The sequence below is a fragment of the Cedecea sp. Ae19-4 genome (genome assembly GCF_059801165.1).
The window spans coordinates 341,979-457,321 of the sequence record NZ_JBCHWG010000003.1 but is presented as its reverse complement, the minus strand read 5'-3'; the positions used below and the strand labels follow the sequence as shown (position 1 = coordinate 457,321).

The following is a 115,343-nucleotide window of genomic DNA, read 5'->3' as shown; positions in this document are numbered from 1 at the left end:
GATCTCGGCGGCATTGCGGGCACCGTGCTGAACGTGCAAATCTTCTCCACCACGCTGCGTACCGTGGATGGCAAAATCGTGGTTGTGCCGAACGGCAAAATCATCGCCGGGAATATCATTAACTTCTCCCGGGAACCTGCCCGCCGCAACGAGTTCATCATCGGCGTGGCCTACGATGCCGACATCGATCAAGTTAAGCAGATCCTGACTGACATCATCACCAGCGACGAGCGCGTGCTGAAGGATCGCGATATCACCGTGCGCCTGAACGAGCTTGGCCCTTCATCCGTCAACTTTGTGGTGCGGGCATGGAGCAAAAGCGGTGACCTGCAAAACGTTTATTGGGACGTGCTGGAGCGCATCAAGAAAGCGCTTGATGCCAACGGCATCGGTATTCCTTATCCGCAAATGGACGTTCACGTTCGCCAGATGAAAGACTCTGATAACGCATAACCTCCGGGGCCAGCTTTCGCTGGCCTTATTTTCACCTGCAATTATTAGCCATGCTTATAAGCGATTAAAAATATCAATTTCCTCTAATAATTTTTGCGCATTACACTCACGCTCAATGATGAACAGTTAAAGGGTGTGTCGCGTGTTATCTTATTATTTTCAGGGCATTGCATTGGGAGCCGCGCTAATTCTGCCTCTGGGGCCGCAAAATGCCTTCGTGATGAATCAGGGCATTCGTCGCCAGTACCATCTGATGATTGCTTCCCTGTGCGCGTTGAGCGACATCATTCTGATTTGCGGCGGGATTTTTGGCGGCAGCGCCATTCTGATGCAGTCTCCCTGGCTGCTGGCGCTGGTCACCTGGGGCGGCGTGGCATTTCTGCTGTGGTATGGCTGGGGTGCGCTGCGCACGGCGATGAGCAGCAACCTGGAGCTGGCTTCTGCCGAAGTGTTGAAGCAGGGGCGCTGGAAAATCGTGGTCACCATGCTGGCGGTGACCTGGCTCAACCCGCACGTCTATCTGGACACCTTTGTGGTACTTGGTAGCCTGGGGGGCCAGCTTGCGGACGAAGCAAAACGCTGGTTCGCGCTGGGAACCATTAGCGCCTCTATTCTCTGGTTTTACGGCCTGGCTATTCTTGCCGCCTGGCTGGCCCCTCGTCTTCGTACCGCAAAAGCGCAGCGCATTATCAACGGGGTGGTTGGGATTGTGATGTGGTTTATTGCCGCTCAGCTGGCCCGGGATGGCGTGCAGCACATCGCGGCACTCGTGGGCTAATTCGCCATAATCTGATAGACAAGTTACCATTACAGGCTAAGCTTGCTGGCAGACGTCGGGAGTTTGTTGATCGGCGTAATCACAGTGGAACGTAGCACGGAGGAGTTACAGTGAAGTTTAAAATTTTAGCATTAGCCGCGTTAATGGGATTAGGTTCTGTTTCTGTACAGGCGGGTGAGTTGCCAAACGGCCCTCACGTGGTCACCTCCGGGACAGCCAGCGTCGATGCCGTTCCTGATATCGCCACGCTCGCTATCGAAGTCAACGTGTCCGCTAAGGACGCCGCTTCTGCCAAAAAACAGGCCGACGATCGCGTGGCGCAATACCTGACCTTCCTGCAGAAAAATGGCGTAGAGAAGAAGGACATCAATGCCGCTAACCTGCGCACACAGCCAGAGTATGACTACCTGAAAGACGGTAAAACTCAGTTGAAGGGGTACCGTGCGGTACGCCAGGTGGAAGTCACGCTGCGTCAGCTGGATAAAATGAACGAGCTGCTGGATGGCGCGCTGAAGTCCGGTCTGAACGAAATCCGTTCCGTGTCGCTGGGCGTTGCGCATCCAGAAGAGTACAAAGACAAAGCACGTAAAGAAGCGATTAACGATGCAACCCGCCAGGCGAAGCTGCTGGCCGAAGGCTTTAACAGCAAACTGGGCCCGGTCTACAGCGTGCGTTACCACGTATCTAACTACCAGCCCGCGCCGATGGTTCGCATGATGAAAGCGGACGCGGCTGCACCGGCTTCCGCTCAGGATACCTACGATCAGCAGACTATTCAGTTTGACGATCAGGTCGATGTGGTGTTTGAACTGCAGGGCGCACAAACCCCTGCGGCACCTGCTCAGTAAGGTGTGATCTTCACCTTAACCCTCGCCGCAGCCGGCGAGGGTTAATCAAAGCGTTATTCCGTATCCTGCCTCAAGACCTTGTGCCCGTACTCCAGCAACGCATCCGTCACGTTGCGCATCATGCGGCTTTCCGGTGCAAAGCGGTGCCAGTAGAGCATGCGGCGCTGCAGCAGACCCGGTGTCAGGTCAATTAATTCCCCGCTATTTAACTCGCGCTCAATTTGTAGGTGCGGGATCATACAGCACGTTGTGCCCTGGCGAGCCAGCTGCACAAAGGCCTCCGAAGAGTTAACGATGTGGCACGGCACGCTGCCTGGGGACAGATCAAAGTTCTGCTGTAAAAATGCCTGATGCATATCGTCGAGATGATCAAAGGCTACGGCAGGGGCTTTTAGCAGCGCCGACCGCGTGACGCCATTCGGGAAATAACGCTCGGCAAAATCTTTCGACCCCACAAACAGATAGTCCAGCGCGCCCAGGCGATCCACCAGGCAGCTCGGCAGCGGCTGAGGTTGGATGGAAACCGCCCCAACCACTTCCCCGCGACGCAGGCGTTCCTGAGTACGGGTTTCATCTTCCACCTGAAGATTCAGGCGAATGGGGGAGTCGGCCAGAACCGGCGCAAGGGCCGGTAGCAGCCAGGTGGCCAGACTGTCGGCGTTAACTGCCAGCGAAAGCAGCAGCGGCGTGGAGCCGGTTTGCTCATCGCCCAGCCACTCTTCTTCCAGCAGTTCCACCTGACGTAAAAGTGCCAGCAGTTTTTGGCCCTGCTCGGTGGGGCGGGGCGGCACGGTACGCACCAACAATGGCTGGCCGAACATCGTTTCCAGTTGCTTAATACGTTGTGACACCGCCGACTGAGTAATGCACAGCTTCTGCGCCGCACGCTCAAATCCTCGTTCACGAATTACCGCATCCAGCGCCTGCAGCGTTCTGTAGTCCGGGCGTTTCATTGTTGTTCATCTGCTCCTGATTTCGTCGTGCAGCCACTATGACATAAATTTGCCGCTGATTCAGACCAAATCAGCAAGCTGACATTGTGTTTGAACGTGATGGGGTTTGCAGTGCGGCAAAGCCGGGGACATTTTTCCGCCGCATGCTCTATAATGCGCGTCAGTTTCCACATCACAGGCATAAAATTATGACGCAGGATGAACTGAAAAAAGCAGTCGGATGGGCAGCACTCCAGTATGTGCAGCCGGGCACCATTGTGGGCGTGGGCACGGGCTCAACCGCCGCGCATTTTATTGATGCTTTGGGCACCATCAAACACCAGATTGAAGGTGCTGTTTCCAGCTCCGACGCTTCTACCGCGAAACTGAAAAGTCTTGGGATCCCCGTGTTCGATCTCAACGAGGTGGATTCATTAGGCGTCTACGTCGACGGTGCCGATGAGATCAACCACCAGATGCAGATGATTAAAGGCGGTGGCGCAGCGCTGACTCGCGAGAAAATCATCGCCTCCGTTGCCGACAAGTTTGTTTGCATCGCGGACGCCTCCAAGCAGGTTGATATTCTCGGTAACTTCCCGCTGCCGGTGGAAGTGATTCCTATGGCGCGCAGCGCCGTCGCGCGTGAACTGGTAAAACTGGGTGGTCGCCCGGAGTACCGTCAAGGCGTGGTCACGGACAACGGTAACATCATTCTGGATGTGCATGGTTTGAGCATCATGGAACCGATGAAGCTGGAAAACATCATCAACGGTATGCCTGGCGTTGTTACCGTGGGCCTGTTTGCGAACCGTGGCGCGGATGTGGCGCTGATCGGTACCGCTGACGGCGTAAAAACCATCGTGAAATGATCTGACCGGGGCGCGTTCTGCGCCCCAAAAAACCGTATAAAAAATGACAAATTATTTTAACCGCATTTTTGGTGACATATATCACATTTCGGTAACAGTTCTGTGATTCATGCCTGGTTCACTCTCCCGCTCAGCATTTTATTCTGACTCTCGCCGCCTTATTCCCGCCTGACGATACGGCGACGCAATCGTTCATATTGCCCCAAACGTAGATTTTGATATTTTGACAGAAGGGTAACTTATAGGCGATGGCGCATCACCGCCTAAAAACGAATACAACAGCACTGAAAATAGGGTCGGGAAATGGCAAAAGTATCACTGGATAAAGACAGAATTAAATTCCTGCTTGTGGAAGGCGTGCACCAGAAGGCGGTAGACAGCCTCCGTGCAGCGGGATACACCAACATTGAATTCCATAAAGGCGCGCTGGATTCCGAAGCGCTCAAAGAGTCGATCCGTGATGCTCACTTCATTGGCCTGCGTTCCCGCACCCATTTGACCGAAGAGATCTTTGCCGCGGCTGAAAAACTGGTGGCTGTAGGCTGCTTCTGCATCGGCACCAACCAGGTTGATCTGGATGCGGCGGCGAAGCGCGGTATTCCGGTGTTCAACGCCCCGTTCTCGAACACCCGTTCCGTTGCTGAACTGGTGATTGGTGAATTGCTGCTGTTGCTGCGCGGCATTCCTGAAGCTAACGCCAAAGCGCACCGTGGCGTGTGGAACAAGCTGGCGGTAGGCTCTTTTGAGGCCCGTGGTAAAAAGCTGGGCATCATTGGCTACGGCCACATCGGTACGCAGCTGGGGATTTTGGCTGAATCCCTGGGGATGCACGTCTACTTCTACGATATCGAAAACAAGCTGCCGCTGGGCAACGCGACTCAGGTTCAGCATCTCTCCGACCTGCTGAATATGAGCGATGTGGTTAGTCTGCACGTGCCGGAAAACGCCTCCACCAAAAACATGATTGGCGCGAACGAGCTGGCCTTGATGAAGCCGGGCTCGCTGCTGATCAACGCCTCTCGCGGTACGGTGGTAGATATTCCTGCTCTGTGCGGTGCGCTTTCGAGTAAGCATCTGTCTGGTGCGGCTATCGACGTCTTCCCGACCGAACCGGCCACCAACAGCGATCCGTTTAACTCTCCGCTGTGCGAGTTTGACAACGTGATCCTGACCCCGCACATCGGCGGTTCAACTCAGGAAGCGCAGGAAAACATCGGCCTGGAAGTGGCGGGCAAACTGGCGAAATACTCGGATAACGGCTCTACGTTGTCTGCGGTTAACTTCCCGGAAGTTTCTCTGCCGCTGCACGGGGGCACCAGCAGCCGCCTGCTGCACATTCATGAGAACCGCCCTGGCATTCTGACCGCGCTTAACCAGATCTTTGCTGAGCAGGGTATCAACATTGCCGCTCAGTTCCTGCAGACCACGCCGCACATGGGTTACGTAGTAATTGATATTGATGCGCCGGAAGATGTGGCTGAGAAAGCGCTGAAGTCAATGAAAGCGATTCCGGGCACCATCCGCGCCCGTCTGCTGTACTGATCTGACCATGGCCTCTTCCCCGAAGGGGGAAGGGGCATCACCACTGCCAAAGGCGCGATGGCGTCACCACGGCAGGCAAAGGAATATCCCACTGTTCTACCGGCAACGTCTCCACCTGCTGGCAATCATGCGCCAGGCCAACCGGGTAGAAACCGTGCTGCTGCCAGTGCTGCAGCGTTCTGTCGTAAAACCCGCCGCCCATCCCCAGACGCTGGCCTGTTTCATCGAAGGCAACCAGCGGCGTGACCAGTACATCCAGCTTATTCAGCGGCAGCACGTCGCGAATATCCAGCTTAGGCTCAAGAATTTTCAGGCGATTGGTGACCAGGTGACTTTGCGGCGTGTAGCGTAAAAACAGCAGGTTGCCGGGGCTAAAAGGATGAAGCACCGGGAGATAAACGTTTTTGCCTGCCCGCCATAAAGCCTGAATCAGCGGAGTGGTATTCAGTTCCCCGTCGAACGAGAGAAACAACGCTACGGTCTGAGCACGAATGACCGGCTCAAACGCCAGCATGCGTTCAGCAGCCTGTAGGGCAAAGGTTTGTTGTTCTGGGGGAGTGAGCGACCGGCGTCGCTGCCGAATCGTTTGGCGAATGTCCTGACGAAGCGTTGAGGTTAACGGGATATGCGTCATGATGGCCGGGTAGTAAAGAGGGAATCTCCGAGATGCCGCCGCAGGCTGTAACCCTTGAACCCTTGGTTCAAGGTGAGTGTGTCGTCATGGTTTTAAGGCTTCTCGGACGGACCGAGCATGCTCACCAACCGCGGAGCGCCACACTCTTGTGGTATGAAATATCGGCTCAGGGGACTGGCCCGCTTGCAAACATCTCAGAGAAATTTTGTCTTCGAAGTTACTCTACCACAGTCAACTGCGAAGTGTTATTCAAACTTTGGACCCTGTCGGTCTGCAATGCGACCTTGCTCAAGCAATGCTTGTTCGATGGTCTGCTGTAGCATCCGAATACGCTCTTCCATATTGGCGGCGTAGTCACGGGTTTTCGACTTTTCCTGAGCCAGTTCGTAGCAAATGTTAAGTGCTGCGATGAACACCAGCTGCTCGGTATTTGTGACTCTAGTGCGAACTTTTAAATCTTGCAACCGCTGATTCAGCTCTTCCGCAGCCTGATTCAGCGCATCCTGTTGTTCAGGCGGACAATTCACGCGCAATGAACGACCGAAAATTTGAATATCGACTGGTTGTGCAGACATGCCACCTTCCTGCTGTTTACTCGCCTGCCTTTACGCTACCGGCCCCGGTAGCGGAAGGGGCGCCACTATAGCTATCCCGATATCAAGATACAAGCCCTTTTCTGGTATCTGCGGGGGTCCTGGTGGTAGCATAACACACACTATTCCTGCCAACGATGACGAATGCGCATGTCAATACAGAACGCAATGCCGGACTACGACTTAGTCGGCCAACTTTTGAACCAACAGGGCGTGGGTCTGACGCCTGCAGAAATGCACGGCTTGATCAGCGGCATGCTGTGCGGTGGTAACAAAGACACCAGCTGGCAAACGCTGTTACATGACCTGACCAACGAAGGCCTGGCCTTTAGCCAGAACCTAGCTGATCCGCTGCGTCAGATGCACGGCGCCATTGGCGATGCGCTGGAAGACGAAGGCTTCCTGTTCCAGCTTTATCTGCCGGACGGAGATGATGTCTCCGTTTTCGATCGCGCCGATGCGCTTTCCGGCTGGGTAAACCACTTCCTGCTGGGCCTTGGCGTCATGCAGAGCAAGCTCGACAAAGTCACCGGTGAAACCGGCGAAGCCATTGACGATCTGCGTAATATTGCCCAGCTGGGTTACGACGAGGACGAAGACCAGGAAGAGCTGGAGATGTCGCTCGAAGAGATCATTGAATATGTGCGTGTTGCCGCGCTGCTGTGCCACGACACCTTTACTCACGCGGCACCGACCGCGCCAGAGGTACGCAAACCTACGCTCCACTAACGATCAAAAAATCAGGAGATGTGATGACCCAGCAGGAATTTCTTCGCCGCCGCCAGGCGCTACTGGCGAAAATGGTGCCCGGCAGCGCTGCGTTAATTTTCGCGGCTCCGGAAGCGACCCGCAATGCCGACAGCGAATACCCTTATCGGCAGAGCAGCGATTTTTGGTACTTCACCGGCTTTAACGAGCCGGAAGCCGTGCTGGTGCTCATTAAAAGCGATGAGTCGCATAATCACAGCGTGCTGTTCAACCGCGTGCGGGATAAAAGTGCAGAAATTTGGTTTGGCCGCAGGCTTGGCCAGGACGCTGCCCCGCAGAAGTTAGGGGTGGATCGCGCGCTGTCCTTCAGCGAAATCGGTGAGCAATTACATCTCCTGCTAAACGGTCTGGATGCGGTTTACCACGCTCAGGGCGAGTACGAATATGCGGATAACATCGTTTTTGCCGCGCTGGATAAGTTGCGTCGTGGTTCGCGTCAAAATCTCGCTGCGCCCGCAACCCTGACCGACTGGCGTCCGACGGTACACGAACTACGCCTCTTCAAATCCGAAGAAGAGATTGCCGTTATGCGTCGTGCCGGCGAGATTTCCGCGCTGGCGCATACTCGTGCCATGCAGGCCTGCCGCCCGGGAATGTTTGAATATCAGCTCGAGGGTGAAATTCACCACGAGTTTACTCGCCACGGCGCGCGTTATCCTTCGTACACCACTATTGTGGGTGGCGGTGAGAACGGTTGCATTCTGCACTACACCGAAAACGAAAGTGAACTGCGCGACGGAGATCTGGTGCTGATAGACGCCGGATGTGAATACCAAAGCTACGCCGGAGACATCACGCGCACTTTCCCTGTTAACGGCAAATTCAGCCCGGCGCAGCGTGAAATTTACGACATCGTGCTGGAATCGCTCGAAACCTCGCTAAAACTCTACCGGCCGGGCACGTCCATGCAGGAAGTGACGACGGAAGTGGTGCGCATCATGGTTAAGGGGCTGGTGAAGCTCGGTATTCTGAAAGGCGATATCGATCATCTGATCGCCAATAACGCCCACCGCGCGTTCTTTATGCATGGCCTGAGCCACTGGCTGGGGCTGGACGTGCACGACGTGGGCGCTTACGGGCAGGACAGGTCACGCGTGCTGGAGCCGGGTATGGTCATCACCGTCGAACCTGGGCTTTATATTGCTCCGGATGCGGACGTGCCCGCGCAGTATCGTGGCATTGGCATCCGCATTGAAGACGACATTGTGATCACCAAAGACGGCAACGAGAACTTGACCGCCAGCGTGGTGAAGTCGGCAGACGATATCGAAGCGCTGATGGCAGCGGCGCGTCAGCCATGAGCGTCATCATTGTTGGCGGTGGGATGGCGGGGGCGACGCTGGCATTAGCCATATCGACCCTCACCCAGGGGAAATTGCCGGTGCACCTCATCGAGGCGATTGCCCCGGACTCAGCCGCTCATCCGGGGTTTGATGCCAGAGCCATCGCGCTCGCCCAGGGCACCCGGCAGCAGTTGGCCCGCATTGGCGTATGGTCTGCGCTCGTCGACTGCGCCACGGCAATTAAAACCGTGCACGTCAGCGACAAAGGCCACGCCGGCTTCGTCACCCTTGAAGCTGAGGATTACCAGATTGATGCGCTTGGGCAGGTTGTGGAGCTGCACGACGTCGGGCTGCGTCTTTTTAGCCTGCTGCGTAAAGCGCCTGGCGTAACGCTGCACTGCCCGCAGCGCGTTTCGTCGTTTACCCGGCATGAGCATAGCGTGCAGGTTGTGCTGGATAACGGCGTTGAGCTGCAGGGCAACGTTTTGGTTGCCGCGGATGGCACCCGTTCTAAGCTGGCGGCACAGTGCGGCATCACCTGGCAGCCGCAGAGCTACCAGCAGATCGCCGTGATTGCCAACGTCACTACTTCTGAACCCCATCATGGCCGGGCATTTGAGCGCTTTACCGAATTCGGGCCAATCGCCATGCTGCCGATGTCCGACGGGCGCTGCTCGCTGGTCTGGTGCCATGCGCTGGATGCCCGTGACGAGGTTGAAAGCTGGAGCGAAGCAGCGTTTTGTCAGCAGCTTCAGCGTGCCTTTGGCTGGCGGCTGGGGCGAATTACCCATGCAGGCATTCGTCATCATTATCCTCTGGCGTTACAACAGGCTTCTCAGACCGTATCCCATCGCCTGGCGCTGGTAGGCAATGCCGCGCAAACGCTGCATCCGATAGCCGGGCAGGGGTTCAACCTTGGCCTGCGCGACGTTATGTCGCTGGCTGAAGGGTTGGCAGAGGCGCACGCTGCAGGCACGGATGTCGGCAGCTTCCCGGTTCTGGCTGCTTATCAGCAGCGCCGTGCCGCAGATAAAGCGGCAACCATTGGCGTCACTGACGGGCTGGTTAAGCTGTTTGCTAACCGCTGGGCACCGCTGGTGGCGGGCCGTAACCTTGGCCTGATGGCGATGGAACATTTTACTCCGGCACGAGACGTGCTGGCTCAGCGCACCCTGGGTTGGGTGGCGCGTTAAAGGAGAGTCAATTTGCAAAGCGTAGATGTGGCGATTGTCGGCGGCGGCATGGTGGGGCTGGCGGTGGCCTGCGGACTTCAGGGCAGCGGCCTGCGCGTTGCGGTCATTGAAAGTCATCTTCCCCAGCCGCTCGGGCCTGACGCTGCCCCGGAACTGCGCGTTTCGGCTATCAATGCGGCGAGCGAAAAGCTGCTGACGCATTTGGGCGCGTGGCCAAAAATCAGCGAGCGAGCCAGCAGCTATCACGGGATGGAAGTCTGGGAGCGAGACAGCTTCGGGCAAATCGCCTTTGATGATAAGAGCTTCGGTTTTAGCCACCTGGGGCACATCATCGAAAACTCGGTGATCCACCAGGCGCTGTGGCAACGTGCGGAGCAATGCAGCGACATCAGCCTGATGGCACCCGTGGACATTCACCAGGTCGCCTGGGGTGAAAACGACGCGTTCCTGACCCTGAAAGACGGCACAATGCTAACTGCAAGGTTGGTGGTGGGCGCAGATGGCGCCAACTCCTGGCTGCGGGACAAAGCCGATATCCCGCTGACGTTCTGGGACTATAACCATCATGCGCTGGTAGCGACGATTCGTACCGCCGAGCCGCATCAGGCCGTCGCACGTCAGGTGTTCCACGGCGAAGGCATTCTGGCATTTCTGCCGCTTTCTGACCCACATCTTTGCTCTATTGTCTGGTCGCTGTCGCCGGAAGAAGCGGCTCGTATGCAGCAGGCCGACGATGAAGCGTTTAACCAGGCGCTTTCCGTTGCGTTTAACATGCGTCTCGGCCTGTGTTCTGTTGAAAGCGAGCGCCGCACCTTCCCGTTGACGGGCCGCTACGCCCGCATCTTTGCCGGCCATCGTCTGGCGCTGGTGGGCGATGCCGCCCATACCATTCACCCGCTGGCCGGGCAGGGCGTCAACCTCGGTTTTATGGATGCCGCGGAATTGATTGCGGAAATTCGCCGCCTGCATCGCGAAGGCAAAGATTTTGGGCAGCATCTCTACCTGCGTCGCTATGAGCGCAGCCGCAAGCACAGCGCGGCGGTGATGCTGGCCAGTATGCAAGGCTTCCGCGATTTGTTCGCCGGCAGCAACCCGGCGAAAAAACTCCTCAGAGATATTGGCCTGAAGCTTGCCGATACGCTGCCGGGAGTTAAACCTCAGTTGGTTCGCCAGGCGATGGGGTTGCAAGATCTGCCATCCTGGCTGCAATAAATACTCGTCATACTTCGATCTACACGGGGGTGAGCAGTACTCACCCACCTGATGGAATCTATAGTGATAACCCCGTCACATTTCCCTTCCCGATGACCGGGAAGGGTATCTGCTCCCTCGTTTGAAATATTCTAATCTCAGGACAAATCTCGGATTACATTTTCTAATCTTACAAATTATGCGATGTAGTCAATTTGTTTCTGAAATGGTCGTAAATGTTAGCCAGTGCTAAATTCGACACTAAATACCTGCTGTTAATGTGGAGTGAATCGCATTTTTACAGTCAATTACTCTGCACACTTCCTCTCTCATTTTGGTCATAAGCTAATGCAATGACCGTTTTTCGCTTATGGTTTACGCCCCCGTTCGGTGGTAAGTTCAGGTCAAAGGTAACGTTTGCGTCGCTATCGGGGAACGGTGGCGATGCCGGGTTTCGTCTGACGGTTGGCAAAGCCAAATCCGCCTTGCCACCAGATGGTTAAAGAGGAAAAGATGACTCAACAGACCCCCTTATTTGAACAGCACACGCTCTGCGGTGCCCGCATGGTTGATTTCCACGGCTGGATGATGCCGCTGCACTACGGCTCGCAAATTGATGAGCACCACGCCGTACGCACCGACGCCGGTATGTTCGACGTGTCGCACATGACCATCGTCGATCTGCACGGCAGCCGTACCCGCGAGTTTCTGCGTTACTTAGTCGCCAACGACGTCGCCAAACTCACCCAGCCGGGCAAAGCGCTTTACACTGCCATGCTCAATGCTTCCGGCGGCGTGATTGACGACCTGATTATCTATTTCCTCACCGAAGACAATTTCCGCCTCGTTGTTAACTCCGCTACTCGTGAAAAAGACCTTGCCTGGATCAACCAGCACGCTGAACCGTTTGGCGTGTCCGTCACCGTGCGTGACGACCTGGCGCTGATTGCCGTTCAGGGGCCGAATGCGAAGGCCAAAGCCGCCACGCTGTTTAGCGAAGCGCAGCGTAAAGCCGTTGAAGGCATGAAACCGTTCTTTGGCGTGCAGTCCGGTGATTTGTTTATTGCCACCACCGGCTACACCGGCGAAGCGGGCTATGAAATTGCGATGCCGAACGACAAGGCCGCGGGATTCTGGGCGCAGCTGGTTGAAGCGGGCGTTAAGCCTTGCGGCCTGGGCGCTCGCGACACGCTGCGTCTTGAAGCTGGCATGAACCTTTACGGCCAGGACATGGACGAAGGCGTTTCTCCACTAGCCGCGAACATGGGCTGGACCATCGCGTGGCAGCCTGAAGATCGTGATTTTATTGGCCGTGAAGCGCTGGAAGCACAGCGCGCGAACGGTACCGAAGAGCTGGTTGGCTTGATCATGACCGAAAAAGGCGTATTACGTAATGAGCTGCCGGTACGGTTTACCGACGCGCAGGGCAATACGCACGAAGGGGCAATCACCAGCGGCACCTTCTCGCCAACGCTCGGCTACAGCATTGCGCTGGCTCGCGTCCCGGCGGGCATCGGTGAAACGGCGATCGTGCAGATCCGCAACCGCGAAATGCCGGTCAAAGTCACCAAACCTATTTTTGTTCGCGCCGGTAAGCCGGTCGCGCTTTAAATTTTGAAATCAGGTATCAGGAGAAAACAATGAGCAATGTGCCGAACGAACTGAAATACAGCAAAGAGCACGAATGGCTGCGTAAAGAAGCTGATGGCAGCTACACCGTAGGCATCACCGAACACGCACAGGAACTGCTGGGCGACATGGTATTTGTTGACCTGCCTGAAGTGGGCGCCACCGTTTCTGCCGGTGATGATTGTGCCGTTGCTGAATCCGTGAAAGCGGCTTCTGACATCTACGCCCCAATCAGCGGTGAAATCGTTGCGGTCAACGACGCGCTGAGCGACAGCCCGGAGCTGGTCAACAGCGAACCTTACGGCGAAGGCTGGATCTTCAAAATTAAAGCCAGCGACGAAGCACAGGTTGCCGCGCTGCTGGATGCTTCTGCCTATGAAGCACTGTTAGAAGACGAGTAATTTTTAAACCCCTCTCCCTGGTGGGGAGGGGAAACCATTTCAGGAATCACCGCTCATGACCCAGTCTTTACGTCAGTTAGAGAATCACGAAGCGTTTATCGATCGTCACATTGGCCCGGACGCGCAGCAGCAGCAAGAGATGCTGGAGACCGTCGGCGCGAAGACGCTCCCCGACCTGATCGCCAGCATTGTCCCGCAGGATATTCAGCTTGCTGAGCCGCCTCAGATTGGCGCCGCGGCGACCGAGTTTGCGGCCCTGGCAGAGTTAAAAGGCATTGCCAGCCGCAATAAACGCTTCAAAACTTACATTGGCATGGGTTACACCGCGGTACAAACGCCGCCGGTGATTCTGCGTAACATGCTGGAAAACCCAGGCTGGTACACCGCCTACACGCCTTACCAGCCTGAAGTTTCCCAGGGGCGTCTTGAAGCGCTGCTGAACTTCCAGCAGGTCACGCTTGACCTGACCGGCATGGATATCGCTTCCGCTTCTCTGCTTGATGAAGCTACCGCGGCAGCCGAAGCCATGGCGATGGCTAAGCGCGTCAGCAAGCTGAAAAACGCTAACCGTTTCTTCGTGGCCTCTGACGTTCATCCACAAACGCTGGACGTGGTGCGTACCCGCGCGGAAACCTTCGGTTTTGACGTCATTGTCGATGATGCGGCGAAAGTGCTGGACCATCAGGATGTGTTCGGCGTGCTGCTTCAGCAGGTGGGCACCACCGGCGAAGTGCATGATTACACGGCTCTGATTGCCGAGCTGAAACAGCGCAAAGTTGTGGTCAGCGTAGCCGCAGATTTCATGACGCTGGTGATGCTGACCGCGCCGGGCAAACAGGGCGCGGACATTGTCTTCGGCTCTGCCCAGCGCTTCGGTGTCCCAATGGGCTACGGCGGCCCGCACGCGGCGTTCTTCGGCGCTCGCGATGAATTTAAACGTTCCATGCCAGGCCGTATTATCGGCGTTTCCCGCGATGCCGCTGGCCGCACCGCGCTGCGCATGGCGATGCAAACCCGCGAGCAGCACATCCGCCGCGAGAAGGCGAACTCCAACATCTGTACTTCCCAGGTGCTGTTGGCGAACATTGCCAGCCTGTATGCGGCCTTCCACGGCCCGGCTGGCCTGAAACGCATTGCAGGCCGAATCCACCGCCTGACCGACATTCTGGCCGCTGGCCTGCAGCAGAAAGGGCTGGTTCTGCGCCACAAACACTGGTTCGACACCCTTTGTGTTGAAGTGGCTGATAAAGCCGCCGTGCTGGCGCGTGCCGAAGCGCGTGAAATTAACCTGCGTAGCGACATCCTGAACGCGGTAGGCATCACTCTTGATGAAGCCACCACCCGTGAAGATGTTGTTGCTCTGTTCGACGTGCTGCTGGGCGATGCTCACGGCCTGGGTATCGACAAGCTGGATCGTGACGTTGCCAACGACAGCCAGTCCATTCCGGCTCCGATGCTGCGTGATGACGAGATCCTGACCCACCCGGTCTTTAATCGCTACCACAGCGAAACCGAGATGATGCGCTACATGCACTCTCTGGAGCGTAAAGATCTGGCGCTCAACCAGGCGATGATCCCGCTCGGCTCCTGCACCATGAAGCTGAACGCCGCGGCCGAAATGATCCCGATCACCTGGCCGGAATTTGCCGAGCTGCACCCGTTCTGCCCGGCAAACCAGGCCGAAGGCTACCACCAGATGATCGCCCAGCTGTCCGACTGGCTGGTGAAACTGACCGGCTACGACGCGCTGTGCATGCAGCCGAACTCCGGCGCCCAGGGCGAATACGCTGGCTTGCTGGCTATCCGCCGCTACCACGAAAGCCGCAACGAAGGCAGCCGCAACATCTGCCTGATCCCAAGCTCTGCGCACGGTACCAACCCGGCTTCGGCGCAAATGGCGGGTATGGAAGTGATCGTCGTGGCCTGTGATAAACAAGGCAACATCGATCTGCAGGATCTGCGTGTTAAAGCTGAACAGGCGGGCGAAGCGCTCTCCTGCATCATGGTGACTTACCCGTCCACTCACGGCGTGTACGAAGAAACGATCCGCGAAGTGTGCCAGATCGTGCATCAGTTTGGGGGCCAGGTTTACCTGGACGGCGCTAATATGAACGCCCAGGTGGGGATCACCACGCCGGGGTATATCGGCGCGGACGTTTCACACCTCAACCTGCACAAAACCTTCTGCATTCCGCACGGCGGCGGCGGCCCGGGCATGGGCCCAATCGGCGTGAAAGCGCATCTGGCTCCGTTTGTACCGGGCCACAGCGTGGTGCAGATTGAAGAGATGCTGACCCAGCAAGGCGCGGTTTCCGCCGCCCCGTTTGGCAGCGCCTCTATTCTGCCAATCAGCTGGATGTACATCCGCATGATGGGCGCGGACGGCCTGAAGAAAGCCAGCTCCGTAGCGATTTTGAACGCCAACTACATCGCGACCCGCCTGAAATCCGCGTATCCGGTGCTGTACACCGGCGCGAATGGCCGTGTGGCTCACGAATGTATTCTGGATATTCGTCCGCTGAAAGAAGAAACCGGCATCAGCGAGCTGGATATCGCCAAGCGCCTGATCGACTTCGGCTTCCACGCGCCAACCATGTCGTTCCCGGTAGCGGGCACGCTGATGGTTGAGCCAACCGAATCCGAAAGCAAAGTGGAGCTGGACCGCTTTATTAATGCGATGCTGTCCATCCGCAGCGAAATCGACCGCGTCGTTGCAGGCGAATGGCCGCTGGAAGACAACCCGCTGGTGAACGCGCCGCACACTCAGGATGAAATTGTTGCCGAGTGGGCGCACCCGTACACCCGTGAACTGGCGGTCTTCCCGGCAGGTCACGGCAATAAATACTGGCCAACCGTGAAGCGCCTTGACGACGTTTACGGCGACCGCAATCTGTTCTGCTCCTGCGTGCCGATGAGCGAGTACGAATAGTTTTTACAGATTGAATCAAGGGCACTTCGGTGCCCTAAAGACTGCTGACAATCCTCTGGTGATAGTAGAAATGCTAGACGATTCGTCAAAAAAATAAGGAAAATCAATTTATTGATTTTCGGCTGATAATCACAAAGAGGAAAAAACCACGCTTTTTTCCTCTTTGTCATCAACCTTAAGGGCACTTCGGTGCCCTTTCTTGTTTCTGGAGAGTCACATGAAGATAGCTTTGGTTACCGGCGGCAGCCGGGGAATGGGTAAAGCAACCTCGCTTTTGCTGGCTCAGCATGGTTATAAAGTGGTGGTGAACTACCTCCGCAATAAGCAGGCTGCGGATGAAGTGGTCAAGACGATCATTGCCCAGGGCGGAGAAGCGCTGGCGCTGCGGGCGGATATTGCCGATGAGCTGCAGGTGATGGCGATGTTCGCCGAAATCGATAACGCATTTGGGCCGCTGACCGCCCTGGTGAATAACGCCGGCATCTTGTTCCAGCAATCGACCATTGAAAACCTTACGGCGGAACGTATCAATCGCGTGCTGACGACAAACGTTACCGGATATTTTCTCTGCTGCCGGGAAGCGGTGAAGCGCATGGCATGGCGTCACGGTGGGGAAGGTGGAGCCATTGTGAATGTCTCTTCTGCCGCGTCCCGCTTAGGCGCTGCTGGGGAATATGTTGATTATGCCGCGTCCAAAGGAGCCGTCGATACGTTGACCACCGGGCTGGCGGTAGAGGTTGCCGCGCAGGGAATCCGCGTGAACGGCGTGCGGCCCGGTTTTATTTATACCGAAATGCATGCTTCCGGTGGAGAAGCGGGGAGAGTTGATCGGGTGAAAACGGCATTGCCGATGCAGCGCGGCGGTCAGCCGGAAGAGATCGCGGAGGCCATTCTATGGCTGCTGAGCGAAAAGGCATCTTACGTGACCGGCACCTTTATTGATGCGGCAGGTGGGAAATGAGTTCGCTACGCCAGAAGAGGGTGAGACTGGCGTAGCGTCAGGCTTATTGCTTGCTCATGCTGTCTTTCGCCATACCGTCTTTGGCCATGCTGTCTTTGCCCATAGGGTCTTTGCTCATCCCGTCTTTCTTCATGCCATCTTTGGACATGCAATCTTTCTTCATGCCGTCTTTGTTCATGCCGTCTTTACAGGTGTGGGTCATTTTGCCCATGCCGTCTTTGGCCATGGAATCCTTGCTCATCGAGTCGGCAGCGTTAGCCCCGGCGATACCGAACAGCATGGTGGAGCACAGCAGGGCAGCGTAGATCTTTTTCATGATGTATTTCCTTGATTTTGCAGTGAGACAGAGAGTTAACTACCACCGAACCAGTTATAGCCCTGGTCTTCCCAGTAGCCGCCGGGGTAGCGATTGGTGACTTCAATGACCTGAATATGCTTCGGGTTCTTGTAGCCGAGTTTGGTAGGGATACGCAGTTTCATCGGGTAGCCATATTTGCGCGGCAGGACTTTGCCATCCCAGGTTAAAGCAATCAGCGTTTGTGGATGCAGCGCGGTGGCCATATCAATGCTGGTGTAGTAGTCATCCGCGCATTTAAAGCTGACGTATTTGGCTCGCAGGTCGGCGCCAATCCCTTTCAGGAACAGGGCAAAAGGGACGCCGCCCCATTTACCGATGGCGCTCCAGCCTTCGACGCAGATATGGCGGGTCACCTGGCTGACCTGCGCCATCTGGTGCAGCTGTGCCAGCGTCCACGGGCGCTTGTCGGTAATTAGCCCGGCAAGCTCCAGGCGGTAGCTGTCGCCGTTGATGTCCGGCGCCTCGTCCTCGCCGTAAAAGGCGTTAAACGGGAAGTTAGCGTCGATCATGCTTTCCGGGTAAACCGGTGCCAGTTGGCTGCCGTTAAACAGCCAGGCCTGAATGCGGTCGTTAAAACGTGAAATCTTGCTGAGCGAACTTTCAACCGTGGCGTTATCGCTGATATCGCAGCCGGTGAGCATCGCGATGCCGCCGAGCGTTAAGCTCTGCTTTAAAAAACGACGGCGGCCTTCCTGCGTGAGCTGCTTATTAATCAGTTGCGTCGCTTCTTTAATGATTTCGTTTTTATCGCTCATGTTTCTTCCTCAGCGGCCACGGAGCATGGCGAGCAACGTGCGGGGCACCAGCGCCACCATCAGCAGATGAATCACCACGAAACCGACCAGGGCGGACATGGCATAAAAGTGGATAAACCTCGCTGTGTCATAGCCGCCAAGCAATTCTCGCAGCAGGGCAAACTGCACGGATTTCCACACGACGAGGCCGGAAATAACCAGTAGCAGGCTATCGGCGATAACAAACAGATAGGCCGCCTTTTGCACCATGTTGTAATGGCTCAGGTCAGCGTGGGCTAATTTCCCCCGCAGCGCCGCAAAGGCGTCCTGGAAGAATTCGCGAGGCGATAAGGGCCAGTATTTCTGCTTAAAGCGGCCGCTGAAGAGATTGCACAGCAGATAAATCACGCCGTTGACCGCAAACAGCCACATCCCGGCGAAGTGCCACTGCAGCGCGCCACCCAGCCAGCCGCCGAGTGTCAGTTCGTTGGCAAACTGGAAATGAAACAGCGGAGAGGCGTTATAAATGCGCCAGCCGCTGGTGACCATAATCAGGATCGCCAGCGCATTCAGCCAGTGGCAGAGCCTCAGCCATAGCGGGTGAATGAGCGTTGGGGCGGTATGCAGCGTTGAGCTTTCCATCGTCCGGCTTCCTCGTGATTCGATGCAGCGAGTATTGGCCAGATTTGTTCCCCATTGCCTCACGCAAAGTTAAATTAAATGTGACAACTTAACCGACGCGAGTTGTGTAAACTTTGGCTATGCCAGCGTGTGGGGACAGACAAAGTGAATCAGGCAAAAAAAATACTGATCGTAGAAGACGACGAAAATATCGCCGAGCTTCTGCAGCTGCATTTGCGGGAAGAAGGCTTTGAAATTGTGCATGCCGCCGACGGCAATCTCGGCCTGGAAAAGCTCAGGCAGGGCGGCTGGGATGCGCTGATTCTCGATCTGATGCTGCCCGGCGTCGATGGCCTGGAGATTTGCCGCTTTGCCAGAAGCATGACGCGGTACACGCCGATTATTATGATCAGCGCTCGCTCCAGCGAAACGCATCGCGTGCTGGGGCTTGAGCTGGGCGCGGACGACTACCTGGCGAAACCGTTTTCAATGCTCGAACTGGTCGCCCGCGTGAAGGCGCTGTTCCGCCGTCAGGAGGCCATGAGCCAGAACCTCAAGATAGACGCCGGCACGCTGACGTTTGGCCCGCTCACGATTGATCCGCTGGCCAGAGATGTTCGGCTGAATCAGATGCCGATAGATCTCACCCCGCGTGAGTTTGATTTGCTGTACTTTTTCGCCCGCAACCCGGACAAAGTGTTTTCGCGGCTGCACCTGCTCAACCAGGTTTGGGGCTACCAGCACGAAGGCTATGAGCACACCGTAAACACCCACATCAACCGGCTGCGCATCAAGATTGAAGATAACCCGGCGGAGCCGAATTTTATCCGCACCGTGTGGGGTAAAGGCTATAAGTTTACCGCCCTGATACGTGAGTAACCCTATGCGAATTCTTACGCTTTCCCGCCGCCTGACGCTGGTTTTTGCCGTGTTGCTGCTGACCGCCTGCGCCTTTTTGGGCTGGCTGCAGGTGCGTACCAGCACGCAATACAGCCAGGCCGTGATTCAGCAACTCTCCGGTGACCTGGCGCAGCACATCAACCAGAGCTACCCGCTGCTCGGGCAGGATGGGCTGAACAAAGACTCGGTCCGCACGCTGTTCGACCATCTGATGGCCGTTAACCCCAGTGTGGAAGTTTATCTGCTGGATAAACAAGGCAATATCATTGGTGATGCAGCCCCGGATGGGCATATTAAGCGCCATCAGGTCGATCTCGCTCCGCTACGGGCCGCGCTGAACGGCGGCAAATTCCCGCTTTATGGCGACGACCCGCGCAGCCTGGACGGGCAGAAAGTGTTTAGCGTGGCGCCGATGATGCGAGACGGCAAGCTGGAGGGCTATTTGTATGTGGTGCTGCTGGGGGAAACCTACAATCAGCTTGCCAACAGCGCTCAGTTTGATGCCGTTTTAAAGCTAAGCCTGTTTCTGCTCAGCCTGGTCTGCGTGCTGGGGTTGGTGGTGGGCGGCCTGGCGTTTCGCTGGATCACACGCCCGTTACGCGAACTTTCGCAGCACGTTAAGGCGCTAGAATCAGGAGGGATGGCCGAAATGCAGGCCATGGCGGCTCTGCCGCAAAATCCAGGAGGAGATGGGGATGAGCTGGCCCAACTGCGTCACGGGGTGATTGCTATGGCCGGGCGAATCTCCGAGCAGTGGCATAGCCTGACTCAGCAAGATCAGCTGCGGCGCGAGTTTATCGCCAATATCTCCCATGACCTGAGAACGCCGCTAACGTCGCTGCATGGTTACCTGGAAAGCCTCTCGGTCATGTCGGCTACGCTGAGCGAGGCGGAGAAAAAGCGCTATCTGGATATTGCGCTGGCCCAGAGTCAGAAGGTTGGGGCGCTGGCGCAGTCGCTGTTCGAACTGGCCAGGCTGGAATACGGGGTGGTGAAGCCACACAAAGAGAGCTTCTCCCTGAGCGAATTGCTGCAGGATGTGTTCCAGAAATTTGAGCTTCCGGCGCAAACTCGCCAACTTGAACTTTTAGCTGACATCCAGCCAGGACTGCCGCTGATTGAAGCCGATGTCAGCATGATCGAGCGCGTGTTGACTAATCTGTTGGACAACGCCATTCGCCATACGCCGGACAAAGGCATGATTTCAGTCCGGCTGTGGAAAGAGGTGGATAAAGTCATGGTGCAGGTCAGCGACAGCGGGCCAGGTATTCCGCAGGAGCTAAAAGAGGGGCTGTTTGTGCGGCCTTCGATTGTGAATCAATCCCGGCTCAGGGTTGGCGGGCTTGGACTGATGATTGTGCGCCAGATGCTGCAACTGCACGGCAGCGACATTTCGCTGGTGGACCAGCCAAAGCGCGGGGCCTGCTTCCGGTTTGGGTTGCCCGTTTAAATAAAAAAGGCGCCATGAAGGCGCCTTTTGCTTATCAACGCTAAACCACCTCCTATGGAGGTGGTGATCGTTTAGAGATTCTCGCCATTGCTGGCGATCACTTCCTTGTACCAGTTGAAGCTCTTCTTGCGGGAGCGCGACATATCTCCAGTGCCGTCGTCGTGTTTGTTGACGTAGATAAAGCCGTAGCGCTTGCTGTACTGGCCGGTGGTAAACGACACGCAGTCGATGCAGCCCCATGGCGTGTAGCCCATCAGATCCACACCGTCGTAGGTCACGGCTTTTTTCAATTCCTCCACGTGAGCGCGCAGATAATCAATGCGGTAGTCATCGTTGATGGAGCCGTCTGCCTCTACTTTGTCGTAGGCGCCAAAGCCGTTTTCCACGATGAACAGCGGCTTCTGGTAGCGCTCATACAGTTCGCACAGCGCATAGCGCAGGCCAACCGGGTCAATCTGCCAGCCCCAGTCAGAGGCTTTGACGTGCGGGTTCGGCACGCTGCCCTGGAAGCCGGAAAGCGCATCGCCGCTGCCGCCTTCGGCCTGAACGGCGTTCGTCATGTAGTAGCTGAACCCGAGATAATCACAGACGCCTTCGCGCAGGATCTGCTCGTCACCGGCTTCCATTTTAATGTTGAACTCGCGGCGTTCCCATTCGTTCAGTACATAAGACGGGTAATAGCCACGCAGCTGCACGTCGGTAAACACATAGCGTTCACGCATTGATTCTTGCGCAAACATTTGGTCTTCAGGCTTACAGGAGAAGGCGTACAGAGGCACCATGGCGAGCATGCAGCCGATTTTCATCTCAGGGTTGATGCGGTGGCCGATCTTCACCGCCATTGCGCTCGCCACAAACTGGTGGTGCAGCACCTGGTACATCACCTCTTCCGGGTTGTCGTGCTCAGTGTAAACCACACCGGAGCAGCAGTAGCCGAACAGCGGCGCGCGCCAGTTACGCTGGTTATTGATTTCGTTAAAGGTCATCCAGTACTTCACTTTGCTCTTGTAACGCTCGAACACGACTTCGGCGAAACGAACAAAGAAATCGACCACTTTTCGGTTGGTCCAGCCGCCGTATTCGGTCACCAGGTGGTGCGGCATTTCGAAGTGGGATAGGGTGATGACCGGCTCGATATTGTATTTCAGCAGCTCATCGAACATATCGTCGTAGAACTTCAGGCCAGCTTCGTTAGGCTGCTGCTCGTCGCCGTTGGGGAAAATGCGGGTCCAGGCAATGGAGGTACGGAAGCATTTGAAGCCCATCTCGGCAAACAGCTTAATGTCTTCTTTGTAGCGGCCATGAAAATCAATCGCTTCGTGGTTCGGGTAGTATTTCCCGGCTTCGACCTGCAGAGTTATCTCGCGCGGGACGCCGTGGGCGCCGCCCGTCAGTACGTCACAAATGCTTGGGCCTTTACCGTCTTTGTTCCAGCCGCCTTCCACCTGGTGAGCGGCAACCGCACCGCCCCATAAAAAGTCCTTCGGTAACTTAAGTTGTTTCATATTCTTTCATCTCATTGTTAGCGCATAAAATAATGTGCGTAGGTTCACATTGTCGCGCTGAAAGTATTATTTCTGCTTTGGAGTCTAACAAATGAAATGGGATTGTCACGATATAACAAATAGCGTGAATTGTGATTTGTCACAAACAAAAAACAGGGTGTTTTTTTTATAGCATTCTTTTTGCCAGGCGGCGGCCAATGGTTTCAAGAATATAAATAACGGGGATTTGTGTAGTGATGTCATACACTCCGGCGATACGTACCGGTGGAATATGCCAGGAAATATTAAAGTCGGCTAACTTAGCCAGCGACGAGTTCTCATGGCTGGTGACAGACATCACTTTACAGTGGTGAAGGCTGAACTGGCTGGCAAAGCGCAGGATCTCCTCCGTCTCACCTGAAACGGAAAGCACAATAGCCAGCGCGTTTCGTGCCATATCATTGGTGACCGGAAAATAAGGATCATCAATATGGTTGCTAAATTTACCAACGTTTGAGAAAAAACGTGCACCATATTTAGCTAAAGCACCGGATGTTCCCGCGCCAACAAAGATAATACGCTCGGAGGAGCAAATAATATCAACGGCGTGGTCGATTAAATTATCGAATTCTTCATTATTGGTACTTTTAAAAAAACTGATAATTTCGCTGCTGCCGAAATTAGCGGGCTGAATTTCCGTTTGCTCCAGATATAATTTAAAACGAACGCGAAACTCGGAATACCCTTCACAGTTGAGTTTGCGGCAAAAACGCAACACGGTCGTGGTGGAGACTCCTGCGGCATCCGCCAGCTCTCGAATGGTCATGTACATGACTTTGTCTTTGTTTTTAATGACAAAGTTGTACACCATCATTTCGAGGCCGTTCAGGGTGGCGATTGCCGCATGTGTAAACATACTTTTTCTTCCTGCTGGTACGGTGCTTACGGATGGCTGGAACTAACGCAGCCAGCCTTTCTCGTGCGCCCGATATAATTGAAGCTCGACATGTTGCCACAATTCCGGCCAGCTTTCTCCCACCTGCGCATTGCGAGTTAATACCTGCTGCAGGGAAATATTATTCTCTCGCCAGCTCTGCCCTTCGTTATGCAGGTTAAGCAGAATAGGTAAAATGCGATCCAGCGCCCCGGCAAAGCGGGCGTCGGGCGTGGTGTCTGCCTCATATTCTTGCCACAAAGCCAAAAATTGTGGCCCCTGCGGCGCAGGCAACAAACCAAACAGACGCCGTGCCGCCGCCGCTTCTTTTTCGGCGATGGCTTCACGGGCCGCAATGTCATAAACCAGCACATCGCCAACATCGATTTCTACGATGTCGTGCAGCAGCGCCATTTGGATCACGCGCTGAATATTCACCTCTTTTTCGGCCCAGGGGGCGAGGCTCATTGCCGCCATAGCGAAGTGCCAGCTGTGCTCGGCAGAGTTTTCATGTCTTTCATGACCGATGATTTTGGTGCGACGCTGAACCAGCTTCAGCTTATCAATCTCCATCAGGAAATGGATAACCGCACTCATTTCACCAAATGCCTGTTGCATCGTATTTTCCCTGTTTTTTGGCTGTCGTTTGATTGTAAAAGAAATCCTCCAGGCTGACGAAGGGCGTCGTCACAGACGCTCACATATTTATTTTAGCTTACATGTGTTCACTGGAATCATTCTCAGTTAGGCTAGGAACGCTGCGTTATTCTTCTTTATCTCGGGAGGAGCCAGATGGCTCGTAAACCACTTGTCGCGCATGGATATTCTCTGGCAGAGGAAGTAGCCAATAGCATTAGCCACGGCATTGGGTTGGTGTTCGGTATTGTTGGCCTGGTGTTGTTGCTGGTGCAGGCGGTCGATGCCAATGCCAGCGCAACGGCAATTACCAGCTACAGTCTTTACGGCGGCAGCATGATCCTGCTGTTTCTCGCCTCAACGCTTTACCACGCTATTCCACATGAGCGGGCCAAGCGGTGGCTTAAAAAGTTCGACCACTGCGCCATTTACCTGCTGATCGCCGGCACGTATACCCCGTTTTTGCTGGTAGGGCTCAACTCGCCGCTGTCGAAGGGGCTGATGATTGTTATCTGGAGCCTGGCGCTGGCGGGGATCCTGTTTAAGCTCACCATTGCACACCGGTTTAAGGTGTTGTCGCTGGTGACCTATCTGCTGATGGGCTGGCTGTCGCTGGTCGTCATCTACCAAATGGTGGTCAAACTGGCACCGGGCAGCGTTACGCTGCTGGCGATTGGCGGTATTGTTTACTCGCTGGGGGTGATTTTCTACGTCTGCAAACGTATTCCGTACAACCATGCCATCTGGCATGGGTTTGTGCTGGGCGGCAGCGTCTGCCATTTCCTCGCGATTTATCTCTATATTCGTTAAAGCCTCTAACTCGCCAAAATCAAATTATGGAGCCCCGGTTTCGGGGCTCAGTGTTCGATTAATTTTCTTCCAGAGAATAGGGCAGTGGCGCCAGTGAGAGCTTGCTGTTTGCATCATCACGCACGCGCAAGACGCTGTTCGGTTCAAGATCGTTGTTCATCACCGCCTGCACAACAAGACGGCCATCTTCCAATCGTGAAGCGGCCAGCACGGTGCCGGTACGACGCCAGTTTTCACCCATCTGCAACTCAAGATCTTCGCCTGCTTCAGGCACGCGGCTTGCGCTCCCAGCCAGCAGCCAGAGTGCGCGTTTATTTGCCCCGCGGAACTTGGCTCGGGCAACCATTTCCTGGCCGGTGTAGCAGCCTTTTTTAAAGCTGATACCGCCCAGCGCCTGAAGGTTTGTTGCCTGTGGAATAAACTGAGCGCTGTTTACACTATCAATGACCGGCAATCCACCCTCGATATCCAGCGTCAGCCACTGCTGGCTATCATTACGCTGTGCTTCTTCACTGAGTTTTTCGGTTAACGTCTGAGCCGTTTCTTCGTCAGTGACAATCAGGAAGCGCTCCGCCGGCAGATTTAGCCACAACAGAGTTGTTGCGCCGTGCTGGACAACCTGAGTATCTTCATCCGGCAGCGTAGTGAAAACGGCTGCAAGCGCAGAACGCGCCTGGAAACCCGCCAACCCTAACAGGACGCTGGCGTCATCCGCATTGAAAGTGACTTTGGAGAAAACGGAATATTTCTTCAGCTCTGTAAGCTGGGCGTCACGCAGGTTGCGGCGCTCAATAAACGCAAAGCCTCCGCCCCGATGGAACAGACGCAGGTTACTCCACATCTTCCCTTTGGCATCGCAATGGGCGCAGAGCAGATGCTGGCCCGCGTCAAGTTTCGCGACGTCGGCAGTCACCTGACCCTGAAGATATTTCTCAGTGTCTGCACCCACGGCAGTCACGAGAGCCCAGTCGTCGAGCGTCATTAGTGTCAGCGGTAGACGGGCGGCGGCACTGGGCTGGCGAGGAGGAAACGGATTAAAAGCCATAACAAAGATCCCGGGTTATCCAACGGTTTAATTTCTCAATGGTAAAAGAGCCAGAGGGCAATGCAAGCAGTTTGATAACGCCATTCGTGCGTTTGCGTGTTGCCTCGGGGAATCTTGTGCAATCGGTGCTGTTACACGGGTTTGTGTGGGGAAAGCGCGCACAATGGAACATTCAGGTAATCCCGGTGACGAAAACACGTTACACTAACTCCGTACCCAACTTGATGGCTAAGCAGGAAAGTGCACATGGATATCAATAATAAAGCCCGAATTCACTGGGCATGCCGCCGTGGAATGCGCGAGCTCGATATTTCGATTATGCCGTTCTTCGAACATGAATACGAAACGCTCAGCGACAGCGACAAACAGCTGTTTGTTCGCCTGCTGGAGTCTGACGATCCAGACCTGTTTAACTGGTTGATGAATCACGGTAAACCAGCAGATGTCGAGCTTCAGCGTATGGTTGCCCTGATTCAGACACGGAATAAAGAACGTGGTCCTGTGGCAATCTGATCTCCGGGTTTCCTGGCGCGCGCAATGGATGTCGTTGCTTCTCCACGGCCTGGTGGCGCTATTCGTGCTGCTAATGCCGTGGCCGATGAGCTACACGCTGGTCTGGATGCTGCTGCTTTCCCTTGTGGTTTTCGACAGCGTACGCAGCCAGCGCCGCATTCACGCTCGCCAGGGCGAAATTAAACTGCTGACGGATTTTCGTCTGCGTTGGCAGGGGCGTGACTGGGATATCGTCGGAAATCCATGGATGATTGACAGCGGGGCGATGCTAAGACTGCGTCGTGCCGGAAAGCATCGTTGCCAGCATCTTTGGCTGGCGGCTGACAGCATGGACATCGGTGAATGGCGCGATCTACGCCGCCTGCTGATGCAACAGCAGGCGAGCGGAAGCGGGCAGATTTAAGCGAAGCGTTCGGCCATTTCGCCAAGAATTTGCTCGCACCAGGTTTCAATGCGTTCGTCGCTCAGGTCGTACTGGTTGGTTTCATCCAACGCCAGGCCAACAAACAGCTGCCCGTCGGCAATGACCGGTTTTGGGCTGGTAAATTCATAGCCTTCTGTTGGCCAGTAGCCGATGAACTGTGCCCCGCGCGGTGCCAGCTTGTCGTGCAGCATGCCTAACGCATCCAGGAACCACTCACCGTAGCCAAGCTGATCGCCCATGCCGTAAAGCGCCACGAGTTTGCCTTCCAGGTTCAGGTCATCCAGCTGCGGCCAGACGGTTTCCCAGTCTTCCTGCAGTTCGCCAAAATCCCAGGTCGGTATGCCCAGGATCAGAACGTCATACTGCTCCATCATGGCCGGGGCATCATCTTTCAGGTTGTGAAGCGTCACCAGTTCAGGACCAATAATGTCGCGAATTTTTTCGGCGGCCATTTCGGTGTAGCAGGTGCTGGAGCCGTAAAAAAGACCAATGTTCATAGCAATAACAACTCATTTTAATCGCGTGCAGATGGCCAAGTGTACCAGATCCCATTCGCCATCATGCATAATGGACACAATTCGCCAAATCAGGAGTGGAGCGTGGAGCAGGATAAGATCCGTATCGAACAGTTTCTGGATGCGCTGTGGCTGGAAAGAAATCTGGCCGAAAATACGCTCAGCTCTTATCGCCGCGATCTCACTATGGTGGCCGAGTGGCTGCAGCGTCAGCAACTCAGTTTTTTGACCGTTCAGGCTTCGGATCTCCAGTCGCTGCTTGCGGAGCGCGTCGAGGGCGGTTATAAAGCCACCAGTTCCGCGCGGTTGCTTAGCGCTATGCGGCGGTTATTTCAGTACCTGTATCGCGAAAAAATGCGGGAAGACGACCCCAGTGCGCTGCTTTCATCGCCCAAACTTCCCCAGCGTTTGCCGAAGGATTTAAGCGAGGCTCAGGTTGAACGGCTGTTGCAATCTCCGTGTGTCGATCAGCCTATTGAACTGCGCGATAAAGCCATGCTTGAAGTCTTGTACGCAACCGGGCTGCGCGTCTCGGAGCTGGTTGGGCTGACAATGAGCGATATCAGCCTGCGGCAGGGCGTGGTGCGAGTGATTGGTAAAGGCAACAAAGAGCGTCTCGTGCCGCTGGGCGAAGAGGCGGTGTACTGGATTGAAGAGTACCTGAAGTATGGCCGCTCGGAGTTGTTAAACGGGCAGTCTCGGGATGTGCTTTTCCCCAGCAATCGCGCACAGCAAATGACGCGGCAAACCTTCTGGCACCGCATTAAGCACTATGCCGTGCTGGCCGGTATCGACAGTGAAAAACTGTCTCCGCATGTGCTACGCCACGCTTTTGCCACGCACCTGCTGAACCATGGAGCGGATCTTCGTGTCGTACAGATGCTGCTGGGCCATAGTGATTTGTCCACCACACAAATTTATACACATGTAGCGACGGCGCGTTTACGCCAGCTGCATCAACAGCACCACCCTCGAGCGTGAGTGCTACAAGAGATAAAGGAATCCTCATGAAAAAAGGTTTTTGGCTGCTTTCGCTGCTGGCCGCTTCCGTTTCCGGTATTGCTCACGCGGATGACGCCGCTATTAAACAATCTTTGGCGAAGCTGGGCGTGCAGGGCGCAGAGATTCAGGCTGCACCGGTTGCCGGGATGAAAACTGTGTTGACCGATAGCGGCGTACTTTATGTCACCGAAGACGGCAAACATGTGATTCAGGGGCCGCTGTATGACGTGAGCGGCGCTCAGCCGGTGAACGTGACCAACCAACTGCTGATCGGCAAGCTGAACGCGCTGGAAAAAGAGATGATTATCTACAAAGCGCCGAAGGAGCAGCATGTGATTACGGTGTTCACCGACATCACCTGCGGCTACTGCCACAAGCTTCATGAAGAGATGAGCGACTACAACGCGCTGGGGATCACCGTGCGTTATCTGGCATTCCCTCGTCAGGGGCTGCAAAGCCAGGCCGAGAGCGACATGAAGTCTATCTGGTGCGCGAAAGACCGTAACAAAGCGTTCGATGCCGCAATGAAGGGCGGTGATGTGGCACCGGCAAGCTGTGACATTAACCTGGCTAACCACTACAACCTGGGCGTGCAGTTTGGCGTGCAGGGGACGCCAGCGATCGTGCTGAGCAACGGCAGCATGATCCCGGGTTATCAGGGGCCTAAAGAAATGAAACAAATGCTGGATGCCCACAAGCAGTTAATGAAAGCGGGTGGTTAATTTCGGGTGAAACAGCAAACGCAACTCCGCCGCCGGGTCGTTGACAGCTCGGTGGCGCTTCCGGCTACGCTGCCTCCTTTGTTACAGCGGCTGTATGCCAGCCGGGGCGTGCGTGGCGAACAAGAGCTGGAGCGCGGCGTAAAAGGGATGCTGCCGTGGCAACAGCTCAGCGGCATCGATCGGGCCGTGGTCATGCTTTATAACGCCTTTCGCGAAGGCTTGCGCATCATCGTTGTCGGCGATTTTGATGCTGATGGGGCAACCAGTACCGCGCTAAGCGTTCTGGCCCTGCGCAGCATGGGGGCTGAGAATATTGGCTACCTGGTGCCTAATCGCTTTGAGGATGGTTACGGGCTTAGCCCGGAAGTGGTCGATCAGGCCCATGCCCGCGGTGCGCAGGTGATCGTGACCGTCGACAACGGCATCTCATCCCATGCGGGCGTTGAGCGCGCCCATGCACTGGGGATCCCGGTGCTGGTGACCGATCACCACCTGCCAGGGGAAACACTTCCCGCTGCCGAAGCTATCATTAACCCGAATCTCGCCGACTGCACATTTCCATCTAAATCCCTGGCTGGTGTCGGCGTCGCGTTTTATCTGATGCTGGCGCTGCGCACGCATCTGCGTGATAACGGCTGGTTCGAACAGCGTGGGCTGGCCATTCCGAATCTTGCAGAACTGCTAGATTTAGTCGCGCTGGGCACCGTGGCGGACGTTGTGCCGCTGGATGCCAACAACCGCATTTTGACCTGGCAAGGGTTAAGCCGCATTCGCGCGGGGAAATGCCGTCCCGGCATTCGCGCGCTGCTTGAAGTGGCTAATCGTGAGCCGCAAAAGATCGCCGCCAGCGATCTGGGCTTTGCGCTGGGGCCGCGCCTGAACGCCGCAGGCCGACTGGATGATATGTCGGTTGGCGTGGCGCTGCTGCTCAGCGAAAACATTGGTGAAGCGCGTATGCTGGCTAACGAGCTGGACGCGCTGAACCAAACGCGGAAAGAAATTGAACAAGGCATGCAGGTCGAAGCGCTGACCCTTTGCGAACAGCTGGAGCGCAGTAGCGAAGCCCTGCCTTACGGGCTGGCAATGTATCACCCGGAATGGCACCAGGGCGTGGTCGGCATTCTGGCCTCGCGCATCAAAGAGCGTTTCCACCGCCCGGTCATCGCGTTCGCGCCTGCGGGAGACGGCACGCTTAAAGGGTCCGGCCGTTCAGTTCAGGGGCTGCACATGCGTGATGCTTTAGAACGTCTGGATACGCTTTATCCGGGCATGATGCTGAAGTTCGGCGGTCATGCCATGGCCGCAGGCTTGTCGCTGGAAGAGGCTCGCTTTGAGGAGTTTCGCCAGCGTTTTGGCGACCTGGTCGGTGAGTGGCTGGACCCGGCGTTGTTACAGGGGGAAATCTGGTCCGACGGTCAGCTGTCCGCGCAGGAGATGACGCTCGAAGTGGCGGAGATGCTCAGAGACGCCGGGCCGTGGGGGCAAATGTTTCCGGAGCCGCTGTTTGACGGCAAGTTCCGTATTCTCCAGCAGCGCCTGGTGGGCGAGCGTCACCTGAAGGTGATGGTGGAGCCTGTCGGTGGCGGTCCGCTGTTGGACGGTATCGCCTTCAACGTGGATACCACCCGCTGGCCGGACAACGGCGTGCGCGAAGTTGAGCTGGCCTACAAGCTGGACGTGAACGAGTTCCGCGGCAACCGCAGCGTGCAGCTTTTAATCGATCATCTCTGGCCGATATAGCCCGCATTCTCGACGCTGCTGCAGCGTTAATTACTTGGCTATATGTCAGGGAGAATGCTACAAAATGCGGCGTAAATCCGGTAAACTTTCCGGTTTACGATCGCATTTCGTCTTCTGAAATCAACATAAGAAATTACGCATGTTTGAAATTAACCCGGTAAAAAGCCGCATCCAGGACCTCACAGAGCGCAGCGACGTTCTTAGGGGGTATCTTTGACTACGATGCCAAGAAAGAGCGCCTCGAAGAAGTAAACGCCGAGCTGGAACAGCCCGATGTCTGGAACGAACCTGAACGCGCACAGGCGTTGGGGAAAGAACGTTCCTCATTGGAAGCCATCGTCGACACGTTAGATCAGATGTCTCAGGGCCTGGAAGATGTCTCCGGCCTGCTGGAGCTTGCGGTAGAAGCCGACGATGAAGAGACCTTTAACGAGGCCGTTGCCGAGCTGGATGTGCTGGACGCCAAACTGGCGCAGCTTGAATTCCGCCGCATGTTCTCTGGCGAGTACGACAGCGCCGACTGCTACATCGATATTCAGGCAGGCTCAGGCGGTACGGAGGCGCAGGACTGGGCGAGCATGCTGGAGCGTATGTACTTGCGCTGGGCAGAAGCTCGCGGTTTCAAAACCGAAATTATTGAAGAGTCCGAAGGCGACGTGGCGGGCATCAAGTCCGTGACCATTCGCATTCAGGGCGATTATGCCTTTGGCTGGCTGCGTACCGAAACCGGCGTTCATCGTCTGGTGCGTAAGAGTCCGTTTGACTCCGGTGGCCGCCGCCATACCTCGTTCAGCTCCGCGTTTGTTTACCCGGAAGTGGATGACAACATTGATATCGACATCAACCCGGCGGACCTGCGCATTGACGTTTATCGCGCATCCGGTGCGGGTGGTCAGCACGTTAACCGTACGGAATCTGCGGTACGTATTACCCATATTCCAACCGGCACCGTGACCCAGTGCCAGAATGACCGTTCTCAGCACAAGAACAAAGACCAGGCGATGAAGCAGATGAAGGCGAAGCTGTACGAGCTGGAAATGCAGAAAAAGAATGCTGAGAAGCAGGCGCTGGAAGACAACAAATCGGATATCGGCTGGGGCAGCCAGATTCGTTCTTACGTCCTCGACGACTCCCGCATTAAAGATCTGCGCACCGGGGTTGAAACCCGCAACACGCAGGCTGTGCTGGACGGCGATCTGGACAAATTTATCGAAGCAAGTTTGAAAGCAGGGTTATGAGGAACCAACATGTCTGAACAACAAGCACAGGGCGTTGACGCAGCAGCCGATCTTAACAATGAACTGAAAGCGCGCCGTGAGAAGCTGGTAGCTCTGCGTGAGCAGGGTATCCCATTCCCGAACGATTTCCGCCGCGATCACACCTCAGACCAACTGCACGCTGATTTCGATGCGAAAGAGAACGAAGAGCTTGAAGACCTCGGCGTTGAGGTAAGCGTGGCTGGTCGTATGATGACCCGCCGTATCATGGGTAAAGCGTCCTTCGTGACCTTACAAGACGTTGGCGGCCGTATTCAGCTGTATGTCTCCCGTGATGACCTGGCGGAAGGCATCTACAACGAGCAGTTCAAAAAGTGGGACCTGGGCGATATTCTGGGCGCGCGCGGTAAGCTGTTTAAAACCAAAACCGGCGAGCTGTCCATTCACTGTACCGAACTGCGTCTGCTGACCAAAGCGCTGCGCCCGCTGCCGGACAAATTCCACGGCCTGGCCGATCAGGAAACCCGCTATCGCCAGCGTTATCTGGACCTGATCGCTAACGAAGAGTCCCGCAATACCTTTAAAGTGCGCTCTAAAATCATGGCCGGCATCCGCCAGTTCATGGTGGGCCGCGACTTTATGGAAGTTGAAACCCCAATGATGCAGGTGATCCCTGGCGGCGCATCCGCTCGTCCGTTCATCACGCATCATAATGCGTTGGACATCGACATGTACCTGCGTATCGCGCCAGAGCTGTACCTGAAGCGTCTGGTTGTGGGTGGGTTCGACCGCGTCTTCGAAATCAACCGTAACTTCCGTAACGAAGGCATCTCCCCGCGCCATAACCCAGAGTTCACCATGATGGAACTCTATATGGCTTACGCGGATTACAAAGATCTGATTGAGTTGACCGAATCCCTGTTCCGTACTCTGGCTCAGGATGTGCTGGGCACCACCGAAGTGCAGTATGGCGAAGAGACCTTCGACTTCGGCAAACCGTTTGAAAAGCTCACCATGCGTGAAGCTATTAAAAAGCACCGTCCAGAAACCGACCTGGCCGATCTGGATAACTTTGACTCGGCGAAAGCCATCGCGGAAAGTATCGGTATCAAAGTTGAGAAGAGCTGGGGCCTGGGCCGCGTAGTGACCGAAATCTTCGAAGAGGTTGCGGAAAGCCACCTGATTCAGCCGACCTTCATCACCGAATACCCGGCAGAAGTCTCTCCCCTGGCGCGCCGTAACGACGAAAACCCGGAAATCACTGACCGCTTTGAGTTCTTCATCGGTGGCCGTGAAATCGGCAACGGCTTCTCCGAGCTGAATGACGCGGAAGACCAGGCGCAGCGTTTCCAGGACCAGGTTGATGCGAAAGCGGCAGGCGACGACGAAGCGATGTTCTTCGACGAAGACTACGTCACCGCGCTGGAGCACGGTCTGCCGCCAACGGCGGGTCTGGGTATCGGTATCGACCGCATGGTTATGCTGTTCACCAACAGCCACACCATCCGCGACGTTATCCTGTTCCCGGCTCTGCGTCCGACTAAGTAACGCCCTCATTCCCCTCCGTAAGGAGGGGAATTTTCCTCAAGTTCATCAACGTTTCCGGGGCCTGGTTTGCGCAAGGAAAGCATTTTAAAACGCTGGCACATCACCGCTTTCATTATCATGACGAGCCTGATGCTGACGGCCTGCTCCTCCTCAAAACCAGCCAAAAGTACCCGAAACGAAGGCACGTTTAGCGGCGCGGTTTACACCGTTAAGCGCGGCGATACGCTCTCAAAAATTTCCAGAATGACCGGCAGCAGCGTGGGTGACCTCGCCCGACTGAACGGGATCCCTGCGCCTTATACTATCCAGGTGGGCCAGCGTATTCGGATCAAAGGCTCAGGCTCTGCAAGCCGGCCGAAAAACACCGCCATGGCCAAAAACACCACTGCGCCAGCTCGTTCGCAAAACACGACCATAGCAAAGGTGGCACCGCCGCCGGTGGGAGCACGCTGCTGGCTGTGGCCGACGAAGGGCAACATTGTTGAACCGTTCTCCAGCAGCGACGGTGGCAATAAAGGCATTGATATCTCAGGCTCTCGCGGGCAGCCTATTTATGCTTCCGGCGCGGGAACGGTGGTTTATGTCGGTAACCAGCTGCGCGGCTACGGCAATCTGGTGATGATCAAACACAGCGAAGAGTACATCACCGCCTATGCCCACACCGACACGATGCTGGTTAATACTGGGGAGAAAGTGAAGGCCGGGCAGAAAATTGCCACGATGGGCAGCACTGGGGCGGATTCGGTGCGTTTGCACTTTCAGATTCGCTACCGGGCCACAGCAATCGACCCGCAGCGTTACCTAAAACCGTCGTGTTAATTTAAAAAGTGCTTGAAAAACCATCACCTGGACACAAAGGCACTTGCCAGCGAGTGCTGAAAGTCTATAATGCGTAACGCACCTCAAAGCGGGCGTAGTTCAATGGTAGAACGAGAGCTTCCCAAGCTCTATACGAGGGTTCGATTCCCTTCGCCCGCTCCAACCTCCTTAGAATATAAAGAAACTTTTCTTCAGACAGTGAATCAGTCTCGCTAAAGCAGATACAACTTTCACTACCCATTTTTCTTCGCCAGTACTTGTTGCGTGATTGTGACCCTGACCCAAAATCCTGCTCCATTCAGAAACAGAATTCCGGCATGATGAATACTTCCCTGAACGGAGGTGGTGCCGATGAAAAAGTCACGATTCACCGAAGAGCAGATTGTCTTTGCCCTGAAACAGGCCGAACCGGGTACGAGCGTGCCCGAAGTTTGCCGTAAGCTGGGTATCTCCGATGCCACGTTTTACACCTGGCGAAAAAATACGGCGGGATTTCCCCTTCTGAGCTGAAGCACATGCGGCAGCTTGAGGAAGAGAATCTCAGGCTGAAGACGCTGGTTGCCGATCTGAGCCTCGACAAGGCCATGCTGCAGGATGTGCAGGCAAAAAAGAACTGACGCTGGCGTGTCTGCGTGAATGGGGCCGGGATTTGCAGGCACGTTACGGGGCCAGCGAGCGGCAGATCTGTTTTGCACTACGGATCAGCCGCAGCGCTTTCCGCTATCGTGCTGTGGCGGCAGACGACAGCGCGCTCCGCCTGCGTATCAGGGAGATCACTGAAACCCGGGTCTACTATGGCTACCGCAGAGTTCACGTCATACTCAGGTGGGAAGGCTGGCGGGATAATCACAAACGCATTTACCGGCTCTATCGCGAGCAGGGTCTGTCCCTGCGCCTCAAACGCCCGCGCCGAAATAAATCGGCACAGCGGCGACAGCCCCAGCCTCAGGGGTTGTATCCGAACTATGTCTGGAGCATGGATTTTGTATCTGACGCCTTATTTGACGGGCGTCGGCTACGTCTGCTGACGGTCATTGATCTCTACACGCGCGAATGTCTGGGGATTTGCGTGGGTCAGAATCTGCGCTCAACTGAGGTCGCAGAGATGCTGAACGCCATTGCGCTCAGACGTCCCTTACCACAATGGCTGAAAACCGATAATGGCTCTGAACTTGCAGGGAAAATGCTGTACAAATGGGTGTACGAAAGAGGGATCCGCATCGACTTCTCACGACCGGGAACGCCCACGGACAATGCGACCGTGGAGTCGTTCAACGGCAGACTGCGGCAGGAGTGCCTGAACGAAAATTGGTTCATGTCGCTGGAGGATGCCCGGTGCAAAATCGAAGCCTGGCGCATACACTATAACCAGAGACGTCCTCATTCTGCGCTGGGCTGGATGACCCCGTCCGAATTTGCTGAAAAGTCTGCCGGTTGCCAGAACATGCAACCAACATGAAGCCGGTTATTCCTGATTATGACTGGAGCATATTCGGGGTCAATCTTACTTTAGGCCAACAAGTCAGTCATCATAGAAAAGGGAGCAGTGTAGTGAATTAAATTTCGTGATTTAAAATAATGATGTTACACCAATGGCTTTCAATAATATTAACTGTGATCTCTTACTGATAGACTGCACTATCTTCCACGCAGCAGAGCGTAAATAACAGATTAAAAGTATATTGATTCAATTGTGTATCATTAGATATTAAAGAAACGTAAAATATTGACGCGTACAGAAACATCCAGTAACTTGATTGAGGTGTATGATGGTATCAATTTTACTTTTAAGGATAAATTATGAGCGCATGGAAAAAAACTAACGTACGCATTTTGTTGTGGGCGACTTTCATTGGTGGTGCGATAAGCTCATTAGTTAAATCAGGTACTGAAGTTAATATGCCACCTCGTCTCGCAGGGGAAGTTTCTCCTCCCGCGTTGAACATTGATGCCTGGTTGGGCTGGCTGGGGGTTAACTCGCACTCGATGGATTACATATACCAAGGAATTACTATTCCCGGTGCTGTAATGCTCTATCATTGGCTATTTAGTTTTATCTTTGCTGGCATTTATATTTTACTCTCAGCTTATGTGCCAAAAGTTAGACTTTGGTATGGTGCGGCTTATGGAATCATCATTACGTTTGTTATGCACGGATTCCTTATACCTGCACTGGGTTTCCGTTATCCAGTTTACCTTGGCGGAAAAACTGGTTGGCTGTGGAATTTGAACGGTTACGAATTCTGGAGTGAACTATTAGGGCATATTTGTTGGTCTGTATCAATTGAGTTTAGCCTCATTGCAGTATTGGCAATTTTTTCTCGGCCTATTATTGGTGTATGGACGAAAGATATCGTTAAGTAAATATATTTGGCAGGCTTAGGCCTGCCAAGGATAGATTTTTACAGTATGGTAGTGGGGTTTTATTATTGTACGATTGAAAATGTTTCCAGAACTATAGTTACCCAGCCAAGTGTGTTTTTGTTAGTTTAGTTAAAGTGAGTTATTTTAAAGTCAACAGCTTGTATTTAATCTCTTTGAAGGGGTGTCAGTTTAATCAAATCTTGTTTTTATCTTTTTTACGAAGAATGATTTTCCGCATGTCCCAAGGTTAATATTCAAAATTAACGAATTTCAATTTATTTAACTAGTTTTTTTTCAATTTTCGTAACTTTCAAAAAATTAAATGTAAATTGATATTGTTGCATATACATATCTAAATATGGCTATATGAAATATATCCTTTGATTTTTTTAGTCTTATCCTGCAAGGGGGGTGTAACTTCCGCTGTAATAAAGTAATTTCCTGAAAACAGATCTCATTTGTAGCCCTTGAGTAGTAATTAATTTCTTTTTTTTCTAATTTGAAAGTTGGCATCATTTATTTGTGAAGGCGCGCAGTCTGGAGTCTGAATATTGATGTGGCTCATTAATTATATTTTTTTGTGTAAGGAGCGACTTTTATTTTGCAATTAATTCAGTATATCAATTTTTTTGTTTTAACCACTTTGAGTATGCGGCGATTAATTTATTATAAAATACTGGGTATCTACAGAACTATAGTTCACTAGCGCAACAAAATTTATTAGCCTGTGATGCTAAATAATAAATTCTAATTATTATTTAATGTTTTTGCTTTTTGTGCTGTTGTTTGCTATTGATATTTATGTAAATAGATGAGAGTGTTCACGCTCGTCAATATATGAAACAGTTATTAAGCAGTTGTGTGATTTTATTGTATAATGAGGATGAAGGATGATTTTAATTACCAAACATGTTGAAAAAGGTTTTGAATATGGAGCTGAAATTAAAGGTTTACAACAGAATACAGCATCTCTATAAAATTATCTCAAGAGATAGTCTATTTATTCCTGCAGTTGAAACGCATTGTAGACTTATGATTGAAGAGTTCAAGAAAGATAGATTATATTATAAATATATATTTAGTAATAATCGCTTTGTCATTTCGACTGTGACTGCATCTGTTTTTTTTAATAAGGATGAAGCTTTTTTGTCTGACGTTGTGAGCGAGTGTTTGACTACGGGGTTGGTTAGTCATAATACAATTACATCTTTGTTGTTGTTATTTAATGTTAGTGGAAGGATTTCACTTGGGGAGAGTGATAATGACAAAAGAAAAAAAAGTTTTAAGATAACAAGAAAAGGTAGGTTAGATATTATAAAATTGTTGAACACAATGGTTCCTGCACTAAGCTTGATGTTTGAAGGCCCATATAATCCTAAGATTATATCTGATGATCAGATTTCTGTTTTTTTTAAATCATACGCAAAAATCCACAGATCTTCACTATTTATTATTAATTTTGTCAATGATTTGGATGTTTTTGTTTCAAAAGATTCCGGCCATATGATTCTTGTTTATCTCTATATGCTTGCCATAGAGGATAATAAGCCAAAAGCGATATTAAGCTTAGTGTCTAAAGAATGTGGTGTTTCTAGAACGCACTTGAGAAATATACTAATTGCGGCCGAAGAAATAAATATGCTCTCTTTTAACAAAAAAACTGGTGAGATAACTATTTATGAGTCTTTTGTTAAAATGTTTACTTCGTATATGGCTTATTACTTTTCTTTCGTGCAGTTTGGGCTGGAAGGCGGGCATCTTTCAGACAATGCTGATTAAGTCTGTTCTGGCTATTATTATAATGACTCATCTCTGTATGATTTTTTTAGGTTGGCGCCTCCAGAGAGGCGCTTTAGAGTTCTACCGTATTCCTTCTTGTCAGAAGGCGTATTTCACTCCCAGCATACCCTGAGTGTCCCGGTAACTACCTGACCCCATCTGTTGCGCCACGTTGCCCCATGCGCTCAGATTTTCGCTTATGTGGCCCTCAACACCAGTTTTTAGCTCTGCCACATTGCGTTGCCCCTGAAGATATGCACTGCTTTCACCCATCTTCACGCCATAATCCTTCGCGGTATAAACCCAGTTTGCTTCCACAAAAGGTTCAAACTGACGGAAGGAACCTTTGTCATGATGGCTCTGTCCGGTCATTGACAGGCGTACACCCAGGCGTGTCTGGACGTTATCACTTCCCCTGCCTTCCACTTTCGTACCGTTGACTTCCGTGTGATTATCGGCTTTCACGCCGGACCATAGCACCTGTGCCTGGGGCGTTACGTAAACGTTGTTTTCCATTCCGCCGGAGGTTCTGTATGAACCCGTATGGAAAACATACCCCGTTTCCAGTGACGCGCTCAGACCTTTTGATTTGTACTTCTCATACGCCAGTTCATCACCTTTAACGGAGTTATCGAACCAGTTCCATGCCATCCAGCTGTCTGCATACAGGCCGGTTTTGTCCTTCGAATTCTGGTGCCAGGTGCTGTAGACACCAGCGCTGTAACCCCACACAGAGCCTTTTGAGTTATAACCGGACAAAGTGTTACGGGAATTACTGTACTGTTTACCGTAGCCGCCCATCAGACCAAGATGCCACGCATCGTCGTTGCCGGTGCTGCCGTTGAAGATATCTGCCCCCATCTGGAAGACTATCCGGTTTGCGGCGTATTTTGACTGACCGTCCGAGACATGTCCTTCCGTATGGCCCCCCACAGAGCGTACCCACAGACTACTTTCGTGACGCTCTCCGGTGGCCAGGTTTGTGTATATCATGCCACTTTGACGGTCTTTGAGACGCATGTTGAACATTGTTGCGGCTGCCTGAAGGTTGGCGGCGTAATTTCCTCGCTCAGGACGATAAGTGTGTCCGGTATCGGCATTGTTATGAGTTCCATTACTATTACCGTTATTGCCGTTATTGCCGTTATTGCCGTTATTACCGTTATTATTTTCACTCTGACTGGTGAGATACCAGTTATTGTTATTCATGCCGGAAGGGGTACCCTGCTGGAGATGATACTCATAACTGCCGGCTACAATTCGCCCTTTCTGAATAAAGGCACCGGAGGCGGAGTTACCGGTGGAAATAACTTCAATTCCCTCCAGGGTCTGTGCCCCGATACCGCCTTCGTTGGCGACCCTGATGTAGGTGGTGCCGGAAGCATTCCCGCTGATGGTCAGCTTATCTGTCAGGCTGTCATCGCCACCCAGCACAGTTCCGAGAGAAACTGTACCGCCATTTCCGGTCCAGTCGCCTTCCACGGCCAGGGTCTGGCCCGCATTAGTGGCTCCGTTATTAATCATTACCAGTCCGCTGTTAATCATGTCACCGTACAGTGTTACTGCTTTCGGCAGTGCATCTGCGCCGGTATCATTAATTAATACGGTACCACTGTTGTTCAGTGTGGTGACGGTCTGGCTGTTGCCGCTGAGATTAAGGGTCGCACCTTCAGCTACCGTCACACCGGAAGTGGAGGCAAAAGTATCCTCAACACCGGTTTTAAGTGTGCCGCGGCTGACCGTAGTATTACCTGTGTAGGTATTGGTTCCGGATAAAATAAAGCTGCCTTCACCATTTTTACTTATGCCTCCCCTGCCAGAAATCTTGCCTGAAAATGTGGTAGCGGTGCCAGCAGTATTATTTTCCGTGAGGGTATTATCGCCTAGTAGAATCTCTCCTTTTCCGGATAGGGCATTTACTTGCTGATTGTAACCTCCAAGATCTAAACTGGCACCAGAGTTAACGACCAAGCTGTGGGAGGTCATGATTGCATTTTCCACACCCGTCTTGAGCGTTCCTTTCTCAATCAGAGTATCGCCAGTATAAGTATTGTTACCGCTTAAAATCAGCGTTCCATCTCCTAATTTTTGTAGGCTGCCCGTGCCTGCTATAATGCCTGAAAGTGACATGCCTACACTGTTAGTGTCTAATGAAGAGATACTATTTCCATTTAGATTGATATCGATGCTGGATGTTAGCGTCGATTTGTATGCCTGAAGGATTCCACCGTCGAGAGTAAAAAGGGGTGGAATACTGCTTCCCCCATAAACAATGCCGTTCTGCCCGCCAATGGACAGTTTGCCGCCATTGGAAATGATCATCTCCGTAGTGCCAGCAGAACTTGTCGCAAGGTATAATTTGTCTGCAACGGTGATGCTTGCTCCGTCGGTAACCGTAGTTTTGGCTGTACCTTCATCTGCGCCGAGATAGAAAGTATTAACATTTAACGCTGAGCCCTCACCCATGACGGTAATAGCGGTGTCAGAATTGTCATTGCTGTTACCGGCAGCGAGCATATCTGCATTGACAATGCCACCATTAGATATATTGAGATATCCAGTTCCACCTCGGCCGTAACCAGTCCCCCCCATACTTAGTAATGCTCCATTAGAGACATTAACAATACCTCCATCGGATACGTTTAGTTCTCCGATAAAACCTTGAGCTCCAATTGTTAATTGCTGAAATGGGGTGCCGGCCGCATCGCGGCCAGGCTTTACAGTCAGAACTGAACCATTTCCCTGTACGTTAATCGTGCCTTCAGCTCCATATCCGGTGTAAACATCAAACGAGTTAACCTTGCCGCCATCGATAATGTTGAGAATATTGTTTTTACCTCCTCCAGCATTACCAACACGGATCTGGGGGCTGGTTAGTGATGAGCCATTTCCGGAAACTACAATATATGACGACAGACTGTTATCGCTTCCAATGAAAATATTTTGCTCTGCTAACACAGTTGCACCATTTTGCACCTGCATATAAGCTTCTTTATCGCCCGATGCAGCACCGTTACCGATACTTATGGTGCCGCTTAGCGGTAATGTATTAGTATACTTTGCGGCAATTGATGTGCCCGAACCTGTAACAACAAAATTTGATGAGGTATTATATTTTTCACTGTACGTGAGAAAGCTTGCAAATTCTCTTGAACCACTTTCGTATACAGTGTCACTTGATGCTGAAACTCCAAAGTTTATTCCATAAGCGATCATGGAAATCGATATGGCAATTTTTTTAATTTTCAAAGCATATTCCTTAAGCTCTGGTGTTAATGAGTGGGTAATTTATAATTGATACTCTGGTTTTTTTTATTTTTATGAGGTTGCTTTGAATCTTTGCAAAAAAAAATATTAATGTATTAGCATTATCAGATAGGGGGGCATGCTCCTTTTCTTATGGCGCTTTCAGGTAAGCTACCGCCCGTTACTATACCAAGTACACTAGGGAAAATAATTATCAATACTTGTGGCGAGTTACTATCAATGAACATGCATTTATTTGCGCCTTATTCATCCTCATATGAAGAGTTCACGTATGTGAGTTCATTCCCAGACGAGAGTACAAAGAATACCAAATTAAATAAATGTCAAAAAAAAGCACCAAAGTTTGTTACTGAAAGTTATTGACATTACGAAAAACTGTATTTTATTCCCCGTGAGCTTGGTGAACCTTAAGGTTGTATTATTTAGGAGAGATGTTTTATGAGAAAAATTTAGAGAATTCAAGTGGATTGGTAAGTAATATCATTGAGTTATGAGGTTGATGTTTCTATTCCCCCAATTGTCTTGGTTCATCGGCTCCTTAGCCTCTATATATTAAGGCGCAACTTCATCGTTAAATTTATTTTCGGGTGCTCATTTATTACTCAATAGATAAAGCGCTAACGCATATAGATTAACCCGCTCCAAGTGAGAAGAATTGTTACATCTGGTTATTTACCAGACTCTACGCGATAGTTTTCGGAATGGTTCCCGTTATTTCATATGTTCACTAATTTTATGTTTAAATACTTGAGCATTGTTCCCTTGATTCCCTTTTCTTAAACATGTTTATAGTTACCCGGCTTGATTAACGCTTTCCCCTGCGATGTTCGATAAGCGTTGGCATCCCGCAAAGAATAAGCGCAGCCGCAATACTCCTGCTGATAAAACTGCTCGCGTTTGCAGATCTCTACCGTGCGCGCGGAGCCACCTTGCTTACGCCAGTTGTGGGTCCAGTAAAACATTCCCGGATGACGCGCCGCTGCTCGCTGGCCGCATTCGCAAACCTGCTGAAAATTCTTCCAGCGTGAAATTCCCAGCGAACTGCAAATCGACTCGAAGCCGTGTTCAGCCGCGTACAGCGCGGTGCGCTCCAGGCGCATATCAAAACAGGCCGTACAGCGCGCGCCGCGCTCGGGTTCCCACTCCATACCTTTCATGCGCGCAAACCAGTTATCGGCATCATAATCCGCGTCGATGAAGGGCACACCGTGTTGCCCGGCAAACCGCTTATTCTCCTCCTTGCGGATGAGATACTCCTTTTGCGGATGGATATTGGGATTGTAGAAAAAAATCGTAAAGTCGATATCCGAGGCAAGCAAAGCCTCGATGACTTCGGAAGAGCAGGGCGCGCAGCAGGTATGCAATAACAGCTTGTTTGCACCGTCCGGCAGCACAAGCTTCGGGCGCTTAAATTCGGTGGTTGTCATGATATGTTGGCGGAAAGAAGGAAAACGGCGTGGATTGTACCACTAAAATTGTGGTCAATGGGCTTTGCCAGCTTAAGGTGAGGCGGGAGACTGCTTCTCCCACCTCAGCTAACAGTTATTCCTGCCCTGATAAATGCATCCCGACGTACCGCTCATAGCGGCTTTTTTTCAGGAACGTTAAATCCACCAGCACCAGCCCATCGACGCAGTTGTTGAAGGCCGGGTCGCTGCCAAAATCAATAAACTGCACGCCGCCCGGCTCGCAGAGTTCCGAATATTGCTTATACAGCGTCGGGATGCCGCAGCCCATATTGCTGAGCAGGGATTTTAAACGAGTCAGATCTTCGCCGTAATCCTCTCCCTTGAACTGCGCCAGCACGTCGGGGAGGCTTGCCGGGTAAGGGCTGCGGGACGAGGCCAGCGGATGGCTCGCCGGGAACCACAGCCGGTAAAAGGCGACAAGCAGATCGCGTGCGTCCGGCGGCAGGCCACCGGAAATAGATACCGGGCCGAACAGGTAGCGATATTGCGGGTAACGGGCCAGGTAAGCGCCAATCCCCGACCATAAATAGTCCAGGCCACGGCGGCCCCAGTAGCGAGGTTGAATAAAGCTGCGCCCCAGCTCGATGCCGTGCTGCAGCACATCGTCCATTTTTTCGTCGTAGTGGAACAGGCTATAGCTGTAAAGCCCGTCTAAACCGCGTTTTTTGATCTGCTGAGCGGTAGGCATAAAGCGGTAGGCGCCGACGATCTCCAGGTCCTGCTCATCCCAAAGGATTAAATGCAGGTAATCGTCATCATACCTGTCGAGATCCCGGCGTTTGCCGCAGCCTTCACCTACGGCGCGAAATGCTATCTCACGCAGGCGACCAAGCTCGCGCAGCAGCGGAGCCTCTTCTTTGGTGTCGTTTCGCTGCCAAAGATAAATCACTTTATCGTCGGCGGTTCGGCCCAGACACTCGGCTTTAGCCAGCTCCCGGCGCAGCGTGGCCCGGTCTTCCGCCCGGGCAATCGCGCTTTCCGTTGTGAATTTGCCGGACAGCCCTTTACCCAGCAGCTGAACGTGCTGGCGGCACTTTTTAGCCAGTTCGCGCGGGATTTGCTGTGGACTATGCCAGCTTTCCCAGGGAATGCGCTGGCCAAGCGTGATTGGCAAAGTGGAGTTGCGGCGGCGGAACATTTGCTGCATCAGCAGCAGCAACGGCAGCGCAGGGGAAACCATCGCGCCAGCATAAAACAGGGCGCTGTTACGCGCGTGGATAAAGGCCGGCAGAAGCGGCACGCGGTACTTCGCGGCAAGCTTAATGAAGCCGGTGTGCCAGTGTCCTTCGGCAATGCCTTCCCGGGATAAACGAGACACTTCTCCCGCCGGGAAAAAGATGAGTACGCCGCCGTTTTGCAGCTGCTGTTCCATCTGCACAAGCGATGATTTAGGCGTGCGGCCATTGATATTGTCGACCGGGATAAACAGAGAACTCAGCGGTTCGAGGTGATTGAGCAGGCGATTGGTGACGACTTTAACATCGCGGCGGACGCGGGAAACGGCATACAGCAGCGCCAGTCCATCAAGCGTGCCCGTTGGATGGTTGGACATCATCACCACGGGGCCACTTTCAGGGATATTTTCTAATTCACGGGGAGAGATATTACAGCGGATTTGCAGGTGGTCCAGTACCTGTTCGACCATGTCGAGGCCACGAAGATGAGGGTATTGCCCGGCAAAGGCCTGAAACTCTTCCTCATGCAGCAGGCGTCTTAACAGATTTTTTTGCCAGGGTGCAGGCTTAGCCTGAGGCCAAAGATCGTCAAGTACGTTATCGATACTAAACATGTCAGCTCCTCCTAACTTCCTGTTGGTGAAAGTATAAGCAAAAGATGAAGTTTTCGTGTCAGTGAGGTGATGTTTCAGGGATACGCGCAGAAGCGGTGCCGGTTTTTTATTCCGCAGTGATACATCGATGGGGGGTTAACGCGATTTTTGGCTTAGGTAATGGGGTAAACCCTGATGAGTTGTAGGTTAATGGCGAGTGTTTCGTGAAAAAGCGCGATTAGTATTTAATCTTATGTTTTTAATGGGTTTTGTTTTTGTTTCTTTGAGATTTTCTTGTCAAGATAAAAGCGCATTTAATGAGATTTTTATCATGAAAAATGAGAGTTAAGTCGATTTTTAATCTAAAAAACCTCTATTAGACACTAAAGTTACTCTTCGTCCTGATGATATTTCAACGATCTACGCTAAAGTAGCCGCCGCTGGCTAACGACCAGCCTATGATTAAAAATCTGCAACCGAACGCCGGGAACGGGGTTTTATCAACACCGCATCAAAAAAAGATAACCTATGGGAGTTCACAGATGAGTCACTCTGCGACGAAAACAAAAACATTTTTCGGGCATCCGTATCCGTTAAGTTCGCTCTTCCTCACCGAAATGTGGGAACGTTTTTCTTTCTACGGGGTTCGCCCGCTGCTCATTCTGTTTATGAGCGCCGCGCTGCTTCAGGGCGGGATGGGGCTGCCGATTGAGCAGGCATCCGCCATTGTCGGGATCTTCGCCGGCGGTGTGTATATTACGTCTTTACCGGGTGGCTGGCTGGCCGATAACTGGCTCGGGCAGCGCCGCGCCGTCTGGTATGGCTCGCTGATTATTGCCCTCGGCCACCTCTCGATTGCGCTGTCGGCATTCGTGGGCAACACCTTCTTCTTTGTCGGCCTGCTGCTGATCGTCCTGGGAACCGGGCTGTTCAAAACCTGTATTACCGTCATGGTCGGGACGCTGTACAAAAAAGAAGATACCCGCCGCGACGGGGGCTTCTCGCTGTTTTACATGGGCATCAATATGGGCTCGTTTATTGCCCCGCTGATCATCGGCCCGCTGCATGAAAAATACGGCTGGCATATGGGCTTTGGCCTGGGTGGCTTAGGGATGCTGGTTGCGCTGTTCATCTTCCGCTTCTACGCCATTCCGCAAATGCGCCGCTACGACAAAGAAGTCGGCCTGGACTCCACCTGGAACCGCCCGACGACCGAGCGTAAAAACGTCGGTAAATGGGTGACGCTTGCCATGGCGCTGCTTGCCGGGCTGGTAGTGTTGATCGCCAACGGAACGATTCCGTTCAATCCGACGGTAATTGCGAAAAGCTCCGCCTACATCATTTCTACCTGCGTGGGCCTCTACTTCCTGTTTATGTTCTTCTTCGCGGGCTTAACCAGCAGCGAGCGTTCGCGCCTGCTGGCCTGCCTGATCCTGCTGATTGCGGCGGCGTTCTTCTGGTCTGCCTTTGAGCAGAAGCCGACCTCCTTCAACATCTTTGCGCGTGATTACACCGACCGCCAGATGGGCAGCTTTGAAATCCCGACGATCTGGTTCCAGTCGATCAACGCGCTGTTTATTATCCTGTTAGCCCCGGTCTTCAGCTGGTTCTGGCCGTCGCTGGCTAAGCGTAATTTGAACCCGAGCAGCATGACGAAATTCGTTATCGGCATTCTGTTTGCGGCGGCAGGTTTTGCGGTGATGATGGCGGCGGCAAACCAGGTGCTGGCGACGCAGAGCGGCGTGTCCCCGTTCTGGCTGGTAGGGAGCATCCTGCTGCTGACCCTCGGTGAGCTGTGTCTGAGCCCAATCGGCCTCGCGACCATGACGCTGCTGGCACCGCAGAAAATGCGCGGCCAGGTGATGGGGCTGTGGTTCTGCGCCAGCGCGCTGGGTAACCTGGCGGCGGGTATTATGGGCGGGCACATCAAAAAAGATCAGCTTAGCTCGATGCCGGAGCTGTTCTCCCACGTCTCTATCGCCCTGGTTATCTGCGCCGTTGTGCTGGCCGCGCTGATTATTCCGGTCAGAAACATGCTGAGAAACGCGGACGCCAACGAAGCCAAATAACGGTTTTTAAGCACCTGGCCCGGTAGCCTTTATGGGGTAGCGGGCCTTTTTATTTTGTGGGCCGCTACTGCACATCAGTCGAACGACTTACCGTTTCCCACGCCTCAATATCTGCTTCCATTCGCTCAAGCTTCTCTTTGACGAAGGTAACGGCGTCGCTGCCCAGGAGCAGGGTTGCCGGTGGATGAGGGCTGTCGATAAGCGCCAAAATTGCTTTGGCGGCTTTGATCGGATCGCCCGGCTGCTGCCCGCTGCGTTTCTGGCGCGCGTCGCGAATCGGGCCGAAGCTCTGGTCATAATCGCTGATGCTGCGAGGGCTTCGCACCATAGATCGCCCGGCCCAGTCGGTTCTGAAGGAACCGGGCTGCACGGCGGTCACCGCTATATTAAAAGGCAGGAGCTCTTTGCTCAGCGTTTCGGAGATGCCCTGCAGGGCGAATTTGCTGCCGCAGTAGTAGCTGATACCGGGCAGGGTGATAAAGCCGCCCATCGAAGTGATATTGATAATATGGCCCGTACGACGAGTGCGGAACCCAGGCAAAAAGGCTTTTATCATCGCGACGGCGCCAAATACGTTGACGTTGAACTGGTGAATCAGTTCGCTCATCGGGGATTCTTCCATCACCCCCTCGTGCCCGTAGCCTGCGTTGTTGACGAGTACATCAATAGCGCCAATCTCCTGTTCCACCGAAGCCGCCAGCGGGGCTGCGGCATCAAAGTCGGTGACGTCCAGAATTCGGGCAAAACACTTGCCGGGTGCCAGCGCCTCAAAGGCCTCCTTCGCCTGGTGATTACGCACGGTTCCAACCACGCGGTGTCCGGCTTTCAGGGCTTCTTCTGCCAGCGAACGGCCAAAGCCGCTGCTGACGCCGGTAATTAAAAATAACTTCGACTGGCTCATTATTATGTCCTCTGCTCATGGGAAGTAAATCGTAGGGCCGGAAGGACTGAGTGAGTAGCCTGGATCCTCTCTGATGTTTGCCTATTCCTATGAGGTGCCTGGACGAGGTGAGGTTTCACTGCCAGACTCTGCCAACATTTCCCTTAACCAGATGAACCGCTATGACAAACGCCAGCCTTCTGGCCAGTAAACAAATGGTTGAGCTTCTGGATCGGTTAACCCCGCATGAAGGCTACAATCTCACCGCGCTGAACGAAGTCCGTTTCTTACGCTCTAATCGCCCGCTGATGCGAACCCCGGTTCTTTATGAGCCCGGCATTGTGATTGTGGTGCAGGGGCGTAAACGGGGCTTTTTAGGTGAGGATGTCTATTTATATGATGCCCAGCACTACCTGATGGTTTCCGTGCCCGTGCCGTTCACCATGGAAACGGAGGCCAGCGCCGAAGAACCCATGCTGGCTATCTACATGAGGTTAGACTTTACGCTGGCTGCGGAGGTGATGCTCGCGCTCGATGGCCGAGGCATTGAGCTGGCCTGCGAGCCACGCAGCATGATGTCCAGCCCGATGGACGAAGCGATGAGCGCCTCCGTACTGCGTTTCCTCCAGGTGATGTCGACGCCGCTGGATGCCGATCTCTTGGGGCCTGCTATGATGCGGGAGATTTATTACCGGGTACTGACGGGCGCGCAGGGGCAGACGTTACGCAGCGCGCTGACGATGCAGGGGCAGTTTGGCAAAGTGGCGAAGGCGCTGCGCAAGCTTCATGCTGAATTTGATGCGCATCTGGACGTTGATGCTCTGGCAAAAGAAGCGGGCATGAGCGTGCCCACTTTCCACAGCCATTTCAAAGCGGTGACCAATACTTCCCCCATGCAATATCTCAAATCCACAAGGCTGCACCAGGCGAGATTGTTGATGCTGCGAAACGATCTGACCGCTTCGGCGGCCAGCGCCCGCGTGGGCTACGAAAGTGTGTCGCAGTTCAGCCGCGAATTTAAGCGTCTTTTTGGGCTCACGCCGCTTAACGAGGTGGCGCGCATGCGGCAGCATTTTTCCATGCCGGCCCCGCTTGCAGAGTCGGCATTTATCTCTTCCCACTGAAGAGGTTAGTACCGGTATTTCTTATCCAGAATTCGGCAGGTTGTATAAGCCCCGGCGGCGCAGAGCAGCGCGGGGGCAAAATAGCCGTGATCCATATGGGTAAACTCCATCACCAGCGCCACGGCGGTGATTGGCATCTGCATCGAAGCGGCTAAAAACGCCGCGCCACCGACCAGCGCAAAGCTGCCCACGTCCCCGCCAGGGAAGACAAACTGCCAGACCACCGCCAGCAGCAGGCTTAGCAAAGCGCCCACCGTTAAGCCCGGCGTCAGCAGCCCACCCTCAGCGCCGCCTCGCAGGACGGCGAGGATCACCAGCATTTTCAGCGCCAGCAAAATCGCCGCGAAGTTAAAGCTCAGGCCGTTGCTGATGGCAAGCTGCATCGGGCCTTTGCCGTTGCCTGGCAACTGCGGGAACCACAGGCTAAGCACGGCCAGCAGCGCAAAGGCCAGCAGGCAAAATACCGGCATCTGCCAGTTAGTTTTTACCTGCGTTCTCACGCTTGTTGTCGCCTTGCGGAACAGCCAGGCTGCATAACCGAGCAGCGGGCTGGCAACAATGGCCCAGGCGATAAACGCGTGGGGAAGCGAAAAAGAAGCGAAGTGATACTGCGACTCATCCCCCAGCCCCAGCGTGGCGACCCAGGCCGCTACTGCCGAAGTGATAACCGCCGCCAGCGCTTTCTCCCAGCTGAACGAGATCAGCAGCACTTCCAGCGTGAACAGCGCTCCGGCAAGGGGCACGTTATACACCGCCGCCAGGCCCGCGCCCGCGCCGCAGGCAATCAGCGTCCGGGTTTCATCCGGCTGCAGGCTGAACTTCTGGGCAAGGAGCCCGGCCGCCAGCGCGCCCATTTCCCGAGGGGCCACTTCACGCCCGAGAGGGGAACCCAGCGCAACGGTAATGATTTGCAGCAAAGCATGAACAGTGGTGGTGCCCGTAGGCATAGGCACGGCAGGATTTGACACGGCGGCAGCGATAGACACTCTTTTCTTGCCGTAACGCGCGAGCAGCCACCAGCCAAACCCGGCGACGGCCCCGCCGCCAAGAATCGCCGCGACCCGGCGTAAATGCGTGGCGTCCGTCACGCCCTCAAGGAATGTCTCGCTCCCAACCAGTTGGTCAATGCTGTAGCCAAAAGCCAGGTGCTGAATGGCGTGTAAAATCAGCGCGAGAAGCATCCCCGCGATGCCGGCAAGAATGCCGGTAAGTACGACCGCAATCAGGCGCACAAGGTAGTGTTTAGCGTCAGCCTGGTCAGCTTGCTGGGTCATATTGGGATCCTTAACGCGGGAAAATTCGATGATAAGGGAGAAGAATTAAACAGTTAGTATAAATGTAGCATTCATCCGGCCCGAATCTCTCTCTCCTTTACCCGCGCGGATTGCCCTTGTTTAACTCGCTTTCTGGCATGCCGCAAGCAGCATGCCTGCCACAGCGGCAGCGCCCAGCAGCCGGAAAGCCGTTGCCCACTGTGTTATATCGGGAGCCTGCCCGAGCGCGACGGAAAGCACCGCCAGCATCATTGCCCCGGCCATATACTGGCTGGTGGCCATCAGGGCGCTGGCGCGTCCCTGTTGATCAAGCGGGGTGGATGACAGCCCCACGGCGAACATCGCCGGGAAGATGAGCCCGTGGCCAAGCCCGCTTAACGCGATACCACTGATAAATACTGCAGACAGCGGGGACGCCACCCCGACGGACAGCAGCCCCAGCCCCAGTGCCGAACAGGCAAACCCGACGGCCAAAACCGTGGCGCTGGCGTAACGGGCCGTCAGGCGGGTAAAAAGAGTATTGCCCGCGACGATTAATAGCGCGAGCGGCGTGAACATCAGCCCGGTGGTAACGGCATCCTGCTGCAGCGTCTGCTGCCAGAATAGCGTCATGGCATAAAACTGGCTTCCCACGCTTGCCATATAACAGGCGCTGCTGAGCCAGCCCGTTTGCAGGCCCGGCAGAGCGCGAAGCGAGCGGGCCAGTAAAGGCTGAGGGGCGTAGCGCTCGTGCAGAATAAACAGGATCCCCATGGCAATGGCGAAGCGGTTGGCAACATAGTCAGGCTGCCCGGTTTCGCCATAGCGCATCAGCGCCCAGACCAGTGCCCCGGCGGCGAAGCACCCGACCAGCGACCCGATGCCCGTCTGCTGTTTTTCGCCCTGCGTGCTGAGCGGGAGATAATCCCGGCGAACCAGCCACAGCGCAAGCAGCCCCGGCGGAATGTTAATAAAGAAAATGGTTCGCCAGTCCAGCGCGGCCAGGATCCCGCCCAGTATCACGCCCGCAACCAGGCCCAGCGCGCCGATGGCGCTCCATATCGCCAGCGCCCGTCGGTGCGCCTCGCCGTGAAACCGCTGCGCCATCAGCGCCAGTACCGCAGGCTGCAACAACGCTGCCGCCATCCCTTGTCCGCAGCGGGCAATGAGCAGCAGCGTGCCGCCCTGTGCCAGCCCACCAACCGCTGACGAGAGTAAAAACAGCGCCATGCCGAAGCTGAACATCCGGCGTGCCCCCAGCCGGTCGCAGAGGCTGCCGCCCGCCAGCAAGAGGGCGGCAAACGTCAGGCCATACAGGGAAACCACCCACTGCATCTCGCTGAGAGAAAGATTCAGGCTCTGCGCCAGCGTGGGGAGCGCGACGTAGACAATTGCATAGTCCAGCGCAATCAGCGCCTGTGCAATGCCGGGCGCGTATAAAGCGCGCCAGGACCCGGCGGCGGGTATCGCATAAGTTTGTGTCATCGACGTTTCCTGCTATTTTCTCTTTGATGAATCATTTTCATCATTTGATGAGCGTGAATAACAGGCTACGCCTTTGTTTATGGTGCAATCAAAATCATATAATTCAGCCAAGGATGAGTTAAATTCACTCATGAAAAGTCGTCGACTCCCGCCACTCACGGCCATTCGGGCCTTTGATGCCGTGGCACGCCACGCCAGCTTTAAAGCGGCAGCGGAAGAAATTGGCGTGACGCCCACCGCCATCAGCCACCAAATTCGCCTGCTGGAAGATTCGCTGGAGCAGCGATTATTCACTCGCTCTGCTCGGGGCGTGGCGCTGACTGCGGCGGGGGAGATTCTGTTTCGCGCCTCCGGAAACATGTTCACCATGCTGCGCGAGGCCGTTGAGTCCATAGCTACAATATCTCAGCCCGGCACGCTCACGCTCAGCACTACTTCGAACTTCCTGACTAACTGGCTGGTGCCGCGTTTACCGTCTTTACATCAGCAGCATCCCTCGCTGGAGCTGCGCTTTCACAGCGGCGTAGCGCTGGCCGATCTCCACGGAAAAATGGCGGACTGTGCGGTGCGTTACAGCATGCAGGCCGACGAATCTCTCGACAGCACGCTGCTGCATAGCGACAGCTTTGTGCTGGTGGCAAGCCCGCAGCTAAAGCTCAGGAGCGTGAAGGATCTCGCGGGGATGACGCTGTTGCATATTGATAACCGGCATGTGCCCAGCCCTGAACCCAGCTGGCAGCACTGGAAATCCGTCTTTGGGCCTGAAGATTTGGATGTGCAGAGCGGCATTCATTTTGACGACGAAACTCATGCGATTCAGGCGGCGATAGCCGGGCAGGGGATCTTGCTGGCAAGCGAGCTATTGATTCGCCGGGCGTTGCAGCAGGGCTTGCTGCATATTGCGCTGCCGGGCGCGCTGCCTGGGGCGAACTATTATTTTGTGACCAGCCACGAAAAGGCCCGGAGAGAAGATGTGCGGCAGGTTAGGGCGTGGTTGCAGCAGGTGTTTGAGGCAGGTGGCTGATGATTGCCCCTCACCCTATCCCTCTCCCCAAAGGGGAGAGGGGATTGGAGCGAGTTTGGTTTCTCCCCTTTCCCCGGAGCGTACAGGAGGGATGAGGGGGACTGGATCGAGCAGAGATTTTCCGTCAGTTTTCCCCCTCTCCCTTCCAGGGAGAGGGCCGGGGTGAGGGTCTTGTTATTCCCCGGATTCCCACCGTTTCAACAGCAGGCTTGCATTCACGCCGCCAAAACCAAACCCGTTCGACAGCGCATAGTGCAGCGTCTGCGGCCGGGCGGTAAGCGCCACCAGATCCAGCCCGGCCGCCTCTTCATCGGGGTGATGCAGATTCAGCGTCGGCGGCACAACCTGGTCACGCAATGCCTGAATAGTAAATATAGCCTCGATGCCGCCCGCCGCGCCCAGCAGGTGGCCGGTGGCGGATTTCGTTGACGTCACAGCCACCGGATGCGTGCCGAAAAGCGCTTTAATCGCCGCCAGCTCGCCTTTGTCGCCGACCTGCGTCGAGGTTGCGTGCGCGTTGATATGGTCAACATCCGCGGCTGCAATACCGGCCTGGCGAAGGGCCGCCTCCATTGCTCGCCTTGCGCCGTTGCCGTCTTCCGGCCCGGCGGTCAAATGCCAGGCATCCGCGCTGGTGCCGTACCCGACCAGCTCAGCCAGCGGCGTTGCGCCACGAGCCATGGCGTGTTCCAGGGATTCAATCACGATAAGCCCGGCGCCTTCGCCCATCACAAAACCGTCCCGGTCACGGTCGAACGGGCGTGAGGCGGCTTCGGGATTGTCGTTGGAGGCGGTAGACAGCGCGCGTGCGGCAGCAAATCCGGCCAGGCTGACGCGGTGAATGGCCGCTTCTGCGCCGCCGCAAAGGGCAATATCAGCCTCGCCACTGCGGATCAAACGGGCGGCATCGCCAATGGCCTGGGCTCCGGCGGCACAGGCGGTCACCGGGGCACCAATCGGCCCACGAAAGCCGTGCGCAATGGACACATGCCCGGCGGCCAGGTTGGCGAGGAAAGAGGGGATGGTAAACGGCGACAGGCGACGTGGCCCGCGCTCGTCCGTGGTGCGCACTGCATTGGCTATTTCGCTGAAGCCGCCGATCCCGGTGGCAATCACCGTTGCGGTACGATCTTTCTCTTCCTGCGAAGCTGGAGACCAGCCCGCCTGGGCGAGCGCTTCATGGGCGGCAACCAGTGCAAACTCGATGAACCGATCCATCTTTTTACGTTCTTTGGCGGGGATCGTCGCCAGCGGATCAAAGCCGTGCTCAGGATCCTGTTCTACGGACGGCACCTGACCGGCCACTTTGCAGGGGATATCTGCCACGATGTTTTCATCCAGCGCCGAGATGCCGGATTTTCCCGCCAGCAGCGACCGCCAGACATGCTGCACGCCACAGCCCAGCGGGCTGACGATACCCATGCCCGTGACCACAATCCTTTTCGCTGAAACGCCCATCATTATTCTCCTGAAATATCAGTGTGGCTGCGGCTTTTTCATTAACGGAACCAGCATCGCAGCAATCAAAAAACCTATCATGATCAGGTAAAAAGCATCCGAAAATGCCTGAGTTCGTGCCTCGCGCAGTGCCAGAGAGGACAAGTTTTTTAGCGCCCCGCTGGTGGCGGCATCCGGGGACAGACCCTGCGCGGCTAGGCCGGCGGCGCTGCGCTGGACAAAATCCGTCATCGCGAGGTTAGCGGTATTGAGATGGTCGGCCAGGCGGCTGTAGTGCAGGTTGGTTCTGTCATTCAACACCGTGCCGCACAGCGCAATGCCGATAGCGCCGCCGAGGTTACGCATCAAGTTGAACAGCCCGGAGGCAAGCTTAAGCCGCGCGGGCGGCAGGCTGCCCAGCGTTAACGTTACCGTAGGCGCGACGGCGAACTGCTGCGCAAGGCCGCGAAACGCCTGCGGCAGCAGCAGTTGGTCCGCGCCCCAGTCGTGGGTGATCGGCACGAAGCTGTACATCGAAATGGCAAAGCCGATCAGCCCGGCCATCAGCAGCCAGCGGAGATCCACGCGGTTTGCCAGCCAGGCATAAAAGGGAATCGACATCACCTGGAACAGGCCAGTGGAAAACACCGCCAGGCCGATTTCCAGCGCGCTAAAGCCGCGTACGCTGCCGAGATACAGCGGCGTTAAATAGATCGTGGCGAAAATGCCCACCCCGGCCATAAACGAGAAATAGCAGCCGAGGCTAAAGGTTCTGTCCTTGAGCGCCCGCAGGTCCATCACCGGCTGGGCGTGGCGCAGCGTTCGAATAATAAAGGCGATGCCGCACAGCAGCGCTATCCAGCCGGTTGTGGCGATGGTGTTGTCATCAAACCAACCCCAGCGCGGGCCTTCTTCCAGCGTATATTCCAGGCAGCCTAGCGAGGCCGCCAGCAGCAAAATACTGAAATAGTCCGCACCGCGCAGCAGCGAGAAATCAGGACTATCCACCTTCACCAGCAGCGGCACGGCGACGGCGATATAAATCCCCGGGATGACGTTAATAAAGAACAGCCAGTGCCAGTTAAAGTTCTCGGTGATCCAGCCGCCGACGGTGGGGCCAAGCGTCGGAGCCAGCGAAGCAAGGCCGCCGATGGTCGCGGCGGCAATAACGCGCTGTTTGCCCTGAAAGAAAGCGAAGGCGGTGGTAAACACCAGCGGGATCATCGAGCCGCCCGCCAGCCCTTGCAGGGCACGGAAGGCAATCATGCTTTGAATATTCCACGCCCAGCCGCAGAGCAGGCTCATCAGGGTGAAGCCTGCCGCCGAGGCGGCAAACAGCCAGCGGGTGGACATCACCCGCGCCAGCCACCCGGACAGCGGAATAATAATGATCTCGGCGATCAGGTAGCTGGTTTGCACCCAGACAGTTTCATCATCCCCAGCCGAAAGGCCGCCGCCGATATCCCGCAGCGACGCGGAGACGATTTGGATATCAATCAGCGCAATAAACATCCCGACGCACATGCTGGCAAAAGCGAAGATCTTTTTTGCCATTGGCATAGAGATGCCCTGCGGCATCGGTGCGGCCTGGGCGGTGCTCATCGCGTGCTCTTTTGATCGACGGTAACGATGACCGACAGCCCCGGACGAAGCACATCCAGTTTTGCGCCGTCACCTTCCAGCGCTATCCGCACCGGAACCCGCTGAACGATTTTGGTGAAGTTCCCCGTGGCGTTTTCCGCCGGAAGAATGCTGAACCGGGAGCCGGTCGCCGGAGAGACGCTGGCAACGTGGCCCTTAAAGGTGTGGTTCGGCAGCACGTCGGCCACCACGGTCACCGGTAAACCGGCTCGCATGTGCGCCAGCTGGTTTTCCTTGAAGTTGGCATCGACCCAAAGCCCCTGGGAAGGCACCAGCGAGAGTAGCTGCGTGCCGCTGGTCACGAAGGAGCCGGTCCACGCGCGGCGGTTACCGATCACGCCGTCGAACGGGGCGCGAATTTCGGTATAGCTGAGATTCAGCTTCGCCATCGCCAGGTTAGCCTGCGCCTGTTCCAGCGCGGCCTGGGTTTGTTTTTCACGGGCATCAAGCACCGCGAGCTGGCGCTGGGCGACGGCTTTGTCGGCCAGGGCTTTGCTTTGTTCCGCTCGCGCCCGGCGATAATCCGCCGAGGCGTTGTCGCGTATCTGGGCTGAAATGGCGCTCGAGGCTTCCAGGGCGTTATAGCGGCGGTTGTCGTTGGCCGTTTTGTCCGTTGCCGCCGCCGCTGCCGCTAAAGAAGCGGTGGAACCTTCAATCGTTGCCTGCTGTAGCTGGCGCGTGGCGGCGATATCCGCCAGCGCAGCCTGCTGGGCGGCAACTTCCCCAAGGGCTTTCGCCAGCGCGGCCTGGTAATCACGATCGTCAATGCGGATCAGCAGGTCGCCTTTTTTCACCGCCGTGTTGTCCTGCACCGCAATCTGTTGAATGTAGCCGGAGACTTTGGTTGAAATAGCGCTGATATCCCCGCCGATGTAGGCGTCGTCAGTCGACTGAATAAAACGCCCGCTGTGCCACCACCATGCACCATAGCCTGCGGCCGCCAACACCGCGGCACCAAGTACGGTTAGAGTAATCAATTTTTTCTTATGGGCGGCGTTCATTACTGGGGTTCTCTGTACGGTTCTGGCTGGAATTTAAGCCCGGCGTCGCCGGCGTGTTTACGCTGCAGGTAGTCGTGGCGGTATTTCATCATCGGTGAGGCCGCCGGACCCGGCACCATGGCGTATTTTCCAGGCTCAATCAGCTCGCCGGTTTCTTTATCGGTAAGAATGGGCTCTACCGGGCGCTGGGTTTTGCGCTCAACCAGCTGCATCTGACGCCCTTCGGGCGCGAAGTGGCGGTTGCCCCATTCCGCCAGTGCCAGAATCACCATGCGGAAATCACGCCCGCTTTGGGTGAGGTGATATTCGTAGCGCGGCGGCGAGCTGCTGTAGCAAACCTTCTCCAGTAAGCCATCATCAACCAGCTCTTTCAGGCGGCGCGAAAGAATATTGGGCGCCACGTTGCTGCTCTTCTGAAATTCATCGAAGCGGGTAAAACCGGCCAGGGCATCCCGCAGGATCATGATGCTCCAGCTGTCGCCGATACGGCCAAGACTGCGGGCAATGGGGCAGGGAGCGCTGCACAGAGGTTCGTTTTTCATGGTTCGATCCGGGGGCGGGGTTATCGTCTGGTGACAAATTGGCATAGTGACTTTCAAAATGCAAGTTACTAAATGCAGCGCTGATGAAAGTGACTTGATCGTAACGTCACGGATATATTCAGAAAGGCGTCGTTCTTAAACGAAAAGTGCGGATTTAAAATCTTTTCAGTTGACTTATGTCGGCGTTAAATTCTGATTTATTTTATGGGATGGCTTTTCCATAAATCCAGGTAATAAATAATATACCCGCCCAAGTCTCGCACAGGATTACCTATGCTTAAGAATGCCAGCGTTCGAAGCGTTATTGTCTATTTTTTGGCAATATCCTTTTTAGTTATAGATTTCTTAGCATTTGCTTTATCAGCTAGCGTGCTTGTTTTAGCCATGCTTAATATTGCCTGGGTTGTCTTACTCTTCTCCCTGTGGACGTATATGACGATATATCTTGTACGGCCCATTAATAACGTTAAGCGGAGCATTGACGAAATTAATTCGGGGAATTTATCGGTGCATATCCCTGAGTTTGGTAATAATTGTGCCGGACGATTGATTCCGGGCATAAATACGCTTTCCGCCGAAATTACTACCCTGGTAATGGATATTCGCAAGTCGTCCCAGTCGGCCAAAGCGCTTTCTGAAAGCCTGGCGCACCAGAGCGCCACGCTGTCGGTGAAAACCGAGCAGCAGTCGGCGATGCTGATTCAGACGGCATCGAGCATGGAACAGATTTCCGCCGGGACAAAAAACAATGCCGACAGCACCCGTGAGCTGAGCGATATCACCAGCGGCGCGCACCGTTCGGCCAACCACGGCAGTGACCTGATGCAGAAGCTGACCAGCAACATGACCTCAATCACCGACTGCGCCAACAAGATGACGGAAATCATTACCATCATCGACAGCATTGCCTTCCAGACCAATATCCTGGCGCTGAACGCTGCGGTGGAAGCCGCCCGCGCCGGGGAACACGGCAAAGGCTTTGCGGTGGTGGCCGGTGAAGTCAGAAATCTGGCGCATAAAAGCTCGGAATCGGCCAAGAACATTAAGTCGTTAATTGATATCACCAACCAAAACGTTCTGCAGGGCGCAAGCCTGGTCTCCGAAGCGGAAAAAAATATGAAGGATATTGTTTCTGGTTCAGAAAATATCGACGCGCTGATGGGGCATATTTTTATCTCCACCAACGAACAGGAAAAAGGTATTCAGCAAATTACCACGGCGCTCTCCGAACTGGAGAAAGTCACCCAGGGGAACGTAGCGGTGGTGGAAGAGCTGGCCGGATCTTCAGAAGTGCTGAATAAACAAGTGTTCGAGCTGGAAAAAAGAACCAGCAGCCTGCATTTGGGGGCAAGCGATGAGGCAAGCGTAATATTATCGCCCCAGCTGGCACCGCGCCGGGCGTTAAAAAGAGAAGAGGAACACTGGCAGGCGTTTTAATCTTTAACTTTAGAGCAAATAATAAAAGGCTCCGACGCATGAATATGCCGGGGCCTTTTATTTTTCAATGACTTCTTCATTGTGATGCAGATCACATTAAAGCATTGCTTCGGGCCAAAATGCTGCTTTATCGACCGTTCCCCCCTGGTTTTTGCCTGCAGAAATAACCGTGACCTCCGATATCGGTTAACAACGTGGTTACAAAACACGCCATTCCCTCGCGCCAGGCGCCGGGGGCACACCGGGATGTGGTTTTCTAAGGAACGAGAATGAAACTAAGTAATTTGCGTGTAGGCGTCAGGCTGAGCGGCGGTTTTTTTCTGCTGTTGTTTTTAATGATTCTGATGGGGATCGGCGCCAGCCTGTTCAGCCGGAACAATGTTCACGCCGTCGATGAGATGATTAACCAGCATTTGCTGAAGGAAAGGCTGGTCGAGGAATGGCTGGCGCAGGTCGACAAGAGCAGCGGGAACGCTATCGCGGCAATGGGAACTGAAAATGCGATGCTGCGTAAGAATCTGCTCGCCAGCATTGCGCAGAATTCGGCGGTCACCACCCGAGTCCAGTCCCAGCTCACATCTTTGATTGCGTTGGAAACCGGCAAACACCTGCTGGCGAATCTTGTCCCCCTGCGTGAAAAATATTTGCAAGTTTGTTCCGAAGGGTTGGCCCGGGCTGAGCGGAGCGAACATGAGGGCATGGATAGCTATATCTCGGAACGTTTTATTCCGATAAGCGAAGAATATCGGCAGGGGCTGCAGGCTCTGCTGGATTTCCAAAAACAGCTTATCGATAACACGCATGCCAGCATTCAGAAAAACTCCCGTAATAATGAGCTGCTCATGTTGCTGCTAGTGGCGCTGGGTGTGGCGCTGGGAGCGGCAACGGCCTGGTACATAACCCGCAGTATTACGCATCCGCTGCTGCAGGCCGTTAACGTTGCCGGCAGAGTGGCGCAGGGCGATCTCACCGCCAAAGTGCATGTGCATGCGAAGGACGAGCTGGGGCAGCTCATGCATTCATTGCAGGAAATGATTACTTCGCTTGGGAGTACGGTTAGGAACGTCAGCAGCGGGGCGGAAAGTATTGCCCTGGCAGCGGATGAAATTGATGCCGGGAACCAGGATCTCGCCTCACGAACAGAGGAACAGGCGGCTAGCGTCGAACAAACTGCCGCGACCTTAGAGCAGCTAACGTCGACGATCAAGAGCACCGCCAGTCATGCCCATCGGGTGAATGCGCTGTTTAATGAGTCCGGAGAAATGGTCAAGGCCAACAGCGAACGTATGCACGTGGTGGCCGATGCCATGGGCGAAATCCATGCTGATGCAGGCCGGATGACCGATATCATTGCGGCCATTGAAGGAATTGCTTTCCAGACAAATATCCTGGCATTAAATGCCGCCGTTGAGGCTGCCAGAGCCGGTGAACAGGGGCGCGGTTTTGCCGTGGTAGCCGGGGAAGTGAGAACGCTGGCGCAGAGAAGTTCGGCCTCCGCGAAAGAGATTCGTGACATCATTAGCGCGTCCGTGAACAAAATCACCGATGGCCGTAAGCTGGTCACGGAAGCGGATGAGGGCATGCAGGAAATCGTTGAAAACGTTGCCCGCGTGCGGCAGCTGGTGGATGAAATTGCCCGTGCGAGTCATGAGCAAAGCGACGGCATCGCGCAAATTAATGCTGCGATGGGGCAGATCGATACCACCACTCAGCAAAACGCCTCCCTGGTTGAGCAGTCCTCCGCGGCCAGCGGTTCCCTGAAGGAACAATCCGGCTTGTTGCTCAACAGTATTCGTGTCTTCACCCTACATCAGGCGTAGTTCCTCAGAGGCAGGTATCCTGCCTCCTTTTTTCGCTATTTCAACTGCTCGTAAATCAGCAGCAGCGCAATGATTACCATGAGGACACCCGAAAGCATACTCACCCTGCGAGCGGCCTGAGGGCGGGTGCTTAAGAGGGCTCTTGAACCGTAACCAATCAAGAGATAAATCAGGGTACAGGTCACCAGGTGCATCGCACCCAGAGCGGACATCTGCTGCGCCACTGACCACTTCCCCTGGGGATCGGTAAACTGCGGTAAAAGGGCCAGAAAAAGCAGAAACACTTTCGGATTCAGGCCGCTGATACACATCCCTTTGATGGCCCACTGTTGCCAGTTGCCGTTGTTCTGAGCGGCGGCGTTCAGCCCGGGAGGGCTGCGCAAAATAGTGAGGCCAAGCCAGAGCAAATAGAGCGCACCCAGCAGCGTGAGGACGGATAAAGCGAGTGGATGTCCGGCGAGCAGAACCCCCACGCCGGCAACAACAATGATTGTCGCGATAGCATGGCCCGACATCAGTCCGGCCACGGCAGGAATAATTCTGCGGCCATTGATTCCGGCGCTGATAGTGTAAGCCCAGTCAGCCCCTGGGGTGATGATTAGCAGGAACGAAACCAGCCAGAATCCTGCGGCAAGGCTCATCGCCATGATGGTATTTCTCTCTTGGATAACGGGAAAGAAAGAATACGGTTAATCCCCGGCAATGGGCTTTCAATGTTATGCTCAAAACTCTTGTTAAAAGAGAGAATATTCCAAATGGATAGCGTAGACAGAAAAATTCTTGCTGAACTCCAGGCCGATGGGCGTCTGTCCATTACCGACCTGGCCGAGCGGGTTAACCTCAGCCTCTCGCCGTGCCATCGTCGGCTCAGAGCGCTGGAGCAAGAGGGGGTCATTACGGGCTATCGGGCTAACCTTGACCCGGGCAAGATGGGCTTTAATTTTGTGGCTCTGGTCTTTGCGACGCTCAAAGAAGGGGACAGAAAGGCCGTCAGCGCGTTTGAAGAAGCTGTGGAAGATATCCCGCAAATTGTGCTGGCGCAGAGACTGTTTGGCGACCCGGACTATCTGATGCAGGTCGTAACCCGGGACCTGCCTTCGTTCCAGGCGCTGTATGACAGAAAACTATCGGCCATGCCCGGTGTGCAGCATCTCCGTTCGACGCTGGTGATGAAAACCGTGGTACAGGACAGGCCCTTTCCGCTGGAGAAGTTAAAATAGGCCTGCATGTTACGATGTGATTTTTCCGCCATCGCTCTCTGGCTGCTTTATGGGCTTATTGGCTGTATTTCACTTTTGCCGCGGGTGCTGAACAACACCAGCGGCACGGCAACGGCGTACACCACAATCACCGACAGCCAGATAGCGCCTGGCCACGAATCCTGCACCACAAAGTAGAAGCTTGAGAAGCCCAGCGGGGCAATGATAGACGCGAGGCTGACCGCCGAGGCCAGAATTCCCTGCAACTGGCCCTGGCTGGCTTCATCTACCCTCCGGGTGGCTAGCGCCTGCAGGGCCGGGGCGCCAACGCCGCCCAGCCCGAACAGCGGCATAATCACAAACACCTGCCAGCCTGCTTGCACAAAGGCCAGCATCGTCAGCGCAATACACGAGCTACAAATGCCAAACAGCACCGCGCCGCGCTCCCCCAGCCAGCGGGTTATCGGGCCGGGAAGCAGCGCCTGCGTCAGCGTCTGGCAGATGCCATAAGCGCCGAGAGAAAGCCCAATCCACAGCCCGTTCCAGCCGAAAGTATCGGTCCCCCAAAGCGCCCAGCAGGTGCCGTACACTTCGCCGGTTGCGCTCAGAATGAAAAAGACCATCGCAATAGGGATTAGCCCTTTCAGGGTGAAAATGCGGCGCAGAGGCTGCAGGGGATTGAGTACGGCAAAGCTGAACCGTTGGCGGGCGGGTTCGCGGGATTCCGGCAGCATAAACAGCGCCATCAGCAGGTTAACGGTGTTTAGCACGGCAGCCGCAATAAACGGCAGCCGCACCCAGGCATCGCCCAACAGGCCGCCAAGCACCGGGCCGATGATAAACCCGGCCCCAAACATGGCGTTAAACAGCCCGAAGCGACGGGCGCGTTTATCCGCCGGAGTGACGTCGGTGATGTAAGCCATCGCCACCGAGACGTTCGCGCTGGTCAACCCGGCGATAGCGCGGCCCAGCAGCAGCATCCACAGGTGCGGGGCGAAGGCCATGATCAAATAATTCACGGCGGCCCCGATAAGGGATACGAGCAGCACGGGGCGGCGACCATAGTTGTCGCTCAGCGCCCCCAGCAGCGGGGCGAAAACAAACTGCATCAGGGCATACAGCGCGGTCATGATGCCGATCCAGTGGGCGATATCCGAGGTGTGCGTTACCTCTTCCAGCAGGCGCGGCAGAATCGGAAAGATCAGGCCGATGCCGACGGCATCCAGGCAAATGGTGGAGAAAATGACAACCAGCGCTTTGTTCATGTTTACCTGTACTAAGTACCAATATATACTCAGTACATAATTATCCATTCCGCAGGATCCTGTCAATGTCCGTCGATCGCCGAACCCTGAACCGACTCGCCACCCGCCAGAAAATTTCTAATGTCGCCACCCGGCTGTTTCTGGAAAAAGGCTTTGAACAGGTGACGATTGACGAAATCGCCACGGCGGCAGAGGTGGGGAGAATGACGGTGTTCAACCACTTCCCGCGCAAAGAGGAGATGTTCTTCGACCGCGAAGAAGAGGGGTTGCGGATGCTGCGCCGTGCGCTGAGTCAGCGGGATAAAAACACGGGGCCGCTGGAAGCGCTGCGTCGCTTTGCTCACCATCTGGTGGAGCAGAATAGCCCGGTGGTGGCTTTCTCCGTGGCGGGGCAGGGGTTTGTCTCGACGATTGAGCACAGCCCGGCACTGAAAGCGAGAGCCAGAGAGATTCGGGATGAATTTGCCCAGGCGCTGGCGCATGAGCTGGCCGCCGGGGCCGGCCTTGAAAAAAGCGACCCACACACTCAACTGGCGGCGGGCCTGGTGCTGGCCACGTGGAGCGCGGCGCTGATTCAGGCTCATCGAACTTTTAGCCAGACGCTGAGCAACGCCGCCGCCGCCGCCGTGTTTCTTGACCTGATCGACAGGGGAACCGCGGGCGTTATCGCGGCAATGAACGGGACAGTTTACGGCGAAAAATAACGGCATCAGGGCATTGTCGGCTGAGCTGAATTTCAGTAGATTTATCGTTTTCGGAGTTAGAAAAATGTCCGTCACCGATGCGCTTCTTGCTTTCACGCTAGCTGCCACGCTGCTCACGCTTACCCCTGGTCTCGATACCGCCCTTATCCTGAGAACTGCCGCCGCCGAAGGGGGCAAAAAAGCTTTTCATGCCGCGCTTGGCATCGACGTAGGCTGTTTTGTGTGGGGGGCGCTGGTTGCCTTTGGACTTGGCGCTCTGTTGGCAGTTTCTGAATTTGCCTATACCTTGCTCAAGTGGTGCGGTGCCGCGTATTTATGCTGGCTGGGTATTCAGCTGCTTTTGCGTCCTCGCCAGAGTTTTAGCCTTGCCTCCGCTGACTCAACCCGAGCCAGCAACTGGTTTTTGCGCGGCATGTTAGGCAACGTGCTTAATCCGAAAATGGGCGTGTTCTACGTCTCTTTCCTGCCGCAGTTTATCCCCTCCGGCCATTCGCCGATCCTCTGGACTTTCCTGCTGGTTTCTATTCATGCGGTGCTTGGCACGCTGTGGTCTCTGACGCTGATTCTTGCCACGCGCTACGCTTCCGGCGTGCTAAGAAAGCCTGGCGTTGTGAAGTGGATGGATCGCGTCACCGGCTGTGTGTTCCTGCTCTTTGCCGCGAAGCTGGCCATCAGCCGACGTTAAGTCTGTTTCGCCGTCAGCATGCCCGGCGTCTGGCCGGTCATGCTGCGGTAAAAGTAGATAAAGGCGCTGTCGCTGGAAAAACCCAGCTCCGAGGCAACAACGGTAACCCGCGCGTGGCTGGCCAGCATTTCCACCGCCTTCATTAAACGCCACTGCTGCCGCCATGGCTGGTAGGAGAGGCCGGTTTCCCGGAGGAAAATACGGCCAATGGTGCGCTCGCTTGCGCCGGTTACGCTGGCCAGTTCGTTAAGCGGCGGCGGCAGCGTGTCGCCCGTCAGGTGGCGCAGCCGCTTATCCTGAGGGAAGCGCAGCGTCATCGGGACTTCTTGTGCGGCATTCAGTTCCGCTACGCACAGGGCGGCCATGTGCATCGGGGCGCCTTGTTCCCAGTCCGTTTCCCAGGCGCTGGCCGAAATCCTCTCCAGCAGTTCGTTGAGCAACGGCGTCACGTTGAGCACCAGCGCGGTGGCGGGCAGCGTGGGGTAACGTTTCATATCAAACCAGATTGAGCGGTAGGCCACGCTACTTTTCATTTCTGCCCGATGGCTGACGCCGCCGGGGAGCCAGGCGACTTTACCCGGCGGCAGCAAAGAGAGTACCTGGCCTTCATCCAGCGTGAGCTTCACGCAGCCTTCCCGGGTAAACAGCAACTGCCCCATCCGGTGTCGATGTAGCCCGGAATCATGATCCCCAAGTTCAGCCTGCACGCCAATCACGCCGTTATGCAGCGCGTCAGGGTTAAATTCTGCATCCGCACTTAGCCAGCTCATAATGTCTGATTTCCGATATTAAATGTCATAATGTTTATAATGATTCATCTGACGTTTTCCTACAATAGCGCCTCTTTTTGAGGAGGACGTATTGTGAAAACACATCGCGGTATGGCGCTCTTAACGGCGCTACTGATGTTTCCGCAGATTGTGGAAACCTTTTATAGCCCGGCACTGACCGATATTGCCGGGTATTTCGCGGTCAGCGCGCAGGATGCAGCCTGGACGCTGTCCATTTATTTCCCGGGCTTTGCCCTCGGCGTTCTGGTCTGGGGACGGGTATGCGATCTGGCCGGCCGTAAGCCAGCCCTGTTGCTGGGCCTGGCATGCTACGCAGTAGGGTCGATCCTTGCGCTGCTGGCGCACGATTTCAGACTGCTGCTCGCGGCACGCGTTATCGCGGCCTTTGGTGCGGCGTCCGGGTCGGTTGTCACCCAGACGATACTCCGGGACCGCTTTAGCGGGCAGACGCTGGCAAAGATCTTCGCTTTTATGGGCATTGCTCTGGCGGTAAGCCCGGCGATAGGCCTGTGGGCGGGCGGGATGCTTGTTTCCTGGGGCGGTTTCCGGGGAGTGTTTGATGCTCTTGTGGCGCTTGCCCTGCTGCTCTTTATCTGGAGCGCCTGGCGGCTGGAAGAAACTCGCTCTGCGCAGCATCAGAGTCAGTCCATCGCCAGCGTCGCGGTGCGAATGCTGAAAGATATGCAGATCTGGCGTGCTACAGCGCTGGTCGCGCTGTTTAACGTGAGCCTGTTCAGCTATTACGGCCTGGCGCCGTTTATGTTTGAGCGGTTTGGCATGGAGCCCGGTACATTTGGATTGAGCGGTGTCCTGCTGGCGCTTGGCTCTTTGGCTGGCGCGCAGCTTAACCATCAACTCATCCAGCGCGGCGCGAGTTCAGCCACGCTCTTACGCCTCGCCTGTATCTGCGGCCTGATCGGGGGCCTGGGCGTTGGCCTGCTGTCGGCCAGCCCGTGGTTCCTGGCACCGATGTTTATGGTGATGCTGGCCTTTTCGATGGCAATTCCGGTGGTGCTTGGCACTGCGCTCCGCGCCTACTCAGATTGCCGGGGGACGGCAGGCGCACTTTTCGGCCTGGTCTATTACGTGCTGATTGGCGCCGGGCTTTTCGTTGCCGGCTGGGGACAACGGCTGGATATGACGCTGATCGTATGTGCCGTGGGCATTACGCTTATCGGTTGGAAACATTTACGGAGATAATACTCTGCGCCCTCTCCTCGTGGAGAGGGCCGCATCGCTAAGGCAACAGTTACAGCAGTCCACCCAGATTCACATACTTGGTTTCCAGGTACTCTTCTAGTCCACAGTCGGAGCCTTCGCGGCCGAGGCCGGACTCCTTCACGCCGCCGAAAGGCGCGACTTCCGTGGAGATAATCCCTTCATTAACGCCGACCATGCCGCTTTCCAGTTGCTGTGTCACCCGGAAGGCGCGGGCGAGATCGCGGGTATAAAGATAGGCGGCAAGGCCAAACGGCGTGCCATTAGCGCGTTCAATCGCCTCCAGTTCATCGCTGAAGCGGAAGCAGGCCGCCAGCGGGCCAAAGGTTTCTTCGCGGGCCAGCAGCATGGCTTCGGTAGCGTCGGCCAGCACGGTAGGCTGGTAGAACGATGCGCCGAGGGCGTGACGCTCGCCGCCGCACAGCAGGCGCGCGCCGTGCTCAAGGGCGTCCTTCACGTGGGCTTCCACTTTCTCAACCGCTTTCTGGTGAATCAGCGGCCCCTGCTGTGCACCCGGTGTCAGGCCAGGGGCAACTTTCAGCGCCCGCGCGGCGGCAGCGAGTTTCTCAACAAACTGCTCATACACGCCCGCCTGGATGTAGAAACGGTTAACGCACACGCAGGTTTGCCCGCTGTTGCGGAATTTGGCCGCCATCGCACCCTCTACGGCGGCGTCAATGTCCGCATCGTCAAAGACGATAAACGGTGCGTTACCGCCCAGCTCCAGCGACAGTTTTTTCACGGTATCCGCCGCCTGGCGCATCAGCAGCTTGCCGGTTGGCGTCGAGCCGGTGAAGGAGATTTTACGCACCGTCGGGCTTGCCATCAGCGTGCTGCCGATTGCCACGGTATCACCGGTGACGGCGTTAATTACGCCAGCCGGGACGCCTGCCTGTTCGGCGAGCACGATAAGCGCGAAGGCCGAAAGCGGTGTTTCGTTTGCCGGTTTAATCACGGCGGTGCAGCCCGCAGCCAGTGCAGGGCCGAGTTTGCGGGTTAGCATCGCCAGCGGGAAGTTCCATGGGGTAATAGCCGCGACCACGCCAACGGGCTCCTTGAAGGTGAGGATTTGGTTACCCGCTTTTGTAGAAGGAATGGTTTTGCCGTTGGCACGTTTGGCTTCCTCGGCAAACCATTCTATAAAGCTGGCGGCGTAGGCCACTTCGCCTTTGGCTTCTGCCAGTACTTTGCCCTGTTCGGTGACCATCAGTTCCGCCAGTTCGGCCTGATGCTCCATGATCAGCGCGAACCAGCGCTGGAGGATCTGCGAGCGGGCTTTGGCGGTTAATGCTCGCCAGGCGGGCAGGGCGGCGTGTGCGGCAGCGATGGCTGCCTCGGTTTCTTTTGCTCCGGCGTTGGCTACCTGAGCCACTATTTCATCGGTTGCCGGGTTTAATACGGCATAGAGCTCGTTGGCGTCCCGCCATTCACCGTTGCAGTACCAGCCGGTACGAACCAGTGCGTCAAAGCTGCTCATGCGATGTTCCTTGTGGTTACGTTGTCTATAAACAGGCCGCGAGCGGCGCGGCTCTCACGCGCAATACGTTTGCCTGCGGTGTAGTCGTTGATGACGTCGCACGGCGTGTAGTTACGCTCCAGTTCGTAACGCTCATCTTCATCCAGCGGTGTGCCGAGTGCGGCAACTGCGCTGTCAATTTGCTGTACAGAATCTGCGCCAACCAGCATGCAGTCCACTCCCGGATGGTTCAGGACCCACGCCTGAGCAATTTGTGCCGGAGGCAGGCCGCGCAGCTGAGCTACATGGCTGACGGACTGCGCAACGTTTCGGGAAGTGATGTCCGCGTACATCTCCTGGGTGAAGAAGTCGGTCTGGTTGCGCACGGAGGTAAAGTCACAGCTCAGCAGGCCGCGGGCGAGCGGGCTAAAGACTGACACGCCAAGCCCCTGGTCGCGGCAGAAAGGGATCATTTCCCGCTCTTCTTCGCGGTAGGCGCAGTTCAGCTGCAGCTGCATATTGATGGGTTTCGCGTAGCCATAGCGCTCGCAGCACCAAAGGATTTTCGCCAGTTGCCAGGTGTACATGGTGGAAACGCCGACGTAGCGCGCTTTGCCACTGCGCACGATGTCGTTCATCGCCGCCCAGGTCTCTTCGACAGGCGTATTCACGTCGAAGTAGTGCAGCATGTAGATATCGACGTAGTCGGTGCCGAGGCGCTTCAGGCTGCCGTCGATGCTTTCCATGATGTGTTTGCGTGAATGGCCCTGGTTGTTAAAGCCGGTGCCGATGGGGTAGCCCACTTTGGTGGTGAGGACCAGGTCATCGCGGCGGGCAATGCGTTTTAACACGTTGCCGACCACTTCCTCCCCCGCGCCGCTGGAGTAGAAGTCCGCGAGGTCGATAAAGTTAATGCCGGATTCCAGCGCGTGACGGATCAGCGGCTCGCTTTGCGACTCGTCAAAAATCCAAGGTTTCCACTGTTTGCTGCCCATGTTCATGGTGCCGAGGCACAGGCGAGAGACTTTCAGGCCGCTGTGGCCCAGATTGACGTATTCCATTTCGCCTCCTCAGGCTTTTGGGGTGTAGAAAGGGTTACCGAGCTGCGGCAGGGCGTCGGCAATCTGGCTGCGCTGCGGCAGTTTGCCCATGGCCGCGCGGATGGCCTGGCGGCAGGCACGGTAGTTGTTGTGGTACACCTCGTCGATATCGTTGCAGCCGGGATTGACCCAGTTGGCGGTGACGATGCACCAGTTGTCTTCCGCTTCCGGCGGCAGCGTGCCGTCCAGAAGTGCTTCGGTGACCGCTTTGGCGATGGCGGCCTGAGAGGCTCCCCAGGTGGCATTGCCGTGCAGCTCGCCGCTGATTTCCGCTTTGTTGACGTACAGCGTCATCGGTTTGGCCGGAACGTTAGGTTTGATCACCACCATAAACGGGCAATGACCCTGGCTTGGCGAAGCGAGGCTGCTGGAAAACGCCTGGCCAACCACGCCGCTGCGTGGGCCAATCATGATGTTGATGTGCGAGGCGTTAACGCCGTTACCTTCAAACCCTTCTCCGATATACATTTCCACGAGACTTCTCCTGTTAAACGTGAGCGTTATTTAGCCGGTTCAGCGGCGGCATTGCCGTGGCGCTGGGCCGGATCGTGAGCGGCATCGACCAGGGTTAACCCTTTGGTTTCAGGCGCCCAGGCGAGAGAGACAACGGCACCGATGACGAGGATCAGCGCCAGCATGCCGGTGGTGGCCTGCATGCCGTAATTCAGAATGGCCAGCGGCAGTAAGCCGGTGCCGATGGCGGAGCCGAGGCGGCTCATGGAGGTGGCAAAGCCGACGCCCATCGAGCGCACTTCCGTCGGGAAACTTTCAGCCGGGAAGACGCCCACCAGATTGCTGACCGCCGACATCACCAGCGTGAAGGCGGCAAAGAACAGAATTAACCAGCCGGACTGGCTGACCGGAATGATGCTGAGCATCACCAGGCAGGCGGCGAGGAAGACGAACGAGCCGATCAGGAAGCCACGGCGCGAGCAGACTACCGTCAGCAGGATCCCGAGCAGCGCGCCGACGATCAGCAGGGCGTTCAGCAGCAGGTCGGTGGTGAAGTTATTGTTCAGCCCCATCACCTGCAGAATCGACGGCAGGAAGGTGTATATGGCGAAATACGGGATCACCAGGCAGACAAAAAACAGACTGTTGAAGGCGGTGCGGCGGCGGTATTTCGGCCCGAACAGCGACATAAAGCGCTGTTTTGAGGCGACGGGGGCTTCATCCACCAGCAGCACGTTAGGGCCGAAGTGTTTATGGACAATCGCCATCGCTTCTTCTCGTCGCCCTTTGCCCATCAGCCAGCGCGGGGATTCCGGCGTGCCGATGCGCATCAGCAGAATAATCAGCGCGGGCAGGGCGGAAGAAGAGAGCAGCCAGCGCCAGGCGTCCGGCCCTTGCGCCGTCAGGAAGTGCCCGGCAAAGCCTGCGGCCACGTAGCCAAAGGTCCAGATCACGCTGAATGAGCCGAGCAGGACGCCGCGATGTTTTCGGGGGGAAAACTCGGCCAGCATAGTGTGGCCGACGGAGAAGTCGCCGCCGAGGCCGATGCCGACCATTACCCGCAAGAAGAACAACTGTTCTGGCGTGGTGGCGAAAAACTGCAGCGCCGAAGCGAGGGTGATCACCACGAAGCTGAAGCAGAAGATCTTCTGGCGGCCAACGTAATCGGAGATCCAGCCCAACACCAGGCTGCCGAGAAACAGGCCGATCAGCGCCGAACTGCCGAGCATCCCTTCCCAGAAGGGCGTTAACCCCATTTGAGGTTTGATTTGGGCCAGCGCGAAGCCGATGACGCCGAGCACGTAGCCGTCGGTAAAGTGTGCGCCGAAGGTCAGGCCGGCGATTTTGATATGGAAACGGTTTAACGGCACGTCATCCATACGGGTGTACTGTTGTGTCAGGTGGGACATGATGCCTCCTCCTGTGAGGTGGTTTTGTAGGGTATTTGTATTTTTTATGTTTCAAGTACGTTAACAATGTGGCAGTAAAGCGCCTCAGCAGGCGAGTGCGTTTTAGTCATACCCCCAGGCAAAAAACGCATGTGATCGTCCTCCTGTTTTGCAGAAATAGCTGCGGCGGGGGATGGTGTTTCAGGGCAGGTTAGAAACATATTATTAACATGACTGGCGCTCGCCCGCGGATAATGACAACAATGAGAAAACTCCCGTCACTCAGTATGTTAAGGGTCTTTGAAGAGACTTGCCGGACGCTTAGCTTTAGCAAAGCGGCGCAGGCCTTGTGCATTACCCAGAGCGCGGCCAGTCGGCAAATCAAACAGCTCGAGGCGTTTCTCGGCAAGCTGCTGTTCGTGCGTACCCACAGCGGGCTGGAGTTGACCCAGGACGCTATGCTGCTGTTGCCGGTGGTACGCCAGTCGCTGGATATTCTTGAAGAGGGCGTGTGCCACGTTCAACTGCGCAATCCTCTCCAGCATCTTCGCCTGCAGGTTGCTCCGACCTTTGCCACCCGCTGGCTGGCACCGCGGCTGGTGGCGCTTCGCCAGCGCAACGGCCAGCTACAAATTGCCCTTATCAGTGAAACCCGGCAGAAATACAGCGATTTTGACTGCGCCATCCGCTTTGGCACCCGCCAGGAAAGTGAAGGACGGGGGCAGTGGCTGTGCCATGAAAAACTGCTGTTGGTGGCCAGCCCGCTGCTGATGATTGACGGCGTCTTTCCCCCGCTGGCCTCGCAGTCACAGCTGCATATTCTTAACGGCGACATCCGACTGGATAACTGGTCGCGCTGGCTTGCTGCGACGGGAGAAAATGACAGTCTGCTTTCCGGCGGGCTGGAGTTCAGCACCGAGGATCAGGTGATCAACGCCTGTGTGACCGGGGCAGGCTATGCGGTGCTCGACAGGATGATGATCCGCAACGAGCTGCGTGGCGGGTTATTGGTGCCGCTGGCGGAGCTGGAGCTTGAAAGCGGAAATGGTTACTGGCTGGAGATCCCCCAGGGCAAGCGGGAGCTGCCGCGAGTGGGCTATTTTAGCGACTGGGTTCAGACCGAGATCGCCCGTTTTTGGCACGAAGAAGAGGGGGAATCTTCCCGGGCAAAGCTGCTTCTTTCCCGTGAAGAACCGATAGCCCTTTCTCTCTAATGTGATCTCAATGAGAGTTAACATATATTTTTCATTCGATTAATTTCCACAACGTGCTGAGAGTATGCTTTGCCAAACTTAACGCAGTCTCTGATCTGACACACCATGAAAAGTGAGTTGGATCGCTTTTCTATTTCTGAAAAAAAACAAATCTCAATATTTGATGGTTGTTTTTAGGATTATTCTTGGGAATAATGGCGCAATGCTTTGCTTCTCTTCAACCATGCTCGGTTCTATGAATACGTGGTGTTAAATATCATTGATTATTTTTTTGTTATTTAGCTCTGTGCTCAATCCATTAGTTTCCTGTCGGTATAGTTTCGTCTGGCATCTATTATGAGTTGGTTAACATGTCCGCAATTGAATTAAAAAATGCTCCTGTGGAAGATATCCGTGCGTTTTCGGTGATAACTGAATCGAGTCAGGAAATTGATTTGATTCACCTGTTAAGTACCCTTTTCGCGGCAAAAAAAACGATAATTGCCATCACATTTGCTGCTGCATTAGCCGGGTTGGGCGTTAGCTTTTTGATGCCGCAGAAATGGTCAAGCAAGGCCGTTATTACGCCGCCAGAATCCTCTCAGCTAATCGAGTTGCACCGCACGATGGTTGAGCTGACGGTTCTGGATGCAGCGCCTAATGTCGACGCCGGGCATGTTTATCAAGCCTTCCTGAAAGACTTTGACTCGCAGGCGTTGCGTGAAGAGTATTTGGCCAATTCTGAGTATGTTAAAAAGCTTGTTAATGCCGTTAACTCGGACGATAGCGTAAAACTACACCGGGCTATTCAGGAAACGGCTGCAAAATTCAAATCGGTAAATACCGCAGATTCTAAACTGCCGGATGCCATCCCCTATACCTCATGGGCTTTAAGCTTCACTGGACCGAATCCAGAAGAGGCCAGGGATGTGCTGAGCGGTTATATTCACTTTATTGCGCAGCGAGTTAATCAGGATATTGTGCAAAATTTACGCTATAGCGTTGAATTAAAAAGCGCGGTAGAGAAAGATAAACTCGAGCTGGATAAGAGAAACCTCGAAAACCAGCATAAAGTGAATATTCAGCGTCTGGGCTACTCGCTTGAAGTTGCTAACGCGGCGGGAATTAAAAAGCCGGTATACAGCAATGGGCAAGCGGTAAAAGACGATCCTGATTACTCGGTTGCGCTGGGGGCTGATGGGCTGGCCGAAAAACTGAAAATTGAATCCGCGCTTAAAGATGTGGCGGAATTAAACGCCAGCGTTCAAAATCGGGAGTACTATTTAACTAAACTGGCGCAGGTCAAGGTTAACGACGTTGACTTCCAGCCCTTCCGCTATCATATGAATCCTTCTTTGCCGTTGAAAAAAGAAGGCCCGGGGAAATCCCTCATCGTCGTGCTGGCGGCTTTGCTTGGCCTGATTGGCGCCTGTGGCTACGTGCTAATGCGCAATGTCATGGCCGATAGGCAGAAAAAGCTGGAAATTGTTTAGCGCGCTGCATTCCTTTTAAAGCCTCCCTTCGGAGGCTTTTTTCTTACCGGAATAAGGGTTATAACCGAAGGGAAATGGCAAAAGGGGATGACAATGAAAACGATTGGGCTGCTGGGCGGCATGAGCTGGGAATCCACCATTCCTTACTACCGATTAATTAACGAAGGGATCAAACAGCGTCTGGGCGGGCTGCATTCGGCCAAAATTGTGCTGCACAGCGTCGATTTTCACGAGATTGAGGCCTGCCAGTCTGCCGGTGAGTGGGACAAGGCCGGTGAGATGCTGGCCGAGGCGGCGCTGGGGCTGCAAAAGGCCGGGGCTGAAGGCATTGTGCTGTGTACAAACACTATGCACAAAGTCGCGGAGCATATTGAATCCCGTTGCTCGCTGCCGTTTCTGCACATTGCCGACGCCACCGGGCGGGTGATTGCGGCTCAGGGCGTAAGCCAGGTGGCCTTGCTTGGCACGCGCTACACCATGGAACAGGATTTTTATCGTGGCCGCCTGCAGGCGCAGTTCGGGATCCGCTCGATTATTCCTGACGCCTCCCAGCGTCAGCGTATCAACCAGATCATCTTCGATGAGCTGTGTCTCGGGGTGATCAACCCTGAGTCGAAGCGCTATTATCAGCAGGTGATTCAGGTGCTGCAGGCGCAGGGAGCGGAAGGGGTTATTTTCGGCTGTACCGAAATTGGCCTGCTGCTCAGCCAGCAGGACTGCCCGCTGCCGGTGTTTGATACCGCCGCCATCCACGCCGCCGATGCAGTTCGCTTTATGTGCGGTGAAGAGTAATAGTTTATCCTTATATATCAATTGAATAAGCGTAAGTAGTGTTTTTTCCCCACGACGAGCCGGGTCATGCCCGGCCGCTAATGTGTTATAAATTTGTTATGTAGCGCACATTATTCCAAAAAGCTGCTCCTCTGAAATCCTCACACACTACAGGCGATTGCGCACAGCAATGGCTTTTCATCATGTCTGCAACCGGAGTTATACAATGCCTGTTTCCTTACTGGCGCTGGCGATGAGTGCGTTCGCCATCGGCACGACGGAGTTCGTGATTATGGGACTGCTGCCCGAAGTGGCAGGGGATCTCCATGTCTCCATTCCCGTCGCCGGCTGGCTAATCAGCGGCTATGCGCTGGGGGTCGCCATTGGCGCGCCTATCATGGCGCTGCTGACCGCCCGACTGCCGCGCAAACTGTCGTTAATTTTGCTGATGGTGATTTTCATTGTTGGCAACCTGCTGTGCGCCCTCGCGCTGAGCTACAACTTCCTGATGCTGGCGCGCGTTATTACGGCGCTGTGCCACGGCGCGTTCTTCGGGATTGGCGCAGTCGTCGCGGCAAGCCTCGTACCTGCCGGGCGCAAGGCTTCGGCGGTGGCGCTGATGTTCACCGGCTTGACGCTGGCTAACGTGCTGGGCGTGCCGATTGGCACCTGGTTCGGACAGCTTTACGGCTGGCGAGCTACTTTCTGGGGCGTGGCCGTGATTGGGGTGATTGCGTTTCTGGCGCTGGGAGTGAGCCTGCCGTCGCAGAAAGATGAAGAAGCCACTGACTTAAAAAGCGAAATCAAAGCGCTGGCGCACGGCAAGCTTTGGCTATCGCTTAGTATGACGGTGTTCTTCTCTGCGGCGATGTTCGCGCTGTTCAGCTATGTTGCACCGATGCTGCTACAGGTGACAGGCATTACGCCAGAGGGCGTGAGCTGGACGCTGTTCCTGATTGGTGCGGGGCTGACGGTGGGGAACATTCTGGGTGGGCGGTTGGCGGACTGGCGGGTGTCATTCAGCCTGATCCTCAGCTTTAGCCTGATTGCGGTCTTTTCGTTACTGTTCAGCTGGACAAGTCATGCCGCATGGCTGGCGGAAATCACGCTGTTCCTGTGGGCGATGGCGGCGTTTGCCACGGTACCGGCGCTGCAAATCAACGTGGTGCTGCACGGCAAAGAAGCACCTAATCTGGTGTCCACGCTGAATATTGCGGCCTTTAACGTCGGCAATGCGCTCGGTGCCTGGGTTGGCGGCACGGTCATTGACCGTGGCTTCGGCCTGACGGCGGTGCCGGTGGCCGCTGCTGCGCTGGCAGTGGTTGGCCTGATACTTTGCCTGATTAACTTCAGCAACGGCACGGGGCATCAGCAGCCGGTGACCGGGCAATAAGCTAGCGGTTGAGCAGCGCGTTGAGCGGGTCGCTATACAGATGCATGTTGTGCTGTAAGTGGTCGCTGAACGCGCTGACCAGGGCTGATGCCGGGCGGTGCAGGGGCCGAATCAGGCTGACGGTAAAAGGCACCGCCACGCTGAACGGGCGTACCACCACGCCGCGTTCGTGGTAATCCAGCGCGGTTAACGGGTTGACGATAGATACGCCAGCCCCCGCCTGAACCATCGCGCAGACGGACGCGGCGCTGTGCGTTTCCACCACCATTCTTCGTTTTACGTCATATTCCTGAAACAGCGAGTCCAGCAGTTGCCGATAGCTGTCGGTTCTTGACAGGCTGATGTAATTTTCCCCGGCAAAATCCTGCGGTGTGAGTTCTGCTTTCGCGGCTAGTTTGTGCCCGGCGGGCAGCACGCAAACTTCATTCAGAGTGAGTAGGGTTTGGCGTTCCGTCCCGGCAGGCGTGGTGATGTTTTCCGTCAGCCCCAGGTCGTGGCGTTGGGCGGAAAGCCACTCTTCCAGCAGCGGGGATTCCTGCGGCACGATGTTCAGGCTGAGCTCCGGGTAGCGGGCCAGGAAAGGGTGTATCAGGCGCGGCAGAAATGACTGAGAAAATACCGGCAGGCAGGCAATAGACAGTTCGCCCTGGCGGAACTCACGCAGGCTTTCGGCGGCATTAATAATACGATCCAGTCCGTACCAGGAGCGCTGAACTTCTTCAAACAGCCGCAGTCCCTGAACGGTGGGGTAGAGGCGGCCCCGGCTGCGCTCGAACAGCTGCAGGCCGATAAGCTTTTCAAAGCGCGCCAGCTCCCGGCTGACCGTGGGCTGGGAGGTGTGCAGCAGGCCTGCGGCTTCGGTGAGGTTGCCGGCCGTCATCACGGCGTGGAAGATTTCGATGTGGCGCAGGTTGATGGCTGGCATGGTGTTGTTCCGCTGATGTTGATTACCCTCACCCCGGCCCTCTCCCTGGAAGGGGGAAACAGAAATTGCATTGGGCATTAAACTCTCCCCTCTCCCCTCTGGGGAGAGCGTTAGGGTGAGGGGCATTTTCTAAACCATATCATATTTGAATAGACTCGCTAGAAAACGATATTTTTTATCCCTCACTTTCTGTGGCGTAATAGGGAAAATGACGTTTACCGGAGTTCACCATGCCACGCTCGCTGCACGACACCGCCACCGCGCTGAACGCGCAAAACTTGCTGACCCTGCCCGCTGAATTTGGCTGCCCTGTTTGGGTATATGACGCGGAGATCATTCGCCAGCAAATTGCCAAACTGCGCCAGTTTGATGTGATTCGCTTTGCCCAAAAGGCTTGCTCGAATATCCACATCCTGAAACTGATGCGTGAGCAGGGCGTGAAGGTGGATTCGGTGTCGCAGGGGGAAATCGAGCGCGCGCTGGCGGCAGGCTACAAGCCGCTGGAAAACCTGGATGATATCGTCTTTACCGCCGACGTGATCGACAACGCCACGCTGGCGCTGGTGGCCGAGCAGAAAATCCCGGTCAATATAGGATCTGTGGATATGCTGCATCAGCTCGGCGAGGTCTCGCCAGGGCACCGTGTCTGGCTGCGTATTAACCCGGGCTTTGGGCACGGGCACAGCCAGAAAACCAACACCGGCGGCGAGAACAGTAAGCACGGTATCTGGCTGAGCGATATGCCGAGAGCGCTGGAAGCTATGCAGCGCTACGGCATTCATCTGGTGGGTATCCATATGCACATTGGTTCCGGCGTGGATTATGGCCATCTCGAACAGGTGTGCGGCGCGATGGTGCAGCAGGTCATCGACTTCGGCCAGGATCTTGAGGCGATTTCTGCGGGCGGTGGGCTGTCCATTCCTTACCGTGAAGGTGAGGAAACGATCAATACCGATCACTATTTCGGCTTGTGGAATACCGCGCGCGAAAAAATTGCCGCTCATCTGGGGCACCCGGTGAAGCTGGAGATCGAGCCGGGGCGTTTCCTGGTTGCGGAAGCCGGGGTGCTGGTTTCGCAGGTGCGCGCGGTGAAAGATATGGGATCCCGCCACTTTGTGCTGATCGACGCTGGTTTTAACGATCTGATGCGTCCGTCTATGTACGGCAGCTACCACCATATTTCCGCGCTGCCGGGTGACGGGCGGGATCTGTCTGCTCTGCAGCCGAAAGAAACGGTTGTGGCGGGGCCTCTGTGCGAGTCCGGAGATGTGTTTACCCAGCAGGAAGGCGGCAAGGTGGAAACCCGCCTGCTGCCGCCGGTAAAACCGGGTGATTACCTGGTGCTGCACGATACCGGCGCATACGGGGCTTCTATGTCCTCTAACTACAATAGTCGTCCGCTGCTGCCGGAAGTGCTGTTTGATAACGGCAGCGCGCGCCTGATTCGCCGCCGCCAGACGATTCAGGAGCTGCTGGCGCTCGAGCTACTTTGAGACTTTCCGTCCGGCCTCGAAAAAGGGGCCGGGTGCAACGGAGTCCCTCAGTACCAGCGTCCCCACAAATGGTGGGATGGGGGCTAACGGTTCGCCGCTCGCTAGCTTAATGGCCTGATCGATGGCGGTAATGATCATGTTGTCGATGGGCAGATAGACGGATGACAGCGCCGGCTCCAGCCACTGGGCGCTCGGCGCGTCGTCAAAGCCGAACAGCGAAATATCCTGTGGAATACGGATCCCGGCCTGGTGCAACGCTTTCGAAGCACCCAGCGCCATATCATCGTTACAGGAAAACAGCGCGCTGAAGCTCACGCCGCTGGTCAGCAGCTCCTGGCACAGGTGGTGCCCTTCGGTCATGCTGGAATCCCCGTATTTCACCCGGTTCTCATCCCACGCAATGCCATGTTTTTGCAGTGCTTTCCGGTACCCCATCAGGCGCGCCTTGCCGGTTGGCGTGGAAATAGGCACGGTAATGCAGGCAATTTCCCGGTGACCTTGCTGGATCAGGTATTCGGTGGCCTGAAAGGCGGCATCCTGCTGCTCGAAGAAGACGCAGCGTTCACGGGCCTGGGTGACGTCCCGGTTAATGACGACCAGCGGCACCTGAATCGCATTCATCAGCGACATCAACGCCCGTTCGCTCATAAAACGCGTGTAGAGAACGATGGCGTCGCAGTGCCTGTCCGCCAGCATTTGTACGGCATCCAGCTCTTTTTCAGGCGTGTCATGCCCGTCGGTGACAATCAGCTGTTTACCGTAGAATTCCGTGCGGCGTGAAGCCTGCTGCAGCAGGCGCCCGAAGTAGAAGCCATCGAAGGTGGAGACAACCAGCCCGATACTGTTGCTGCTGCGGTTTGCCAGCGATCGTGCCAGAAAATTAGGCTTATAGCCCAGCTCTTCCATGGCCTTAAATACCTGTTCGCGGGTGCTTGCTTTAACTTGTCCGGTGCCGTTTAACACGCGAGATACCGTCGCTTTGGAAACCCCTGCGCGTAACGAGACATCTAACATTGTTACCATTGTTTCCTTCCCGATCTGGACGCTGTCGCGATTTTCCAGCAGTTTATCACAGGAGTTTCGCCCGCAAGCGGCCTTGCCGTTTCGCCGTGCAAATTGTCGTCCCGGATCACGCTTTCAGAATTTGGTGTGGTTTTTTAGGAGTATATCGTTGTGAAAATTGTCCCGTTGTACCAGGCCCCTCAGCACGCAGAGCAAGTCACGGAGTGGCTTTGGCAGGCGTTTGGCAGTCAGGAAAGCCGAGGCTTTTTTGCGTCTATTGTTGCCGCCAGCCAGCGGGAAGGCGAAATGCCCCTGACGTTTATTGCGCTGGAGGGCGAAAAGATGGTGGGGACCGTGGGGCTGTGGCGCTGTGATTTGATCAGCCGGCAGGATCTCTGGCCCTGGCTGGCGGCGCTGTATATTGATGAAAGCCAGCGAGGAAAGGGACTGGGCGAGATTTTACAGCGACACGTCGTGGAATATGCCCGCCAGCTGGGTTTTGAGTCTTTGTATCTGTATTCGGCCTGTAAGACCTATTATGAACGGTTTGGCTGGCGCTACATTGGCGACGGGCTGGATTACCCCGACCAGCCCGTACATCTTTATCAACTTACGCTTTAAGCGTTGTCGCCCGGAGAGGCCACCGAGTGTCGGCGCACCAGCGTCGGGCTAAACATATGGGTGATTTCCGGCAGCGGCAGGTTTTCGGCCAGCGCCAGCGCGAGCTCTGCTGCCTGAGTCGCCATGGTCACAATCGGGTAGCGAACCGTGGTCAGCCTGGGCCGCACGTAGCGTGAAATTAACACGTCATCAAAGCCAATCAGCGAAATCTCACCGGGAACATCAATGCCGTTGTCGTTCAGCACGCCCATCGCCCCGGCGGCCATTGAGTCGTTGTAGCAGGCCACGGCGGTGAAGTTTTTGCCGCGTCCCAGCAGCTCCGTCAGGGCCTGCTCGCCGCCGCTTTCATCGGGTTCACCAAAGGTCACCAGACGCTCGTTGACGGGGATATTGTGCTCGCGGAGCGCATCGTAGTAGCCCTGAAGGCGGTCTTCTGCGTCCGATATCTGGTGGTTGGAACAGATGTAGCCGATGCGGGTGTGCCCCTGCTGAATCAAATGGCGCGTCGCAAGCCAGGCGCCGTAGCGGTCATCCAGCGCAACGCAGCGCTGCTCAAACCCTGGCACAATGCGGTTAATGAGCACCATACCGGGGATTTGCTTCATCAGCGAAATTAGCTCCTCATCAGGGAGTTTTTTGGCGTGAACGACCAGCGCCGCGCTGCGGTGGCGAATAAGCTGTTCAATGGCCTGGCGCTCTTTTTGTTCGCTGTGGTAGCCATTGCCGATAAGCAGGAAGTTGCCGGTGCGGTAGGCAACCTGCTCCACGGCTTTAACCATCGCGCCAAAGAAGGGGTCGGAAACGTCGCCCACGATCAGGCCAATGGTTTCCGTGGCCTGTTGGGCAAGGGCTCTCGCGTTAGCGTTGGGATGATAATTCAGCGCTTCCATGGCGCTATTCACCGCCTGCTTTGAGGCATCGCTGGCTTTTGGGGAGTGGTTGATGACGCGTGAAACCGTGGCGACAGACACACCAGCCAGCCGAGCCACATCCTTAATTGTCGCCATGAAAAGCCTTCCTGTTAGGGGTAATCGTTTACACTGCGTTTAGTTTTACGGAATTCCCTGATGACTGCAAGGCAACAACTGATGGGAATATTGCAAAGTAGAGCAAAATCAAGGTGAAAGCGTGTAACGGTTACACTTGCTTCAAGAGGTTGCCTCTTTTTAGTGCATGTCGCGGATTTTTAAACGTTTCCGCCCAAATCTTTGCTTACATTTTGCAGTCGGCTGTTGCGATTTCAGCATAGCTTAATGGAAGACGCCGCTGCTACATTTGTGGTCCCAGAGGTATTGATAGGTGAAGTCAGCGATTATTTGCTGATCCTATGAATTACACCAACCTGCGCGGATGCGCAGGTTTTTTTTTGCCTGAATCCAGCCGCCTGTAACAAGAATCGAAAATTTAAACACCTGGTTGCACTTGGGCTCATTCCCTTGCTTTTTGCCGCTGGTTTCGCCGCTGGCGGCACGAGACAATTCGGATCCCAGAGGTATTGATTGGTGAGAATTCCTGGTACTCTGCTGAGTACAATTCTTTTGCACCAACCTGCGCAGATGCGCAGGTTTTTTTTTGCCATTTTTTGAGCCCCCTCCCGCACTTAACGCAACTGGTGTACTCTGCGACTCTACACTTAATGCTGACCGACAGACGACAAAGAGAGTCGCTATGCTTCTTGCTTTTTTCCGTGCGCTATTTCGCATTCTGTTCCGGGTAACCCTTTCCGGCGATCCGCAGGTGCTTCAACGCCAGCGGGTGCTGATTGTGCCAAACCACGTCTCATTTCTGGACGGGATCCTGGTTGCACTTTTTCTGCCGGTGCGCCCCGTATTTGCGGTCTACTCCTCAATAAGCCAGCAGTGGTTTATGCGCTGGCTTAAGCCGCTCATTGATTTTGTTCCGCTGGACCCGACCAAACCGATGTCTATCAAGCACCTGGTGCGCCTGGTGGAACAGGGGCGCCCGGTAGTGATTTTCCCGGAAGGACGCATCAGCGTGACCGGATCGTTGATGAAAATCTACGATGGAGCTGGATTTGTGGCGGCCAAAGCACAGGCCACGGTGGTGCCTTTGCGCATCGACGGCGCGGAGCTGACTTTCTTTAGCCGCCTGAAAGGGCTAGTAAAACGCCGGGCTTTCCCGCGTATTACCCTGCATCTTCTTCCGCCAACGTCGATTGCAATGCCAGAAGCCCCACGGGCCAGGGATCGCCGTAAAATGGCCGGCGAGATGCTGCACCAAATCATGATGGAAGCGCGCATGGCCGTGCGCCCGCGTGAGACGCTTTTTGAGGCGCTGCTGGCGGCGAAGGATCGGTATGGTTCGAGTAAAAACTGTATTGAAGACATAAAGTTCAAGCCAGATACTTACAGTTCGTTGCTGAAAAAAACGCTGTTTGTGGGCCGAATCCTCGATAAATACAGCGAACAGGGTGAAACCATTGGTTTGATGCTGCCGAATGCGGCGATCAGCGCGGCGGTGATTTTTGGCGCTTCATCCCGGGGCCGTATTCCGGCAATGATGAACTACACGGCTGGCGTAAAAGGGCTGACCAGCGCGATTACGGCGGCGCAAATCAAGACGGTTTTTACCTCCCGGCAGTTCCTGGATAAGGGCAAACTGTGGCACCTGCCGGAACAACTGACGCAGGTGCGCTGGGTGTATCTGGAAGATTTAAGGTCCACCATCACCCTGCAGGATAAAATGTGGATCTTTGCTCATCTGCTTGCGCCTCGCCTGGCCCAGGTGAAACAGCAGCCGGAAGATGCGGCGATGGTGCTGTTTACCTCCGGCTCGGAGGGCAATCCAAAAGGCGTGGTGCACAGCCATAAAAGCCTGTTGGCCAACGTAGAGCAGATTCGCACCATCGCGGACTTCACCGCCGATGACCGGTTTATGTCCGCGCTGCCGCTCTTCCACTCTTTTGGCCTGACTGTGGGGCTGTTCACGCCGCTGCTGACCGGGGCGGAAGTGTTCCTTTACCCAAGTCCGCTGCATTACCGCGTGGTGCCGGAGCTTATTTACGACCGCAATTGCACGGTGGTCTTTGGCACCTCGACGTTCCTCGGCAACTATGCCCGTTTTGCTAACCCGTATGATTTCTTCCGCCTGCGCTATGTAGTTGCCGGGGCAGAAAAGCTGCAGGAAAGCACGAAGCAGCTGTGGCAGGACAAGTTTGGCCTGCGCATTCTGGAAGGCTACGGCGTGACCGAGTGCGCGCCGGTGGTGTCTATCAACGTGCCGATGGCGGCGAAACCGGGCACCGTGGGCCGCATTCTTCCGGCAATGGATGCTCGTCTGCTGGCTGTGCCCGGTATTGAACAGGGCGGAAGGCTACAGCTAAAAGGGCCAAACATCATGAACGGCTATCTGCGCGTGGAAAATCCGGGCGTGCTGGAGAAGCCTGAGGCTGAAAATGGCCTGGGTGAGATGGAACCCGGCTGGTACGACACTGGCGATATCGTGACCTTTGACGAGCAGGGCTATTGCGTGATTCAGGGGCGTGCGAAGCGCTTTGCCAAAATCGCTGGGGAGATGGTGTCGCTTGAGATGGTCGAACAGATGGCGATCGGCATTTCGCCGGACAAATTGCATGCTACGGTCGTTAAGCTCGACGCCGCCAAAGGCGAGGCGCTGGTGATGTTTACCACCGACAGCGAGCTTAACCGCGAAAAACTTCTGCATTATGCGCGTGAGCACGGCGTGCCTGAGCTGGCGGTGCCACGCGATATTCGCTTCCTCAAACAGCTGCCTGTGCTAGGCAGCGGAAAACCAGATTTTGTCACCCTGAAAGCACAGGTTGATGAAGCGGAGAAAGCCCATGGCTGAACAGGCTGGCAATAGCGGTTCGTTGTGGTCCCGGGGCATGATGGCGGTCACCGCGGCGCAGTTTTTATCGGCTTTTGGCGATAACGCGCTGTTGTTCGCCACGCTCGCGGTGCTCAAGCAGCAGTTCTACCCGGACTGGAGCCAGCCCGTGCTGCAAATGGTGTTTGTTGGCGCGTACATCCTCTTTGCGCCGTTTGTGGGACAGGTGGCCGACAGTTTCGCCAAAGGGCGAGTGATGATGCTGGCGAACAGCATGAAGCTTGTGGGTGCGGCGGTCATTGCGCTGGGGCTGAATCCTTTTGTCGGCTACACGCTGGTGGGCATCGGCGCGGCGGCCTATTCACCGGCTAAATACGGCATTCTCGGCGAGCTGACCACTGGCGATCGGCTGGTGAAGGCCAACGGCCTGATGGAGTCTTCTACCATTGCGGCGATCCTGCTGGGATCCGTTGCCGGCGGCGTGCTGGCAGACTGGAACCTGACGGCGGCGCTGGTTGTCTGCGCGCTGGTTTACGGCGGGGCGGTGGTTGCCAACGTCTTTATCCCTAAACTTGCCGCCGCGCGCCCCGGCCAGTCGTGGCGTTTCAAGCCGATGACGCACAGTTTCTTTTCCGCCTGCCGCAGCCTTTGGCGCAGCGGAGAAACGCGCTTCTCGCTGGTAGGCACCAGCCTATTCTGGGGGGCGGGCGTGACGCTTCGATTCCTGCTAGTGCTGTGGGTACCGGTGGCGTTAGGGATCACGGATAACGCGACGCCGACTTACCTTAATGCGATGGTTGCGGTTGGGATTGTGGTGGGGGCCGGAGCAGCCGCGAAGCTGGTGACTTTGGAAACCGTTGCCCGCTGCATGCCCGCCGGGATTTTAATCGGCGTTGGCGTACTGATTTTTGCTCTACAGCATTCTCTGTTGCCGTCTTACGCTTTGCTGGTGTTGATTGGCCTGTTGGGCGGTTTCTTTGTGGTGCCGCTTAACGCGCTGCTCCAGGAGCGCGGCAAGCACACGGTCGGGGCAGGTAACGCCATTGCCGTGCAAAACCTTGGTGAAAACACGGCCATGCTTTTGATGCTGGGTCTGTTCTCACTGGCGGTGAAAACCGGGGCGTCCATCGTTGGCATTGGCATTGGATTTGGGGCGGTGTTTGCGCTGGCGATTAGTGCCCTGTGGCTGTGGCAAATCAAACATAAATAGCAAAAAGGCCCTCTTTTGGAGAGCCTTAGTTTTTTACGGTGCCGGGTAAGTATAGAGGCGATGCACCGCTTCAATCTCCTCAATCACCTCTTCGCTTAGCGTCAAATGCAGGCTTTCAAGGTTGGTTTTCAGCTGTTCCAGCGTCGTGGCGCCGAGCAACGTGCTGGCCACAAACGGCTGACGGCGAACGAAGGCCAGCGCCATTTGCGCCGGGTCGAGATTATGGCGTTTAGCTATTTCTACGTAGGCCGCAACGGCTTTTTGCGACTGCTCGCCGCTGTAGCGGGTGAAGCGGCTAAACAGCGTGTTGCGAGCGCCGGCCGGTTTGGCTCCGTTAAGGTATTTGCCCGACAGCACGCCGAAGGCGAGGCAGGAATAAGCGAGCAGCTCAACGCCTTCGTGCTGGCTGATTTCAGACAGGCCAACTTCAAAGCTGCGGTTTAACAGGCTGTAAGGGTTTTGAATGGTCACGATGCGCGGCAGATCGTGTTTTTCCGCAAGCTGCAGGTAGCGCATCACGCCCCACGGGGTTTCGTTCGAGACGCCGATATAGCGAATTTTCCCGGCACGCTGGCACTCGGTCAGCGCTTCAAGGGTTTCCAGCAGCGTTACCGGCAGCGAGGTCGTGTCGCTCCAGGTGTAGCCCAGTTTGCCAAACATGTTGGTCTGACGCTGCGGCCAGTGAACCTGGTAGAGGTCGAGGTAATCGGTTTGCAGGCGTTTGAGGCTGGCATCCAGCGCCTCGCGGATGTTTTTCCGGTCGAGGATCTGGTTTGGGCGGATGCCTGCGTCGTTGTTGCGGGTGGGGCCAGTGACTTTGGAAGCAACAACCAGTTTTTCGCGGTTGCCGCGAGCTTTAAGCCAGCTGCCGACATAGCTCTCGGTTAAGCCCTGGGTTTCCGGGCGCGGCGGCACCGGGTACATTTCCGCGACATCAATCAGATTCACGCCCTGACTGACGGCGTAGTCGAGCTGCTGGTGGGCATCGGCCTCGCTGTTTTGTTCACCAAAGGTCATGGTTCCCAGCCCCAGCGTGCTGACTTCAAGTGAACTGTGGGGGATACGGTGATAGTGCATAGCCGGCTTCCTGTTGTTCTTTTGACTCGTCAGGCATCGTTACCCGACAAAAGGTCTATAAACATGGCAGAGGCCGGAGCAAAGCGAAAGAGGGGAAAAGAAGAAAAATCATCAGGCCAGCCGAGGGGCTGACCCTGCGAGATTAGCGCTCAATAATCTGGGAAACGTCGTTGCGGTTGATCTGCATTTCATTACCTTGCTGGTCACGATAGCTTACCAGACCGGTATCTTCATCGACCTTCGGCTTGCCCTCGGTCAAAATCATTCGTCCATCTTTGGTGGCCATTACGTAGTCACTGCTGCAGCCTGAAACGGCAAAGGCAAGACCAATGGCGGAGATTGCTACTGCCCATTTAGTCATCGGTATGTTCCTCGTCAGGAAGGGATCTTGTTAATAAGTTTAGTAATAACCTGATGAACAGGGGAAAGAAAGCGGTAAATTCTTAATAGGACGAGGGAAATGTAACATTCCCCGGTACTTACTGACAGAACCCTGGATTCCATTCTCTGCGGCGGCTATTAGAGCGTGAAGTGCCGTGCGAGAAGGGCTGCGGTGAAATTCTTCTTTAAGTAGAAGCCGCGAGGTAACGTGAGAATAGGTGAGCCGTCCGCGCCAATAGCCTCTGTTAACGCCCGGCTGTTGGCGGCTTTTGGCCGCAGCTGCAGCACTTCGCCGTGACGGGCGGTAATGCGCTCGACCTGGCCCAGCACGATCAAATCCATCAGTTCTTCCCAGTCCAGGCGCAGCTGCTGTTCTTCCTCTTCTGAAGGGCTCCATAATAGCGGAGAACCCACGTGCCGCTCGGCAAGCGGGATCTGCCTTTCTCCCTCAACCGGGATCCACAGCACGCGCTTGAGCTTATGCCGCACATGGCTGGTTTCCCAAATGACGCCGCTATTACCGGTTAACGGCGCGACGCAGACGAACGTGGTTTCCAACGGGCGGCCAAGGCTATCCACCGGGATCGTTTTCAGTTCGATCCCGAGCGCGGCAAAGTCTTGTTCGGGCTTGCTGCCCGCGCTGGCACCCAGCCACAGCTCCAGCAGCACGCCAATCCAGCCTTTATCGCGCTTCAGGTCTTTCGGCGTCTGTAAGCCAGCGCAGGCGGCCAGTTCGCCCAGGGTATAACCGGCGACGCTTTGCGCCTGTTGGAGCAGCTCGGCTTCACTGCGTGGGGGCGTGATGAGCGGACGTATTGGTTGCATAACTCGTTGATGTTTTTTGGTTAAAAAATGAACGCACTTTGTGCACAGCGAAAGCTTAGTTTAGTCGTCTGAGGATAAGATTAACAATATTCTGATTTATAATGAGTTTTTAAAGGCAGCCGTTTCGGTGCAGCAACATTAAAAAGGCTTTTCCAAATCTGGTCACTGACAATGAACAGGATCTTACACCATGTTATCCACAGAAAAGTGGGATAACTGGGAAAAAGCATGACTACTGGTTCCATTTACAGCCTTGACGAGGCGCTAAAATACAATTTATCACCGATTTGTGACTAACTTGTTGGCACAATCTGTGGATAAAAACAACATTGTGCGATCTTTCATCAGTAGGCGATCTTCATATGTGACGATCATCACATTATGAAACTCGTGTGTCATTTTTATAGTATTATGATTATGAAATTTAAAGGCTTTAATGTGTGGCAGGATTGCTCCTTATTTTAGTTGTCCTGAGTTGTCCCGATGTAATTCGGTAGTTCTTCACAGTTATATCCACAGAAAAAGTGAATAAAACCGCCGGTTTTGACCATCCCCTGTTTATAACCCGGCTCTCTTTTGTGAGTTATTCAAATGTTATTCCATGCGAGCGCCGCCGAGAGAGTGGTTTACCGCCTGACACTTGTATGAAACAATCGATGCAATCTAAGTTTGTTTTGAGGTAGTCCGGTGATCGATGATGATGGCTACCGCCCCAACGTTGGGATCGTAATATGTAATCGGCAGGGACAGGTGATGTGGGCACGACGCTTTGGCCAACATTCCTGGCAATTTCCCCAGGGGGGTATTAATCCTGGCGAGTCCGCTGAACAGGCAATGTACCGGGAGCTTTTCGAAGAAGTCGGTCTACAAAGAAAAGATGTTCGCATTCTTGCCTCGACCCGAAACTGGTTGCGTTACAAATTACCTAAACGTTTGGTGCGTTGGGACACAAAGCCGGTTTGTATCGGCCAAAAACAAAAATGGTTTCTTTTGCAGTTGCTGAGCAGCGACGGTGAGATCAACATGCAAACCAGCAGTACGCCGGAATTTGATGGCTGGCGCTGGGTCAGTTATTGGTATCCGGTTCGTCAGGTTGTTTCATTCAAGCGCGATGTCTATCGCCGGGTAATGAAAGAGTTCGCCAGCGTGGTGATGCCACTGCAGGAAGTTACGCCACCACGCAATAACTCGCCGGCATGGCGACGTAAAAGAGGTTAAGTCACGCGAAAAATGCTCACCCGTCTGCGAGAAATAGTCGAAAAGGTCGCCAGTGCCCCGCGCCTCAATGAGGCGCTGGACATTTTGGTGACTGACATCTGCCTTGCGATGGATACCGAGGTTTGCTCGGTTTATCTCGCCGACCACGAGCGCCGCTGTTTTTACCTTATGGCGACGCGCGGGTTAAAGAAACCGCGCGGCCGCACCGTCACGCTTGCATTTGATGAAGGTATTGTTGGCCTGGTTGGGCGGCTCGCGGAGCCGATTAACCTTGCAGATGCGCAAAAACACCCCAGCTTTAAATATGTGCCCGCCGTAAAAGAGGAGCGTTTTCGTGCGTTCCTCGGCGTGCCTATTATCCAGCGCCGTCAGCTTCTGGGAGTGCTGGTTGTTCAGCAGCGTGAACACCGGCAGTACGATGAGAGCGAAGAGTCTTTCCTCGTTACGCTGGCAACGCAAATGGCCGGGATATTATCGCAGTCTCAGTTAGCGGCCCTGTTTGGACAGTATCGCCAGACCCGTATTCGCGCGCTGCCTGCGTCGCATGGCGTGGCGATTGCCGAAGGCTGGATGGACACAACCGTCCCGCTGATGGAGCAAGTTTTTGAAGCGTCGACCCTGGACACGGCGCTTGAGCGTGAGCGTCTGACCGCCGCGCTGGAAGAGGCTTCCGGGGAATTCCGCCGCTACAGCAAGCGTTTTGCCGCCGGGGCTCAGAAAGAGACTGCGGCGATTTTCGATCTTTACTCTCACCTGCTGACCGACGCGCGCCTGCGGCGTGAGCTTTTTGCTGAGGTAGATAAAGGCCTGGTCGCTGAATGGGCCGTGAAAACGGTGGTGGAGAAGTTTGCTGAACAGTTTGCCAGCCTTTCAGATAGCTACCTGAAAGAGCGAGCGGGCGACCTCAGAGCGCTGGGGCAGCGCCTGTTGTTCCACCTCGATGACACGATTCAAAGCCCGAATACCTGGCCTGAGCGCTTTGTGCTGGTTGCCGATGAACTTTCAGCCACCACGCTTGCCGAACTGCCGCAAAACCGTCTCGCGGGCGTTGTCGTGCGCGATGGTGCGGCAAACTCTCATGCCGCCATTATGGTCCGTGCGCTCGGTATCCCAACCGTCATGGGCGCGGATATTCAGCCATCGGCTCTGCATCGCCGAATGCTGATCGTGGACGGCTATCGCGGTGAATTGCTGGTGGATCCTGAGCCGGTTTTGCTGCAGGAATACCAGCGCCTGGTGACCGAGGAGAACGAACTTAGTCGCCTGGCGGAAGATGATGTGGAGCAGCCCGCGGCGTTAAAAAGCGGCGAGCGGGTGCAGGTCATGCTGAATGCCGGGCTTAGTCCTGAGCATGAAGAACAGCTTGGTAGCCGTATCGACGGCATCGGGCTGTACCGCACCGAAATTCCTTTTATGCTGCAAAGCGGTTTCCCGTCCGAAGAAGAGCAGGTTGCACAGTATCAGGGCATGTTGCAGATGTTTAACGACAAACCTGTGACGCTGCGAACGCTGGACGTCGGGGCGGATAAACAGCTTCCGTATATGCCCATCAGCGAGGAGAATCCCTGTCTTGGCTGGCGAGGCATTCGTATTACGTTGGATCAGCCAGAGATCTTTCTGATCCAGGTCCGCGCCATGCTGCGTGCGAATGCGGCTACGGGGAATTTGAGTATCCTGCTGCCGATGATCACCAGCATTGATGAAATCGATGATGCGCGCAGACTTATCGATCGTGCGGGCCGGGAAGTCGAAGAGGAATTAGGCTACCAGTTGCCGAAGTTCAGGCTTGGGGTGATGGTTGAAGTGCCTTCCATGGTGTTCATGCTGGGGCATCTGGCCGGGCGTATTGATTTTATTTCCGTTGGTACAAACGACCTGACTCAGTATCTGCTGGCGGTTGACCGTAACAACACGCGGGTGGCTAACCTTTACGATAGCCTGCATCCGGCGATGCTGCGTACGCTGAACCTGATTGCCCGTGAGGCCGAGCGCTATGACCTCGATCTGTGCCTGTGCGGCGAAATGGCCGGTGACCCGATGTGCGTCGCGATTCTTGTGGGCATGGGGTACCGTCATCTTTCAATGAACGGCCGTTCCGTCGCGCGTATTAAATACCTGTTACGCCATATTCAGCTTGAAGAAGCCGAAGTACTTGCTCAGCGTACCCTTGAGGCTCAAATGGCGACGGAAGTACGCCACCAGGTCGCTGCGTTTATGGAGCGCCGCGGCATGGGTGGCCTGATTCGCGGTGGGCGCTGATCCGTTCTCAATGTCCCGATCTCACCGGGACATTTTCCCCGTCTGACAACAAGGGAAAAAGCGTGGTTTTTCCCTTGTTGTGGCTCATCTTCCGAAAACCCCAAAGGGGTTTCCCTGTTCGTTTTCTTCGATGCTTGGTGTTGGTTCACACTCCCGGATACGCCCTGGATGCCCCGGTACCACCGGGACATTACACATCTTTTACAACTTCCGTAATCAATCACTCTGGCTGTTTGTGCTATGATCCGCTGCTTTCGGAGCGCATCGAGAGTGGTGCGTACTTGCCACTCACCTTCTATTTTGGGTGAGGTAACAATAGCTTGTGGTGACAGATGAATAGTGGCTATCTGCGTTTCCCTGAATTTGATCCGGTGCTTTTCTCCATCGGGCCGGTTTCCCTGCACTGGTACGGGCTCATGTACCTGGTCGGGTTCGTGTTTGCCATGTGGCTTGCCGGGCGCCGCGCCAGCCGTCCGGGCAGCGGCTGGACGAAAAATGAAGTAGAGAATCTGCTGTATGCAGGTTTCCTTGGCGTGTTCCTGGGGGGACGCCTGGGCTATGTCTTCTTCTACAATCTGCCGGTCTTCCTTGCCGATCCTCTCTACCTGTTCAAAGTCTGGGACGGCGGTATGTCCTTCCACGGCGGCCTGATCGGTGTTATCTGCGTGATGATTTGGTTTGCGCGCCGCACCAAGCGTACTTTCTTCCAGGTCTCTGATTTTATTGCTCCGCTGATCCCGTTTGGTTTAGGGGCTGGGCGCCTCGGCAACTTTATCAATGGCGAACTGTGGGGCCGCGTTGACCCGAACTTCCGCTTCGCCATGCTGTTCCCTGGTTCACGCAGTGAAGACGTTGGCCTGCTGGCAACGCACCCGGAATGGCAATCGCTGTTCAATACCTACGGCGTACTGCCTCGCCACCCGTCTCAGCTTTATGAGCTGGCGCTGGAAGGGGTTGTCCTGTTCATCATCCTGAACCTGTTTATTCGTAAGCCTCGCCCAATGGGGTCCGTCTCTGGCCTGTTCCTGATTGGCTACGGTGCGTTCCGTATCATCGTCGAATTCTTCCGCCAGCCGGATGCGCAGTTCACCGGCACCTGGGTACAGTACATCAGCATGGGGCAGATCCTGTCGATTCCGATGATTGTTGCCGGTATCATTATGATGGTCTGGGCTTACCGCCGTCCGCAGCAGCAACTTTCGTGAGGTGACATGAAACAGTATCTTGATTTGATGAAAAAAGTGCTCGAAGAGGGCACGCCAAAAGCGGACCGTACCGGTACCGGCACGTTGTCGATTTTTGGGCATCAAATGCGCTTTAACCTGCAGGAAGGCTTCCCGCTGGTTACCACCAAAAAATGTCACCTGCGTTCGATCATTCATGAGCTGCTGTGGTTCCTGAATGGCGATACCAATATCGCGTACCTGAAGGAAAACAAGGTGACGATTTGGGACGAATGGGCGGATGAAAACGGCGATCTCGGCCCGGTTTACGGCAAGCAATGGCGTTCCTGGGCAACCCCTGACGGGCGTTATATTGATCAGCTAACCACCGTGCTCAACCAGTTGAAAAACGATCCCGATTCTCGGCGCATTATTGTCTCTGCGTGGAACGTGGGCGAGCTGGATAAAATGGCGCTGGCCCCTTGCCACGCGTTTTTCCAGTTCTATGTGGCAGACGGCAAACTCTCTTGCCAACTCTACCAGCGCTCTTGCGACATCTTCCTTGGTTTGCCGTTCAACATCGCCAGCTATGCGCTGCTGGTGCATATGATGGCGCAGCAGTGCGACCTGGAAGTGGGCGACTTTGTCTGGACCGGGGGCGATACGCACCTGTACAGCAATCACCTGGAACAGACACGTCTGCAGCTAACCCGTGAACCGCGCGCGCTGCCTAAGCTGGTTATCAAACGTAAGCCGGAGTCATTGTTTGACTACCGTTTCGAAGACTTCGAGATTGAAGGCTACGATCCGCATCCGGCGATCAAAGCGCCTGTCGCCATTTAACCTGCTGACAGAGTGACAGAACCGGTGCCTGAGTGCGCCGGTTTTTTTTGCCCTGGTTTTGCTTCTTCGGCATTGATTCCAGAGCGTATGCAACTCTCCGTAACGCCTTAATTATCTTCCGATATGTGTCGCATCATCTGATTTGCGAACTGGCTGATTCAACTTCTGTGGCCCACACTCCTCCCATGAGAATCAACCAACGTGGTTTTAGCGTTATTGAGGTGATGGTGGTGATAGCCATTGTTGCCGTACTCAGCGCTGGTGGGCTTCACGGCTGGCACGAGTGGCAGCAGAGAGTGCAGTTGCGGCAAACGGCTCAGCAACTGAGTCACTTTCTCTCGCGGCTAAGAAATGATGCCAACTGGCATAACCAAACCCATCTTTTGGCGCTGCATCAATTGGGGAAAAGCTGGTGCCTGACAAGCCGTGCCGCTGAAGAAAACTGTTCGGGAAACTCAAATCTGACGTTTACCCCCGAGTTTGACGATATCGTCGTGGAGGATATGACTGCCGGGTTAGGTTTCTACGGTATTCGCAACACAGCCTGGCCAGGCCACCTTATTGTGAAAAGTCAGGTCGGGCGCTGGAAAGTGACGCTCTCGGTTTGGGGGCGCATCCGGCTGTGCGAAATGTCCGGAGACAAGTCATGTTGAGCGCTCAGAGAGGGTTTACGTTACTCGAAACGCTTATTGCGATGGCCTTGAGCAGCGTGCTGCTGCTAGGCACTTCAAGGCTTTTCCCCGCTTTGCAGGGCGAGGTTTTACGCCAGTACAGCTACGTTGCTCAGCAGGAAGCGCTTTGGCAAATGGCGTTCACCGTTGGAAAAAATTTACAGCGTGCGGGTTATTGCCGAGGGAAGTGTCAGGGGGAGGCTGTAAAGCTTATGAACAACGGAAACTGCGTGGTATTGCAGTGGGATGCCAACGGTAATGGCCGGTGGGACACGACCCCTGGTAGTCAAAATGAACAGACGGGCTATCGCTTGCGTAACGGCAGCCTGGAGACTCAAAAGGGCGTAGAGCATTGTGAAGGTACCGGCTGGGAAAGAATGTCTGACCCGACGCAATTGGTGGTGCAGCATTTTTCCGTGGTTCGCCTGAATCGCAAAACCGGCAGGCCTTTATTCCTCGTGAGTCTTGCTGCATATCTGAAGCAAGGTGGGCGTCCTGTGGAGCTTAGCTACACGGTGAGTGGAGAAAATTCATGAGCGGCAAGCAAGAGAAAGGGAGCACCTCTTTGCTGATGGTATTGATGCTGCTTGCAGTTGGTTCTCTGATGCTGAGTGGGCTTTCCCGGCAACTTAGCGCCCAGCGCTTTGAGGTTGCCGCCGAAATTCAGTTTATTAAAAATCAGACGGCTGCAAGATCTGCGCTGGCATGGGGGGAAAAACAAAGCTGGCAACCCCAGAGAACCTGGCAATGTCAGTTTGAGTCGCGTAATCAGTGGCACGCCTGCCTGCATCTAACCGATAAAGGTGAGGCCTTACTGGCTGCTTCCGGTTCTGTTGCAGGGCCCACGCTACCGTTCACATTGTGGCGCTGGGGGGGACTTCAGGGGAATAAATTAGTGGCCTCCGCGCAGGGCTGGCTGGATTTTTGCCCTTTACTGGACGATGACTTATGCAAACTGCCTCGATAGTTTCCCGGCAGCGTGGCTTCAGCCTCCCGGAGGTGCTATTTGCCCTGGCGCTGTTTGCGATAGTGATGACCGCATTGCTGGGGTACCACGGTGTATTGCAGCAGGGTTTCACCAGCCAATGGCAGCTAAGGCAGCTGTGGCGAGTCGCGCGTGAGCAGACCGAGCCAGAAGTTCCTCCACTTTCAGATGCATGGAATGTGCATCAACAGCAGACATCGTCTTTGGGATGTGTCAGCATCGACGTTACTGTAACAAGTCCAGAGGGCCGGATAGCGCAGCTTTTGAGGCTCGATTGCCCACGGTCAGAACAACGTCAGGAGTAGCGATTTCATGTTGCGTGTCTACCATTCCAACCGCCTTGATGTGCTGGAAGCCATTATGGAGTTCATTGTGGAGCACCAGCCATTGCCGGATCCTTTTGAGCCGGAAGTGGTGCTGGTGCAAAGCACCGGGATGGCGCAGTGGCTGCAAATGACGCTGGCACAGAAGTTTGGTATTGCGGCGAACATCGAGTTTCCGCTGCCCGCCAGCTTTATCTGGGACATGTTCGTGAAGGTATTGCCCGATATCCCGGAAGTGAGCGCTTTCAACAAGCAGAGCATGAGCTGGAAGCTGATGACGCTTATCCCCAATATGCTCCACAAGCCAGAGTTCAAGATGCTTGGCCACTATCTGCAGGTAGACGACAGCAGCCGTAAGCTGTTTCAGCTTTCTTCCCGGATTGCCGACCTTTATGACCAGTATCTTGTCTATCGTCCCGGCTGGCTAAGTCGCTGGGAGAAGGGCGAGCTTGTCGAAGGCGTGGGAGAGTCTCAGCTCTGGCAGGCTCCGCTCTGGGCGGAACTGGTGCGCTACACCGCTGAGCTGGGGCAGCCTGAATGGCATCGAGCCAATCTCTACCAGCGCTTTATTAGCGCTCTTGAGAAAAGCGAGGTTTGCCCGACGGGACTCCCATCTCGCGTCTTTATTTGTGGGATTTCCGCTCTGCCACCGGTGTACCTCCAGGCTCTGCAGGCGCTGGGTAAGCATATCGACGTCCATGTGCTATTTACCAACCCCTGCCGCTACTACTGGGGGGATATTAAAGATCCCGCGTTCCTTGCTCGTCTTGTCAGCCGCCGTCGTCGTCGGCATCAGACAGAACAAGAGCAGACCTTGTTTAAGGACAACGACAATGCCTCTTCGTTGTTCAATGAGCTTGGTGAGCAGGATGTGGGGAATTCCTTGCTGGCCTCTTGGGGGAAATTAGGGCGCGACTACGCGTTTTTGCTTTCCGAACTGGAGCGTTTTGAAGAGATCGATGTTTTTGTCGATTTAGAACCCGATAACCTTCTCCGCGGCCTGCAAAGTGACCTGTTGGAGCTGAAAGATTCGCAGGTGCTGGGGCTGACGGCTGAGGAGTATGAACACAGTGACGGTAAACGGCTGCTGGATCTTAACGATCGTTCTTTGACATTCCATGAGTGCCATAGCCCGCAGCGAGAAGTTGAGGTGCTGCACGATCAACTGTTGGCGATGCTGGAGGCCGATCCAGAACTTACCCCGCGCGATATCATCGTGATGGTTGCGGATATTGATAGCTACAGTCCGTTTATCCAGGCGGTGTTTGGTAGCGCGAAGGACGAGCGTTGGCTGCCGTTTGCCATTTCTGACCGTCGGGCGCGCCAGGCTCACCCGGCCCTGCAGGCGTTCATTTTACTGCTTGGCTTGCCGGAAAGCCGTTTCGCAGCAGAAGATGTGCTTTCATTGTTGGAAGTGCCTGCCCTGGCGGCGCGTTTCTCTATTGATGAAGAAGGGCTGCGCTATCTGCGTAAATGGGTGAATGAATCAGGTGTACGTTGGGGCATTGATGATGACAACGTTCGAGAACTGGATCTGCCTGCGACCGGGCAGCATACGTGGCGGTTTGGCCTGACCCGGATGCTGCTTGGCTATGCGATGGAAAGCCAGGCTGGGGTCTGGGATTCTGTGCTGCCCTATGATGAGTCCAGCGGCCTGATTGCCGAACTGGTGGGGCAGCTTGCGGAGTTGCTGATGCAGTTGAACCGCTGGCGTCAGCTGTTAACTCAGGAGCGCCCTTTAGACGAATGGTTGCCGCTATGCAGGGACATGCTGAACAGCTTCTTCCTGCCTGATGGTGAAACAGAAGCCGCACTGGCGCTGATTGAGCAGCAGTGGCAGGAGATGATTGAAAAAGGCACTGATGCAGCCTACCAGCAGCCCGTGTCATTAACCTTGCTGCGTGATGAACTGGCCCAGCGTCTTGACCAGGAGCGCATCAGCCAGCGCTTCCTCGCCGGGCCGGTAAACTTCTGTACCCTGATGCCAATGCGCGCCATTCCCTTTAAGGTCGTTTGTTTGCTGGGCATGAATGACGGTGTCTATCCGCGAACGCTTGCGCCATTGGGCTTTGACCTGATGAGCCAGCACCCGCAGCGCGGGGACCGCAGCCGCCGAGACGATGACCGCTATCTGTTCCTGGAAGCGCTTATTTCGGCCCAGCAGCGGCTGTACATCAGCTATATCGGCCGTTCGATTCAGGACAACAGCAGGCGTTACCCGTCGGTGCTGGTGGAAGAACTGCTGGATTATATCGCTCGCAGTCACTACCTCCCCGGAGATGCTGAATGTAATGCAGATGACAGCAGTGAGCATGTGAGAAAGCATCTGGTCACGCTTCATGCCCGAACACCTTTTGACAGCACCAACTACCTTGCCGGAGGCGATGGGCAAAGCTTTGCTCAGGAGTGGCTGCCAGCGGCAAGTGGCAGCGGCGTAGCGCATGCCCACTTTATTCAGCCTTTGATTGCGGATCCCTGGGACGACATCTCCCTTGAGCAGCTCCAGCGTTTTTGGCGGCACCCGGTGCGGGCATTTTTCCAAATGCGTCTCGGCATTAACTTCCGCCTGGAAGATACCGAATTGCCGGATGAAGAGCCTTTTACCCTCGATGTACTCGATCGTTTTCAGTTAAACCAGCACCTGCTTAATGCTCTGGTCCAGCAAGATGATCCGCACCAGCTGTTTGTGCGTTACCGGGCAGCTGGCGTTTTACCTTACGGGGCCTTCGGTGAAATCTTGTGGGAAAACCAGCGGAATGAAATGCAAATGCTGGCTGAAAAAGTGCTGGCCGAACGGCAAAAAGGGGAAAGCTGTGAAGTGGATCTTCACATAGACGGAACCAGAGTGACGGGCTGGCTGTCGGACGTACAGGCTGATGGTTTGCTGCGCTGGCGCCCTTCGGTGCTGAATGTGGCTCATGGCATGCAGCTGTGGATTGAACATTTGGTTTACTGTGCCAGCGGCTATTCGGGCGAAAGCCGAATGTTCGGGCGCAAAGATTCACAGTGGCGTTTCCCTCATATGGCACAGGACGAAGCTAAAGCCTGGTTGTTGCAACTGATTGAGGGTTATAAAGAAGGTCTCCGTCAGCCATTGCTGCTGCTGCATAACAGCGGTGGCGCGTGGATAAAAACCTGTTATGACCCACAAAATGATGCCATTTTATGGGATGAGGAGACGCAGCAGAAAGCCCGGACTAAGCTGCTTGCTGCCTGGGAAGGAAACCATATGGTGGAAGGGGAAGGGACTGATATTTGGCTGCAACGTTTGTACCGTACCCTTGATGCCGAGTATTACGAAGCGATTATCGCAGAGGCCGAGCGCTACCTGCTGCCTCTGTTCAGATTCAACCAATCCTGAACAAGGATTGTATAAAAATTGCACAGCCCGGTGAGTTCAATTATGATGCGATTTCTTGCTCAGGGCTGGCGAAGTATAACAACGGCGTTCGACGGATAGCTTCGAAAAGTTGTTAATGATGAGTAAGTTAGTGAAGACGAGGTTTGTGAATGCCTAAATGCAGCACCTGGTTTACCGCGCTTTTCTTGTTCGTTGCTCTTTGGGCACCCTGCAGTCAGGCAGATAACGGATGGCAACCGATTCAGGACACCATCCGTAAAAGTGAAAAAGATCCTCGTCAGTATCAGGCTATTCGTTTAGATAACGGTATGACCGTGCTGCTGGTTTCCGATCCGCAGGCGGTGAAGTCGCTGTCAGCGCTGGTGGTGCCGGTTGGCTCACTGGAAGATCCAGATGCTCACCTTGGGCTTGCCCATTTTCTGGAACATATGACGCTGATGGGGTCTAAAAAATATCCGGACCCGGATAGCCTGTCTGAATTCCTCAAAAAACATGGCGGCAGCCACAATGCCAGTACCGCCACCTATCGAACCGCATTTTATCTTGAAGTAGAAAACGATGCGCTCGACGGTGCCGTAGACCGCCTGGCCGACGCCATTGCTGAACCTAACCTCGCGGCACAATATGCCGAGCGTGAACGTAACGCGGTAAACGCCGAGTTGACGATGGCCCGTGCGCGTGACGGGATGCGCATGGCACAGGTTAGCGCCGAAACCATCAACCCTTTACACCCGGCGGCGCGTTTCTCCGGCGGCAACCTTGAAACCCTGCGTGACAAACCCGGCAGCAAGTTGCTCGACGCGCTGGTGGCATTCAGAAATAAGTACTTCTCGGCAAACCTGATGAAAGCCGTTATCTACAGCAACAAGCCTTTGCCTGAACTGGCGAAGATTGCCGCTGAAACTTACGGCCGTGTTCCTGACAAAAATATCGAAAAGCCGGTTATCGATGTACCGGTGGTGACTGACGCGCAAAAAGGGATCTTCATCCACTATGTGCCGGTCATGCCGCGCAAGGTGGTTCGCGTTGAGTTTCGCATTGATAACAATAGCGATAAATTCCGCAGCAAAACCGATGAGCTGATTGGGTACCTGATCGGTAACCGTAGCCATGATACGCTGTCGGATTGGCTGCAAAAGCAGGGGCTTGCGGAGAGCATTCGCGCGGATTCTGACCCGATGGTGGCCGGTAACAGCGGTGTTTTCGCCATCTCCGTCTCCCTGACGGATAAAGGCCTGGCCAATCGTGACCAGGTGGTTGCGGCGATATTCAGCTATCTCGATCAGTTGCGCGCCAAAGGTATCGATAAACGTTACTTTGACGAGCTTGCACACGTGCTGGATCTCGACTTCCGTTACCCGTCCATCACCCGTGATATGGACTACATCGAATGGCTGGCGGATACCATGCTGCGCGTCCCGGTCACCCATACGTTAGATTCCGCAAATATCGCTGACCAGTACGATCCTGACGCGATTAAAGCGCGGCTGGATATGATGACGCCGCAAAATGCCCGCGTGTGGTATATCAGCCCGCAGGAGCCACACAATAAAACGGCTTATTTCGTTGATGCGCCTTACGAAGTTGACAAAATTCCTGCGCAGACCTATGCCGACTGGCAGCAGAAGGCAGATGCTATCAAGCTTGAGCTGCCTCAGCTGAATCCTTACATTCCCGATGACTTCACGCTTTATAAGCCACAGAAGCAGTACGACCATCCTGAGCTGCTGATCCACGAGCCGGATCTGCGGGTGGTGTATATGCCGAGCCGCTATTTTGGTAACGAGCCTAAAGCGGACGTGACGCTTGTGCTGCGTAATCCACAGGTGATGAACAGCGCGAAGAATCAGGTACTGTTTGCTATCAATGATTACCTTGCGGGCATTGCGCTGGATGAACTCAGCAATCAGGCGTCGGTTGGCGGCATCAGTTTCTCATCTAACGCCAATAGCGGGCTGATGATTAACGCCAACGGCTATACGCAGCGCCTGCCGCAGCTGTTTGAAGCGCTGCTGAAGGGCTATTTCAGCTATACCCCAACGCAGGAACAGCTGGATCAGGCCAAGTCCTGGTATGCCCAAATGATGGATTCGGCGGACAAAGGCAAAGCCTTTGAGCAGGCGATTGCGCCGGTGCAGATGGTTTCGCAGGTGCCTTATTTTGAGCGTAGTACCCGTCGGGCGTTGCTGCCGGAGCTGACGCTTAAGGACGTGCTGGATTATCGTGAGCGGTTGAAAACCAATTCCCGGCCTGAGTTTATGGTCATTGGCAACATGTCTCCAGAGCAGACCAAACAGCTGGCGGAAAACGTCAAAGCCCAGCTGGCTCCGAAGGGGGGAGAATGGTGCCGGAATGACGATGTGCTGATTAATAAGCAGCATCTGGCGATGTTTGAAAAAGCCGGAAGCAGCACCGACTCGGCGCTGGCGGCGGTTTATGTACCCAAAGGCTATAACGAAGCCACCAGCACGGCCTATGGCTCAATGCTGGGGCAAATCATTCAGCCCTGGTTCTATAATCAATTGCGTACACAAGAGCAGCTTGGTTATGCGGTGTTTGCTTTCCCTATGTCCATTGGTCGACAGTGGGGAGTGGGGTTCCTGCTTCAGAGCAGCGATAAGCAGCCAGCTTACCTGTATGAGCGGTTTAAAGCGTTTTATCCGGTTATCGAGAAAAAGCTGCGCGGCATGAGCGACGCCGAGTTTGCCCAAATCCAGCAGGGGATGATTGCCCAGATGCAGCAGGCGCCTCAAACGCTTGCGGAAGAAGCGGCGCAGCTTAGCAAAGATTTCGACCGCCGAAACATGGCGTTTGATTCCCGTGATAAAGTGATAGCCGAAATTAAGAAATTAACGCCGCAGAAGCTGGCTGATTTCTTCCATCAGGCGGTGATAGCTCCCCAGGGGATGGCGGTGTTGTCACAGATTTCCGGCAGCCATAACGGCAAAGCAGAGTATGCAGCTCCAAAAGGGTGGAAAACCTGGGAGGGGGCACGCAGTCTGCAGCAGGCGTTACCACTAGTAAGCGAGAAATAATGACCGATGTAACTGCGCAGCCCCTTGATCCTTTAAGTTTGCCGCTGTTCGGCGAACGGTTGATAGAAGCTTCCGCGGGGACCGGTAAGACCTTTACCATTGCCGCACTTTATTTGCGGCTGCTGCTGGGCTTAGGGGGAGAGAATGCTTTCCCCCGTCCGCTGGGGGTTGAAGAACTGCTGGTGGTGACTTTCACCGAAGCGGCCACCGAAGAACTGCGTGGCCGTATTCGGGCGAATATCCACGAATTGCGCATCGCCTGTATTCGTAACCGCACCAAAAATCCACTGATACAAAACTTACTTGCCAAGATTACCAACAAGCAGCTCGCTGCCCGCACCCTGCTGTTAGCCGAACAGCAGATGGATGAGGCAGCTATCTTCACTATCCACGGCTTTTGCCAGCGGATGCTCAGCCTCAACGCTTTTGAGTCCGGGATGCTGTTCGAGCAGCAGCTACTCGAGGATGAATCCTTGCTGCGCCGTCACGCCTGTGCTGATTTCTGGCGGCGTCACTGCTACCCGCTGCCAAAACCTGTGGCGCAGGCGATGAGTGAGGAGTGGTCGGGGCCGGAAGCGCTTTTAAGGGATATCAATAGCTGGCTTCAGGGTGAACAGCCCCAGTTGAAACAGCCCCCGGCGGATGATGAAACTCTGCTGGCTCGCCATGAAAAAATAATCGCCGCTATCGACGGGGTCAAAGCTCAATGGAGAGCAGCCGCGGGTGAGCTGGCAAGCCTGATTAGCGATTCTAGCGTGGATAAACGCAGCTACAGCAGTAAACATTTGCCAAACTGGCTGGAAATTGTTGGCCAGTGGGCGCAGCTGGAAACCACCAGTTATCAGCTCCCTGAGGCGTTGGCGAAGTTTGCGCAAAGCACGCTTGGAGAGAAAACCAAAAAAGGCGAAGTGCCCCGGCACAGCCTGTTCACCGCCATCGACGCATTGCTTGCAGAGCCGCTAACGCTGCGTGACCTGGTGATTGCCAGAGCCATGGCGGAAATTCGCTATATTGTTCAACAAGAGAAGCGCCGCCGCGGCGAACTGGGCTTTGACGATATGCTGAGTCGGCTCGATGAATCTCTGCATCAGCCCGGCGGCGACGCCTTAGCGACGGCGATCCGCAGCCGTTTCCCGGTGGCGATGATCGATGAGTTCCAGGATACCGACCCGCAGCAGTACCGTATCTTCCGCCGCCTGTATATCAAGCAGCAGGGCACCGCGCTGTTGCTGATTGGTGACCCTAAGCAGGCTATTTACGCTTTCCGCGGCGCCGATATTTTTACCTATATGAAGGCGCGTCAGGAAGTTAGTGCCCACTACACACTGGACACTAACTGGCGCTCGTCTCCCTCGATGATCCACGGCGTAAACACGCTGTTCCAGCAGGTTGAGAACCCGTTCTTATTCCGCCAGATCCCGTTCCTGCCGGTTAAATCAGCGCCCCGCAACGGTGGGCTACGGTTTACGGTCCAGGGTGAAAGCCAGTCGGCGGTGAAAATGTGGCTCCAGCCGGGGGATGGCGTCGGTGTAAGTGATTACCAACAAGCGATGGCATCCCAGTGTGCACGGCAAATTCGAGACTGGCTCACCGCCGGGCAACGGGGGGATGCGCTGCTTTGGTTGGGGGATGACGCCCGGCCGCTCAGGGCATCGGATATGACGATTCTGGTTCGTAGCCGCGGAGAAGCGGCCATCGTACGTGATGCGCTGGGCGCGCTGAATATTCCTTCGGTGTATCTCTCTAACCGCGATTCGGTGTTTGCTACCGTTGAGGCACGTGAGCTGCTGTGGGTGCTACAGGCCGTACTGACGCCTGAAATTGAGACGGCCATGCGCAGCGCCATTGCGACAGCCATGTTAGGGCTGGATGCCCATGCTATCGAGTCTCTGAACAACGACGAACTGGCCTGGGATCATCTGGTTGACGAATTCTTTGGCTACCGCGAGCAGTGGCTTAAGCGGGGCGTGATGCCCATGTTAAGAGCCTTAATCGGGGCGAGAAATATAGCTGAAAACCTGCTGGCCACGCCTGGCGGAGAGCGCAGGCTGACCGATATTTTGCACATCAGCGAACTGTTACAGGAAGCCTCAGCAGAAATGGAGAGCGAGCATGCGCTGGTGCGCTGGCTGGCGCAGAGGATTGCCGAGCCGGACAGCAACGCTTCCAGTCAGCAGTTGAGGCTCGAAAGTGATAAACATTTGGTGCAGGTGGTGACCATCCACAAATCCAAAGGGCTGGAGTATCCGTTGGTCTGGCTGCCGTTCGTGGCCAACTATCGCCCACAGAGCAGCGGCCTTTATCACGACCGAACCACCTTTACCTCACTTCTGGATTTGAGCAACGATGCGGAAAGCCTGGGGCTGGCCGAAGAAGAACGTCTGGCGGAAGACTTGCGTCTGCTCTATGTGGCATTGACCCGCTCCGTCTGGCACTGCAGCTTGGGCGTTGCGCCGTTGTTCCGCGGTTCGAGAGCCAAAAAAGGCAACAGCGACCTGCACCTCAGTGCGCTGGGCTATTTGCTGCAAAAAGGGGAAGCGCTCGATGCAGAGGGACTGCGCCAGGCGCTTGATGGTCTGAAAAGCGAAGCCATCGACGTTGAAACACTCTCTTCCGGGGACGATACTCCGTGGCAGCCGCGGCCCGATGCTTTGCCCGAGCTTGCCGCCCGCCAGCTCAAGCGTCGAATCACTGATAACTGGCGCGTGACCAGTTATTCTGGTCTGCAGCAGCACGGCAGCAGTCGGGTTCTGGATTTCGTGCCACGCCTGGACGTTGACGCCGTTGGGGAAGCCCCGGAGCAAAGTGAGCCGTTACTTACGCCGCATACTTTCCCGCGCGGGGCTTCACCGGGTACTTTCTTACACAGCCTTTTCGAAGAGGTTGATTTTACACAGCCAGTACAGCCTGAAGAGACAGAAAAACACCTGCTTGCCAATGGGTTTAGCGGCGAGTGGGAGCCGGTGGTGAGCCGCTGGCTGGAAGAGGTGCTTGCTGCGCCGCTCAATGACACCGGCGTTGCCCTGAACCTGCTTTCTGCGAAGGAGAGACAGGTGGAGCTGGAATTTTATTTACCTATCGACAATGAGCTACAGGCGCCGGCGTTAGACGGTCTGGTTCGTCATTACGACCCGCTGTCTGCTGGCTGCCCGCCTTTGGACTTCCGTCAGGTGAAGGGAATGCTGAAAGGGTTTATCGACCTGGTGTTCCGCTGGCAGGGGCGTTACTACCTGCTGGACTATAAATCTAACTGGCTGGGTGAAGACAGCGGCGCCTACACCCAGGAGGCGATGGCGAAGGCGATGCAGTCTCACCGCTACGACTTGCAGTACCAGCTCTACACGCTGGCGCTGCATCGCTACCTGCGCCACCGTATGGCCGGGTATAACTACCAGCAGCACTTTGGTGGGGTTATCTATTTGTTCCTGCGAGGCGTGGAGCAGGGTAAGCCGGAGCAGGGTATTTTTTCTACGCGACCGGACGTCAGACTGGTTGAAGCAATGGATGCGCTGTTCGCCGGGGCAGCAGAGGAGATCCCACAGTGAGTATGTCTCAGCTACTCAACCAGGCGGTGGTGCTGAAAGCTCTCAGGCCGCTGGATTCACAGTTTGCCATGATGGTGGCTAACGATAAGCAGCCCGCCGTTATGCTGGCCGCAGCGCTGTTGAGCCGAGAATCAGGCGAGGGGCATGTCTGCCTGCCGCTGGAGCGCATCAGGCCCGAATATGCCTTTGCTGGCAAACATCCTGAACTTGTGGCTCAGCTTTTTGCCGAGGCGGAGCCTACTTCGGGCTGGCACAGCGCATTACTGGCTTCCCATTCGGTCAGTTCGGGCGACGAACCCACGCCGCTGAAACTCATTGATAACCGCCTTTACCTCAACCGTATGTGGAGCAACGAGCATCGGGTGGCGGCCTTCTTCGGTGAACATAACCAGCATGTTGCGGTGGATGAGACGCGGCTTCGCGAAATCCTCGACGCGCTGTTTGGTAACAGCCCACAGACGGACTGGCAGAAAGTGGCCGCGGCGGTGGCGTTGACCCGACGTATTTCAGTTATTTCCGGCGGGCCGGGAACAGGTAAAACCACAACGGTGGCAAAGCTGTTGGGCGCGCTGGTTCAGCTTTCCGATGGCCAGCCCGTGCGCATTCAGCTTGCGGCGCCTACGGGCAAGGCGGCCGCACGCCTGACGGAATCGTTGGGAAGTGCGCTGCGCCAGCTGCCGCTCAGCGATGAGCAGAAAAAGCGCCTGCCTGAAGAGGCTTCGACGCTGCACCGGCTTTTAGGCGCGCAGCCAAACAGCCAGCGGTTGCGCCACCATGCCGGAAATCCTCTGCACCTGGATGTGCTGGTGGTGGATGAGGCGTCGATGGTAGATCTGCCGATGATGTCCCGGCTGATTGATGCTTTACCGGAGCAGGCCCGCGTCATCTTCCTCGGAGACAGAGATCAACTGGCTTCCGTAGAGGCGGGGGCGGTGCTGGGCGATATCTGCCATTACGTGAACGACGGGTATTCGGCTGAGCGTGCGGAGCAATTAAATCGGCTCACGGGCTGTGAGGTACCCGTAGGGGAGAGCACCCGGGCGAGCGCGCTGCGTGACGGGCTTTGTCTGCTGCGTAAGAGCTATCGGTTCGACAGTCAGTCCGGTATCGGTCAACTGGCCTTTGCCGTTAATGCCAGCGATAGCAGGCAGGTGAAAGCTGCGTTTGGACAAGGGTTTACGGACATCTCACTGCAGCCGCTGCTGGAGCCGGAAGATTATACGGCGATGATTGCCGACGTGGTCAGCGGCTACGGCGAGTATTTGCAGCTGGTGCGTCAGAAAGCCGCGCCTGCGGAGATCATTGATGCCTTTGGCCGTTATCAGTTGCTGTGTGCCTTACGTGAAGGACCTTTCGGCGTCAGCGGCCTGAATGAGCGTATTGAGCAGGCGCTGGTACAGGCGCGTTTGATTCAGCGGCCTTCGCAGGCGCTGTCCCGCTGGTACGACGGGCGTCCGGTGATGATTGCCCGCAATGATAGCTCGCTTGGCTTGTTTAACGGCGATATCGGTATTGCTTTGCAGCGTGAGGAAGGGCTTCGCGTCTGGTTTTCAATGCCGGATGGTTCAGTAAAATCCGTTCAGCCCAGCCGCCTGCCTGTACACGATACGGCCTTCGCCATGACCGTGCATAAATCTCAGGGTTCTGAATTTGACCACGCCGCGTTGGTATTGCCGAATCAGTTTGTGCCGGTGGTGACGCGTGAGCTGGTGTACACCGCGATCACGCGCGCCCGTAAGCAGCTGTCGCTGTATGCCGATGAACGCGTGTTGAATAAAGCGATAGCCACGCGTACGGAGCGCCGCAGCGGGCTTATGGCGATTTTCTCTGGAGAATAAAAGACAAGGGAAGGCACACTTTATGCCTTCCCTTTTTTCAGGTCAGGTCGGCCATCAGCACTTTTGATTTGCGCTGATAGTTGTACATCTCTTTTTTGCTCGCCGGCAGCAGCTCAACGTCCACCGGCAGGAAGCCCCGCTCCTGGAACCAGTGGATGCTGCGGGTGGTCAGCACGAACAATTTACTCAGCCCCATCTGCCGCGCCTGGTTGGCTATGCGGTTCAGCAACTCTTCGCCCCGGGACGAACTACGGTAGTCAGGGTGCACCGCGACGCAGGCCATTTCGCCGATGCTTTCTTCCGGGAACGGATAAAGCGCAGCGCAGGCGATGGTCAGGTTATCCCGTTGAATAATCGTGAACTTGTCGATCTCCATTTCCAGCTGCTCACGGGAGCGGCGCACCAGGATCCCTTGCTGTTCCAGCGGGCGGATCAGCTCAAGAATACCGCCGATGTCGTTGATGGTGGCGCGGCGGATCTGCTCGGCGCTTTCCATCACAATCTGCGTGCCGATCCCATCGCGAGAGAACAGTTCCTGCAGCAGAGCACCATCTTCCTGATAGCTGAGCAGGTGGCTGCGGCGCACGCCGCTCCGGCAGGCCTTCACCGCTCCGCGCAGGAAGCGCACTGTGCCGGAATGATAGTCGCCGGTGCTTTCCAGGGCTTCAATACGCTGCTGAGCCTCGTTCGGGAACAGCTCAGAAATCACGTTCCCCAGGTCGTCGGTCACGCCCTGAGCGGAGCAGAACCCAATCATTTTCTCTGCCTTCAGCTTAACCGCAAGCTGGGTGGCCACTTCTTCGGAGGTGAGGTTAAAGCTTTCCCCCGTCACGGAAACCGCGACTGGCCCCATCAGTACAATCGCGCCGCTGTCCAGCTGGCGGTGAATGGCTTCTTCATCAATACGGCGGACGCGCCCGCTGTGGCAGTAGTCCACGCCGTCATCCACGCCCAGAGGCTGTGCGATGATAAAGTTACCGCTGACCACGTTGATATGGGCACCCTGAAGCGGCGTATTACCCAGGCTCATGGAGAGTCGCGCGGTGATGTCGAGCTGAAGCAGCCCTGCAGCCTGTTTCACCAGTTCGAGGGTTTTTGCGTCGGTGACTCGGGTGTGTTTATGGTAAACCGGCTCGTGGTGGTGTTCGGCCAGGTTTTCGTCAATCTGCGGACGTGCGCCGTACACTACGACCAGGCGAATGCCCAGGCTGTGAAGCAGGCCAATATCGTTGACGATGCTGGAAAAGTTTTCATGTTCAATGGCTTCGCCGCCGAGCATGATGACAAACGTTTTTCCCCGGTGGGCATTAATATAGGGAACAGAATGGCGGAATCCCTGGACCAGTTCAGTTCTGCGTTCCTTTACCACGGCACACCCTCATTGCATGATTATTCGTAATTTGTGTATTTTTATTCCTTTATGGCGTTCGGTGCAAGCGCCAATTTTCATCCAGGATAAAATTCCTCCTCCCTGACTTTTTATCTCCTTTTCTGAACGTTTACCCTTTTATAGATGACAGTAACCGCGTGTTTCGCTAAAGTTTTTGGCTCAAAAAATAAATTCGTCTATTCAGTGATTTTATCGCTCAGGGGAGCCATGCCAGATTCCAGTTCGTTAATGAGTCGCCGCCGTTTACTTCAGGGTGCCGGAGCCATGTGGTTGTTGAGCGTCAGCAAGGTCGGTTTTGCTGCCTCAAGCCAGGTGATCGCCGTGCGCGTCTGGCCGGCCTCGTCTTATACCCGCGTGACGCTGGAATCTAACCATCAGCTGAAGTACCGCCAGTTTGCGCTCAGCAACCCGGAGCGGGTTGTTGTGGATATTGAAGGGGCGCATTTAAATTCAGTTTTAAAAGGCATTGGCAGCCAGGTTCGCGGCGACGATCCCTTCATTAAATCCGCGCGCGTGGGGCAGTTCGATCCCAAGACCGTGCGCATGGTTTTTGAATTGAAGCAAAACGTGACCCCGCATTTGTTTGCGCTGGCCCCGGTCGCCGAATTCAAAGAGCGCCTGGTGATGGATCTTTATCCCGCCAACATGAATAGCGAACAAGATCCGCTGCTGGCATTACTGGAAGATTACAACAACGGCCAGTTAGACAAGAAAATGCCGGCGGAAAAAGGGCCGAAGCCGGGTAAAGCCGGGCGGGACCGGCCGATTGTCATCATGCTTGATCCAGGCCACGGCGGCGAAGACCCCGGTGCGATAGGCCCGAACAAGACCCGCGAAAAAGATATTGTGCTCAGTATTGCGCGCAGGCTGAAGGCCCTGCTCGATAAAGAGGGCAATATGAAGGCCTACATGACGCGTAATGAAGATGTGTTCATCCCGCTGAAAGTGCGCGTTGCCAAGGCGCAAAAACAGCGAGCCGACCTGTTTGTTTCTATTCATGCGGATGCATTTACGACCGCTGCCGCGCGCGGATCGTCGGTCTTTGCGTTGTCCACCAAAGGGGCGACCAGTACGGCGGCGAAATACCTGGCGCAAACGCAGAACGCCTCGGATTTAATTGGCGGCGTGGGCAAAAGTGGAGATCGCTATCTCGACCACACGATGTTCGACATGGTGCAGTCGCTGACCATCAACGACAGCCTGAAGTTCGGGAAAGAGGTGCTTAACCGGCTGGGGAAAGTGAACAAGCTGCATAAAAACAGCGTCGATCAGGCCGGGTTTGCGGTGCTAAAAGCGCCGGATATTCCATCTATTCTGGTGGAGACAGCGTTCCTGAGTAACCCTGAAGAAGAGCGCAAGCTGCGTACGGCCAAATTCCAGCAGGAAGTTGCGGAGTCAATTCTGGCGGGGATTAAGGCGTACTTCTCGGATAGCTCAAGGCTGGCAAGACGAGGCTAAAATGGCTGATAAAGGCGGGAGATAAACCTGCCTTATTTTTTTACAAACGGCAGAAACAAAAAAACACCCGTAAGGGTGTTCTCAATGTTGGTTGCGGGGGCCGGATTTGAACCGACGACCTTCGGGTTATGAGCCCGACGAGCTACCAGGCTGCTCCACCCCGCGTCCGTCATACTACTCTTTTTAATGATTTTTCATCATTGCGCTGTTAAATCAGCGACTTTTAATTGGTTGCGGGGGCCGGATTTGAACCGACGACCTTCGGGTTATGAGCCCGACGAGCTACCAAGCTGCTCCACCCCGCGTCCGTGGATGCGCACTATACTCCGCTCGCTTTTTGATGCAACCCTTTTTTCGAGTAAATACCTGAATTTCCCCTTAGTTGTTGAATTAACCCGCACAGTGGCCATAAAACAGACGTTTTTGCTGTGAGGGGTGTGCAACTCGTTTAATTCTGGCGGCGCGTTTGCTATCTTCGGCGAGGCATACAGAGGCAACGAGCAGGGCGAAAGGTAAATGAAAGGACGTTGGATTAAGTACACAGCGGCGGGGGCCATGTTAGCGATGCTGGCCGCCTGTTCATCAAAACCGACCGATCGCGGTCAGCAATATAAAGACGGGAAATTCTCCCAGCCTTTCTCACTGGTGAATCAGCCTGATGCGGTTGGCGCGCCTATCAACGGCGGCGACTATGCCGAGCAGGTTAACCAGATTCGTTCTGCTTCTCCCCGCCTCTATAATAACGGCAGCGATATCTATAATGCCGTGCAGCAGTGGCTGCGTGCCGGGGGCGATACCCGCCAGCTGAAGCAGTTCGGCCTTGATGCCTGGCAGATGGAAGGGGCTGACAACTACGGCAACGTGCAGTTTACCGGCTACTACACCCCGGTGATTCAGGCTCGTCATACTCGCCAGGGCGAATTCCAGTACCCTATTTACCGCATGCCGCCAAAACGTGGGCGTCTGCCGTCCCGCGCGGAAATCTACGCCGGTGGGTTGAGCGACAGCTATGTGCTGGCCTACAGCAACTCTCTGATGGATAACTTCATCATGGATGTGCAGGGCAGCGGCTACATTGATTTTGGCGATGGTCAGCCTTTGACCTTCTTCGGCTATGCCGGTAAAAACGGCCACGCTTATCGCAGCATCGGCAAGGTGTTGATCGACCGCGGCGAAGTGAAGAAAGAAGATATGTCGATGCAGGCGATTCGCCACTGGGGAGAAACCCACAGCGAAGCGGCAGTGCGGGAGCTGCTTGAGCAGAATCCTTCTTTTGTCTTCTTTAAGCCTGCAAGCTATGCGCCGGTGAAAGGCGCGAGCGCGGTACCTTTGATTGGACGTGCCTCCGTGGCGTCTGACCGCTCCATCATTCCTGCTGGCACCACGCTGCTGACCGAAGTCCCACTCCTGGACAATAACGGGAAGTTCACCGGCCAGTACGAGCTGCGCGTGATGGTGGCGCTCGACGTTGGGGGGGCGATCAAAGGTCAGCACTTCGATATCTATCAGGGCATTGGCCCGGATGCCGGGCACCGCGCGGGTTGGTACAACCATTACGGGCGCGTCTGGGTGCTGAAAGCGGCCCCTGGCACGGGCAGCGTTTTTAACGGTTAATGCTGCAGCGTTTCCACCTTTATCTACGGGCTGTATAATCAGCCCGTTTTTTATTTCTGAGGATTTCCCCGATGTCTGTTGTTCTCTCTGATGCCTGGCTGCAACGCTTTGGCGGCACCGCTCGTCTGTATGGCCAGGCGGCGCTTCAGCTTTTTGCAGAAGCGCACGTTTGCGTGATTGGCATCGGCGGGGTGGGCTCGTGGGCGGCAGAGGCGCTGGCGCGAACCGGGATTGGGGCCATTACGCTTATCGACATGGATGACGTTTGCGTCACCAACACCAACCGCCAAATCCATGCCCTGAAAGACAGCGTAGGCCAGGCCAAAACGGAAGTCATGGCCGCACGCATCAAGGAGATCAATCCTGAATGTCGGGTTACGGTGGTGGATGACTTTATTACCGCTGACAACGCCGCTGAGCTGCTTAGCCAGGGATTCAGCTATGTTATCGACGCCATTGACAGCGTGCGGCCAAAAGCGGCGCTGGTCGCGTATTGCCGCCGCTATAAGATCCCGATGGTGACCACGGGGGGAGCCGGTGGGCAAATCGATCCGACGCAGATTCAGGTTAGCGATCTGGCAAAAACTATTCAGGATCCGCTGGCGGCGAAGCTGCGTGAACGCCTGAAAAGTGATTTCGGCGTGGTGAAAAACAGCAAAGGGAAGCTTGGCGTAGACTGCGTATTTTCAACTGAAGCGCTGGTCTATCCGCAGGCTGACGGCTCAGTTTGCGCGATGAAAAGCACCGCCGAAGGCCCAAAACGAATGGACTGTGCCTCGGGCTTTGGGGCGGCGACCATGGTAACCGCCAGCTTTGGTTTTGTGGCGGTGTCTCATGTGCTGAAGAAGATGATGGCGAAGGCGGCACGAACCGCCGCCTGATTAACCCTCGTGCGCGGCCTGTTGAACGGCCGCGGCAAGGGCCGTAAGCCCGCTGCTGCGGGAAGCACTTAGCTGATGGCGAAGCCCCAGATCGTCAAACAGACTTAGCGGATCGTTTTCCAATAGCTGCCGGGCGGTTTTCCCCTCTACCGCGGTCAACAGCACCGCCAATAAGCCACGAACGATGCGTCCTTCACTGTCACCGTAAAAGTGCAGCGTTCCGTCCGGCAGGCGCTCGTGGCCCAGCCAAACGCGATTTTCGCAGCCGCTGATTTCAATACTCTCGGTTTTTAATGCCTCCGGCAGCGCCGGCAGCTTCTTACCCAATAAAATCAGCTGGCGGTATTTGTCTTCCCACTGCCGCTGCGCTTCGAAGGTGGTACGCAGCATATCTGCGTTAATTTCTGTACCAAAGGGATGATTAGCCTGCATTCAGTCCACCAGAATATCGAGGGCGCGATCGACTGCGGCGAGCAGTTCGTGCACATCCTGCTGTGTGTTGTAAGGGGCGAAAGAGGCGCGCAGCGTTCCGCTAACGCCTAATGCGGCCATCAAGGGCTGCGCGCAGTGCTGGCCCGCCCGCAGCGCAATGCCTGATTCGGCCAGCAGCGTGACCATATCGCTATGGTGAACGCCCGCAAAGTCAAACGCCAGCAGGCTGGAGTCCTGACTGCGGAAGCTACGGAAACCGGGGCGTTTTGCCAGCCCGGACTCCGCGAGCGTGGCCAGGCTACGGCTCCAGTTTTCCGCCTGCTGTAAATCGACAGTTTCAAGCCATTCCAGCACAGCGCTAAGGCCAATGACGCCCGCGACGTTTGGCGTCCCGGCTTCAAAGCGGTAGGGCACTGGCTGAGTCTTAAACCCGTCGAATGAGACATGGGTAATCATTTTCCCGCCGCCGAGCCACGGCGACATCTGCTCAAGGAGATCTGCTTTGCCATAGAGCGCGCCGATGCCGGTCGGGCCATACAGTTTATGGGCGGAAAAGGCGTAAAAGTCGATATCCAGCGCCTGGACGTCCGGCGGGCAGTGAACAATGCCCTGCGCGCCATCAACCATCACGACGGCGCCTGCTTCGTGGGCAAGCTTGATAGCTTTTGCAAGATCGGGGCAGCCCCCGGTGACGTTAGACATTTGCCCAAGCGCCAGGATACGAGTGCGGTCATTCAGCAATGCAGGAAGCTGGTTAAGATCGGGCAGAGCCTGGTCATTAAGCGGCAGTTTCACCACTTTCGCACCGGTTTGCTCAGCCACCATCAGCCACGGCACAAAATTGGCGTGATGTTCTGCCTCACTCACAATGATTTCATCCCCGTCTTTGAGGCGAGGGCGGGCATAGCACTGCGCAACCAGGTTTATGGCTTCGGTTGTGCCCCGGGTCCAGACCACGGATCTACCGCTTTCGGCGTTGATCAAACGTGCTACCTGGTCACGTGCCGCTTCGTAACGCGCCGTCAGACGCTGCGCTTCTGGAAACTGGCTGCGGTGAACGTTCCCGGCACTCAGGCTGTAAAACTGTTGGGTAGCGTCGATCACGGCCTGGGGTTTTAGCGCCGTGGCCGCGCTGTCGAGATAGACGCCTGCATCTGCCAGCGCGGGGAATTGCGCGCGAAAATGAGCGGGGTTAAATGCTGTCATGGGGATCCTCAGTTCAATGCACAGATCGTCGCGCAAAACTGGCGTTGGCACAAGGTTTCCGTCTTTCTCGGAATTGTCTGTTTCTCCTGGCAGAATGTGAGAAGCAGGTTATGCTAATTATTGTTGGACTAATATTTAAGCATGTTAGTAGGAAAGACTTAAACAGCATTAAACGCTATCCACAAGGAGAAGAATAATGAACAAATCTATCGCTATTGTTTCTGCCTGTATGATGACCTTTGCACTTGCAGCTTGTTCCAGCCCGAACTACATCATGCACACCAACGATGGACGCGCGATTGTCTCTGAAGGTAAGCCAAAAACCGATGACGAAACAGGAATGATCAAGTACAAAGATGCTAACGGCAATATGCAGCAGATTAACCGTTCGGACGTGAAAGAGATGGTTGAGCTGAAGAAGTAAAACTGCAGGCAAAAAAAAGCACCGCATTCGGCGGTGCTACATTAATCACTATGGACAGACAGGGTAAATGTACAGGAAGTGAAAAGGGGTAGCTTAGCTACCGTGGTCCGAAATGTCAGACCAATTGCAAACACAACAACACAACATCACAACCGTAAGCCAAAAGCCCTCCAGAACACGCATTCCAGACAACTTTTCGTTCCGACTCAGGAAGTGCCGCCACTATAGGTATTTGCTGGTGCATCCTCAACGGACAATTTATAATGGCTCAGATAAAAAAAACTAATAGGTAAACAAACGCTATCTGTTTGTTAACTCTTATTAACACTTAAGCCAAATAACCCCATGTCTAAGCGATTACCCCCTCTGAATGCGCTGCGCGTTTTTGACGCTGCGGCTCGTCACTTGAGTTTTACTAAAGCGGCTGAGGAACTGTTCGTTACTCAGGCCGCGGTAAGCCACCAGATCAAGTCCCTGGAGGATTTTCTTGGCCTGAAGCTGTTCCGCCGCCGTAACCGATCGTTGCTGTTGACGGAGGAGGGGCAGAGTTATTATCAGGATATTAAAGAGATTTTTTCCCAGCTGACGGAAGCCACCCGCAAGCTGCAGGCGCGCAGTGCAAAAGGCGCGCTGACGGTGAGTTTATTGCCCAGTTTTGCGATTCACTGGCTGGTGCCTCGCTTAACAAGCTTTAACTCAGCTTATCCGGGCATCGACGTGCGAATTCAGGCGGTGGACCGCCAGGAAGACAAGCTGTCTGACGACGTGGACGTGGCGATATTCTATGGGCGGGGAAACTGGCCGGGGCTAAGAGTCGAAAAACTTTATGCTGAGTATTTGCTGCCGGTTTGCTCACCTATGCTACTAACCGGCGACAAACCGATTAAAACGCCGGAAGATTTGGCCAGGCACACTTTATTGCATGACGCTTCGCGCCGCGACTGGCAGACTTATACCCGCCAGCTTGGCGTGAGCCATATTAATGTCCAGCAAGGGCCCATTTTCAGCCACAGCGCAATGGTACTCCAGGCCGCGATTCACGGGCAGGGGATTGCGCTGGCCAATAACGTCATGGCCCAAACGGAAATCGAAGCGGGCCGTCTGGTATGCCCGTTCAATGATGTGCTGGTAAGTAAAAACGCCTTTTATCTGGTTTGTCATGACAGCCAGGCAGAACTGGGTAAAATAGCCGCGTTTCGACAGTGGATCCTGGCAAAGGCGGCCAGTGAGCAAGAAAAATTCCGTTTTCGCTACGAACAATAAGCAACCTTCGCGTGGCGCGGCCACGCCTTACTTTAGGGTTACACCATGACCAGCCGATTCATGCTGATTTTTGCCGCCATCAGCGGTTTTGTTTTTGTTGCCCTGGGCGCCTTTGGGGCGCACGTATTGAGCAAGTCTCTGGGTGTTG

The 115,343-nt window shown here is 55.1% G+C and carries 98 protein-coding genes, 3 tRNA genes, 1 other RNA gene and 1 pseudogene (2 of these 103 cut by a window edge); 63 read left to right on the top strand and 40 right to left on the bottom strand.

The genetic code is table 11. The annotated features are described in order from the left end of the window. The 3 genes from AAIE02_RS20065 to AAIE02_RS20055 all read left to right on the top strand — a co-directional run. A protein-coding gene (locus AAIE02_RS20065) for a small-conductance mechanosensitive channel MscS (protein WP_008461586.1) crosses the window boundary here: on the top strand, positions 1-453 show its 3' portion. The gene continues 408 nt to the left of window position 1, outside the view; only the last 453 of its 861 coding nucleotides appear in the window; its start codon lies beyond the left edge, outside the window; its stop codon occupies positions 451-453. A gap of 142 nt (positions 454-595) precedes the next feature. Continuing rightward, a complete protein-coding gene (argO, locus tag AAIE02_RS20060) occupies positions 596-1,231 on the top strand; it encodes an arginine exporter ArgO (protein WP_166878159.1) in 636 nt (211 codons plus the stop codon). Positions 1,232-1,341: 110 nt separating this feature from the next. Continuing rightward, positions 1,342-2,079, top strand: a complete 738-nt coding sequence (locus AAIE02_RS20055; protein ID WP_008461590.1) for an oxidative stress defense protein — start codon at positions 1,342-1,344, stop codon at positions 2,077-2,079. Positions 2,080-2,132: 53 nt separating this feature from the next. Here AAIE02_RS20055 and argP read toward each other — a convergent pair whose 3' ends face one another. Next, positions 2,133-3,032, bottom strand: coding sequence for a DNA-binding transcriptional regulator ArgP (argP, locus tag AAIE02_RS20050; protein ID WP_008461592.1), 900 nt, complete (start codon positions 3,030-3,032; stop codon positions 2,133-2,135). Between the two features lie 188 nt (positions 3,033-3,220). Between argP and rpiA the strand changes: the two genes are divergently transcribed. Together rpiA and serA are read left to right on the top strand one after the other, a co-directional pair. Next, positions 3,221-3,880, top strand: coding sequence for a ribose-5-phosphate isomerase RpiA (rpiA, locus tag AAIE02_RS20045; RefSeq protein WP_008461594.1), 660 nt, complete (start codon positions 3,221-3,223; stop codon positions 3,878-3,880). A gap of 303 nt (positions 3,881-4,183) precedes the next feature. Beyond that, on the top strand, positions 4,184-5,422 hold the full coding sequence (gene serA, locus AAIE02_RS20040; protein ID WP_008461595.1) for a phosphoglycerate dehydrogenase: 1,239 nt from the start codon (positions 4,184-4,186) through the stop codon (positions 5,420-5,422). A 37-nt stretch (positions 5,423-5,459) separates the two neighbouring features. Here serA and AAIE02_RS20035 read toward each other — a convergent pair whose 3' ends face one another. The 3 genes from AAIE02_RS20035 to zapA form a co-directional block, all read right to left on the bottom strand. After that, positions 5,460-6,056, bottom strand: coding sequence for a 5-formyltetrahydrofolate cyclo-ligase (locus AAIE02_RS20035; protein ID WP_166995262.1), 597 nt, complete (start codon positions 6,054-6,056; stop codon positions 5,460-5,462). A gap of 20 nt (positions 6,057-6,076) precedes the next feature. Further along, positions 6,077-6,260: non-coding RNA, 6S RNA (gene ssrS, locus AAIE02_RS20030), on the bottom strand. A 41-nt stretch (positions 6,261-6,301) separates the two neighbouring features. Continuing rightward, positions 6,302-6,631, bottom strand: a complete 330-nt coding sequence (gene zapA, locus AAIE02_RS20025) for a cell division protein ZapA (protein ID WP_008461599.1) — start codon at positions 6,629-6,631, stop codon at positions 6,302-6,304. A gap of 168 nt (positions 6,632-6,799) precedes the next feature. Between zapA and AAIE02_RS20020 the strand changes: the two genes are divergently transcribed. The 8 genes from AAIE02_RS20020 to AAIE02_RS19985 all read left to right on the top strand — a co-directional run bounded on the left by AAIE02_RS20020 (position 6,800) and on the right by AAIE02_RS19985 (position 17,004). Beyond that, a complete protein-coding gene (locus AAIE02_RS20020; protein ID WP_008461600.1) occupies positions 6,800-7,378 on the top strand; it encodes a YecA/YgfB family protein in 579 nt (192 codons plus the stop codon). Between the two features lie 23 nt (positions 7,379-7,401). Beyond that, positions 7,402-8,718, top strand: coding sequence for a Xaa-Pro aminopeptidase (pepP, locus tag AAIE02_RS20015; protein ID WP_008461601.1), 1,317 nt, complete (start codon positions 7,402-7,404; stop codon positions 8,716-8,718). Further along, positions 8,715-9,893: a 2-octaprenyl-6-methoxyphenyl hydroxylase gene (ubiH, locus tag AAIE02_RS20010; RefSeq protein ID WP_498533121.1), complete on the top strand. Its 1,179-nt coding sequence runs from the start codon at positions 8,715-8,717 to the stop codon at positions 9,891-9,893. The genes pepP and ubiH overlap by 4 nt, the downstream gene beginning before the upstream one ends. Before the next feature lie 12 nt (positions 9,894-9,905). Next, positions 9,906-11,105 carry an FAD-dependent 2-octaprenylphenol hydroxylase gene (gene ubiI, locus AAIE02_RS20005; protein ID WP_498533120.1) on the top strand — a complete coding sequence of 400 codons (1,200 nt, stop codon included), beginning with the start codon at positions 9,906-9,908 and terminating at the stop codon, positions 11,103-11,105. Between the two features lie 492 nt (positions 11,106-11,597). Next, positions 11,598-12,695 (top strand): glycine cleavage system aminomethyltransferase GcvT, encoded by a 1,098-nt coding sequence (gcvT, locus tag AAIE02_RS20000; RefSeq protein WP_498533119.1) that lies wholly within the window; start codon positions 11,598-11,600, stop codon positions 12,693-12,695. A gap of 29 nt (positions 12,696-12,724) precedes the next feature. Next, positions 12,725-13,114 (top strand): glycine cleavage system protein GcvH, encoded by a 390-nt coding sequence (gcvH, locus tag AAIE02_RS19995; protein ID WP_008461608.1) that lies wholly within the window; start codon positions 12,725-12,727, stop codon positions 13,112-13,114. Between the two features lie 55 nt (positions 13,115-13,169). Then, positions 13,170-16,043, top strand: a complete 2,874-nt coding sequence (gene gcvP, locus AAIE02_RS19990; RefSeq protein WP_498533118.1) for an aminomethyl-transferring glycine dehydrogenase — start codon at positions 13,170-13,172, stop codon at positions 16,041-16,043. 217 nt (positions 16,044-16,260) lie between these two features. Next, complete coding sequence (locus tag AAIE02_RS19985; protein ID WP_008461610.1) at positions 16,261-17,004, top strand: SDR family oxidoreductase; 744 nt, start codon at positions 16,261-16,263, stop codon at positions 17,002-17,004. Between the two features lie 43 nt (positions 17,005-17,047). Here AAIE02_RS19985 and AAIE02_RS19980 read toward each other — a convergent pair whose 3' ends face one another. From AAIE02_RS19980 to AAIE02_RS19970, 3 genes are read right to left on the bottom strand one after another with little or no spacing between them, the layout of a single operon-like run. After that, positions 17,048-17,320, bottom strand: a complete 273-nt coding sequence (locus AAIE02_RS19980; RefSeq protein ID WP_008461611.1) for a pentapeptide MXKDX repeat protein — start codon at positions 17,318-17,320, stop codon at positions 17,048-17,050. A gap of 35 nt (positions 17,321-17,355) precedes the next feature. Further along, entirely contained in the window at positions 17,356-18,117 is a 762-nt protein-coding gene (locus AAIE02_RS19975) for a molybdopterin-dependent oxidoreductase (RefSeq protein WP_008461612.1), read from the bottom strand. 9 nt (positions 18,118-18,126) lie between these two features. Continuing rightward, positions 18,127-18,738: a cytochrome b/b6 domain-containing protein gene (locus tag AAIE02_RS19970; protein ID WP_008461613.1), complete on the bottom strand. Its 612-nt coding sequence runs from the start codon at positions 18,736-18,738 to the stop codon at positions 18,127-18,129. Between the two features lie 144 nt (positions 18,739-18,882). Between AAIE02_RS19970 and AAIE02_RS19965 the strand changes: the two genes are divergently transcribed. Next, complete coding sequence (locus AAIE02_RS19965) at positions 18,883-19,596, top strand: winged helix-turn-helix domain-containing protein (protein ID WP_008461615.1); 714 nt, start codon at positions 18,883-18,885, stop codon at positions 19,594-19,596. Between the two features lie 4 nt (positions 19,597-19,600). After that, positions 19,601-21,067, top strand: a complete 1,467-nt coding sequence (locus tag AAIE02_RS19960; protein ID WP_336708725.1) for a sensor histidine kinase — start codon at positions 19,601-19,603, stop codon at positions 21,065-21,067. 71 nt (positions 21,068-21,138) lie between these two features. Here the strand turns inward: AAIE02_RS19960 and AAIE02_RS19955 are convergent, their stop codons facing one another. From AAIE02_RS19955 to AAIE02_RS19945, 3 genes are all read right to left on the bottom strand, one after another. Continuing rightward, positions 21,139-22,572, bottom strand: coding sequence for a 6-phospho-beta-glucosidase (locus tag AAIE02_RS19955; RefSeq protein ID WP_498533117.1), 1,434 nt, complete (start codon positions 22,570-22,572; stop codon positions 21,139-21,141). A 166-nt stretch (positions 22,573-22,738) separates the two neighbouring features. After that, positions 22,739-23,467, bottom strand: coding sequence for a MurR/RpiR family transcriptional regulator (locus AAIE02_RS19950; protein WP_336708727.1), 729 nt, complete (start codon positions 23,465-23,467; stop codon positions 22,739-22,741). Positions 23,468-23,509: 42 nt separating this feature from the next. Continuing rightward, a complete protein-coding gene (locus tag AAIE02_RS19945; RefSeq protein ID WP_498533116.1) occupies positions 23,510-24,103 on the bottom strand; it encodes an HD domain-containing protein in 594 nt (197 codons plus the stop codon). Positions 24,104-24,277: 174 nt separating this feature from the next. Here AAIE02_RS19945 and trhA point away from each other — a divergent pair, with 174 nt between their 5' ends. Next, positions 24,278-24,931, top strand: coding sequence for a PAQR family membrane homeostasis protein TrhA (gene trhA / locus AAIE02_RS19940; protein WP_008461624.1), 654 nt, complete (start codon positions 24,278-24,280; stop codon positions 24,929-24,931). A gap of 58 nt (positions 24,932-24,989) precedes the next feature. Here trhA and ygfZ read toward each other — a convergent pair whose 3' ends face one another. Then, complete coding sequence (gene ygfZ, locus AAIE02_RS19935; protein ID WP_498533115.1) at positions 24,990-25,976, bottom strand: tRNA-modifying protein YgfZ; 987 nt, start codon at positions 25,974-25,976, stop codon at positions 24,990-24,992. Positions 25,977-26,222: 246 nt separating this feature from the next. On the opposite strand from ygfZ, the gene sdhE reads away from it, so the two are divergent. Together sdhE and AAIE02_RS19925 are read left to right on the top strand one after the other, a co-directional pair. Next, positions 26,223-26,489, top strand: a complete 267-nt coding sequence (sdhE, locus tag AAIE02_RS19930; protein WP_166878205.1) for an FAD assembly factor SdhE — start codon at positions 26,223-26,225, stop codon at positions 26,487-26,489. Beyond that, a complete protein-coding gene (locus tag AAIE02_RS19925; RefSeq protein ID WP_166878208.1) occupies positions 26,470-26,892 on the top strand; it encodes a protein YgfX in 423 nt (140 codons plus the stop codon). Before sdhE ends, AAIE02_RS19925 begins: the two co-directional genes overlap by 20 nt. Here AAIE02_RS19925 and fldB read toward each other — a convergent pair. After that, a complete protein-coding gene (fldB, locus tag AAIE02_RS19920; RefSeq protein WP_008461628.1) occupies positions 26,889-27,410 on the bottom strand; it encodes a flavodoxin FldB in 522 nt (173 codons plus the stop codon). The genes AAIE02_RS19925 and fldB overlap by 4 nt on opposite strands. A gap of 102 nt (positions 27,411-27,512) precedes the next feature. Between fldB and xerD the strand changes: the two genes are divergently transcribed. The 10 genes and pseudogenes from xerD to AAIE02_RS19870 all read left to right on the top strand — a co-directional run bounded on the left by xerD (position 27,513) and on the right by AAIE02_RS19870 (position 38,619). Beyond that, positions 27,513-28,409 carry a site-specific tyrosine recombinase XerD gene (xerD, locus tag AAIE02_RS19915; RefSeq protein ID WP_498533114.1) on the top strand — a complete coding sequence of 299 codons (897 nt, stop codon included), beginning with the start codon at positions 27,513-27,515 and terminating at the stop codon, positions 28,407-28,409. A gap of 26 nt (positions 28,410-28,435) precedes the next feature. Further along, complete coding sequence (gene dsbC, locus AAIE02_RS19910; RefSeq protein ID WP_008461630.1) at positions 28,436-29,152, top strand: bifunctional protein-disulfide isomerase/oxidoreductase DsbC; 717 nt, start codon at positions 28,436-28,438, stop codon at positions 29,150-29,152. 6 nt (positions 29,153-29,158) lie between these two features. Next, entirely contained in the window at positions 29,159-30,892 is a 1,734-nt protein-coding gene (recJ, locus tag AAIE02_RS19905) for a single-stranded-DNA-specific exonuclease RecJ (protein WP_498533113.1), read from the top strand. A gap of 139 nt (positions 30,893-31,031) precedes the next feature. Beyond that, positions 31,032-32,130, top strand: a protein-coding gene (prfB, locus tag AAIE02_RS19900) for a peptide chain release factor 2 (RefSeq protein ID WP_156107000.1) whose coding sequence is annotated in 2 segments (ribosomal slippage) — positions 31,032-31,106 and positions 31,108-32,130 — 1,098 coding nt in all. Because the reading frame shifts where the segments join, the coding sequence is not laid out codon by codon here. A 9-nt stretch (positions 32,131-32,139) separates the two neighbouring features. Next, positions 32,140-33,657: a lysine--tRNA ligase gene (gene lysS, locus AAIE02_RS19895; protein ID WP_166995291.1), complete on the top strand. Its 1,518-nt coding sequence runs from the start codon at positions 32,140-32,142 to the stop codon at positions 33,655-33,657. Positions 33,658-33,723: 66 nt separating this feature from the next. Continuing rightward, on the top strand, positions 33,724-34,476 hold the full coding sequence (actS, locus tag AAIE02_RS19890) for an amidase activator ActS (protein ID WP_008461638.1): 753 nt from the start codon (positions 33,724-33,726) through the stop codon (positions 34,474-34,476). 88 nt (positions 34,477-34,564) lie between these two features. Beyond that, positions 34,565-34,638, top strand: a tRNA-Gly gene (locus tag AAIE02_RS19885). A 189-nt stretch (positions 34,639-34,827) separates the two neighbouring features. After that, a pseudogene (locus AAIE02_RS19880) lies at positions 34,828-35,935 on the top strand (IS3 family transposase). Between the two features lie 341 nt (positions 35,936-36,276). Then, the gene (locus tag AAIE02_RS19875) at positions 36,277-36,840 is read left to right on the top strand and encodes a DUF1440 domain-containing protein (RefSeq protein WP_498533112.1); all 564 of its coding nucleotides are present in this window, start codon (positions 36,277-36,279) and stop codon (positions 36,838-36,840) included. Positions 36,841-37,770: 930 nt separating this feature from the next. Beyond that, positions 37,771-38,619, top strand: coding sequence for a hypothetical protein (locus AAIE02_RS19870; RefSeq protein WP_498533111.1), 849 nt, complete (start codon positions 37,771-37,773; stop codon positions 38,617-38,619). Between the two features lie 99 nt (positions 38,620-38,718). Here the strand turns inward: AAIE02_RS19870 and AAIE02_RS19865 are convergent, their stop codons facing one another. The 3 genes from AAIE02_RS19865 to olsF all read right to left on the bottom strand — a co-directional run bounded on the left by AAIE02_RS19865 (position 38,719) and on the right by olsF (position 45,144). After that, entirely contained in the window at positions 38,719-41,868 is a 3,150-nt protein-coding gene (locus AAIE02_RS19865) for an autotransporter outer membrane beta-barrel domain-containing protein (RefSeq protein ID WP_498533110.1), read from the bottom strand. 794 nt (positions 41,869-42,662) lie between these two features. Continuing rightward, on the bottom strand, positions 42,663-43,313 hold the full coding sequence (locus tag AAIE02_RS19860; RefSeq protein WP_336983600.1) for an epoxyqueuosine reductase QueH: 651 nt from the start codon (positions 43,311-43,313) through the stop codon (positions 42,663-42,665). Positions 43,314-43,428: 115 nt separating this feature from the next. Continuing rightward, the gene (gene olsF / locus AAIE02_RS19855) at positions 43,429-45,144 is read right to left on the bottom strand and encodes a bifunctional ornithine lipid synthase OlsF (RefSeq protein ID WP_166995960.1); all 1,716 of its coding nucleotides are present in this window, start codon (positions 45,142-45,144) and stop codon (positions 43,429-43,431) included. Positions 45,145-45,665: 521 nt separating this feature from the next. On the opposite strand from olsF, the gene AAIE02_RS19850 reads away from it, so the two are divergent. Continuing rightward, a complete protein-coding gene (locus tag AAIE02_RS19850; RefSeq protein ID WP_213715329.1) occupies positions 45,666-47,192 on the top strand; it encodes a peptide MFS transporter in 1,527 nt (508 codons plus the stop codon). Positions 47,193-47,256: 64 nt separating this feature from the next. Here AAIE02_RS19850 and AAIE02_RS19845 read toward each other — a convergent pair whose 3' ends face one another. Beyond that, entirely contained in the window at positions 47,257-48,093 is an 837-nt protein-coding gene (locus AAIE02_RS19845) for an oxidoreductase (protein ID WP_008458529.1), read from the bottom strand. A gap of 161 nt (positions 48,094-48,254) precedes the next feature. Here AAIE02_RS19845 and AAIE02_RS19840 point away from each other — a divergent pair, with 161 nt between their 5' ends. After that, positions 48,255-49,196 (top strand): AraC family transcriptional regulator, encoded by a 942-nt coding sequence (locus tag AAIE02_RS19840; protein WP_498533109.1) that lies wholly within the window; start codon positions 48,255-48,257, stop codon positions 49,194-49,196. A 5-nt stretch (positions 49,197-49,201) separates the two neighbouring features. Here AAIE02_RS19840 and AAIE02_RS19835 read toward each other — a convergent pair whose 3' ends face one another. Both AAIE02_RS19835 and AAIE02_RS19830 read right to left on the bottom strand, forming a co-directional pair. Further along, positions 49,202-50,470 (bottom strand): chloride channel protein, encoded by a 1,269-nt coding sequence (locus AAIE02_RS19835; RefSeq protein ID WP_498533108.1) that lies wholly within the window; start codon positions 50,468-50,470, stop codon positions 49,202-49,204. A gap of 120 nt (positions 50,471-50,590) precedes the next feature. Next, positions 50,591-51,934 (bottom strand): MFS transporter, encoded by a 1,344-nt coding sequence (locus AAIE02_RS19830; RefSeq protein ID WP_498533107.1) that lies wholly within the window; start codon positions 51,932-51,934, stop codon positions 50,591-50,593. Positions 51,935-52,064: 130 nt separating this feature from the next. Here AAIE02_RS19830 and AAIE02_RS19825 point away from each other — a divergent pair, with 130 nt between their 5' ends. Continuing rightward, positions 52,065-52,958: a LysR substrate-binding domain-containing protein gene (locus AAIE02_RS19825; RefSeq protein ID WP_498533106.1), complete on the top strand. Its 894-nt coding sequence runs from the start codon at positions 52,065-52,067 to the stop codon at positions 52,956-52,958. 174 nt (positions 52,959-53,132) lie between these two features. Here AAIE02_RS19825 and fabF read toward each other — a convergent pair whose 3' ends face one another. The 4 genes from fabF to AAIE02_RS19805 are packed head-to-tail and all read right to left on the bottom strand — an operon-like array spanning position 53,133 to position 57,579. Beyond that, complete coding sequence (gene fabF, locus AAIE02_RS19820; protein WP_498533204.1) at positions 53,133-54,416, bottom strand: beta-ketoacyl-ACP synthase II; 1,284 nt, start codon at positions 54,414-54,416, stop codon at positions 53,133-53,135. Positions 54,417-54,434: 18 nt separating this feature from the next. Then, positions 54,435-55,997 (bottom strand): DHA2 family efflux MFS transporter permease subunit, encoded by a 1,563-nt coding sequence (locus tag AAIE02_RS19815; protein ID WP_498533105.1) that lies wholly within the window; start codon positions 55,995-55,997, stop codon positions 54,435-54,437. Then, on the bottom strand, positions 55,994-57,037 hold the full coding sequence (locus tag AAIE02_RS19810) for an HlyD family secretion protein (RefSeq protein WP_498533104.1): 1,044 nt from the start codon (positions 57,035-57,037) through the stop codon (positions 55,994-55,996). Before AAIE02_RS19810 ends, AAIE02_RS19815 begins: the two co-directional genes overlap by 4 nt. Next, on the bottom strand, positions 57,037-57,579 hold the full coding sequence (locus tag AAIE02_RS19805; RefSeq protein ID WP_498533103.1) for a winged helix-turn-helix transcriptional regulator: 543 nt from the start codon (positions 57,577-57,579) through the stop codon (positions 57,037-57,039). The genes AAIE02_RS19810 and AAIE02_RS19805 overlap by 1 nt, the downstream gene beginning before the upstream one ends. 273 nt (positions 57,580-57,852) lie before the next feature. On the opposite strand from AAIE02_RS19805, the gene AAIE02_RS19800 reads away from it, so the two are divergent. After that, the gene (locus tag AAIE02_RS19800; protein WP_336709257.1) at positions 57,853-59,016 is read left to right on the top strand and encodes a methyl-accepting chemotaxis protein; all 1,164 of its coding nucleotides are present in this window, start codon (positions 57,853-57,855) and stop codon (positions 59,014-59,016) included. 269 nt (positions 59,017-59,285) lie between these two features. Next, on the top strand, positions 59,286-60,836 hold the full coding sequence (locus AAIE02_RS19795) for a methyl-accepting chemotaxis protein (protein WP_498533102.1): 1,551 nt from the start codon (positions 59,286-59,288) through the stop codon (positions 60,834-60,836). Between the two features lie 35 nt (positions 60,837-60,871). Here the strand turns inward: AAIE02_RS19795 and AAIE02_RS19790 are convergent, their stop codons facing one another. Beyond that, positions 60,872-61,483, bottom strand: a complete 612-nt coding sequence (locus AAIE02_RS19790; protein ID WP_008458507.1) for a LysE family translocator — start codon at positions 61,481-61,483, stop codon at positions 60,872-60,874. 108 nt (positions 61,484-61,591) lie between these two features. On the opposite strand from AAIE02_RS19790, the gene AAIE02_RS19785 reads away from it, so the two are divergent. Further along, entirely contained in the window at positions 61,592-62,056 is a 465-nt protein-coding gene (locus AAIE02_RS19785) for an Lrp/AsnC family transcriptional regulator (RefSeq protein ID WP_008458505.1), read from the top strand. A gap of 47 nt (positions 62,057-62,103) precedes the next feature. Here AAIE02_RS19785 and AAIE02_RS19780 read toward each other — a convergent pair whose 3' ends face one another. Beyond that, the gene (locus AAIE02_RS19780) at positions 62,104-63,300 is read right to left on the bottom strand and encodes a TCR/Tet family MFS transporter (protein WP_498533101.1); all 1,197 of its coding nucleotides are present in this window, start codon (positions 63,298-63,300) and stop codon (positions 62,104-62,106) included. Between the two features lie 65 nt (positions 63,301-63,365). On the opposite strand from AAIE02_RS19780, the gene AAIE02_RS19775 reads away from it, so the two are divergent. Then, positions 63,366-64,004 carry a TetR/AcrR family transcriptional regulator gene (locus tag AAIE02_RS19775; protein ID WP_498533100.1) on the top strand — a complete coding sequence of 213 codons (639 nt, stop codon included), beginning with the start codon at positions 63,366-63,368 and terminating at the stop codon, positions 64,002-64,004. 64 nt (positions 64,005-64,068) lie between these two features. Then, a complete protein-coding gene (locus AAIE02_RS19770) occupies positions 64,069-64,689 on the top strand; it encodes a LysE family translocator (protein ID WP_008458500.1) in 621 nt (206 codons plus the stop codon). Here AAIE02_RS19770 and AAIE02_RS19765 read toward each other — a convergent pair. Further along, positions 64,686-65,459: an AraC family transcriptional regulator gene (locus AAIE02_RS19765; RefSeq protein ID WP_336709264.1), complete on the bottom strand. Its 774-nt coding sequence runs from the start codon at positions 65,457-65,459 to the stop codon at positions 64,686-64,688. The two genes, AAIE02_RS19770 and AAIE02_RS19765, sit on opposite strands and share 4 nt — an antisense overlap. Positions 65,460-65,552: 93 nt before the next feature. On the opposite strand from AAIE02_RS19765, the gene AAIE02_RS19760 reads away from it, so the two are divergent. Then, positions 65,553-66,680, top strand: a complete 1,128-nt coding sequence (locus AAIE02_RS19760) for a multidrug effflux MFS transporter (RefSeq protein WP_498533099.1) — start codon at positions 65,553-65,555, stop codon at positions 66,678-66,680. 49 nt (positions 66,681-66,729) lie between these two features. Here the strand turns inward: AAIE02_RS19760 and AAIE02_RS19755 are convergent, their stop codons facing one another. Genes AAIE02_RS19755 through AAIE02_RS19740 form a run of 4 tightly spaced genes read right to left on the bottom strand, consistent with a single transcriptional unit; the run spans position 66,730 to position 71,116 of the window. Then, complete coding sequence (locus AAIE02_RS19755) at positions 66,730-68,175, bottom strand: NAD-dependent succinate-semialdehyde dehydrogenase (RefSeq protein WP_336709266.1); 1,446 nt, start codon at positions 68,173-68,175, stop codon at positions 66,730-66,732. Further along, positions 68,172-69,215 carry an aldo/keto reductase gene (locus tag AAIE02_RS19750; protein ID WP_039287402.1) on the bottom strand — a complete coding sequence of 348 codons (1,044 nt, stop codon included), beginning with the start codon at positions 69,213-69,215 and terminating at the stop codon, positions 68,172-68,174. The genes AAIE02_RS19755 and AAIE02_RS19750 overlap by 4 nt, the downstream gene beginning before the upstream one ends. A 9-nt stretch (positions 69,216-69,224) precedes the next feature. Next, positions 69,225-69,728, bottom strand: coding sequence for a formaldehyde-activating enzyme (gene fae, locus AAIE02_RS19745; protein ID WP_008458495.1), 504 nt, complete (start codon positions 69,726-69,728; stop codon positions 69,225-69,227). A gap of 26 nt (positions 69,729-69,754) precedes the next feature. Further along, complete coding sequence (locus AAIE02_RS19740) at positions 69,755-71,116, bottom strand: MFS transporter (protein WP_498533098.1); 1,362 nt, start codon at positions 71,114-71,116, stop codon at positions 69,755-69,757. 242 nt (positions 71,117-71,358) lie between these two features. Here AAIE02_RS19740 and AAIE02_RS19735 point away from each other — a divergent pair, with 242 nt between their 5' ends. The 4 genes from AAIE02_RS19735 to AAIE02_RS19720 all read left to right on the top strand — a co-directional run bounded on the left by AAIE02_RS19735 (position 71,359) and on the right by AAIE02_RS19720 (position 75,945). Next, positions 71,359-72,309, top strand: coding sequence for a LysR family transcriptional regulator (locus AAIE02_RS19735; protein WP_498533097.1), 951 nt, complete (start codon positions 71,359-71,361; stop codon positions 72,307-72,309). A 350-nt stretch (positions 72,310-72,659) separates the two neighbouring features. Beyond that, the gene (gene wzz(fepE) / locus AAIE02_RS19730) at positions 72,660-73,781 is read left to right on the top strand and encodes an LPS O-antigen length regulator Wzz(fepE) (RefSeq protein WP_336983617.1); all 1,122 of its coding nucleotides are present in this window, start codon (positions 72,660-72,662) and stop codon (positions 73,779-73,781) included. Between the two features lie 93 nt (positions 73,782-73,874). Then, entirely contained in the window at positions 73,875-74,573 is a 699-nt protein-coding gene (locus AAIE02_RS19725; protein WP_336983618.1) for an aspartate/glutamate racemase, read from the top strand. A gap of 205 nt (positions 74,574-74,778) precedes the next feature. Beyond that, on the top strand, positions 74,779-75,945 hold the full coding sequence (locus AAIE02_RS19720) for an MFS transporter (RefSeq protein ID WP_008458489.1): 1,167 nt from the start codon (positions 74,779-74,781) through the stop codon (positions 75,943-75,945). Position 75,946: 1 nt separating this feature from the next. Here AAIE02_RS19720 and AAIE02_RS19715 read toward each other — a convergent pair whose 3' ends face one another. Next, positions 75,947-76,870: a LysR family transcriptional regulator gene (locus tag AAIE02_RS19715; RefSeq protein WP_166878279.1), complete on the bottom strand. Its 924-nt coding sequence runs from the start codon at positions 76,868-76,870 to the stop codon at positions 75,947-75,949. Between the two features lie 230 nt (positions 76,871-77,100). Between AAIE02_RS19715 and lysA the strand changes: the two genes are divergently transcribed. Then, positions 77,101-78,363 carry a diaminopimelate decarboxylase gene (gene lysA, locus AAIE02_RS19710; protein WP_498533096.1) on the top strand — a complete coding sequence of 421 codons (1,263 nt, stop codon included), beginning with the start codon at positions 77,101-77,103 and terminating at the stop codon, positions 78,361-78,363. Here the strand turns inward: lysA and AAIE02_RS19705 are convergent. Continuing rightward, positions 78,355-79,386: a LacI family DNA-binding transcriptional regulator gene (locus AAIE02_RS19705; RefSeq protein ID WP_498533095.1), complete on the bottom strand. Its 1,032-nt coding sequence runs from the start codon at positions 79,384-79,386 to the stop codon at positions 78,355-78,357. The genes lysA and AAIE02_RS19705 overlap by 9 nt on opposite strands. A gap of 150 nt (positions 79,387-79,536) precedes the next feature. On the opposite strand from AAIE02_RS19705, the gene AAIE02_RS19700 reads away from it, so the two are divergent. Then, positions 79,537-79,986, top strand: a complete 450-nt coding sequence (locus AAIE02_RS19700) for a GNAT family N-acetyltransferase (protein WP_336819637.1) — start codon at positions 79,537-79,539, stop codon at positions 79,984-79,986. Here the strand turns inward: AAIE02_RS19700 and galR are convergent. Further along, positions 79,983-80,993 (bottom strand): HTH-type transcriptional regulator GalR, encoded by a 1,011-nt coding sequence (galR, locus tag AAIE02_RS19695; RefSeq protein WP_008458479.1) that lies wholly within the window; start codon positions 80,991-80,993, stop codon positions 79,983-79,985. The genes AAIE02_RS19700 and galR overlap by 4 nt on opposite strands. Positions 80,994-81,654: 661 nt before the next feature. Between galR and aas the strand changes: the two genes are divergently transcribed. Continuing rightward, positions 81,655-83,814 carry a bifunctional acyl-ACP--phospholipid O-acyltransferase/long-chain-fatty-acid--ACP ligase gene (gene aas / locus AAIE02_RS19690; protein WP_498533094.1) on the top strand — a complete coding sequence of 720 codons (2,160 nt, stop codon included), beginning with the start codon at positions 81,655-81,657 and terminating at the stop codon, positions 83,812-83,814. Then, the gene (lplT, locus tag AAIE02_RS19685; protein WP_008458475.1) at positions 83,807-85,003 is read left to right on the top strand and encodes a lysophospholipid transporter LplT; all 1,197 of its coding nucleotides are present in this window, start codon (positions 83,807-83,809) and stop codon (positions 85,001-85,003) included. Before aas ends, lplT begins: the two co-directional genes overlap by 8 nt. 33 nt (positions 85,004-85,036) lie before the next feature. Here lplT and AAIE02_RS19680 read toward each other — a convergent pair whose 3' ends face one another. The 3 genes from AAIE02_RS19680 to mutH all read right to left on the bottom strand — a co-directional run bounded on the left by AAIE02_RS19680 (position 85,037) and on the right by mutH (position 87,286). Further along, positions 85,037-86,080 carry an NADP(H)-dependent aldo-keto reductase gene (locus tag AAIE02_RS19680; RefSeq protein ID WP_008458473.1) on the bottom strand — a complete coding sequence of 348 codons (1,044 nt, stop codon included), beginning with the start codon at positions 86,078-86,080 and terminating at the stop codon, positions 85,037-85,039. 142 nt (positions 86,081-86,222) lie between these two features. After that, positions 86,223-86,441, bottom strand: a complete 219-nt coding sequence (locus AAIE02_RS19675) for a YgdI/YgdR family lipoprotein (RefSeq protein ID WP_008458470.1) — start codon at positions 86,439-86,441, stop codon at positions 86,223-86,225. A gap of 158 nt (positions 86,442-86,599) precedes the next feature. Continuing rightward, entirely contained in the window at positions 86,600-87,286 is a 687-nt protein-coding gene (gene mutH, locus AAIE02_RS19670; protein ID WP_008458468.1) for a DNA mismatch repair endonuclease MutH, read from the bottom strand. A gap of 687 nt (positions 87,287-87,973) precedes the next feature. On the opposite strand from mutH, the gene rppH reads away from it, so the two are divergent. The 12 genes from rppH (at position 87,974) to recD (ending at position 106,527) form a co-directional block, all read left to right on the top strand. Next, positions 87,974-88,504 carry an RNA pyrophosphohydrolase gene (gene rppH / locus AAIE02_RS19665; protein ID WP_008458467.1) on the top strand — a complete coding sequence of 177 codons (531 nt, stop codon included), beginning with the start codon at positions 87,974-87,976 and terminating at the stop codon, positions 88,502-88,504. Between the two features lie 12 nt (positions 88,505-88,516). Continuing rightward, positions 88,517-90,763: a phosphoenolpyruvate--protein phosphotransferase gene (gene ptsP / locus AAIE02_RS19660; protein WP_498533093.1), complete on the top strand. Its 2,247-nt coding sequence runs from the start codon at positions 88,517-88,519 to the stop codon at positions 90,761-90,763. A 332-nt stretch (positions 90,764-91,095) separates the two neighbouring features. Then, positions 91,096-91,968, top strand: coding sequence for a prolipoprotein diacylglyceryl transferase (gene lgt, locus AAIE02_RS19655; RefSeq protein ID WP_008458462.1), 873 nt, complete (start codon positions 91,096-91,098; stop codon positions 91,966-91,968). A 6-nt stretch (positions 91,969-91,974) separates the two neighbouring features. Further along, positions 91,975-92,769 (top strand): thymidylate synthase, encoded by a 795-nt coding sequence (gene thyA, locus AAIE02_RS19650; RefSeq protein WP_008458459.1) that lies wholly within the window; start codon positions 91,975-91,977, stop codon positions 92,767-92,769. A gap of 185 nt (positions 92,770-92,954) precedes the next feature. Further along, on the top strand, positions 92,955-93,422 hold the full coding sequence (locus AAIE02_RS19645; RefSeq protein WP_498533092.1) for a prepilin peptidase-dependent protein: 468 nt from the start codon (positions 92,955-92,957) through the stop codon (positions 93,420-93,422). Then, a complete protein-coding gene (locus AAIE02_RS19640; RefSeq protein ID WP_166995924.1) occupies positions 93,416-93,976 on the top strand; it encodes a prepilin peptidase-dependent protein in 561 nt (186 codons plus the stop codon). The genes AAIE02_RS19645 and AAIE02_RS19640 overlap by 7 nt, the downstream gene beginning before the upstream one ends. Then, on the top strand, positions 93,973-94,407 hold the full coding sequence (locus AAIE02_RS19635) for a DUF2509 family protein (RefSeq protein ID WP_008458454.1): 435 nt from the start codon (positions 93,973-93,975) through the stop codon (positions 94,405-94,407). The genes AAIE02_RS19640 and AAIE02_RS19635 overlap by 4 nt, the downstream gene beginning before the upstream one ends. Next, on the top strand, positions 94,389-94,730 hold the full coding sequence (locus tag AAIE02_RS19630) for a prepilin-type N-terminal cleavage/methylation domain-containing protein (RefSeq protein WP_498533091.1): 342 nt from the start codon (positions 94,389-94,391) through the stop codon (positions 94,728-94,730). The genes AAIE02_RS19635 and AAIE02_RS19630 overlap by 19 nt, the downstream gene beginning before the upstream one ends. A gap of 7 nt (positions 94,731-94,737) precedes the next feature. Continuing rightward, entirely contained in the window at positions 94,738-98,109 is a 3,372-nt protein-coding gene (gene recC, locus AAIE02_RS19625; RefSeq protein ID WP_498533090.1) for an exodeoxyribonuclease V subunit gamma, read from the top strand. Positions 98,110-98,258: 149 nt separating this feature from the next. After that, positions 98,259-101,144, top strand: coding sequence for a pitrilysin (gene ptrA, locus AAIE02_RS19620; protein ID WP_498533089.1), 2,886 nt, complete (start codon positions 98,259-98,261; stop codon positions 101,142-101,144). Continuing rightward, a complete protein-coding gene (gene recB / locus AAIE02_RS19615) occupies positions 101,144-104,689 on the top strand; it encodes an exodeoxyribonuclease V subunit beta (RefSeq protein ID WP_498533088.1) in 3,546 nt (1,181 codons plus the stop codon). Before ptrA ends, recB begins: the two co-directional genes overlap by 1 nt. Continuing rightward, positions 104,686-106,527 carry an exodeoxyribonuclease V subunit alpha gene (gene recD, locus AAIE02_RS19610; protein ID WP_498533087.1) on the top strand — a complete coding sequence of 614 codons (1,842 nt, stop codon included), beginning with the start codon at positions 104,686-104,688 and terminating at the stop codon, positions 106,525-106,527. Before recB ends, recD begins: the two co-directional genes overlap by 4 nt. Before the next feature lie 37 nt (positions 106,528-106,564). Here the strand turns inward: recD and argA are convergent, their stop codons facing one another. Further along, positions 106,565-107,896: an amino-acid N-acetyltransferase gene (argA, locus tag AAIE02_RS19605; protein ID WP_008458442.1), complete on the bottom strand. Its 1,332-nt coding sequence runs from the start codon at positions 107,894-107,896 to the stop codon at positions 106,565-106,567. A 228-nt stretch (positions 107,897-108,124) separates the two neighbouring features. Here argA and amiC point away from each other — a divergent pair, with 228 nt between their 5' ends. Next, positions 108,125-109,375: an N-acetylmuramoyl-L-alanine amidase AmiC gene (gene amiC, locus AAIE02_RS19600; protein WP_166878320.1), complete on the top strand. Its 1,251-nt coding sequence runs from the start codon at positions 108,125-108,127 to the stop codon at positions 109,373-109,375. Positions 109,376-109,463: 88 nt separating this feature from the next. Here the strand turns inward: amiC and AAIE02_RS19595 are convergent. Both AAIE02_RS19595 and AAIE02_RS19590 read right to left on the bottom strand, forming a co-directional pair. Then, positions 109,464-109,540 (bottom strand) — tRNA-Met (locus tag AAIE02_RS19595). Positions 109,541-109,603: 63 nt separating this feature from the next. Next, a tRNA-Met gene (locus AAIE02_RS19590) sits at positions 109,604-109,680 on the bottom strand. A gap of 211 nt (positions 109,681-109,891) precedes the next feature. Between AAIE02_RS19590 and mltA the strand changes: the two genes are divergently transcribed. Together mltA and tcdA are read left to right on the top strand one after the other, a co-directional pair. Continuing rightward, positions 109,892-110,989, top strand: coding sequence for a murein transglycosylase A (mltA, locus tag AAIE02_RS19585; protein ID WP_008458439.1), 1,098 nt, complete (start codon positions 109,892-109,894; stop codon positions 110,987-110,989). Between the two features lie 71 nt (positions 110,990-111,060). After that, positions 111,061-111,870: a tRNA cyclic N6-threonylcarbamoyladenosine(37) synthase TcdA gene (tcdA, locus tag AAIE02_RS19580; RefSeq protein ID WP_498533086.1), complete on the top strand. Its 810-nt coding sequence runs from the start codon at positions 111,061-111,063 to the stop codon at positions 111,868-111,870. Here tcdA and csdE read toward each other — a convergent pair whose 3' ends face one another. Next, positions 111,871-112,302 (bottom strand): cysteine desulfurase sulfur acceptor subunit CsdE, encoded by a 432-nt coding sequence (gene csdE / locus AAIE02_RS19575; protein WP_166878328.1) that lies wholly within the window; start codon positions 112,300-112,302, stop codon positions 111,871-111,873. Then, entirely contained in the window at positions 112,303-113,508 is a 1,206-nt protein-coding gene (gene csdA, locus AAIE02_RS19570; RefSeq protein ID WP_498533085.1) for a cysteine desulfurase CsdA, read from the bottom strand. Between the two features lie 196 nt (positions 113,509-113,704). On the opposite strand from csdA, the gene AAIE02_RS19565 reads away from it, so the two are divergent. The 3 genes from AAIE02_RS19565 to AAIE02_RS19555 form a co-directional block, all read left to right on the top strand. Then, positions 113,705-113,932 (top strand): YgdI/YgdR family lipoprotein, encoded by a 228-nt coding sequence (locus AAIE02_RS19565; RefSeq protein ID WP_008458430.1) that lies wholly within the window; start codon positions 113,705-113,707, stop codon positions 113,930-113,932. 345 nt (positions 113,933-114,277) lie between these two features. After that, positions 114,278-115,195, top strand: coding sequence for a glycine cleavage system transcriptional regulator GcvA (gcvA, locus tag AAIE02_RS19560; RefSeq protein WP_008458428.1), 918 nt, complete (start codon positions 114,278-114,280; stop codon positions 115,193-115,195). Positions 115,196-115,240: 45 nt separating this feature from the next. Continuing rightward, positions 115,241-115,343: the start of a DUF423 domain-containing protein gene (locus AAIE02_RS19555; protein ID WP_008458426.1), read on the top strand. The gene runs 293 nt beyond the window's last position; 103 of the gene's 396 nt are visible here — the first part of the coding sequence; it begins with the start codon at positions 115,241-115,243; the stop codon falls past the right edge of the window.

What these genes read in the sequence shown, in the direction of transcription:
- argP (WP_008461592.1), bottom strand. Translation starts at nt 3,032, where the DNA reads ATGAAACGCCCGGACTACAGAACGCTGCAGGCGCTGGATGCGGTAATT.
- rpiA (WP_008461594.1), top strand. Translation starts at nt 3,221, where the DNA reads ATGACGCAGGATGAACTGAAAAAAGCAGTCGGATGGGCAGCACTCCAG.
- serA (WP_008461595.1), top strand. Translation starts at nt 4,184, where the DNA reads ATGGCAAAAGTATCACTGGATAAAGACAGAATTAAATTCCTGCTTGTG.
- AAIE02_RS20035 (WP_166995262.1), bottom strand. Translation starts at nt 6,056, where the DNA reads ATGACGCATATCCCGTTAACCTCAACGCTTCGTCAGGACATTCGCCAA.
- zapA (WP_008461599.1), bottom strand. Translation starts at nt 6,631, where the DNA reads ATGTCTGCACAACCAGTCGATATTCAAATTTTCGGTCGTTCATTGCGC.
- AAIE02_RS20020 (WP_008461600.1), top strand. Translation starts at nt 6,800, where the DNA reads ATGTCAATACAGAACGCAATGCCGGACTACGACTTAGTCGGCCAACTT.
- pepP (WP_008461601.1), top strand. Translation starts at nt 7,402, where the DNA reads ATGACCCAGCAGGAATTTCTTCGCCGCCGCCAGGCGCTACTGGCGAAA.
- ubiH (WP_498533121.1), top strand. Translation starts at nt 8,715, where the DNA reads ATGAGCGTCATCATTGTTGGCGGTGGGATGGCGGGGGCGACGCTGGCA.
- gcvT (WP_498533119.1), top strand. Translation starts at nt 11,598, where the DNA reads ATGACTCAACAGACCCCCTTATTTGAACAGCACACGCTCTGCGGTGCC.
- gcvH (WP_008461608.1), top strand. Translation starts at nt 12,725, where the DNA reads ATGAGCAATGTGCCGAACGAACTGAAATACAGCAAAGAGCACGAATGG.
- gcvP (WP_498533118.1), top strand. Translation starts at nt 13,170, where the DNA reads ATGACCCAGTCTTTACGTCAGTTAGAGAATCACGAAGCGTTTATCGAT.
- AAIE02_RS19985 (WP_008461610.1), top strand. Translation starts at nt 16,261, where the DNA reads ATGAAGATAGCTTTGGTTACCGGCGGCAGCCGGGGAATGGGTAAAGCA.
- AAIE02_RS19980 (WP_008461611.1), bottom strand. Translation starts at nt 17,320, where the DNA reads ATGAAAAAGATCTACGCTGCCCTGCTGTGCTCCACCATGCTGTTCGGT.
- AAIE02_RS19975 (WP_008461612.1), bottom strand. Translation starts at nt 18,117, where the DNA reads ATGAGCGATAAAAACGAAATCATTAAAGAAGCGACGCAACTGATTAAT.
- AAIE02_RS19970 (WP_008461613.1), bottom strand. Translation starts at nt 18,738, where the DNA reads ATGGAAAGCTCAACGCTGCATACCGCCCCAACGCTCATTCACCCGCTA.
- AAIE02_RS19960 (WP_336708725.1), top strand. Translation starts at nt 19,601, where the DNA reads ATGCGAATTCTTACGCTTTCCCGCCGCCTGACGCTGGTTTTTGCCGTG.
- AAIE02_RS19955 (WP_498533117.1), bottom strand. Translation starts at nt 22,572, where the DNA reads ATGAAACAACTTAAGTTACCGAAGGACTTTTTATGGGGCGGTGCGGTT.
- AAIE02_RS19950 (WP_336708727.1), bottom strand. Translation starts at nt 23,467, where the DNA reads ATGTTTACACATGCGGCAATCGCCACCCTGAACGGCCTCGAAATGATG.
- AAIE02_RS19945 (WP_498533116.1), bottom strand. Translation starts at nt 24,103, where the DNA reads ATGCAACAGGCATTTGGTGAAATGAGTGCGGTTATCCATTTCCTGATG.
- trhA (WP_008461624.1), top strand. Translation starts at nt 24,278, where the DNA reads ATGGCTCGTAAACCACTTGTCGCGCATGGATATTCTCTGGCAGAGGAA.
- ygfZ (WP_498533115.1), bottom strand. Translation starts at nt 25,976, where the DNA reads ATGGCTTTTAATCCGTTTCCTCCTCGCCAGCCCAGTGCCGCCGCCCGT.
- sdhE (WP_166878205.1), top strand. Translation starts at nt 26,223, where the DNA reads ATGGATATCAATAATAAAGCCCGAATTCACTGGGCATGCCGCCGTGGA.
- fldB (WP_008461628.1), bottom strand. Translation starts at nt 27,410, where the DNA reads ATGAACATTGGTCTTTTTTACGGCTCCAGCACCTGCTACACCGAAATG.
- dsbC (WP_008461630.1), top strand. Translation starts at nt 28,436, where the DNA reads ATGAAAAAAGGTTTTTGGCTGCTTTCGCTGCTGGCCGCTTCCGTTTCC.
- lysS (WP_166995291.1), top strand. Translation starts at nt 32,140, where the DNA reads ATGTCTGAACAACAAGCACAGGGCGTTGACGCAGCAGCCGATCTTAAC.
- AAIE02_RS19875 (WP_498533112.1), top strand. Translation starts at nt 36,277, where the DNA reads ATGAGCGCATGGAAAAAAACTAACGTACGCATTTTGTTGTGGGCGACT.
- AAIE02_RS19870 (WP_498533111.1), top strand. Translation starts at nt 37,771, where the DNA reads ATGGAGCTGAAATTAAAGGTTTACAACAGAATACAGCATCTCTATAAA.
- AAIE02_RS19860 (WP_336983600.1), bottom strand. Translation starts at nt 43,313, where the DNA reads ATGACAACCACCGAATTTAAGCGCCCGAAGCTTGTGCTGCCGGACGGT.
- olsF (WP_166995960.1), bottom strand. Translation starts at nt 45,144, where the DNA reads ATGTTTAGTATCGATAACGTACTTGACGATCTTTGGCCTCAGGCTAAG.
- AAIE02_RS19850 (WP_213715329.1), top strand. Translation starts at nt 45,666, where the DNA reads ATGAGTCACTCTGCGACGAAAACAAAAACATTTTTCGGGCATCCGTAT.
- AAIE02_RS19845 (WP_008458529.1), bottom strand. Translation starts at nt 48,093, where the DNA reads ATGAGCCAGTCGAAGTTATTTTTAATTACCGGCGTCAGCAGCGGCTTT.
- AAIE02_RS19840 (WP_498533109.1), top strand. Translation starts at nt 48,255, where the DNA reads ATGACAAACGCCAGCCTTCTGGCCAGTAAACAAATGGTTGAGCTTCTG.
- AAIE02_RS19835 (WP_498533108.1), bottom strand. Translation starts at nt 50,470, where the DNA reads ATGACCCAGCAAGCTGACCAGGCTGACGCTAAACACTACCTTGTGCGC.
- AAIE02_RS19830 (WP_498533107.1), bottom strand. Translation starts at nt 51,934, where the DNA reads ATGACACAAACTTATGCGATACCCGCCGCCGGGTCCTGGCGCGCTTTA.
- AAIE02_RS19825 (WP_498533106.1), top strand. Translation starts at nt 52,065, where the DNA reads ATGAAAAGTCGTCGACTCCCGCCACTCACGGCCATTCGGGCCTTTGAT.
- fabF (WP_498533204.1), bottom strand. Translation starts at nt 54,416, where the DNA reads ATGGGCGTTTCAGCGAAAAGGATTGTGGTCACGGGCATGGGTATCGTC.
- AAIE02_RS19815 (WP_498533105.1), bottom strand. Translation starts at nt 55,997, where the DNA reads ATGAGCACCGCCCAGGCCGCACCGATGCCGCAGGGCATCTCTATGCCA.
- AAIE02_RS19810 (WP_498533104.1), bottom strand. Translation starts at nt 57,037, where the DNA reads ATGAACGCCGCCCATAAGAAAAAATTGATTACTCTAACCGTACTTGGT.
- AAIE02_RS19805 (WP_498533103.1), bottom strand. Translation starts at nt 57,579, where the DNA reads ATGAAAAACGAACCTCTGTGCAGCGCTCCCTGCCCCATTGCCCGCAGT.
- AAIE02_RS19800 (WP_336709257.1), top strand. Translation starts at nt 57,853, where the DNA reads ATGCTTAAGAATGCCAGCGTTCGAAGCGTTATTGTCTATTTTTTGGCA.
- AAIE02_RS19795 (WP_498533102.1), top strand. Translation starts at nt 59,286, where the DNA reads ATGAAACTAAGTAATTTGCGTGTAGGCGTCAGGCTGAGCGGCGGTTTT.
- AAIE02_RS19790 (WP_008458507.1), bottom strand. Translation starts at nt 61,483, where the DNA reads ATGGCGATGAGCCTTGCCGCAGGATTCTGGCTGGTTTCGTTCCTGCTA.
- AAIE02_RS19785 (WP_008458505.1), top strand. Translation starts at nt 61,592, where the DNA reads ATGGATAGCGTAGACAGAAAAATTCTTGCTGAACTCCAGGCCGATGGG.
- AAIE02_RS19780 (WP_498533101.1), bottom strand. Translation starts at nt 63,300, where the DNA reads ATGAACAAAGCGCTGGTTGTCATTTTCTCCACCATTTGCCTGGATGCC.
- AAIE02_RS19775 (WP_498533100.1), top strand. Translation starts at nt 63,366, where the DNA reads ATGTCCGTCGATCGCCGAACCCTGAACCGACTCGCCACCCGCCAGAAA.
- AAIE02_RS19770 (WP_008458500.1), top strand. Translation starts at nt 64,069, where the DNA reads ATGTCCGTCACCGATGCGCTTCTTGCTTTCACGCTAGCTGCCACGCTG.
- AAIE02_RS19765 (WP_336709264.1), bottom strand. Translation starts at nt 65,459, where the DNA reads ATGAGCTGGCTAAGTGCGGATGCAGAATTTAACCCTGACGCGCTGCAT.
- AAIE02_RS19755 (WP_336709266.1), bottom strand. Translation starts at nt 68,175, where the DNA reads ATGAGCAGCTTTGACGCACTGGTTCGTACCGGCTGGTACTGCAACGGT.
- AAIE02_RS19750 (WP_039287402.1), bottom strand. Translation starts at nt 69,215, where the DNA reads ATGGAATACGTCAATCTGGGCCACAGCGGCCTGAAAGTCTCTCGCCTG.
- AAIE02_RS19740 (WP_498533098.1), bottom strand. Translation starts at nt 71,116, where the DNA reads ATGTCCCACCTGACACAACAGTACACCCGTATGGATGACGTGCCGTTA.
- AAIE02_RS19735 (WP_498533097.1), top strand. Translation starts at nt 71,359, where the DNA reads ATGAGAAAACTCCCGTCACTCAGTATGTTAAGGGTCTTTGAAGAGACT.
- AAIE02_RS19725 (WP_336983618.1), top strand. Translation starts at nt 73,875, where the DNA reads ATGAAAACGATTGGGCTGCTGGGCGGCATGAGCTGGGAATCCACCATT.
- AAIE02_RS19720 (WP_008458489.1), top strand. Translation starts at nt 74,779, where the DNA reads ATGCCTGTTTCCTTACTGGCGCTGGCGATGAGTGCGTTCGCCATCGGC.
- AAIE02_RS19715 (WP_166878279.1), bottom strand. Translation starts at nt 76,870, where the DNA reads ATGCCAGCCATCAACCTGCGCCACATCGAAATCTTCCACGCCGTGATG.
- lysA (WP_498533096.1), top strand. Translation starts at nt 77,101, where the DNA reads ATGCCACGCTCGCTGCACGACACCGCCACCGCGCTGAACGCGCAAAAC.
- AAIE02_RS19705 (WP_498533095.1), bottom strand. Translation starts at nt 79,386, where the DNA reads ATGGTAACAATGTTAGATGTCTCGTTACGCGCAGGGGTTTCCAAAGCG.
- galR (WP_008458479.1), bottom strand. Translation starts at nt 80,993, where the DNA reads ATGGCGACAATTAAGGATGTGGCTCGGCTGGCTGGTGTGTCTGTCGCC.
- aas (WP_498533094.1), top strand. Translation starts at nt 81,655, where the DNA reads ATGCTTCTTGCTTTTTTCCGTGCGCTATTTCGCATTCTGTTCCGGGTA.
- lplT (WP_008458475.1), top strand. Translation starts at nt 83,807, where the DNA reads ATGGCTGAACAGGCTGGCAATAGCGGTTCGTTGTGGTCCCGGGGCATG.
- AAIE02_RS19680 (WP_008458473.1), bottom strand. Translation starts at nt 86,080, where the DNA reads ATGCACTATCACCGTATCCCCCACAGTTCACTTGAAGTCAGCACGCTG.
- AAIE02_RS19675 (WP_008458470.1), bottom strand. Translation starts at nt 86,441, where the DNA reads ATGACTAAATGGGCAGTAGCAATCTCCGCCATTGGTCTTGCCTTTGCC.
- mutH (WP_008458468.1), bottom strand. Translation starts at nt 87,286, where the DNA reads ATGCAACCAATACGTCCGCTCATCACGCCCCCACGCAGTGAAGCCGAG.
- ptsP (WP_498533093.1), top strand. Translation starts at nt 88,517, where the DNA reads ATGCTCACCCGTCTGCGAGAAATAGTCGAAAAGGTCGCCAGTGCCCCG.
- lgt (WP_008458462.1), top strand. Translation starts at nt 91,096, where the DNA reads ATGAATAGTGGCTATCTGCGTTTCCCTGAATTTGATCCGGTGCTTTTC.
- thyA (WP_008458459.1), top strand. Translation starts at nt 91,975, where the DNA reads ATGAAACAGTATCTTGATTTGATGAAAAAAGTGCTCGAAGAGGGCACG.
- AAIE02_RS19645 (WP_498533092.1), top strand. Translation starts at nt 92,955, where the DNA reads ATGAGAATCAACCAACGTGGTTTTAGCGTTATTGAGGTGATGGTGGTG.
- AAIE02_RS19640 (WP_166995924.1), top strand. Translation starts at nt 93,416, where the DNA reads ATGTTGAGCGCTCAGAGAGGGTTTACGTTACTCGAAACGCTTATTGCG.
- AAIE02_RS19635 (WP_008458454.1), top strand. Translation starts at nt 93,973, where the DNA reads ATGAGCGGCAAGCAAGAGAAAGGGAGCACCTCTTTGCTGATGGTATTG.
- AAIE02_RS19630 (WP_498533091.1), top strand. Translation starts at nt 94,389, where the DNA reads ATGCAAACTGCCTCGATAGTTTCCCGGCAGCGTGGCTTCAGCCTCCCG.
- recC (WP_498533090.1), top strand. Translation starts at nt 94,738, where the DNA reads ATGTTGCGTGTCTACCATTCCAACCGCCTTGATGTGCTGGAAGCCATT.
- ptrA (WP_498533089.1), top strand. Translation starts at nt 98,259, where the DNA reads ATGCCTAAATGCAGCACCTGGTTTACCGCGCTTTTCTTGTTCGTTGCT.
- recB (WP_498533088.1), top strand. Translation starts at nt 101,144, where the DNA reads ATGACCGATGTAACTGCGCAGCCCCTTGATCCTTTAAGTTTGCCGCTG.
- amiC (WP_166878320.1), top strand. Translation starts at nt 108,125, where the DNA reads ATGCCAGATTCCAGTTCGTTAATGAGTCGCCGCCGTTTACTTCAGGGT.
- mltA (WP_008458439.1), top strand. Translation starts at nt 109,892, where the DNA reads ATGAAAGGACGTTGGATTAAGTACACAGCGGCGGGGGCCATGTTAGCG.
- tcdA (WP_498533086.1), top strand. Translation starts at nt 111,061, where the DNA reads ATGTCTGTTGTTCTCTCTGATGCCTGGCTGCAACGCTTTGGCGGCACC.
- csdE (WP_166878328.1), bottom strand. Translation starts at nt 112,302, where the DNA reads ATGCAGGCTAATCATCCCTTTGGTACAGAAATTAACGCAGATATGCTG.
- csdA (WP_498533085.1), bottom strand. Translation starts at nt 113,508, where the DNA reads ATGACAGCATTTAACCCCGCTCATTTTCGCGCGCAATTCCCCGCGCTG.
- AAIE02_RS19565 (WP_008458430.1), top strand. Translation starts at nt 113,705, where the DNA reads ATGAACAAATCTATCGCTATTGTTTCTGCCTGTATGATGACCTTTGCA.
- gcvA (WP_008458428.1), top strand. Translation starts at nt 114,278, where the DNA reads ATGTCTAAGCGATTACCCCCTCTGAATGCGCTGCGCGTTTTTGACGCT.